Annotated in this window: 102 protein-coding genes and 1 tRNA gene (2 of these 103 cut by a window edge); 46 read left to right on the top strand and 57 right to left on the bottom strand. The window is 62.3% G+C overall.

Going from position 1 to position 113,698, the window contains the following annotated elements; all coding sequences use genetic code 11:
- Positions 1-1,028: the 5' portion of a M20 metallopeptidase family protein gene (locus ACX3VQ_RS06370; RefSeq protein ID WP_462580062.1), read on the bottom strand. Its footprint begins 175 nt before the window's first position; 1,028 of the gene's 1,203 nt are visible here — the first part of the coding sequence; the start codon lies at positions 1,026-1,028; its stop codon lies off the left edge, out of view.
- A gap of 152 nt (positions 1,029-1,180) precedes the next feature.
- Between ACX3VQ_RS06370 and ACX3VQ_RS06365 the strand changes: the two genes are divergently transcribed.
- A complete protein-coding gene (locus ACX3VQ_RS06365) occupies positions 1,181-2,218 on the top strand; it encodes a diacylglycerol/lipid kinase family protein (protein ID WP_462580061.1) in 1,038 nt (345 codons plus the stop codon).
- Positions 2,219-2,229: 11 nt separating this feature from the next.
- Positions 2,230-3,132 (top strand): hypothetical protein, encoded by a 903-nt coding sequence (locus ACX3VQ_RS06360; RefSeq protein ID WP_462580060.1) that lies wholly within the window; start codon positions 2,230-2,232, stop codon positions 3,130-3,132.
- Here ACX3VQ_RS06360 and ACX3VQ_RS06355 read toward each other — a convergent pair whose 3' ends face one another.
- Complete coding sequence (locus tag ACX3VQ_RS06355; RefSeq protein ID WP_462580059.1) at positions 3,133-3,636, bottom strand: DUF2141 domain-containing protein; 504 nt, start codon at positions 3,634-3,636, stop codon at positions 3,133-3,135.
- Positions 3,637-3,881: 245 nt separating this feature from the next.
- On the opposite strand from ACX3VQ_RS06355, the gene rpe reads away from it, so the two are divergent.
- From rpe to purH, 3 genes are read left to right on the top strand one after another with little or no spacing between them, the layout of a single operon-like run.
- Positions 3,882-4,544, top strand: a complete 663-nt coding sequence (rpe, locus tag ACX3VQ_RS06350; RefSeq protein ID WP_462580713.1) for a ribulose-phosphate 3-epimerase — start codon at positions 3,882-3,884, stop codon at positions 4,542-4,544.
- Positions 4,544-6,430 carry a heparinase II/III family protein gene (locus tag ACX3VQ_RS06345; protein WP_462580057.1) on the top strand — a complete coding sequence of 629 codons (1,887 nt, stop codon included), beginning with the start codon at positions 4,544-4,546 and terminating at the stop codon, positions 6,428-6,430. The genes rpe and ACX3VQ_RS06345 overlap by 1 nt, the downstream gene beginning before the upstream one ends.
- A gap of 10 nt (positions 6,431-6,440) precedes the next feature.
- Positions 6,441-8,030 carry a bifunctional phosphoribosylaminoimidazolecarboxamide formyltransferase/IMP cyclohydrolase gene (gene purH, locus ACX3VQ_RS06340; protein WP_462580056.1) on the top strand — a complete coding sequence of 530 codons (1,590 nt, stop codon included), beginning with the start codon at positions 6,441-6,443 and terminating at the stop codon, positions 8,028-8,030.
- Between the two features lie 90 nt (positions 8,031-8,120).
- Here purH and ACX3VQ_RS06335 read toward each other — a convergent pair whose 3' ends face one another.
- Complete coding sequence (locus ACX3VQ_RS06335) at positions 8,121-8,276, bottom strand: hypothetical protein (RefSeq protein WP_462580055.1); 156 nt, start codon at positions 8,274-8,276, stop codon at positions 8,121-8,123.
- A 135-nt stretch (positions 8,277-8,411) separates the two neighbouring features.
- Here ACX3VQ_RS06335 and ACX3VQ_RS06330 point away from each other — a divergent pair, with 135 nt between their 5' ends.
- From ACX3VQ_RS06330 to ACX3VQ_RS06315, 4 genes are all read left to right on the top strand, one after another.
- Positions 8,412-8,582, top strand: coding sequence for a hypothetical protein (locus tag ACX3VQ_RS06330; protein ID WP_462580054.1), 171 nt, complete (start codon positions 8,412-8,414; stop codon positions 8,580-8,582).
- Between the two features lie 100 nt (positions 8,583-8,682).
- Complete coding sequence (locus ACX3VQ_RS06325; RefSeq protein ID WP_462570938.1) at positions 8,683-9,150, top strand: Fur family transcriptional regulator; 468 nt, start codon at positions 8,683-8,685, stop codon at positions 9,148-9,150.
- A gap of 88 nt (positions 9,151-9,238) precedes the next feature.
- Positions 9,239-11,161: a 1-deoxy-D-xylulose-5-phosphate synthase gene (gene dxs, locus ACX3VQ_RS06320; protein ID WP_462580053.1), complete on the top strand. Its 1,923-nt coding sequence runs from the start codon at positions 9,239-9,241 to the stop codon at positions 11,159-11,161.
- 73 nt (positions 11,162-11,234) lie between these two features.
- Positions 11,235-12,032: a crotonase/enoyl-CoA hydratase family protein gene (locus ACX3VQ_RS06315; protein WP_462580052.1), complete on the top strand. Its 798-nt coding sequence runs from the start codon at positions 11,235-11,237 to the stop codon at positions 12,030-12,032.
- A gap of 9 nt (positions 12,033-12,041) precedes the next feature.
- On the opposite strand, the gene ACX3VQ_RS06310 is transcribed toward ACX3VQ_RS06315, so the two are convergent.
- The 5 genes from ACX3VQ_RS06310 to ACX3VQ_RS06290 form a co-directional block, all read right to left on the bottom strand.
- Positions 12,042-13,175: an MlaA family lipoprotein gene (locus ACX3VQ_RS06310; RefSeq protein WP_462580050.1), complete on the bottom strand. Its 1,134-nt coding sequence runs from the start codon at positions 13,173-13,175 to the stop codon at positions 12,042-12,044.
- A 160-nt stretch (positions 13,176-13,335) separates the two neighbouring features.
- Positions 13,336-14,010 (bottom strand): NnrU family protein, encoded by a 675-nt coding sequence (locus ACX3VQ_RS06305; protein ID WP_462580049.1) that lies wholly within the window; start codon positions 14,008-14,010, stop codon positions 13,336-13,338.
- A 92-nt stretch (positions 14,011-14,102) separates the two neighbouring features.
- On the bottom strand, positions 14,103-15,389 hold the full coding sequence (locus tag ACX3VQ_RS06300; RefSeq protein WP_462580047.1) for an amidohydrolase family protein: 1,287 nt from the start codon (positions 15,387-15,389) through the stop codon (positions 14,103-14,105).
- Positions 15,386-16,759 (bottom strand): amidohydrolase, encoded by a 1,374-nt coding sequence (locus ACX3VQ_RS06295; protein ID WP_462580712.1) that lies wholly within the window; start codon positions 16,757-16,759, stop codon positions 15,386-15,388. Before ACX3VQ_RS06295 ends, ACX3VQ_RS06300 begins: the two co-directional genes overlap by 4 nt.
- Positions 16,760-16,840: 81 nt before the next feature.
- Positions 16,841-18,439, bottom strand: coding sequence for a peptide MFS transporter (locus tag ACX3VQ_RS06290; protein WP_462580710.1), 1,599 nt, complete (start codon positions 18,437-18,439; stop codon positions 16,841-16,843).
- A 221-nt stretch (positions 18,440-18,660) separates the two neighbouring features.
- Between ACX3VQ_RS06290 and ACX3VQ_RS06285 the strand changes: the two genes are divergently transcribed.
- The 8 genes from ACX3VQ_RS06285 to ACX3VQ_RS06250 all read left to right on the top strand — a co-directional run bounded on the left by ACX3VQ_RS06285 (position 18,661) and on the right by ACX3VQ_RS06250 (position 24,998).
- Positions 18,661-18,999 (top strand): GntR family transcriptional regulator, encoded by a 339-nt coding sequence (locus tag ACX3VQ_RS06285; protein ID WP_462570944.1) that lies wholly within the window; start codon positions 18,661-18,663, stop codon positions 18,997-18,999.
- Positions 19,000-19,188: 189 nt separating this feature from the next.
- Positions 19,189-19,464 (top strand): integration host factor subunit beta, encoded by a 276-nt coding sequence (locus ACX3VQ_RS06280; protein ID WP_462570945.1) that lies wholly within the window; start codon positions 19,189-19,191, stop codon positions 19,462-19,464.
- 158 nt (positions 19,465-19,622) lie between these two features.
- A tRNA-Leu gene (locus ACX3VQ_RS06275) sits at positions 19,623-19,707 on the top strand.
- A gap of 174 nt (positions 19,708-19,881) precedes the next feature.
- Positions 19,882-20,511 (top strand): PilZ domain-containing protein, encoded by a 630-nt coding sequence (locus ACX3VQ_RS06270; protein ID WP_462580046.1) that lies wholly within the window; start codon positions 19,882-19,884, stop codon positions 20,509-20,511.
- Positions 20,512-20,609: 98 nt separating this feature from the next.
- A complete protein-coding gene (locus ACX3VQ_RS06265) occupies positions 20,610-22,193 on the top strand; it encodes an NAD(P)/FAD-dependent oxidoreductase (RefSeq protein ID WP_462580045.1) in 1,584 nt (527 codons plus the stop codon).
- Between the two features lie 12 nt (positions 22,194-22,205).
- Complete coding sequence (locus tag ACX3VQ_RS06260; RefSeq protein ID WP_462580708.1) at positions 22,206-22,619, top strand: GtrA family protein; 414 nt, start codon at positions 22,206-22,208, stop codon at positions 22,617-22,619.
- Between the two features lie 112 nt (positions 22,620-22,731).
- The gene (locus ACX3VQ_RS06255; protein ID WP_462580044.1) at positions 22,732-23,145 is read left to right on the top strand and encodes a GtrA family protein; all 414 of its coding nucleotides are present in this window, start codon (positions 22,732-22,734) and stop codon (positions 23,143-23,145) included.
- A 56-nt stretch (positions 23,146-23,201) separates the two neighbouring features.
- Positions 23,202-24,998: a hypothetical protein gene (locus ACX3VQ_RS06250; protein WP_462580043.1), complete on the top strand. Its 1,797-nt coding sequence runs from the start codon at positions 23,202-23,204 to the stop codon at positions 24,996-24,998.
- 33 nt (positions 24,999-25,031) lie between these two features.
- On the opposite strand, the gene ACX3VQ_RS06245 is transcribed toward ACX3VQ_RS06250, so the two are convergent.
- The 3 genes from ACX3VQ_RS06245 to ACX3VQ_RS06235 all read right to left on the bottom strand — a co-directional run bounded on the left by ACX3VQ_RS06245 (position 25,032) and on the right by ACX3VQ_RS06235 (position 28,744).
- Positions 25,032-26,372, bottom strand: a complete 1,341-nt coding sequence (locus ACX3VQ_RS06245) for a cytochrome P450 (protein ID WP_462580041.1) — start codon at positions 26,370-26,372, stop codon at positions 25,032-25,034.
- 114 nt (positions 26,373-26,486) lie between these two features.
- Complete coding sequence (locus ACX3VQ_RS06240) at positions 26,487-27,752, bottom strand: ABC transporter permease (protein ID WP_462580039.1); 1,266 nt, start codon at positions 27,750-27,752, stop codon at positions 26,487-26,489.
- Positions 27,749-28,744 (bottom strand): ABC transporter ATP-binding protein, encoded by a 996-nt coding sequence (locus tag ACX3VQ_RS06235; protein WP_462580706.1) that lies wholly within the window; start codon positions 28,742-28,744, stop codon positions 27,749-27,751. Before ACX3VQ_RS06235 ends, ACX3VQ_RS06240 begins: the two co-directional genes overlap by 4 nt.
- A 65-nt stretch (positions 28,745-28,809) precedes the next feature.
- Here ACX3VQ_RS06235 and queG point away from each other — a divergent pair, with 65 nt between their 5' ends.
- Positions 28,810-29,871, top strand: coding sequence for a tRNA epoxyqueuosine(34) reductase QueG (gene queG / locus ACX3VQ_RS06230; protein ID WP_462580037.1), 1,062 nt, complete (start codon positions 28,810-28,812; stop codon positions 29,869-29,871).
- Here the strand turns inward: queG and ACX3VQ_RS06225 are convergent.
- The 5 genes from ACX3VQ_RS06225 to ACX3VQ_RS06205 form a co-directional block, all read right to left on the bottom strand.
- Positions 29,855-31,087, bottom strand: coding sequence for an NAD(P)/FAD-dependent oxidoreductase (locus tag ACX3VQ_RS06225; RefSeq protein ID WP_462570955.1), 1,233 nt, complete (start codon positions 31,085-31,087; stop codon positions 29,855-29,857). The two genes, queG and ACX3VQ_RS06225, sit on opposite strands and share 17 nt — an antisense overlap.
- A 59-nt stretch (positions 31,088-31,146) precedes the next feature.
- The gene (locus tag ACX3VQ_RS06220; RefSeq protein ID WP_462580036.1) at positions 31,147-35,853 is read right to left on the bottom strand and encodes an NAD-glutamate dehydrogenase; all 4,707 of its coding nucleotides are present in this window, start codon (positions 35,851-35,853) and stop codon (positions 31,147-31,149) included.
- Between the two features lie 206 nt (positions 35,854-36,059).
- A complete protein-coding gene (locus tag ACX3VQ_RS06215; RefSeq protein WP_462580035.1) occupies positions 36,060-37,043 on the bottom strand; it encodes an LLM class flavin-dependent oxidoreductase in 984 nt (327 codons plus the stop codon).
- A complete protein-coding gene (locus tag ACX3VQ_RS06210; RefSeq protein WP_462580034.1) occupies positions 37,040-37,915 on the bottom strand; it encodes a tetratricopeptide repeat protein in 876 nt (291 codons plus the stop codon). Before ACX3VQ_RS06210 ends, ACX3VQ_RS06215 begins: the two co-directional genes overlap by 4 nt.
- A 12-nt stretch (positions 37,916-37,927) precedes the next feature.
- A complete protein-coding gene (locus ACX3VQ_RS06205) occupies positions 37,928-38,662 on the bottom strand; it encodes an alpha/beta fold hydrolase (protein ID WP_462580033.1) in 735 nt (244 codons plus the stop codon).
- Between the two features lie 129 nt (positions 38,663-38,791).
- On the opposite strand from ACX3VQ_RS06205, the gene ACX3VQ_RS06200 reads away from it, so the two are divergent.
- Entirely contained in the window at positions 38,792-40,456 is a 1,665-nt protein-coding gene (locus ACX3VQ_RS06200) for an alkaline phosphatase D family protein (RefSeq protein WP_462580032.1), read from the top strand.
- Here the strand turns inward: ACX3VQ_RS06200 and ACX3VQ_RS06195 are convergent.
- The 3 genes from ACX3VQ_RS06195 to ACX3VQ_RS06185 are packed head-to-tail and all read right to left on the bottom strand — an operon-like array spanning position 40,453 to position 41,215.
- A complete protein-coding gene (locus ACX3VQ_RS06195; protein ID WP_462580030.1) occupies positions 40,453-40,644 on the bottom strand; it encodes a helix-turn-helix transcriptional regulator in 192 nt (63 codons plus the stop codon). The two genes, ACX3VQ_RS06200 and ACX3VQ_RS06195, sit on opposite strands and share 4 nt — an antisense overlap.
- Entirely contained in the window at positions 40,641-41,039 is a 399-nt protein-coding gene (locus tag ACX3VQ_RS06190) for a hypothetical protein (protein ID WP_462580029.1), read from the bottom strand. The genes ACX3VQ_RS06195 and ACX3VQ_RS06190 overlap by 4 nt, the downstream gene beginning before the upstream one ends.
- A complete protein-coding gene (locus ACX3VQ_RS06185; protein ID WP_462570965.1) occupies positions 41,036-41,215 on the bottom strand; it encodes a hypothetical protein in 180 nt (59 codons plus the stop codon). Before ACX3VQ_RS06185 ends, ACX3VQ_RS06190 begins: the two co-directional genes overlap by 4 nt.
- Before the next feature lie 345 nt (positions 41,216-41,560).
- On the opposite strand from ACX3VQ_RS06185, the gene thrS reads away from it, so the two are divergent.
- Positions 41,561-43,579 (top strand): threonine--tRNA ligase, encoded by a 2,019-nt coding sequence (gene thrS / locus ACX3VQ_RS06180; protein WP_462580028.1) that lies wholly within the window; start codon positions 41,561-41,563, stop codon positions 43,577-43,579.
- Between the two features lie 8 nt (positions 43,580-43,587).
- Here the strand turns inward: thrS and ACX3VQ_RS06175 are convergent, their stop codons facing one another.
- From ACX3VQ_RS06175 to ACX3VQ_RS06165, 3 genes are read right to left on the bottom strand one after another with little or no spacing between them, the layout of a single operon-like run.
- Complete coding sequence (locus tag ACX3VQ_RS06175) at positions 43,588-43,728, bottom strand: hypothetical protein (protein ID WP_462570967.1); 141 nt, start codon at positions 43,726-43,728, stop codon at positions 43,588-43,590.
- Positions 43,729-43,763: 35 nt separating this feature from the next.
- The gene (locus ACX3VQ_RS06170) at positions 43,764-44,735 is read right to left on the bottom strand and encodes an agmatine deiminase family protein (protein WP_462580027.1); all 972 of its coding nucleotides are present in this window, start codon (positions 44,733-44,735) and stop codon (positions 43,764-43,766) included.
- A 35-nt stretch (positions 44,736-44,770) separates the two neighbouring features.
- The gene (locus ACX3VQ_RS06165) at positions 44,771-46,429 is read right to left on the bottom strand and encodes a M28 family metallopeptidase (RefSeq protein WP_462580026.1); all 1,659 of its coding nucleotides are present in this window, start codon (positions 46,427-46,429) and stop codon (positions 44,771-44,773) included.
- Positions 46,430-46,559: 130 nt separating this feature from the next.
- Here ACX3VQ_RS06165 and glnE point away from each other — a divergent pair, with 130 nt between their 5' ends.
- From glnE to ACX3VQ_RS06135, 6 genes are all read left to right on the top strand, one after another.
- The gene (gene glnE / locus ACX3VQ_RS06160; RefSeq protein WP_462580025.1) at positions 46,560-49,256 is read left to right on the top strand and encodes a bifunctional [glutamate--ammonia ligase]-adenylyl-L-tyrosine phosphorylase/[glutamate--ammonia-ligase] adenylyltransferase; all 2,697 of its coding nucleotides are present in this window, start codon (positions 46,560-46,562) and stop codon (positions 49,254-49,256) included.
- Positions 49,253-49,726, top strand: a complete 474-nt coding sequence (locus tag ACX3VQ_RS06155; RefSeq protein WP_462580024.1) for a peroxiredoxin — start codon at positions 49,253-49,255, stop codon at positions 49,724-49,726. The genes glnE and ACX3VQ_RS06155 overlap by 4 nt, the downstream gene beginning before the upstream one ends.
- A 10-nt stretch (positions 49,727-49,736) precedes the next feature.
- Positions 49,737-50,528: a ferritin-like domain-containing protein gene (locus ACX3VQ_RS06150; protein WP_462580023.1), complete on the top strand. Its 792-nt coding sequence runs from the start codon at positions 49,737-49,739 to the stop codon at positions 50,526-50,528.
- Positions 50,529-50,669: 141 nt separating this feature from the next.
- Positions 50,670-51,377 carry a M23 family metallopeptidase gene (locus ACX3VQ_RS06145; RefSeq protein ID WP_462580022.1) on the top strand — a complete coding sequence of 236 codons (708 nt, stop codon included), beginning with the start codon at positions 50,670-50,672 and terminating at the stop codon, positions 51,375-51,377.
- Between the two features lie 434 nt (positions 51,378-51,811).
- Positions 51,812-53,350, top strand: a complete 1,539-nt coding sequence (locus ACX3VQ_RS06140) for an acyl-CoA synthetase (protein WP_462580021.1) — start codon at positions 51,812-51,814, stop codon at positions 53,348-53,350.
- 2 nt (positions 53,351-53,352) lie between these two features.
- A complete protein-coding gene (locus tag ACX3VQ_RS06135) occupies positions 53,353-54,669 on the top strand; it encodes a cytochrome P450 (protein ID WP_462580020.1) in 1,317 nt (438 codons plus the stop codon).
- On the opposite strand, the gene galU is transcribed toward ACX3VQ_RS06135, so the two are convergent.
- A complete protein-coding gene (galU, locus tag ACX3VQ_RS06130; protein ID WP_462580019.1) occupies positions 54,666-55,550 on the bottom strand; it encodes a UTP--glucose-1-phosphate uridylyltransferase GalU in 885 nt (294 codons plus the stop codon). The two genes, ACX3VQ_RS06135 and galU, sit on opposite strands and share 4 nt — an antisense overlap.
- A 105-nt stretch (positions 55,551-55,655) precedes the next feature.
- Between galU and murA the strand changes: the two genes are divergently transcribed.
- From murA to ACX3VQ_RS06115, 3 genes are all read left to right on the top strand, one after another.
- On the top strand, positions 55,656-56,939 hold the full coding sequence (gene murA / locus ACX3VQ_RS06125) for a UDP-N-acetylglucosamine 1-carboxyvinyltransferase (protein WP_462580018.1): 1,284 nt from the start codon (positions 55,656-55,658) through the stop codon (positions 56,937-56,939).
- A 66-nt stretch (positions 56,940-57,005) separates the two neighbouring features.
- Complete coding sequence (locus tag ACX3VQ_RS06120; RefSeq protein WP_462580017.1) at positions 57,006-57,233, top strand: hypothetical protein; 228 nt, start codon at positions 57,006-57,008, stop codon at positions 57,231-57,233.
- 71 nt (positions 57,234-57,304) lie between these two features.
- Entirely contained in the window at positions 57,305-57,817 is a 513-nt protein-coding gene (locus tag ACX3VQ_RS06115) for a DUF305 domain-containing protein (RefSeq protein ID WP_462570983.1), read from the top strand.
- On the opposite strand, the gene ACX3VQ_RS06110 is transcribed toward ACX3VQ_RS06115, so the two are convergent.
- From ACX3VQ_RS06110 to ACX3VQ_RS06095, 4 genes are all read right to left on the bottom strand, one after another.
- On the bottom strand, positions 57,814-58,047 hold the full coding sequence (locus tag ACX3VQ_RS06110) for a ribbon-helix-helix domain-containing protein (protein ID WP_462580016.1): 234 nt from the start codon (positions 58,045-58,047) through the stop codon (positions 57,814-57,816). The genes ACX3VQ_RS06115 and ACX3VQ_RS06110 overlap by 4 nt on opposite strands.
- Positions 58,048-58,084: 37 nt before the next feature.
- The gene (locus tag ACX3VQ_RS06105; RefSeq protein WP_462580015.1) at positions 58,085-60,367 is read right to left on the bottom strand and encodes a copper-transporting P-type ATPase; all 2,283 of its coding nucleotides are present in this window, start codon (positions 60,365-60,367) and stop codon (positions 58,085-58,087) included.
- A gap of 61 nt (positions 60,368-60,428) precedes the next feature.
- A complete protein-coding gene (gene phbB, locus ACX3VQ_RS06100; protein WP_462580014.1) occupies positions 60,429-61,151 on the bottom strand; it encodes an acetoacetyl-CoA reductase in 723 nt (240 codons plus the stop codon).
- 125 nt (positions 61,152-61,276) lie between these two features.
- Positions 61,277-62,029: a hypothetical protein gene (locus ACX3VQ_RS06095; RefSeq protein ID WP_462580013.1), complete on the bottom strand. Its 753-nt coding sequence runs from the start codon at positions 62,027-62,029 to the stop codon at positions 61,277-61,279.
- A 443-nt stretch (positions 62,030-62,472) separates the two neighbouring features.
- Between ACX3VQ_RS06095 and ACX3VQ_RS06090 the strand changes: the two genes are divergently transcribed.
- The 4 genes from ACX3VQ_RS06090 to holA all read left to right on the top strand — a co-directional run bounded on the left by ACX3VQ_RS06090 (position 62,473) and on the right by holA (position 67,125).
- Positions 62,473-62,925 carry a DUF3576 domain-containing protein gene (locus ACX3VQ_RS06090; protein WP_462570988.1) on the top strand — a complete coding sequence of 151 codons (453 nt, stop codon included), beginning with the start codon at positions 62,473-62,475 and terminating at the stop codon, positions 62,923-62,925.
- 122 nt (positions 62,926-63,047) lie between these two features.
- Entirely contained in the window at positions 63,048-65,588 is a 2,541-nt protein-coding gene (leuS, locus tag ACX3VQ_RS06085; protein WP_462580012.1) for a leucine--tRNA ligase, read from the top strand.
- A complete protein-coding gene (gene lptE / locus ACX3VQ_RS06080) occupies positions 65,588-66,088 on the top strand; it encodes an LPS assembly lipoprotein LptE (protein WP_462580704.1) in 501 nt (166 codons plus the stop codon). The genes leuS and lptE overlap by 1 nt, the downstream gene beginning before the upstream one ends.
- The gene (holA, locus tag ACX3VQ_RS06075) at positions 66,085-67,125 is read left to right on the top strand and encodes a DNA polymerase III subunit delta (protein ID WP_462580011.1); all 1,041 of its coding nucleotides are present in this window, start codon (positions 66,085-66,087) and stop codon (positions 67,123-67,125) included. The genes lptE and holA overlap by 4 nt, the downstream gene beginning before the upstream one ends.
- A gap of 6 nt (positions 67,126-67,131) precedes the next feature.
- Here holA and ACX3VQ_RS06070 read toward each other — a convergent pair whose 3' ends face one another.
- The 3 genes from ACX3VQ_RS06070 to ACX3VQ_RS06060 are packed head-to-tail and all read right to left on the bottom strand — an operon-like array spanning position 67,132 to position 69,012.
- Positions 67,132-67,704 (bottom strand): LptA/OstA family protein, encoded by a 573-nt coding sequence (locus tag ACX3VQ_RS06070; RefSeq protein WP_462580010.1) that lies wholly within the window; start codon positions 67,702-67,704, stop codon positions 67,132-67,134.
- Positions 67,704-68,369 (bottom strand): LPS export ABC transporter periplasmic protein LptC, encoded by a 666-nt coding sequence (gene lptC, locus ACX3VQ_RS06065; RefSeq protein WP_462570994.1) that lies wholly within the window; start codon positions 68,367-68,369, stop codon positions 67,704-67,706. Before lptC ends, ACX3VQ_RS06070 begins: the two co-directional genes overlap by 1 nt.
- Before the next feature lie 25 nt (positions 68,370-68,394).
- Positions 68,395-69,012: a ribonuclease D gene (locus ACX3VQ_RS06060; RefSeq protein WP_462580009.1), complete on the bottom strand. Its 618-nt coding sequence runs from the start codon at positions 69,010-69,012 to the stop codon at positions 68,395-68,397.
- Positions 69,013-69,091: 79 nt separating this feature from the next.
- Between ACX3VQ_RS06060 and ung the strand changes: the two genes are divergently transcribed.
- Both ung and ACX3VQ_RS06050 read left to right on the top strand, forming a co-directional pair.
- Complete coding sequence (gene ung / locus ACX3VQ_RS06055) at positions 69,092-69,769, top strand: uracil-DNA glycosylase (protein WP_462572536.1); 678 nt, start codon at positions 69,092-69,094, stop codon at positions 69,767-69,769.
- Between the two features lie 91 nt (positions 69,770-69,860).
- A complete protein-coding gene (locus ACX3VQ_RS06050; RefSeq protein ID WP_462580008.1) occupies positions 69,861-71,369 on the top strand; it encodes a serine hydrolase domain-containing protein in 1,509 nt (502 codons plus the stop codon).
- Between the two features lie 63 nt (positions 71,370-71,432).
- Here ACX3VQ_RS06050 and ACX3VQ_RS06045 read toward each other — a convergent pair whose 3' ends face one another.
- The 4 genes from ACX3VQ_RS06045 to gltB form a co-directional block, all read right to left on the bottom strand.
- On the bottom strand, positions 71,433-71,954 hold the full coding sequence (locus ACX3VQ_RS06045; protein ID WP_462580007.1) for an AAA family ATPase: 522 nt from the start codon (positions 71,952-71,954) through the stop codon (positions 71,433-71,435).
- Between the two features lie 6 nt (positions 71,955-71,960).
- Positions 71,961-73,217, bottom strand: a complete 1,257-nt coding sequence (locus ACX3VQ_RS06040) for a carbohydrate porin (RefSeq protein ID WP_462580006.1) — start codon at positions 73,215-73,217, stop codon at positions 71,961-71,963.
- A gap of 338 nt (positions 73,218-73,555) precedes the next feature.
- Positions 73,556-74,992 carry a glutamate synthase subunit beta gene (locus tag ACX3VQ_RS06035; RefSeq protein WP_462580005.1) on the bottom strand — a complete coding sequence of 479 codons (1,437 nt, stop codon included), beginning with the start codon at positions 74,990-74,992 and terminating at the stop codon, positions 73,556-73,558.
- 20 nt (positions 74,993-75,012) lie between these two features.
- Positions 75,013-79,629, bottom strand: a complete 4,617-nt coding sequence (gltB, locus tag ACX3VQ_RS06030) for a glutamate synthase large subunit (protein ID WP_462580004.1) — start codon at positions 79,627-79,629, stop codon at positions 75,013-75,015.
- Here gltB and ACX3VQ_RS06025 point away from each other — a divergent pair.
- Positions 79,510-79,788 (top strand): hypothetical protein, encoded by a 279-nt coding sequence (locus ACX3VQ_RS06025; protein WP_462580739.1) that lies wholly within the window; start codon positions 79,510-79,512, stop codon positions 79,786-79,788. The two genes, gltB and ACX3VQ_RS06025, sit on opposite strands and share 120 nt — an antisense overlap.
- A gap of 100 nt (positions 79,789-79,888) precedes the next feature.
- Here the strand turns inward: ACX3VQ_RS06025 and ACX3VQ_RS06020 are convergent, their stop codons facing one another.
- Positions 79,889-80,440: a hypothetical protein gene (locus ACX3VQ_RS06020; protein WP_462580003.1), complete on the bottom strand. Its 552-nt coding sequence runs from the start codon at positions 80,438-80,440 to the stop codon at positions 79,889-79,891.
- Between the two features lie 352 nt (positions 80,441-80,792).
- Here ACX3VQ_RS06020 and ACX3VQ_RS06015 point away from each other — a divergent pair, with 352 nt between their 5' ends.
- The 3 genes from ACX3VQ_RS06015 to ACX3VQ_RS06005 all read left to right on the top strand — a co-directional run bounded on the left by ACX3VQ_RS06015 (position 80,793) and on the right by ACX3VQ_RS06005 (position 83,030).
- The gene (locus ACX3VQ_RS06015; protein WP_462571003.1) at positions 80,793-81,242 is read left to right on the top strand and encodes a MaoC family dehydratase; all 450 of its coding nucleotides are present in this window, start codon (positions 80,793-80,795) and stop codon (positions 81,240-81,242) included.
- Positions 81,243-81,336: 94 nt separating this feature from the next.
- Positions 81,337-82,521, top strand: a complete 1,185-nt coding sequence (locus ACX3VQ_RS06010) for an acetyl-CoA C-acyltransferase (RefSeq protein ID WP_462580002.1) — start codon at positions 81,337-81,339, stop codon at positions 82,519-82,521.
- Between the two features lie 197 nt (positions 82,522-82,718).
- On the top strand, positions 82,719-83,030 hold the full coding sequence (locus ACX3VQ_RS06005) for a GIY-YIG nuclease family protein (protein ID WP_462580702.1): 312 nt from the start codon (positions 82,719-82,721) through the stop codon (positions 83,028-83,030).
- Positions 83,031-83,118: 88 nt separating this feature from the next.
- On the opposite strand, the gene ACX3VQ_RS06000 is transcribed toward ACX3VQ_RS06005, so the two are convergent.
- The 3 genes from ACX3VQ_RS06000 to ACX3VQ_RS05990 form a co-directional block, all read right to left on the bottom strand.
- Positions 83,119-83,403 carry a hypothetical protein gene (locus ACX3VQ_RS06000; protein WP_462580001.1) on the bottom strand — a complete coding sequence of 95 codons (285 nt, stop codon included), beginning with the start codon at positions 83,401-83,403 and terminating at the stop codon, positions 83,119-83,121.
- A gap of 5 nt (positions 83,404-83,408) precedes the next feature.
- Positions 83,409-84,077, bottom strand: a complete 669-nt coding sequence (locus ACX3VQ_RS05995; protein ID WP_462580000.1) for a hypothetical protein — start codon at positions 84,075-84,077, stop codon at positions 83,409-83,411.
- A 194-nt stretch (positions 84,078-84,271) separates the two neighbouring features.
- On the bottom strand, positions 84,272-85,510 hold the full coding sequence (locus ACX3VQ_RS05990) for a polyhydroxyalkanoate depolymerase (protein WP_462579999.1): 1,239 nt from the start codon (positions 85,508-85,510) through the stop codon (positions 84,272-84,274).
- A 301-nt stretch (positions 85,511-85,811) separates the two neighbouring features.
- On the opposite strand from ACX3VQ_RS05990, the gene ACX3VQ_RS05985 reads away from it, so the two are divergent.
- The 4 genes from ACX3VQ_RS05985 (at position 85,812) to ACX3VQ_RS05970 (ending at position 91,040) form a co-directional block, all read left to right on the top strand.
- A complete protein-coding gene (locus ACX3VQ_RS05985; RefSeq protein WP_462580701.1) occupies positions 85,812-87,542 on the top strand; it encodes an ABC transporter transmembrane domain-containing protein in 1,731 nt (576 codons plus the stop codon).
- 142 nt (positions 87,543-87,684) lie between these two features.
- Positions 87,685-89,826 carry a M13 family metallopeptidase gene (locus ACX3VQ_RS05980; RefSeq protein ID WP_462579998.1) on the top strand — a complete coding sequence of 714 codons (2,142 nt, stop codon included), beginning with the start codon at positions 87,685-87,687 and terminating at the stop codon, positions 89,824-89,826.
- Between the two features lie 80 nt (positions 89,827-89,906).
- Positions 89,907-90,701, top strand: coding sequence for an undecaprenyl-diphosphate phosphatase (locus tag ACX3VQ_RS05975; protein WP_462571009.1), 795 nt, complete (start codon positions 89,907-89,909; stop codon positions 90,699-90,701).
- An 84-nt stretch (positions 90,702-90,785) separates the two neighbouring features.
- A complete protein-coding gene (locus ACX3VQ_RS05970) occupies positions 90,786-91,040 on the top strand; it encodes a GlsB/YeaQ/YmgE family stress response membrane protein (protein WP_462571010.1) in 255 nt (84 codons plus the stop codon).
- A gap of 4 nt (positions 91,041-91,044) precedes the next feature.
- On the opposite strand, the gene phhA is transcribed toward ACX3VQ_RS05970, so the two are convergent.
- A complete protein-coding gene (gene phhA, locus ACX3VQ_RS05965) occupies positions 91,045-91,986 on the bottom strand; it encodes a phenylalanine 4-monooxygenase (protein WP_462579997.1) in 942 nt (313 codons plus the stop codon).
- A 55-nt stretch (positions 91,987-92,041) separates the two neighbouring features.
- Here phhA and ppk2 point away from each other — a divergent pair, with 55 nt between their 5' ends.
- Positions 92,042-92,830, top strand: coding sequence for a polyphosphate kinase 2 (gene ppk2 / locus ACX3VQ_RS05960; RefSeq protein ID WP_462579996.1), 789 nt, complete (start codon positions 92,042-92,044; stop codon positions 92,828-92,830).
- Here the strand turns inward: ppk2 and ACX3VQ_RS05955 are convergent.
- The 7 genes from ACX3VQ_RS05955 to ACX3VQ_RS05925 all read right to left on the bottom strand — a co-directional run bounded on the left by ACX3VQ_RS05955 (position 92,827) and on the right by ACX3VQ_RS05925 (position 99,933).
- Entirely contained in the window at positions 92,827-93,678 is an 852-nt protein-coding gene (locus tag ACX3VQ_RS05955; RefSeq protein WP_462579995.1) for an HTD2 family dehydratase, read from the bottom strand. The two genes, ppk2 and ACX3VQ_RS05955, sit on opposite strands and share 4 nt — an antisense overlap.
- A complete protein-coding gene (locus ACX3VQ_RS05950; RefSeq protein WP_462580699.1) occupies positions 93,678-94,907 on the bottom strand; it encodes an acetyl-CoA C-acetyltransferase in 1,230 nt (409 codons plus the stop codon). Before ACX3VQ_RS05950 ends, ACX3VQ_RS05955 begins: the two co-directional genes overlap by 1 nt.
- Entirely contained in the window at positions 94,907-96,136 is a 1,230-nt protein-coding gene (locus ACX3VQ_RS05945) for a CoA transferase (RefSeq protein WP_462579994.1), read from the bottom strand. Before ACX3VQ_RS05945 ends, ACX3VQ_RS05950 begins: the two co-directional genes overlap by 1 nt.
- Before the next feature lie 146 nt (positions 96,137-96,282).
- The gene (locus ACX3VQ_RS05940; RefSeq protein WP_462580697.1) at positions 96,283-97,440 is read right to left on the bottom strand and encodes an acyl-CoA dehydrogenase family protein; all 1,158 of its coding nucleotides are present in this window, start codon (positions 97,438-97,440) and stop codon (positions 96,283-96,285) included.
- Between the two features lie 226 nt (positions 97,441-97,666).
- Complete coding sequence (locus ACX3VQ_RS05935) at positions 97,667-97,963, bottom strand: hypothetical protein (protein WP_462579993.1); 297 nt, start codon at positions 97,961-97,963, stop codon at positions 97,667-97,669.
- A gap of 108 nt (positions 97,964-98,071) precedes the next feature.
- Complete coding sequence (gene ribA, locus ACX3VQ_RS05930) at positions 98,072-99,190, bottom strand: GTP cyclohydrolase II (RefSeq protein WP_462580695.1); 1,119 nt, start codon at positions 99,188-99,190, stop codon at positions 98,072-98,074.
- Positions 99,139-99,933 (bottom strand): exodeoxyribonuclease III, encoded by a 795-nt coding sequence (locus ACX3VQ_RS05925; RefSeq protein ID WP_462579991.1) that lies wholly within the window; start codon positions 99,931-99,933, stop codon positions 99,139-99,141. Before ACX3VQ_RS05925 ends, ribA begins: the two co-directional genes overlap by 52 nt.
- A 106-nt stretch (positions 99,934-100,039) precedes the next feature.
- Here ACX3VQ_RS05925 and ACX3VQ_RS05920 point away from each other — a divergent pair, with 106 nt between their 5' ends.
- Entirely contained in the window at positions 100,040-101,485 is a 1,446-nt protein-coding gene (locus tag ACX3VQ_RS05920; protein WP_462579990.1) for an alkaline phosphatase, read from the top strand.
- 246 nt (positions 101,486-101,731) lie between these two features.
- On the opposite strand, the gene ACX3VQ_RS05915 is transcribed toward ACX3VQ_RS05920, so the two are convergent.
- The 5 genes from ACX3VQ_RS05915 to pabB form a co-directional block, all read right to left on the bottom strand.
- A complete protein-coding gene (locus tag ACX3VQ_RS05915) occupies positions 101,732-102,397 on the bottom strand; it encodes a LolA family protein (RefSeq protein ID WP_462579988.1) in 666 nt (221 codons plus the stop codon).
- A gap of 68 nt (positions 102,398-102,465) precedes the next feature.
- Positions 102,466-102,633: a 50S ribosomal protein L33 gene (rpmG, locus tag ACX3VQ_RS05910; protein ID WP_010233410.1), complete on the bottom strand. Its 168-nt coding sequence runs from the start codon at positions 102,631-102,633 to the stop codon at positions 102,466-102,468.
- Between the two features lie 121 nt (positions 102,634-102,754).
- Complete coding sequence (arfB, locus tag ACX3VQ_RS05905; protein ID WP_462571022.1) at positions 102,755-103,174, bottom strand: alternative ribosome rescue aminoacyl-tRNA hydrolase ArfB; 420 nt, start codon at positions 103,172-103,174, stop codon at positions 102,755-102,757.
- A complete protein-coding gene (locus ACX3VQ_RS05900) occupies positions 103,156-103,830 on the bottom strand; it encodes an RluA family pseudouridine synthase (protein ID WP_462579987.1) in 675 nt (224 codons plus the stop codon). Before ACX3VQ_RS05900 ends, arfB begins: the two co-directional genes overlap by 19 nt.
- Positions 103,827-105,638, bottom strand: a complete 1,812-nt coding sequence (gene pabB / locus ACX3VQ_RS05895; protein WP_462579986.1) for an aminodeoxychorismate synthase component I — start codon at positions 105,636-105,638, stop codon at positions 103,827-103,829. Before pabB ends, ACX3VQ_RS05900 begins: the two co-directional genes overlap by 4 nt.
- A 110-nt stretch (positions 105,639-105,748) precedes the next feature.
- On the opposite strand from pabB, the gene ACX3VQ_RS05890 reads away from it, so the two are divergent.
- Positions 105,749-107,323 (top strand): helicase HerA-like domain-containing protein, encoded by a 1,575-nt coding sequence (locus tag ACX3VQ_RS05890; RefSeq protein ID WP_462579985.1) that lies wholly within the window; start codon positions 105,749-105,751, stop codon positions 107,321-107,323.
- Here the strand turns inward: ACX3VQ_RS05890 and ACX3VQ_RS05885 are convergent.
- The 6 genes from ACX3VQ_RS05885 to ACX3VQ_RS05860 all read right to left on the bottom strand — a co-directional run.
- Positions 107,320-108,408 (bottom strand): glutathione S-transferase, encoded by a 1,089-nt coding sequence (locus ACX3VQ_RS05885; RefSeq protein WP_462579984.1) that lies wholly within the window; start codon positions 108,406-108,408, stop codon positions 107,320-107,322. The genes ACX3VQ_RS05890 and ACX3VQ_RS05885 overlap by 4 nt on opposite strands.
- A gap of 63 nt (positions 108,409-108,471) precedes the next feature.
- Entirely contained in the window at positions 108,472-109,908 is a 1,437-nt protein-coding gene (locus ACX3VQ_RS05880) for an ATP-binding protein (protein ID WP_462579983.1), read from the bottom strand.
- A complete protein-coding gene (locus tag ACX3VQ_RS05875; RefSeq protein WP_462579982.1) occupies positions 109,908-110,648 on the bottom strand; it encodes a response regulator in 741 nt (246 codons plus the stop codon). The genes ACX3VQ_RS05880 and ACX3VQ_RS05875 overlap by 1 nt, the downstream gene beginning before the upstream one ends.
- Before the next feature lie 52 nt (positions 110,649-110,700).
- On the bottom strand, positions 110,701-111,411 hold the full coding sequence (locus ACX3VQ_RS05870) for an EF-hand domain-containing protein (protein ID WP_462579981.1): 711 nt from the start codon (positions 111,409-111,411) through the stop codon (positions 110,701-110,703).
- Between the two features lie 207 nt (positions 111,412-111,618).
- Complete coding sequence (locus ACX3VQ_RS05865) at positions 111,619-112,011, bottom strand: VOC family protein (RefSeq protein WP_462571030.1); 393 nt, start codon at positions 112,009-112,011, stop codon at positions 111,619-111,621.
- 101 nt (positions 112,012-112,112) lie between these two features.
- Positions 112,113-113,698 carry the 3' portion of an aminopeptidase P family protein gene (locus tag ACX3VQ_RS05860; protein WP_462579980.1) on the bottom strand. It continues 232 nt past the right edge of the window, so 1,586 of the gene's 1,818 nt are visible here — the last part of the coding sequence; its start codon lies beyond the right edge, outside the window; its stop codon occupies positions 112,113-112,115.

The raw sequence follows: 113,698 nt of genomic DNA, 5'->3' as shown, positions 1-113,698 counted from the left end.
TTCTCGAGCAGATAGGCGAAGTCTTCCGCGCCCATGATGGGATCTGCCAGGTCGCGCCACCCGCCCACGCCGCCCAGCTTCGTTGCGACCGCCTTGCCCAGTTCCACCGCGCGCGGGTCGCAAACCGTGACCGGGAAGCCCTGTTCGAACTGACATTGTGCAGTCAGGCCGTGTGCCGCGGCAGTCAACTCGGCGGTTTGCGCGATCAGTTCCTGCGCCTTGACACGGTGCTCGGGGCTCAGCGTGCGGATGGTGCCGCACAGCGTGGCCGAATCGGGCGTGACGTTGAAAGCGGTGCCGGTGTGGATCTGCGTCACGGTGACGACCACGGCGCTCGCCGCGTTGAAGCGCCGCGTGACCATTGCCTGCAGCGCGCTGACGATCGCTGCCGTGCCCGGAATCGGGTCGATACAATCATGCGGCATCGAGGCATGGCCGCCCTGGCCCTTGACGGTAATGGTAAACTGGTCAGCCGCCGCCATCAGCGGACCGGGCCGGCCGGCCAGCACGCCGAAGGGTGCATTGGGCATGATGTGCAGCGCGAAGGCCGCATCGGGCAGCGGATCGATCAGCCCGTCTTCGAGCATGAAGCGCGCACCGTGATGGCCCTCTTCGCCCGGCTGGAACATGAAATCCACCGTTCCTGCAATGTCGTCGCGCATCGCGCATAGCAGCCTTGCAGCGCCCACCAGCATGGCAGTGTGCGTGTCATGTCCGCAGGCATGCATGCGCCCGGGTATCGTGGAAGCGAATTCGAGATTGGTCTTCTCGTCCATCGGCAGCGCGTCCATATCGCCGCGCAGCAGCACGCGGCGCCCCGGTTTCGCGCCTTCAAGTGTAGCCACCGCGCCCGTGCAGGATGTGCCCTCGCGCCAGCTCAACGGCAGATCGGCCAGCGCCTCGCGGACCTTGGCGAGCGTCTTGGGGGTTTCCAGCCCCAGCTCGGGCTCGGCGTGGATGGCGCGGCGCAGAGCAACGATCCCGTCGCTCAGGCTGTTGGCGGATGAAAGCAGGTGTTCTGTCAGCATTCCTGCAACCTAGCCGATTCGGCGCGCTACAAAAGCTGTTTTGTGGCGGCCCGCTGGTCAAACGCAACTCCACCACTGCAGCCGGCAAAATTGGCTGCGACAAAGAAAATCCTAGTGAACGCTTATGGTTTGCCGCTAAGGCACAACCAGCAATGGCCAGTCCGATCCACGAATTCGACCATTCGCTGCACAAGCGAACTGAGGCAAGGTCCACGGCGCAGCGGGAAGGCGCAGCTGCCGTGCCCGTGCGTGCGCCTACCGTCGGATTGGTTTACAATCCGCTCAGCCACCGCAACCGGGGCAAGGATCTTGAGAGCCGCATTGCGCCCGATGTGATCGTGGTGCAGCCAAGCAATCGTGCACAATTACCCGAAGCGTTGGCGCGGCTGGCCGGGCGGGATATCGATCTGCTGGTGATCAATGGCGGCGATGGCACCGTGCGTGATGTGCTTACCTGCGGCGATGTGATCTTTGGCGAGAATTGGCCTGCCATCGCGGTATTGCCCAAGGGCAAGACCAACGCGCTTGCAGTTGATCTTGAAGCGCCGGCTGACTGGACGCTGCAAGCCGCGATCGACGCGTTCGGAAACGGAACACGGATCGTTCGCCGCCCCTTGGCGATTACGCGGCTTGAGCAGCCCGGTTCGCGCGTTCTGGGCTTCATTCTGGGCGCTGGCGCTTTCACCATCGGCACCCGCGCCGGGCAGAGCGCCCACAAGCTGGGGGCGTTCAACAGTCTTGCAGTTGGCGTTACCACGCTGTGGGGCGTGCTTCAGATACTGTTCGGGAGCCGCGCCAACCCGTGGCGCCGGGGCACCAAGATGGATATCCGGCTGGCGCCTGGTGGGGCACCAATGGCGCATAGCGGAGCGGGCGATCCGGAGCGGCGACAGCTGCTGCTGGTGTCGACGCTCGAGCGCTTTCCTGCGGGACTAAAGCCCTTCGGCACCTTGCGCAAAGGGCTCAAACTGGCGGTGCTTGACCAGGTTGCCCGGCGTATTGCGGCTCTGTTGCCGGCAGTGATGATGGGGTGGTCGCCCGCCAAGCTGCGCGAACGCGGCATCCACCAGTTGGTAGCGACCGCTTTCGAAATCGAGCTCGATGACCAGTTCATACTTGATGGCGAAGCCTTTCCTGCAGGGCGATACCGGATCGAGCCCGGGCCAGAACTCGAATTCGTGGCACCCTGAGAGGGCTGCGAATGGCGGGACTGGTTGAGCGTATTGATGTGCAAGCGAGCGCATCGGTCGATCCTGCGATTAGCGAATTCGCCGCGCTTCTTGCCGAGGAAAGCGGAGCGCTGGCGGTGCTGTTTTATGGCTCCAACCTGCGTACGGGCGCGCTAGAAGGCGTGCTTGACTATTATGTATTGTTGCCCGGCAATCAGCGTGACCGGATCTGGCCGCGCGTAAGTTATCGCGAATGGGAACACCGGGGGGCGGTGTTGCGCGCCAAGATCGCGACCATGTCACTTTCGACCTTTGCCGAGGCTGCGCGCGGGGAACTCCTCGACACCACCATCTGGGCGCGGTTCGTGCAACCGAGTGCGCTGGTATGGCAGCGGGACGATGATGCGCGTCGGCAAACTCTCGCGGCGGTGGCCGGGGCAGCGCAGACTGCGGCGCGACTTGCGGTAGCGCTTGGGCCGGAGAGCGGCAGCGCCGATGACTATTGGCGCGCACTGTTCCGCGCGACCTATCAAGCGGAATTTCGCGTCGAGCGGCCCGGCCGTGAAGACAGCATTCTGGCGGTCAATGCCGCGCATTTCGACGGGCTGCTGCCGCTTGCGCTGGAGGCGCAGGGTATCGCATTCGAAAGCAGCGGCGCAACTATCGTGCCGCAGCTATCCGCCAGCGAACGTGGCAGGATACTGGGCTGGTGGCGACGCCGACAGAGGATGGGCAAGCCGCTCAACATCCTGCGCCTTGTCAAGGCGAGCACCACATTCGATGGCGCCGCGCGCTATGCCGCATGGAAAATCGAACGCCATACCGGCGTTCCGGTGGAAGTGACGCCATGGCGCGAAAGGCATCCCGTGCTCGCAGCACCGGCAGTTCTGTGGCAGGTGTGGCGCGCGCAGCGAAAGCGCGGCCCACACGCCTGATCACATATATTTCATGTTGATCGTGATCGAAGTCACGCCCGTGCCGAATTCGATCGCGGTCTTGCTGTAACTCGGCTTGCCGAGGTTGAAGATATTGATCGAGGGGTTGTTGGACATACCCCCTCCATCGCGCGCGAAATCGGTTTTGCCATTGCCGTCGGCATCATGCCGCACCGCGATGCCATAAGAGCCTGCCGCGGGCAGTGGCACACAGAATGTCATTGTGCCCTTGCGCGCGGGAACCTCGATCCGGTTGATCCATTTGCCCTGTTCGAGCCAATCGGACTTGGTGCCGCGATAGCTTTGTACCCGCACCGTGCCTTCGGCCGCTTTCACTCCGTTCACCGTCACGCGTGCGGCAGGCCCGGCACCCGGCGCGCATTTGCGCATGTCGTTCGCAATCTGTTGATGAAAGGGAAATGCACTTTCGGCCGCTTGTGCAAGGCTGGTGGTGCCAGCCGGGGCAAACACCACCGCAGCCAGCACCAGGCTTGTCTTCGGCAAGTTCGATCGCATTATCATATCCGTTCTGGCTTAGCTTGTTTGCGGCGTAATATAGGTGTCGCCTTGATATCGCCAAGCCAATGTCGCTGGCGGGCTGAATTGGCGCTGAATTGGACGCAAACCGGCGCTTAATGTGCCAAGTGGGGGCATTGTGTGCCGGCGTGTGTGGAAAAGGCGCCGCCTGCTGCTTGTTCGAAGCACCTGCAGCGCATTACTGGGGATACTTGCGCGATCCGGAACACACCATGGCGGCACCGCTGATTTCTCCCTCGATCCTTTCGGCCGATTTTGCCCGGCTAGGCGAGGAAGTGCGCGCCATCGACGCTGCAGGCGCGGACTGGATTCACGTCGATGTCATGGACGGGCACTTTGTCCCCAATATCACCATCGGGCCAATGGTGGTGAAGGCGCTGCGTCCGCATAGCAGCAAGGTTTTTGACGTCCACCTGATGATCTCGCCGGTCGATTCCTATCTTGAGGAATTTGCCGAAGCGGGGGCCGACATCATCACCATTCATCCCGAAGCCGGGCCGCATGCTCACCGCACAGTTCAGGCGATCAAGGCGCTGGGCAAGAAAGCGGGCGTTTCGCTCAACCCCTCGACCCCGGTTGAAGTGCTTGATTACCTTATCCAGGATATCGATCTGGTATTGGTGATGAGCGTCAATCCCGGTTTCGGCGGGCAAAGCTTCATCCATGCCCAGCTCGACAAGATCCGCCGGATCCGTGCGCTGATCGATGCCAGCGGACGCGACATCCATCTCGAGGTTGATGGCGGGGTCAATACGGAAACCGCGCGGCTCTGCGTCGAGGCTGGTGCCGATGTGCTGGTCGCGGGCTCGGCCACCTTCAAGGGCGGGCCGGATCGCTATGCAGCCAACATCGCTGCGCTCAAGGGCGAAGGCTGATGGACGCGCTGCTTTCCGGCCAGAGCGACCGGCCCTCCGATCAGGGGCTGGAAGAAGACCTGTTCGGAGAAGTTCCTCAGCATCGCTCTGCGCTGCCACTAAAGCGCGCTGACAAACAGCCACTGGCAAACGTTGCAGATGCGGCGCCCATCGCACCGGCTACTGAGCCGCGCGCGCTGGTGTTGAGCGATTTCGTACCGCCCAAATCCGATTTCAGTGCCCGATTGCTGCGTTTTGCCTATCGCCTGGGGGTGGGCGGCGCGACACTGTCGGCGCCGTTTCGCAAACCCGCGCGCCCGCGGCTGCTCGGCACAGTGGAAAGCTCGCTCATGGGCGATCGGGCAACGGGCATGGCGCTGCGTGCGGGGCATTTCCTCATCAGCGGGGCCAAGGCCCCGATCGCTGAGGTGGATTACGAATCCTCCTCGCGCCTTGCCCCGCCGTTCGAGCGGGTGATTCACGGCTTTGCCTGGCTGCGCGATCTCGCTGCTGCGGGCCAGCGCGAACAATGCGTCGAAACGGCCGAGCGGATTACGAAATTGTGGCTCGATGCCAATCCAAGGCCCGGAAAATGCGCCGCCTGGCAGGCCGAGCATGCTGCGCACCGCCTGATGGCGTGGCTCGTATATGCGCCGCTGGTGCTCTCGGGCCAGGACGGGAAACTACGTTCGCGCATGCTCGCCGCAATTGACGAGACCGCGTGCTGGCTCGACCGCGAAGTGCGCCGCACGCCCGATCCGCTTGGCGCAGTGCTGGGCTGGGGCGCGATCACGGCGGCTGGCTTGCTGATGCCGCAGGGCAAGCCGCGCCGGCTCTATGGCGAGGCGGGGCTGATCGCCGCGCTGGGCGATTTCGCAGGCGAGGATGGCGGCGCGCTGTCGCGCAGCCCGATGGCGCAGGCCGATGTGATCGCAATGCTGACCGACCTTGAAGCGTGCTACAAGGCGACAGAACGTGACCTGCCGGCACCACTTGGCCTGATGCGCGAACTGCTGGTGCCGCCGCTGCTGGCGATGCGGCATGGCGATGGCGGATTGGGTAGCTGGCAAGGCAATGGCGCTGCCCGTGCTGATCGGCTGGCCGCGTTGATCGATGCCAGCGGGGTCCGCACCCGCCCGCTCAAGGATGTGCGGCACTGGGGCTATCACCGGCTGGCTGGCGGCAAGACAGTGATACAGATCGATGCTGCACCTCCCCCGCGCTCGAAACATGCGCGCTGGGGCTGCGCCTCGACGCTGGCTTTCGAAATGTCGGACGGGGCACACCGGCTGATTGTCAATTGCGGCGGCGCTGCGCTTGCGGGCGGGCAGGTGCCTGCCCGAATCGAGCAGGGCCTGCGCGCCACGGCCGCGCATTCGACGCTGGTGCTGGACAATGCCAATTCCACCGCCGTTTTGCTCGGCGGCAAGCTGGGCAAGGGCGTCGAACAGGTCGAGGTCGAGCGCGGCGAGATTGCGCGCGCTGGCGGTGACGTGCAGCGGATCGAAGCAAGCCATGACGGCTATGCCGCACGTTATGGCCTGGTCCACCGCCGCATCCTGATGCTGCGCGGGGATGGCTGCGAGCTGCTGGGTGAGGATATCCTCACGCCTCCCTCGAAGAAGGGCCAGCGCGGGAAGGTTGGGTTTGCAATCCGCTTTCACCTCGGGCGCGGGGTTGAAGTGCGGCTGTCCGAAGACCGGCGCGGCGCCGGCCTGATGCTGCCCGACGGGGCGCTGTGGCAATTCCGCCTGGGCGGCAATGACAGCGGCGCGAGCGTCGAGATCGAAGAAAGCATGTGGGTCGATGGCGACGGGCGCCCGCATGCAATCGATCAATTGGTGGTGCAGGGAATGACATCGCGCGGCGGGGGGCAATTCTCCTGGCTGTTCAAGAAAATGGGGTGAAATCCGAATCGTGACGGATGTGGTAATCAGGCGGGCACTGCTTTCGGTGTCCGACAAGAGCGGATTGGTTGAACTGGGCAAGGCTCTGGCCGCGCGCGGGGTGGAACTGGTTTCGACCGGTGGCACGGCAAAGGCGCTGCGCGAAGCGGGCCTGGAGGTGCGCGACATTTCCGAACTTACAGGCTTTCCCGAAATGATGGACGGGCGGGTCAAGACGCTGCACCCCAAGGTCCACGGCGGGCTGCTGGCGGTGCGCGACAACCCCGAACATGCTGCGGCGATGGAAGAACATGGCATCGGTGCAATCGACCTGGTGGTGGTCAATCTCTACCCCTTCGAAGCGACTGTGATGCGCGGTGCCGCGCGTGACGAGATCATCGAGAACATCGATATCGGCGGGCCCAGTATGGTTCGCTCTTCGGCGAAAAATCACCAATTTGTCACCATCGTCACCGATTCCGGCGATTATGCCGAATTGCTAGACGAACTTGACGCGAATAATGGGGCCACCTCACTGGCCTTCCGCCGCAAATGCGCGGCCAAGGCCTTCGCCGCCACTGCCGCCTATGACAGCATGATCAGCCAGTGGTTTGGATTTGCCGACCAGCAACAGCTCTTTCCAGATTTCCTCGCGGTCAATGGCAAGGCCCCCACTGTGCTACGCTACGGCGAAAACCCGCACCAGCAGGCCGCGCTTTACACCCCGGTTGGCCCGCATGGGCGCGGGATCGCGCAGGCTGAGCAGCTCCAGGGCAAGGAGCTCTCCTACAACAATTACAACGATGCCGATGCCGCGCTCGAGCTGTGCGCCGAGTTTGCCGGTGGCGATCCAGCAGTGGTGATCGTCAAGCATGCCAACCCCTGCGGCGTGGCGCAGGCAGGCACGCTGGTCGAGGCGTGGGAAGCGGCGCTGCAATGCGACAGCGTTTCTGCCTTTGGCGGGATCGTGGCGGTCAACCAGGAACTTGACGGGGCAACCGCCGAACAGATCGCCAGGATCTTCACCGAAGTGGTGATTGCACCGAGCGTGTCGGATCAAGCGCGCGAGATATTCGCGAAGAAGAAGAACCTGCGCCTGCTCACCGTGGGCGATTTGCCCGATCCGCGACGCGGCGGCTTGCTGGTCAAACCGATCACCGGCGGGCTGCTGGTGCAGACGCGTGACAATGGCGCGATCACCGAGGCTGACCTCAAAGTGGTGACCAAGCGGGCGCCAACCGAACAGGAACTCAATGATTGCCTGTTCGCATGGACCGTGGCGCGGCATGTGAAATCGAACGCGATCGTCTATGCCAGGGATGGCGCGACGGCCGGGATCGGCGCGGGCCAGATGAACCGGCGCGATTCCTCGCGTATCGCCGCGACGAAGGCAGCCGAAGCTGCCGAAACCTATGGCTGGGATGCCCCGCGCACGGTTGGCAGCGCGGTCGCCTCCGATGCCTTCTTCCCGTTTGCCGACGGACTGCTTGCGGCAGCTGAAGCGGGCGCCACCGCCGTGATCCAGCCGGGCGGTTCGATCCGTGACGAGGAAGTGATCGCTGCGGCGGACGAGGCGGGGCTGGCGATGGTCTTCACCGGGATGCGCCATTTCCGGCACTGATGCGTTTCGAGCGCGCCCCCACGCGCTCATCCTCGGTGCGGTTCTCGCTGCGCTACGAATCACCTGCGCTCGCCCAGTCGGGCTCTGACCCTAGAATTTGAGCCAGCGCTGGCCGCGTAGAATCGCATGCGCGCAGTTGTGCCCCGGGGCGCCCGCTTCAGCTGCCGCCGGGATGCCCGCGCGCGCAAGGTAAAAGCCACAAGCAAGCCCATTGTGGCCACCGCTGATGATGATCGCTTCACTCATTTCGTCAGCCCGTAACCACATTCTGTCGCAGAGCGAATAGACATTTTATGAAAGCCGTGTTCACCGCGCCTCAATTAATTGAGGCTAACACAGCTTCGAGCATTAAACCTGATTCGAGGCGTGAGCGAATATCCCATGGGTCTCTTCAAGTCCGATCTTTACCGTAACTTCGGCACTGGCTTCCTGATCGGGGCGCTGCTGGTCGGCGCGAGCATGGCGGGCGACATCACGGCCGATATTGCCACCCCGGCCCAGGCTGCGCCTGCGGAAACATCCAGCGAAAGCGGGCCTGCCAGCGCCAACTGAGACATGACCGCGCGCTGTCGTTCCGGCGCGGTTTGCCACCCACCCGTAACGATTGCCGCGAGGAGTGGCGCCGTGCGCCGCGGTGCACTATATGGCTTGAATGGCCAGTCATCATCACGCTCACCAGGAACATTCCGGCACCCGCCTGATCGATGCCGCCCGCATTGCCTTGACCGATGCGGGCGAGCAGTGGACCGGCATGCGCGAAGCGGTGTTTGCCGAACTCGCGCGCCATGAACGCCCCGTTTCCGCCTATGATATTGCCGACAATCTTTCGCGCGATCGCGGCAAGCGGGTGGCGCCCAACAGCGTCTATCGCATCCTCGACCTGTTTGTGACCAACAATCTCGCGCTCAGGGTTGAAAGCGCCAATGCCTTTCTTGCCAATACCCATCCAGGCTGCGAGCATGATTGCATCTTTCTCGTCTGCGACGAATGCGGCGAGGCCACCCACATCGATGATGATGAAGCGTCCCTGCGGGTGCGCGCGCTGGCCAGGACACGCGAATTCCAGGCGCGGCGCCCGGTGATCGAAATTCGCGGCGTGTGCAGCAGCTGCAGGGGCTGATGACACGCCGATTCCCTGGTCCGCCGCGATGCCCGGTCTGGCAGCCATTCATCGACAGTTCCCGAATTCGTATGTAAGCGCTTGAATCATGAGTCACTCACCGCAAACCCCGCTGCTCGACAAGGTCAGCTTCCCGGCCGACCTTCGCCAGCTCGACAAATCGGAGCTGCGCCAGCTTTCTGACGAACTTCGCGCCGAGGTGATCGACGCAGTGGGCACCACCGGCGGGCATCTGGGCTCCGGGCTGGGCGTGGTCGAATTGACCGTGGCGCTCCACTATGTCTTCAACACGCCGGAAGACCGGCTGGTGTGGGACGTGGGCCACCAGTGCTATCCGCACAAGATCATCACCGGGCGGCGTGACCGGATTCGCACATTGCGCCAGGGCGGGGGCTTGTCAGGCTTCACCAAGCGCTCCGAAAGCGAATATGATCCGTTCGGGGCGGCGCACAGCTCCACTTCGATTTCGGCGGCGCTCGGCTTTGCTATCGCCAACAAGCTGCAGGGTCAGCCCGGACGCGGCATTGCCGTGATCGGCGACGGCGCGATGAGCGCGGGCATGGCCTATGAGGCGATGAACAATGCCGAACAGGCGGGCAACCGGCTGGTGGTGATCCTGAATGATAACGACATGTCGATCGCGCCGCCGGTGGGCGGGCTTTCGACTTATCTCGCGCGGCTGGTTTCAAGCGGCAAGTTCCTGGGGCTGCGTGAACTGGCGCGCAAGTTCGCCCGCAAACTGCCTGAACCACTGCACAAGGCGGCGCGCAAAACCGATGAGTTCGCGCGCGGCATGGCGATGGGCGGCACGCTGTTCGAAGAGCTGGGCTTCTATTACGTCGGCCCGATTGACGGGCACGATCTCGATGCGCTGGTTCCGGTGCTGGAGAATGTCCGCGATGCGGCGGAGGGGCCGATCCTGGTCCATGTCGTGACGCAAAAGGGCAAGGGCTATGCCCCTGCCGAAAACAGCGCCGACAAATATCACGGCGTGCCCAGGTTCGATGTGGTGACTGGTGAGAAAGCCAAATCGAAGGCCGGCCCGCCTGCCTACCAGAACGTGTTCGGCGATACGCTGGCCAAGCTTGCAGAGACCGACAAGCGGATCTGCGCGATCACTGCGGCCATGCCATCGGGCACAGGGGTTGACCGTTTCGCCAAGGCTCATCCCGACCGCGCCTTCGACGTCGGCATTGCCGAACAGCACGGCGTAACCTTTGCTGCGGGGCTTGCCGCCCAGGGCATGCGGCCGTTCGCGGCAATCTATTCCACCTTCCTTCAGCGCGCCTATGACCAGGTGGTGCATGATGTTGCGATACAGAACCTGCCAGTCCGCTTTGCAATCGACCGTGCCGGGCTGGTGGGCGCCGATGGCTGCACCCATGCCGGCAGCTTCGACATCACCTATCTCGCCACCCTGCCCAACATGGTGGTGATGGCTGCGGCGGACGAGGCGGAGCTGGTCCATATGACCTACACCGCTGCCGAATATGACGACGGCCCCATCGCCTTCCGCTATCCGCGCGGCAATGGTGTGGGGGTGGGACTGCCCGAGACCCCGCAGAAGCTCGAAATCGGCAAGGGCCGGGTGATGCGGCAGGGCACTAAAGTCGCAATCCTGTCACTGGGCGCGCGGCTGGCTGAAGCGCTCAAGGCCGCTGATCAGCTCGAGGCAAAGGGGTTGTCGACCACGGTTGCCGATCTGCGTTTTGCCAAGCCGCTCGACACTCAGCTGATCGAGAGATTGATGCGTACCCATGAAGTTGTGGTGACGGTTGAAGAAGGCGCGATCGGCGGGCTGGGCGCGCATGTGCTGACCTTCGCCAGCGACGAAGGGCTGACCGATGTCGGCCTCAAGATCCGCACCCTGCGCTTGCCCGACATCTTCCAGGACCACGACGATCCCGAGCACCAGTATGACAAGGCGGGGCTCAACGCGCCCGATATCGTCGCCACTGTTCTGCGCGCGCTGCGGCACAATAGCGCTGGCGTGGAAGAGGCGCGGGCTTGAAGATTCTCCGCCGCGTCCGGGGTGACGGCGGATAATAATGCTGGCAAGGCATCCGGCGAAAGGAATTCGCCGCATGTCACTCCTGAAGATCGAAACAGCCGGCCACGTCACCACACTTACGCTTGACCGTGCGGAGACGATGAACCCGCTCGGCGCCAAGGGCGATGGCGATGCCTTTGCCGCCGCTTGCGACGCAGTGAATCTCGACATGAATGTGCGCTGCGTGATCCTGACCGGTGCGGGGCGCGCCTTCAGTGCGGGGGGCGACATCAAGGCGATGAAGGATCGCAGTGGCACCTTCGGCGGCAATGCGCCCGAGATTTCGGACGGCTATCGCAACAACATCCACAAGGTGTTGCGCGCGCTTTACGGCCTGCGCGTGCCCCTGATCGCAGCGGTCAACGGCCCGGCGATCGGGCTTGGCTGCGATCTCGCCTGCCTGGGAGACATCCGAATTGCTTCCGACAAGGCAAAGTTTGGCGTGACCTTCCTCAAGCTGGGCATCATCCCCGGCGATGGTGGCACCTGGATCCTGCCGCGCATCATCGGCGAAGCGCGTGCGGCTGAACTGTTCTATACCGGTGATGTGATCGACGCGCCGACTGCGCTCGACTGGGGCCTTGTCAGCCGCGTGGTCGCGCATGACAGCTTGATGCAGGAGGCGCAGGCATTGGCAACGAAGATCGCTGCCATGCCGCCGCACGCGCTGCGCCATGCCAAGAACCTGATGCGCCAAGGGCGCTCGACCAGCTATGACACGGCGCTGGAAATGGCCGCCAACACGCAGGCGCTGATGCACCTGACTGGCGATCACATGGAAGGTATCGACGCGCTGCTTGAAAAACGCAGCCCCGAGTTCAAGGGGCAGTAGGCCGGCCGATCAAACTTCGGGAAGCGGCTGGACCACTTCCTTGCCGACATAGATGATCTTCGGCGGCGGTGCGGGTTCGCCAGGAACCAGGGTTTCGGCCGCTTCCGAAGGCACTGCGGGTGCCTCGATTGACTGCGGCACAGCAGCGGGCGCTGCCACCGGTTCGGGCCCGGCCATGATTGCCGCGATGCTGCAATCGCGCGGCGGCGGGCGGTTCTTGAGCGCGGCGATGTCTGCCTCACGCAGGCACAGATAACTTTCGCGCATCGCATAATAGGGATCATCGCTGGTGCTGATCTGTTCGAGCCGCTCGTCGAACTCGATCCGGTATTCGAGCGAGTTCACGGTAAAGGCAGGGATGGCATATTTCAGCGAATCGAACGGCTTGCCGACAACTGCGGGCAGGAACGATTGATCGAGCAGCCCCCCCAGCAGATCGCGCACCGTGGTTGCCCCAACCAGCGGCAAGACCAGGAAAGGCCCACTTCCAACCCCGTAATAACCCAGCGTATTGGCAAGGCCATTGCGGCGATAGGGCAGGTTGAAGGGCTTGTTCTTGGCCACGTCGAGCAGCCCGCCCACGCCTACAGTTGTGTTAAGGGTAAAGCGGCCGAGTGTTTCGAACGCCTTGCCCGGTTTGAGCTGCAACAGATAGTTGAGCGCGTTGACCGGCTCCATCAGATTGCGGAAGAAATTCCTCAATCCCTTGCGCAGCGGGCCGGGCAGTCCCTCTTCATAGGCGTCGGCGATTGGCGCGATCAGGATGGTGTCGACTTCCTGGATCACCTTGTAGGCGGCGACATTGACTTTCTCGAGCGGATCCTTGAGCGGGGCCTGGCCATCGGCGGTGACAATGATGACATTTTCTTCGTCCGCTGCCCCGGCGCCTGGCTCATCTTCCGTTGCTGTATCCAGAACGGCAGGCTCGGCCGCCTCCTGTCCTTCGTCTTGCGGCGGCGGCCCTGGTTGCACTCCATCCACAACCGCAGGCGCGGTTCCATCGATTGCTGCGGGGTCTTGTGCTTCTTGAAGTTCGGCATTCGCCGGTGCGGGCTGCACAAATGCAACCTGGGCCTGTGGAAGTAGCGCAATTGGTGTGCTCGCCGATGCGAGCAGCGCAGCCGATGTCAGCAAAATTGGCATTCATTTCCTTTCGTGCCCCCCGCGCGGACCACTGTTGCCTGTTGTTGAGGCTCAAGACAAACAAAAGGTTATTTATGCTCTTGCCGCGTGAATTGCGGTTGAACTTCGCCAGGGCGCCCGGGCACTGCTGTCTGAGGTGCGCCGGGTGGGAAAGGTCCGGTCAGAACCAGCGCCACACACCTGCCGGAATCCCGCCCAGCGGCAAGTGCGCCCAGCTGAGCGCCAGCCAAAGGCCCAGCCCCACGGCCCAGCACAGCGGGCCGACCGAAAACAATTTGCCGGGCTGCGGCCAAAAACTGGTGCGGCTTTCCCATGTCGCCCAGGCCTCGCCCATCAGCGCCTCTTTCTTGCGGTCCTGCAAATGCGCGCCGACCAGCGCCAACACGCCCATCGCCAGCGCGGTGATCACGCTGCGCGTGCTCCACCACAGCACGATGTGCGACAATGCCCACAGGCCGATCGCCCACATCATCGGGTGCCGGGTCACCTGGAACACGCCCTTGGGCTGGGCACGGGCCTGTTCGGCTGCGGCCGGTGTCGGCAGCGCCGGATTGCCCGACATCGATCCCGCCAACAAAACCAATGCCGGAAGCGTCAGCAGCGTCGCCACGATCCAGCCAAGGTCGCCCGAACCGCCCAGGTCGCCCGCTGGCGCAGCCTTGAACGCCGAATAGACCCAGAACAGAGCCGCCGCGCTCACGAGCGAATAAACCGCGCTGAAACCGCCTGCGCGCAGCAGCTTCACCATTGGCGCGCGCAGCGGATGCGACATCGCAAAATGCGACCCGACAAATGCCACATTCGCAGCGATCAGTTCTACCAAGGCATCATCCATGACCACTCCCCCTTACATGGGGGATTTGGCCACAGTGCCGGGCAAATGGCAAGACAGGCGACGAGGCATGCGGTGGACGGGCGCCGCTTGGCTTACCAGTCGAAGGCTTTCGGCAGCTCGCTCTCGTCAAGGTCGCGATAGCGATCGCGCAGCCTGGTCTGGTGATTGTCCAGCGGTTGCTCGATCCCGTCGATGAACACGCGCAGCGGTGCGCTTGAGACTTCGAGCGGATCGCCGTCCCAGATCACCACGTCACCCACAGCCCCCGGCTTGAGAACGCCCAGCCTGCCGCCCATGCCGATCGCTTCTGCAGGGCGCGAGCTGATGGCGGCAAAAGCCTCGCCCCAGCTCAAACCGGCTGCGCCCGGCATGCGGGCGAGCGCGACCAGATTGCCGGCATATTGGGTGTAGTGATGGCTGTTTTCGATCGTAGCGGCGTTGAGTGCCACCTTGACACCGGCGGCGCGCATACGGCCGATATTGCTCTGGGTCGAGGCCAGCTGCTCGAACCGCTCGGGCAGGTCTTGCAGGCTTTCCGCGATCACTGGCACCCCTGAAGCGGCAATTTCCGGCGCCACAAGCCAGCCTTCGGTTGCGCCGACCAGTACCAGATCGAGTGCGGGGAATTCCTGCTTGAGCGCCAGCACGGCGCGAATGTCGGACGCGCGGTGTGCCTCGATCAGCAGAAGCTGCGAGCCCTCTATCACCGGGCCCAGCGCTTCCGCATCGGCGCGGGTGAGAAGGTTGTCCTCCCCGCTCCAGCGCCCGGCGGCAAAGTCGCGCGCTTCGCGCAGGGCATTGCGAAGTTCGGCATGGCTCGCATTGCGGCTGCCCCCGGCAATGCGCGCGCCGCCTTCACCCAGCGCAATCATCTGGAATGCGCGCGGCTTCATCACCGGATCGGGATCCGCCCCGGTATCGATGATTGCGCCCTGCCCGGCAAAGATCGAATTCGACGAGCCACCCGAAACCACCGCGCGAGTGATCCCGTTGGCGCGGCTCACCTTGATATGCTGCGAGGCCGGATTGATCGCGGGGGCAACATCGAGCGCGGCGTTGAAGCGCGCCTTGCTGGCACGCGTGTCATTGCTGTTGCTTACGGCGCCAACATCGAGCAGGCCGAGGTCGGTAACCGCAGCGACGAGGCCGGGGGTTACCCAGAGCCCGGTGCCGTCTATTACCGGCAGGGAGGGATCGGGCTGCACGTCTGCTCCCACGGCGGCTACCTTGCCAGCGCGTATGATTACCGTTGCGCCTTTCATCGGCGCGCTGCCGTCACCAGTGGCGACGTGGGCATTGGCAATGGCAAAATCCTGTGCCTGGGCTGGGGTGGCCGCGAGCGCCACTGCGGCAGCGGCAAATGCAAGGAGGCGGTTCATTTCACGTCTCCTTCGCCCTGCTGGCCTAGCTCGAAATCGCTCACCGGGCGGTGTTTGGGATCGAGCGCGTCGAACATCAATGCGCCATCGACCCAAACCTTCTCAGGCCGTGAATAGACGCTCAGCGGATCACCGTTCCACAGCACCACATCACCCATCTTACCCGGCTCAAGGCTGCCGGTCATCGCATCGATTCCCATCGCCTTGGCGGCGTTGAGCGTGAACCAGCGCACCACTTCGCCATCGGGAATATCGATCCCCATGCGCTTGCCCGCTGCCTGCGCCTTGGCGGCTTCCTGGTTGAGCCGCTGGATGCCCTGATCGCTGTCCGAATGGATTACCACGCAGGCCCCGGCCTGCTGCAGCAATGCGGCATTTTCGGGAATGCCGTCATAACTCTCCATCTTGAAGCCATACCAGTCAGCCCAGATCGCGCTGCACACGTCGTTTTCGCGCAGCAGATCGCCGATCTTGTAGCTTTCAACCGCGTGGTGGAAGGCAGTGACGCGGTATCCCATCTCCTTGGCCATATCCATCACCAGCGCCATTTCGTCCGCGCGGTAGCAGTGATTGTGGACCAGGATCTCGCCCGCCATCACGCCGGCGAGGGTTTCCTTGCCGAGATTGCGCTTGCGATCCTCGTCTGCGGCATAGACCTTGGCGTCGAGCCAGGCCTGGCGGTTGACCGCGAAATTGCCCATGCGGGTAGAGGGGGCACGGCCCTTGCCGCCATAGACCCGCTTGGGGTTCTCGCCGCAGGCCATCTTGAAGCCATAGGGTGCGCCGGGGAATTTCATCCCCTGCGCGGTCCGTGAAGGCACATTCTTGAGCGTAACCGCACGCCCGCCCATGAGATTGGCCGATCCGGGGAGAATCTGCAGCGCGGTGACCCCGCCATTGGCGAGCGCGCGGCTGAAACCCGGGTCCTGCGGCCAGACCGAATGTTCGGCCCAGACTTCGGGTGTGGTGGGTGCGGTGGCTTCATTGCCGTCCGAATGCGCATCGACCGAGGGTGAGGGATAGTCACCCAGATGCGAATGGACATCGATCACCCCGGGGGTGATGAATTTGCCGCGCGCGTCAATCAAAGTGTAGCCCGAGGTGTCGAGCCCCGATCCCACTGCCTCGACCTTGCCTTCGCGCAGCAGCACGGTGGTGTTGTCGAACTGCCGCCCGGTGCCGTCAAACACGGTGGCGCCCACCAGTGCCGTGGGGGCGCCGGGGTAGGCGCGATAGGTTGAGGGATAGGGGTCCTTCTCGAAATCATTGGCGCTGGCTGAGGCTGGCTTTGTACCGGCATCGGCCCCGCCAGTGGTTGCGCAGGCGGCGAGCGCCACCGCGCTCCCCAGCCCCGCGATTGCGCGCATCATGCGTGACATATAAATTCTCTTGATAGTTGCGACCAAAGTTCCGGGGGCCCGGCGAACCGGGCCCTGCAGTTCAATTCTCCATCAGGACGGTGGGCGCGACGCCGGGTGGACGCCGCCTTCCTGTGCCTCCAGCCCTGCTGCCGCAGCGCCTTCAAGCTCGTCATCCTTGAGCGTGTCGAGGTGCATCAGCTTTTTCACCAGCGGGCTAATGACAATCACCGCCACGCCCACACCCACCGAAATCCAGCCGATCTGGCTATAGACGGCGAGCACGGTTTCCTTGGCCGCGCCCTCGCCCGATGCCGCTTCCGAACCGGTTGCGGCCGAAATCAGACCGGCAACGAAATTGCCGGTGGCCGAAGCGAAGAACCACGTGCCCATGATCAGCGAAGCCATATGCGCTGGGGCCAGCCGGTTCATCGCCGAAAGGCCCACGGGGGAAAGGCACAGCTCGCCGGTGGTGTGCAGCAGGTAGATCAGGAACACGAAGATCACCGGCGTCATGTTTTCCATGCCGACGGCCTGCGCACCGAATACCAACACCAGAAAGCCTGCCCCCAGCTGGATCAGCGCCAGGCCGAACTTGGCTGGGGTGGAAGGCTCCAGCCCCTTCCTGCCGAGCCACGTCCACAGCCCCGCGAACAGCGGGGCCAGCATGATGATGTAGATCGGGTTGATCGACTGGAAGATCGAGGCCGAAACGCCCTGCCGGTCGACATAGCGATCGGTGAACAGGTTGAGCGACGAGCCGGCCTGTTCGAACAGCGCCCAGAACAGGATTGAGCCGATGATGAGGAACATCGCGGCAAAGATCCGGTCACGGTCATGCCCGCCAATCTTGATCGCCTGCCAGATGACAAAGGCTACCAGCAAGCCACCGAAGACACCAAGAATGCTGCCCACTACTGCCTGGTTCTGCACCAGCCACCACGTCACGGCGACCGCTGCGAAACCGATGATGTAGAGCAGCCATTCGAACTTCATGCCCCACTTCTGCGAAGCGAGCTTTTCAGGCACACTGCTTTCGCCTTTGCCCAGCAGCAGCGGCTTGAAGATGATGAACACCACCAGGCCCAGCAGCATCCCGAAGCCCGCTGCGCCGAAGCCATAGGCCCAGCCATAGTTCTGGCCAAGATAGCCGGCGATGATCGTGCCCACTGCGGCGCCTACGTTAATGCCCATGTAGAAGATGGTATAGGCACCGTCGCGGCGAATATCCGTGCGCGGATAAAGCTGCCCCACGATGACCGAGATATTCGCCTTGAGGAAGCCCGAGCCAACAATGATGAAGGCCAGCGCCGCCCAGAACACGTCGATCATGGGATTGTTCTGGCCAAGCGTGCCTTCGCCTTCGAAGGCCATCAGGAAGTGGCCAATGGTCAGCAGGACCGCGCCGAACAGCACCGCCTTGCGCTGGCCCAGATATTTGTCGGCGAGGTAGCCGCCCAGTACCGGCGCAATGTACACCAGCGCCGTATAGGCACCGTAGATGACAGAGGCCTTTTCGTCATTGAAGAGCCAGTGCTGCGTCAGGTAGAAAATCAGCAGCGCGCGCATGCCGTAATAGGAGAAACGTTCCCACATCTCGGCAAAGAACAGCACAAACAAACCCTTGGGATGTCCGGCGAATTCGGCTTTCGACGAAGTCACGATCGTCGCGCCACCAATCAGCAGCAGCACCAGGAATGACGCCGCGACGGCGACGATAATTTCTTCAAGCGACACGAAGGTCCTCCCCAAATTCCTATGGCAGCGCGGCGCTGACGCACGCCGCTCTGACGCGGCACACTAACGCCTGAAATTCCCATGTGAAGCTTTAGTTTCAGCCGCAACCGGAATCCGGCAGAGCCTTGACGCGCATGGCTGTATTATGGCACTGATGCACCAATCGCGAGGAAATCATGAGCCAGAACCGCCCCGTATACCTCAAGCTGCGCGACCAGATCGCCGCAGCGATCATCGAAGGCCGCTATGCTGAAGGCGAAATGCTGCCATCTGTGCGCGCGCTTGCGGCAGAGGAAGGTGCCAATCCGCTCACTGTCGCCAAGGCATATCAGCAGTTCCAGAACGATGGTCTGGTCGAGGTCCAGCGCGGGGTCGGCATGTATGTCGTCGAAGGCGCGGCAGAGCGCTTGCGCAGCCGCGAGCGCGAGCAGTTCCTGGCGCGCGAATGGCCAGAGATCCGCGCACGCATCGACCGGCTGGGAATCGATTTGGCCGGATTGGTTGAACGGGCCTGATTCTGGGCGCGGCTGTGCCAAGCCGCGACACTTGCTTGAAAAATTACGCCACACGCTTGCGGACAATCCACGAGTCTGGCACGATGCCTCCAGATTTGGCCGTCTTTCGGGTCGCAGCTAAGGTCAGGTCTTTTTCGGGCGTGCTCTTCCCGTGCTGGGAAGCCTGGGCACGTTTGCTGGGAGGCGCAAATGATAAGATCCGAATTGCTCCAGGCGCTCCATCGGGACAATCCCGAACTGCGGGCAGAAGAAGTCGAACAGGTGGTCGACATTTTCTTTGACGAAATTGCCGAACGGCTGGCCGAAGGGGGCAGGGTGGAGCTGCGCGGCTTTGGTGCCTTTTCCACGCGTGAGCGCGAGGCACGGCAGGGCCGCAACCCGCGGACGGGCGAAACGGTGGATGTGCCGGCAAAGAGCGTGCCCTATTTCAAGCCCGGCAAGGACATGCGCAAGCGCATCAACTAAGGTTGAGCACGCTTTCGCCGGCCCATTGTGCTGCCTATTGTGCTGCCTATTGTGCTGCATGAAGGGCTTCGCACCCGTGTTGCCGTTTCTCGGTGTGCATTCCTGCGTTGCCGCCTTGTCAAGCGCCCGCTAACAGGCCGCTCTGGCATGCAATCTGTGCGGGTGTGGCGGAATGGTAGACGCCGGGGACTTAAAATCCCCTGACCTTTGGTCGTCCGGGTTCGAGTCCCGGCACCCGCACCAACTTCCATTGGCGATCTGTCCGTAGACTGGATCGGCGGCCAGGCCCTGTTTCAGGGAACAGGCATTGTTATCTCAGTATTAACTCCTAATGGGGCAAAGCTCTTTTTTAAAGCACTGCTGCCATAGCAAGCTTTGGTGGCCAATAAGGGTCGGCATAAACGGGGAATTGGAACAATGGACCATGCGGCGTTCGGGCCAATTCCGCAGATGGATCCGGAAGAGCAGCATGAGCAGCGCCGCGCGCGCCGCTATTCGCTGCTGATCCGTCCAGCCAAGCTTCTGTGTTCACAAGGCGAGTTCGTGTGCGTGCTTCGCGACGTGTCATCGGCTGGCGTCAGCGCCAAGCTGTTTCACCGCCTGCCCGCTGGCGATTGCTTCACGCTCGAACTGCAAAGCGGGCAAAGCTATGAAATAAAGCGTGTGTGGGAGCGCGATCTCGAGGCCGGGTTCGTTTTCGGCACCAATGTCGATGTCGACCAGGTGGTCAGCGAAATCGGGGCATTCCGCAAGCGCGGTTTGCGCCTTGCGCTCAATTTTCCCGTAACGCTGATGGCCGGGCCAGTGCGCAAACTGGCATTGGTCGAAAATATATCACAGCAAGGTGCACGCCTGGAATGCAGTGAATTGCTGGCGCTTGACCAGAGCCTGCGGCTTGAGGGGCCGGGCTTGCGCGAAACCCGCGCCAAGGTGCGCTGGCGAAGCGATGAGAATTATGGCCTGGTGTTCGACGACACTTTCTCGCTGCGCGACTTCGCGCTCCTCGCGGCGCGGCTTCAGGCTCCCGGGCTGCTTGTTGGCGCCTAGCTTGCTTCGCCTGGCGGCCCGGTGATTCTTGACCATCTTAACGCGCTGATAACCAATTTCCTTCACTCCCAAGGCTGCAATTGTTAACGGGGTAATTGATGGAACAGCGTGCGGCCCGCAGCCATGGCGCAATCGATGTTGACGTGGCGATCATAGGTGCAGGCCCGGCCGGGCTTACCGCCGGCTATCTGCTGACCAAGCAGGGCAAAACGGTCGCCATCATCGAAAAAGACGCCACTTATGTCGGCGGGATCAGCCGCACGGTCGAGCATGAAGGCTATCGCTTCGACATCGGCGGGCACCGGTTCTTTTCCAAGAGCCAGCAGGTGGTCGATCTGTGGAACGAGATACTCCCTGACGATTTTATCCAGCGGCCGCGGATGAGCCGCATCTATTACGAAGGCAAGTTCTACAGCTATCCGCTGCGCGCATTCGAAGCGCTGTGGAACCTCGGCATATGGCGCAGCACGCTGTGTATGCTCAGCTACCTGCGCTACAAGCTGTTCCCGATCGCACAGGTGAAAAGCTTCGAGGACTGGACCACCAACCAGTTCGGCCACAAGCTCTATTCGATCTTTTTCAAGACCTATACCGAGAAGGTGTGGGGCATGCCTTGCGACGAGATGAGCGCCGATTGGGCGGCGCAGCGGATCAAGGGGCTTTCGCTGTGGAATGCGGTGGTTGACGGGCTCAAGCGCTCGCTCGGCCTCAAAAAGCGGCCCAATGACGGGCAAGCGGTCAAGACGCTGCTCGAAACCTTCCGTTATCCCCGGCTTGGGCCAGGCATGATGTGGGAGGCCGCGCGCGACAAGATCATGGCCACCGGCAAGGGCCAGCTGCTGATGGGGCACAGCCTCAAGCAACTGGCAAGCGACGGACAGGGTGGCTGGTCGATGACGGCAGACGGCCCCGAAGGGGACGTGCAGGTGCGCGCGAAACATGCGATCAGCTCGGCACCGATGCGCGAGCTTGCGGCGCGGCTCCATCCGCTGCCCGAAAGCACGCTGCAGGCGAAACAGCTTAAATATCGCGACTTCCTCACCGTGGCGCTGATGATCCGCAGTGAAGACCTGTTCCCGGACAACTGGATCTATATCCATGACAGCAAGGTGAAGGTCGGCCGTGTGCAGAACTTCCGCAGCTGGTCGCCGGAAATGGTGCCCGATGCCGATGTCGCCTGCGTTGGCCTCGAATATTTCTGTTTCGAAGGCGATGGGCTGTGGTCGAGCGCGGACGCCGACCTGATCGAACTCGCGAAGCGCGAAATGCAGATCCTCGGCCTTGTCGATCCGGACAAGGTGATCGGCGGGGCGGTGGTGCGCCAGGAAAAGGCCTATCCCGTCTATGACGGCGATTATGCCGCAAATGTCGATGCCATGCGGGTGGAGCTGGAAGCAAAGCATCCCACGCTGCACCTGGTTGGGCGCAACGGCATGCACCGCTACAATAATCAGGATCACGCGATGATGACCGCGATGCTGACGGTGGAGAATATCCTCGCGGGCGAACGCCTTTATGATACCTGGTGCGTCAACGAAGACGCCGAATATCATGAAGCGGGCGATGAAGGCGCGGAGAAAGCGATCCCCGCGCGCGAGGTCGGCACGGGTTTGAGCGAAGACCAGGCGGCTGCGCTCACATCGGTGCGCAGCGTTCCCGCGCGGATCAAGAAATCGGCCTGACGGGAGGCGGCGCTGAAACATTACGTTGCTCGCCTCTTTTCCTGGCGCTTCACGCGCTACGCACTGGCCAGCACCACTGGTGCACTGGCCGACCTTGCCAGCTTCCTCGCGCTTTATGCGGCAGGAATGGTGGCGGCCGTGGCCGCAGTGATCGGCTATGCGGTTGGCACGCTGGTCCACTGGCTGATTTCGAGCCGGGTGGTGTTTCCCGACAGGCTGGCCGAAGCGGGCCTCAAGCGCGGGGGGCAGCAGGTCCTGTTCGTCGGTTCCGCGTTACTGGGAATGGGCCTCACCGCCTTGGTGGTGGGGTGGGGAGATGCTGCGGGCTTCGATCCCAGGCTGGCCAAGCTGGCGGCGATGGGGCTGAGCTTTCTGACTGTATGGCTGGTGCGGCTTACCGTGGTGTTTCGCGCCAACCCCGAATAGCCATGGGATTAGCCGGATTTTCGCCGCCACGGCATTTACCCTAGCGTTTTCTTAACCTTGTTTTGCGACATGGTCATGCGGGCCTGAAAGGCCTGACAACCGGGGGGCATGCGTGTTTTCAATCCTTGCCAGGCTACGCGATATTCGCCTGCTCCGCTACGGGCTGGCCAGTGTCGGTGCGCTGGCGGTTGATGTCGGGGTGTTTCTCGCCCTGCTCTCGGCGGGTGTGGCCGCAGCGCCAGCCTCGGCCTTTGGCTATACTGTCGGGATTGCTGCGCATTGGCTGCTTTCCAGCCGCAAGGTGTTCAATGATGGCCTTGCCGCTCGCGGGCGCGAGCGCATGAAACAGAAGGCATTATTCGTGATATCGGCGCTGATCGGCCTGGCGCTTACCACTGCGATTGTCGGTCTTGGCGATCAAGCCGGAGCAGACCCGCGGTTAGCCAAGCTGGCCGCCATTGTGGCCAGTTTCATTCTGACCTATCTGATCCGTAGCAGGGTGGTATTTCAGCGCGGGCTGGACTGATGCATATGGATGACCGGCGTATGCGCCTGGGCGAGAGCCCGAATCGCGCCATATTTTTGGCGTGGCTGGGCCTATGCGCGGTGCTGCTGCTGGTTGCCGGCCAAAACATCCTTGCGGGCCGCTTTCCCGGTCCGGACGATTCGCTCCGCCTGGCACAGGTGAGGGACCTGCTAGCAGGGCAGGGTTGGTACGATTTGCACCAATACCGGATGACCCCGCCCGAAGGCACGCAGATGCATTGGTCGCGGCTGGTCGATGTGCCGATTGCGGCGTTGATCCTGCTATTCTCGCAATTCATGGAGATGCCGCAGGCCGAACGGGCGACGATGATCGTATTGCCGCTGCTGATCCTGCTCCCGACTACATTCGCAGTGGGCCGGCTCACCTGGCGGCTGTTCGACCGGCAAACGGCGATCTACGCCTGCCTCGCGTTGCTGCTGCTGCCGCTGGTGCCGATGCAGTTCCAGCCGCTCAGGATAGATCACCATGGCTGGCAGATCTTCACGGTAGCCTTCGGAGCTTGGGCAATGTCGTGGCGCAGCGCACCGCGCGGCGGCGCGGCAGCGGGCCTGGCGATGGCATTCGGGTTGATGATTTCGCTCGAAGTGATCTTCCTGGCCGCAGCATTCGGCCTGATCTTCGCCCTGCGCTGGATGCGCGATCATCGTGCCCGCTGGTGGCTGGTTGCTTACCTGCAAACGCTGGCGTTGGGCCTTGCCGTCGCCTTTGCCTTGACCCGCGGTTTGCCTGACCTTGCCGCGCATTGCGATGTGATTTCCTCGCCGCATCTGGGTTTTTTTCTGATCGTGGCGCTCGGTTCCGGGATGCTTGCGGTGGCGCCGCGCATGCCGCGCCTGCCGCTGGTGCTGGCACTGGGCAGTTTTGCGCTGCTGGGGCTGGGCTTTCTTGGCTGGTCCGCCCCGCAATGCCTGGCCCCGCCCTTTGCCGGGCTCGATCCACTGGTGCGCGATTACTGGTATCTCAACGTGACTGAGGGAAGGCCGCTGTGGAACAGAGGCCCCAGCGAGGCAATTCCAGCGCTGGTCCAGCCGCTGTTCGCATTGGGCGTGACGCTGTACCTGGCGGGGCGGAGCCATGACTGGCTGCGAGGCTGGTTGTTCGAATATGCGCTGCTGCTCGCAATCGCGTTTTGCGGCGGTGTGATGACCTATCGGTCGATAGCATTTGCGGGCGTGCTGGCGGCATTGCCGATGGGTTGGTTCATCGGGCAGATGTTCAAGCGCTGGCGTGCTTATCCCAGCCTGCTGCCCAAGCTGGGCCTGGCGCTGCTTCTGTTCGCGGTATTTCTCCCCGGCGGCTTGGTGACGATGGCAATGAAACTTGCACCTGACAGACCAAGCCAGGGTGCGGTGCGGCTTGGGGATTCGCGCTGCGAGCTACATAGCCAGGCGCAACTGCTGAAAAAGCTTCCGCCTGCGGTCCTGTTCACGCCGCTTGATATTGGCCCCGCGGTATTGGCTCAAACACGTCACAGCGTGGTCGCATCGGCCCACCATCGCGCAGAGCAGGCGATGCATGATGTGATCTTAAGTTTCACCAGCCCGCCTGCTCTCGCACGCGAATATGTCGATGCCTATAAGGCCGACTATGTAGTGCTCTGCGCCGATGTGGTAGAGACGCGCAACTTCAGCATAGGCGGCGGCGAAGGCGCCTTGATGAGCCGCCTGTTGGCAGATGACCCGCCCGATTGGCTTGCGCCGGTCGACATCGGCGGACCGGATGAACTCAAGGTATGGCGGGTGATCCGCAGCCAGGGCCCTGACCCTGGGGCGCTTTCCACCCATGCCGGATCACCATGCCTGGGCACACAGGCCCACTGCGCCAAGGGATAGCGCAGCGCAGCGCAGGGCAAGGCCATCAGAGCATCAGAATTCGGTGATCTCGACCTCTAGCTTGCGGAAGCCGTGCACGAAATTGGCCCGCACCCGCTCGACATTGCCTGCCACATGCACCCGCATGCGCCGTTTGTGCATTTCCTCGAGCAGGACCTTGAGCTGGAGCTCTGCCAGGCGCGCGCCGACGCAGCGGTGAATACCATAGCCGAAGCTGAGGTGGCGCCGCGCGTTCTCTCGGGTGATGTCGAGCTTGTCGGGATTCTCGAACACTTCCTCGTCGCGATTGGCCGAAAGATACCACAGCACCAGCTTGTCGCCCTTTTTCACCTGCTGTCCAAACACCTCGGTATCTTCGGTGCAGGTGCGGCGCATATGCGCCAGCGGGGTCTGGTAGCGGATGCATTCCTGCACCGCGTTGGGGATGAGGCCTGGGTTCTCCTCGAACAGCTTGCGCTGGTCGGGGAACTTGTCAAAGGCATGGATGATCCCGCTCATGGTGTTGCGGGTGGTATCGTTCCCGCCCACAATCAGCAGCACCAGATTGCCCATGAATTCCTGCGGGCTCATCTGGTTCATCGCGTCCGAATGGATCATCATCGAGATGAGATCGTCACCCGGCTCCTTGTCATGCGTCCGCTCGATCCAGAGCGACTGGAAATAAGCGCCCATTTCCTGCAGGATGCCCCAGCGCAGCTCGTCAAGTTCGCGCACAGTGGCAAGCTCCGTATCGCCTGACCAGTCTGACCAGTAGGTCAGCAAGCGGCGATCTTCCCACGGGAAGCCGAACAGGATCGCCAGCATTCCGGTGGTCAGCTCGATCGAGACGGTGTCGACCCAGTCGAACACTTCCCCACGTGGCAGCGAGTCAAGCAATTCGCCGGTGCGCTGGCGGATTTCGCCTTCCATTTCCGCCATTCCGCTGGGGGTGAACTTGGGCGCAACGGTGCGGCGCTGGCCGGTGTGCTGCGGCCGGTCCATGGCGATGAACATCGGCAGCTCGCGCCGCTCTTCCAATCCGCGCTCCGCCATCTCTTCGTCGCTGAGGCGTTCAAGGATAGTAATCCCGCCATATTCCCAGCTCGACGAGAACAGTTCCGGCAGCGCTTCGATATGCTGGATCGCCTTGTGTTGCACCACCGCCCAATAGGGGCCGTACGGGCTTTCGGGAATGTAGTGCAGCGGCCCGGCCTCGCGCATCTCCTTGAAGATCGGCTGCCAGGTATCGTTGTAATAGATGTCGGAACGGCTCACGTCCCATTTGTGCGGATGCTGCAACCTTTCGTCAGGATGCGTCTTCAGATGTTCGCGCAGCGCCTCATAGGCAGTAGGGGACCGGCGGACTTCGGGGCGCTGGGGAGCAATCGTGGCCATTTCTCTCTCCGTTTCGGACGACTCTTTCAATCGCCCACTCTCTCGCCGCTATCCTGCGGCTATTTACAGCCATGTCAATAGTCAGTTTCGATCAGGGACCTATTCTGCGTCGATTCATGCCCTTGCCGCGCCGAACAGGCGCCGCCTGGGCTTGTCGCGCCCGGCGCCGCCTGATTTCATCACCCGCTTGCGGAACAAAGTCGAGCCGCCCTTGACGATCAGCAGCACCATCAGCGCCTGCCAGGCGAGCGCGGCCGCATGGACCCACAGCGTTTCCTGCATGGCCGCGCGCGCCAGCATGGCGAAGGGCGAGCTCAAGGGGAAAACGATCGCAACCATTTCCAGTGTCGAACCCGGCTGGGTGATCACATATGCAGCCAGGAAGAACACCATCAGCTGCATCATGGTGACCGGCATCGACAATGTCTGCACTTCGCGCACTGTCGCTGCCATTGCGCCGATGGTGAGGAACAGCGCACCGAGCAGGAGATAGGCCATGGCAAAATAGAGCACACTGAGCAGCGCGAATATCGGCCAGCCTACGGCCGGCGCGGGCAAGTTGGACGGGTTGAAACCGGTGGCATCGGCGATCGCTCCCCCGCTCAGGCTCCACAGGCCGTATCCGGCCAGGCCCCATACTGCGATTCCCACGATCGAGACCGCCAGCATGGCAAACAGCTTGCCCAGGAACACGGCATCCATCGGGATCGCGGCGGCGAGGATTTCGATGATCTTGTTGGCCTTTTCCTCGACCAGGTTGGAAAGCACCATACCCGCCAACAGCATGGTGAGCAGGAACAGCATCATCTGGGCCGCCTGCGCGGTGCGGATACGGTCGGTGCGCACGCTTGCGGCGCTGGTGCTGACCAACTGCGCCCGGATCTGCGGCAGTGCTTCCGGCTGCGCATCGGCGGCATTGCCAACCAGCAGCGCCACGGGGCCCTGCCAACGCACCACCTGGCCGCGCGTGCCGACCAGCTCTGGCGCATCGAGCGTGCCACCCAGGATTGCGGCATAATTGCCGCGTTTCTGTTCAAGGAATGTGCGCGAATCGAAATCGGGTTCGCTCTGCGCGGCTTCGACCGGCACCAGTATAGGCAAATTGCGGCCCAGCTGCGGTCGCAAGCGGTCCTGAGCGGCGAGCAAGGCCTGATTGTCCGCGCCGCTCATCGCCAGGCCAATTTCGTGGCTCACGGATTCGCGTTGCACCTGCCCGCCGATACCGCCTGCCAGTCCGCCCACGATGACAGGGAACAGCGGCCCCAGCAGGAAGAAGAAGAATGCCCGACTGAACAGGACCGCGACAAAATCGCGCCGCGCCACCACCCAGGCCGCCTGCAGGCGCGACAGCCGCGATCTGGCATGCGTTTGCTGGATCATCGGCGTTCTCCCGCCAGATCGGCCGCTGAATCCTCGGCCAGCGCGCGTGCCGCGGCTTCACCGGCTATATGAACAAACGCATCGTGCAGGCCTGCGCGCTCGATCGACAGTGACAGAATTCCGGCATTTCCTTCGATCAGCTGGCGCAGCAGCGGTTCGATTCCGCTTTCAGGCAGCGGAAAGTGGAAGAAATCGCCTTCACGGCGAGCTTGCGAAGGCAGCGCGTCCAGCCATGCGCCCTCGCGCGCACGCGTCTCCAGCCGCACTTGCGCCGGGATGCGGTCGCGCGCCGTTTCCACCGATCCGGCATAGGGCACCTTGCCGCCGGCGATGATCGCCACGCCTTCGCACAAACGTTCGGCATGGTGAATCACATGGGTTGAAAAGATCACCGTAACCCCGTCATCGGCGAGCTCACGGATCATCCGTTCCAGTTTGCCCTGGTTGATCGCGTCAAGCCCGCTGAAGGGCTCGTCAAGCACCACCAGTCGCGGTTGGTGAACCAATGTGCCGAGCAATTGCACGGTCTGCGCCATCCCCTTGGAAAGCTGCCGGATCTGGCGTTCGGCAGCGTGGCCAAGATCGTGCCGTTCCAGCAATTCGCGGCCGCGTCGGCGCCCTTCAGGCAATGGCAGCCCGCGCAGCGCGCCCATGAATGCAATCGCTTCGATTGCCTTCATGGCAGGATAAAGCCCTCGTTCTTCAGGTAGATAGCCGATTATCCTGGCAATTTCCCGGGGCCGGTCATGCCCGAACACACGGCGCACCCCTTCGTCAGGGTCAATGATCCCCAGCAACATGCGCAAGGTGGTGGTCTTGCCCGCGCCATTGGGCCCGAGAATACCGTAGATCGCACCTTCGGGCACAGAAATGTCGATCCCGTCGACCGCCAGCGTTCCGTCAAAACGTTTGACCAGCCTGCGCGCCTCGATCGCAAGCGGGCGCGCCGCATGCTCATGATTGCCGGGCAGGATTGGATCGCCTACCGCCATATGCCCAGTCACTGTATCCATCATGCCCAGTTAACGCTTAGGGCTAAACGGGAGCAACCCCAAGCTTGGTTAATGCCGCAACAATTGGCGAATTGACCGCCCGCCTCAAGGCAGAGGCTGCACAGCACGGCTTTGTCGCTTGCGGGGTAGCCGCGGCGCGCGATGATCCGCTGGTCGGGCGGCGGCTTGACGAATGGCTGGGCGACGGGTGCCACGGCACGATGGAATGGATGGAGGCGCGCTCCGATGTGCGGCGCGGCCCCAACGCCATGTGGCCGGCAGCAAAAAGCGTGATCGCGCTGGGAATGAGCTACGCGCCAACACACGATCCGCTGGCGCTTGAAGCGCACCCCGACAAAGCGCGCATCTCGGTTTACGCGCAGGGGCGCGATTATCACGACACGCTCAAGAAGCGCCTGAAGGCGCTGGCGCGGTGGCTGGTGGCTGAAAGGCCGGAGGCAGAGTTGAAGGTGTTCGTCGATACCGCCCCGGTGATGGAAAAGCCGCTGGGGCAGGCGGCCGGGATCGGGTGGCAGGGCAAGCACACCAATCTGGTCAGCCGCGATCATGGCAGTTGGCTGTTTCTGGGCGCGATCTACACCACGCTGGAGCTGGCGCCCGACGCGCCGCATGATGACCGCTGCGGTTCATGCAATGCCTGTCAGGCGGCCTGCCCCACCGATGCCTTTCCCGCTCCCTACCGGCTCGATGCGCGGCGCTGCATTTCCTATCTAACGATCGAACACAAGGGCCCGATAGCGGAGGAATTCCGCAAGGCGTTAGGCAACCGGATCTATGGCTGTGATGATTGCCTGGCGGTTTGCCCGTGGAACAAGTTTGCCGAAGCTGCGCAGGCGCACCGTGATTTCCTGCCGCGCGAGGAACTGCTCGCCCCGCCCCTTGCCCGGCTGCTGGAGCTTGATGACGCGGGCTTCCGCGCGCTTTTCTCCGGTTCGCCGATAAAGCGGATCGGGCGTAACCGGTTTGTGAGGAACTGCCTTTATGCCGCGGGCAATAGCGGCGATGCATCGCTGCTGGCGCAAGTCGAGCTGCTGCTGGGAGATCCCGATCCGGTGGTGGCAGAGGCCGCCGATTGGGCAGCCGATAGGCTCAAAGCAAATCCTTGAGTGGCACCTCTGGATCAGCCAGCAAGTCCAGGTCTACTTCGCCCACTTCATTCTCCAGCAGCTTGCGCCCCTGGACATAGTCCCTGGTATTGCTGACGCAGTCGAAGGCGATCGGGCGCCGCTCCTTGAGATAGACGATGCTGAACTTGCGCGTGGCCGGATCGCCGCGCACCACCGCCTGGTCGTAGCCAAGCGACAGCCCGGCGGTCTGTAGTTTGAGATCATACTGGTTCGACCAGAACCATGGCAGCGCGTGATAGGGCTGCTTGTCGCCCATAATCGCGCGCGCGGCAGTATTCGCCATATCATTCGCGTTCTGCACCGATTCGAGCCGGATCACCGCCTGGTCGGCAAAGGGATTGGCATGCGCGGCGCAATCGCCGATGGCATAGATATCGTCGAGCGTGGTGCGGCAATAGACATCCACATCGACGCCGTTCGATCCGGCCGCTCCGGCTGCAATCAGCGGGGCGACTGTCGGCACGATGCCGATCCCCACGATCACGGCATCACAAGCGATCACCTCGCCTTCTGCCAGCCGCACGCCGGTGACCTTGCCATCGTCGTCACCCTCGATCGCGTCGACTGCGGTTTCGAGGCGCAGGTCGACGCCATGCTCGCGGTGTTCCTGCTCGATAAAGCGCGAGAGTTCCTCGCCCGCAACCCGCGCCAGCACGCGCGGCAATGCTTCCAGCAAGGTCACTTCGCAACCGAGCTTGCGCAGCACCGCGGCTGCCTCCAGCCCGATATATCCGCCGCCGATGACAACGAAGCGCTTCGCGCCTTGTTCGAGCTGGGCCATGATTGCATCGACGTCGCGCTTGTCGCGCACCGCGTGCACGCCCTTGAGATTGGCGCCCGGGCACGAAAGGCGGCGGGGATCGCCGCCGCCAGCCCAGATCAGCTTGCGATAGCCAATGCGCGCGCCATCGCCCAGCACCACCTCATGCGCCGCCGGGTCAACATCGCGCACCATCGCGCCGAGCCGCAGTTCAATCTTCCTGTCAGCCCAGAACTGCACCGGCCGGATCATGATCCGTTCGAACGGCTTGTCACCGGCCAGATACTCCTTGGACAAGGGAGGGCGCTCATAGGGAGGCTCGCTGTCGCGCCCCAGCATCAGGATCGAACCCTCGTGGCCCTGCTGGCGTAAGGCGATTGCCGCCTGCGCGCCGCCGTGGCCCGTGCCCACGATCACTACGTCTGCATTGTCCATGGACGCAGTCGCTCGCCGCAAATATGCGCGCCGTCAAGCCCCGCGTTAGCCAGGCCCGCTTACCTCTCGAGCAAATTCCGCGCCTGGATCGCGACCTGTGCCAGCACTGCCGGGCCGACCGGCGATTGCAGTTGCGCGCGTTCGACCATGCTCCGGAACTGTGTCACGGCTGCCTTGTGCCGCTCTAGCCATTGTTCGACCTCGGCCTGCACCCTGCCCCTGTCCTGGCAAGTGCGCCGCAGGAAATCGAGCCGCATGTGCTGGAAGTCGCGCGCCAGCCCGTTGACCAGCAACCGTTCCCACGGGTCGGATGGGATCATGTCCTCGGCACTCTGCTGGGCCCAATCGAGCCCCAGTTTCGAGCCTAGCCAGATAAATGCCTTGGCGAGTACTTCGGGCTCGATACCGCTATCGCGCGCGAGCCCGGCCAGCCCGATCGACCCGTCCATATCGAATAGGTGCACAACCTTGGCGGCCAATGCCCGCGGCGTGCCCTGGTCGACGAAATACTCGCTTTGTTTCCGCGAACGCTGGCGCACGGCATCCGAGAGCAACCGCTCGGCAGCCTGCTCGAGCAGACCAATTCCCTTGCTCAGCTTATCGATCGCCGTGCTTGGTGCAATGCTGGCACCGCTGTGGCGTATGAGATCGGCCATATGCGAACTCATTGCAGCCGCCGCCCGCTCCAGCAGGGCCAGTCGCGCCGTCTCGGGCATGTCGCCATTCTCGATCGCTTGCCAGATCTCGCGCATGCCGAGAAGTTCCTCGACTGCGATGAAAGCAGAGGCGACCTGCGCCAGACCGACACCTTCTTCCTCGGCCAGTTCGAACGGATGGATCAGGCCCAGCCGGTTGATCATGCGGTTGGCAAGCTTGGTCGCAATCAGTTCGTCGCGCAGCCGGTGTTCGAAAATCTGCTTGCGATAGTTCTGCCGCAGCTCTTGCGGGAACGCCCCGATCAGCAGCGGCTCAAGCGCGCTGTCCCGCACCAGTTCACTGCCTTCAATGGCATCCTGCAGCACCAGCTTGGCCGATGACAGCAACACCGCCAGCTCGGGCCGGGTCAATCCCTTGCCCTCTGTGGCGCGGCGCAAATAGGCTTCCTGATCTGCCAGCCCTTCGGTCTTGCGGTCGAGCGCGCCCATCTCTTCGAGCTTTTCGATCAGGCGCACGTGCGAAGCGGTCGCCTTTGCCCCGCCCATTTGCGCGATCGACAGCGCCAGAGCCTGGAGCCGGTTGTCTTCGAGCACTATCTCGGCGACTTCGTCGGTCATACTCTCGAGCAGCGCATTGCGCTTTTTCCCGGCGAGCTTGCCCGACTGCTGTGCGGCGGCCAGCGCAATCTTGATATTGACCTCGTTGTCCGAACAATCGACGCCCGCCGAATTGTCGATGAAATCGGTATTGATGCGCCCGCCGCCAAGCGCAAAGCCGATGCGCCCGGCTTGAGTCACGCCCAGATTGGCGCCTTCGCCGATTACCTTGGCGCGCACGTCGGCGGCATTGATCCGCAGCGCATCATTGGCGGGATCGCCCACCTGGATGTTATTCTCGCTCTCAGCCTTGATATAGGTGCCGATGCCCCCGAACCAGATCAGGTCGACCGGGCTCTGGAGGATTGCAGCGATCAGCGAATCAGGGTCGATCTCGCTGGCAACGATGCCCAATGCATCGCGCGCCTGTTTGGACAGCTTGATGCTTTTGGCGCTGCGCGGGAACACGCCGCCGCCCTTCGAGATGAGTGCCTTGTCATAATCGTCCCAGCTCGATTGCGGCAGGTCGTAAAGCCGTTTGCGCTCTTTCCAGCTTTTTGCCGGATCTGGCTCTGGATCGATAAAGATGTGGCGGTGATCGAACGCCGCGATCAGCTTGATCGCCTTGGACAGCAGCATGCCATTGCCGAACACGTCGCCTGACATGTCGCCGCAGCCCACCACTCGCACCGGCTCCGCTTGAACATCAATGCCCATCTCCAGGAAATGGCGCTGGACTGAAATCCATGCTCCCTTGGCGGTGATGCCCATGGCCTTGTGGTCATAGCCGTTCGAACCGCCGCTGGCGAAGGCATCGCCCAGCCAGAAATTGCGCTGCTCGGCGATACCGTTGGCCACGTCGGAAAAGCGCGCCGTGCCCTTGTCGGCCGCGACCACGAAATAGGGATCTTCCCCGTCGAGCACGCGCACTTTTTCAGGGTGCACGACCTTGCCGTTAACCAGATTGTCCGTGACAGACAGAAGGGTGCGAATGAATATCTCGTAGCTGGCCTGCCCTTCGGCGGCCCAGCCGGCGCGATCCTTTTGCGGCGATGGCAATTGCTTGGGATAGAAGCCGCCTTTCGCGCCCGAAGGCACGATCACCGCGTTCTTCACCTTCTGCGCCTTCATCAGGCCCAGGATCTCGGTGCGGAAATCGTCCCGCCGGTCCGACCAGCGCAGGCCGCCGCGCGCAATCGGCCCGGCGCGCAGATGGATGCCTTCAACCCGCCGCGAATAAACGAAGATTTCACGCCATGGCACGGGCTTGGGCAAGTTGGGGATCAGCGCGGAATCGATCTTGAATGCGAGTGCCTCCTCGCTTGCCGGGGCGAAGACATTGGTGCGCAGGATCGCCTCGATCAAAGCATGGTACAGCCGCAGCAAGCGGTCGTCATTGATCGCCGAAACCTTGATCAGGCCCTTGCGCACAGCATCGCCGGCGGATTTGGCAGCATCTTCGCGTGCGCCATTGAACTGGGGATCATGCCGCGCACGAAACAGCGCGATCATTTCGCGCGTAACATGCGGCGCATTGGCCAGCGCATCGACCACGGTATAGATGGTGAAGCTCACACCTGCCTGGCGCAGGTAGCGATAAAAAGCGCGCAGCCAGTCGGCTTCGTGCGCCAAAAGGCCCGTGCCGATCACCAGCCGGTTGAAGGGATCGTTCTCGTTCTCGCCGTTCAATACGGCGGCAATCGCATCCTCGATGATCTCCGCCCGGTCGAGCAGCGCCTGCGCCTTCTCGCCATCGGGCAGGGCCAGCGTGAAATCGTGAATCGTGCCAAGCTCGCCATTGTCGAGCGCTGTCGGCATTTCGGTGAGCACCCGGAAACCGAAATTTTCCAGCGCGGGCACCGCGTCGGACAGCGGCAGTGCGCCATGCTGTTGGTAGATCTTGAGCTGCAGGCGTTCGGGGGCCTCGTTCTTCTTGTGGCACAACCGCACATCGCGTTCGCGGGCATCATTGGCCACCAGTCGGCGCAGCCGGCAAATGTCGATTGCTGCCTCATGGTGGCCGTAATCGGTGCGGTAGGAAACCGGAAAAGCCGGGGCATAGCGCGCCGCGATCGCGGCGGCGCGCGATGGATCATCCAGCTCGGCAAGATGGCGCTCTACCGCTTCGGTCCAGCCGCGCAGCATGTCCTGCAACCGGGCTTCAAGCGCGGCTTCGTCATGCGGCTCACCAGTCTGGCGGATGTCGAGCACAAAGCGCAACATCGCCAGAGCGCCTCCTTCGACTTCAAGGCTCCAGTCGAGCAGTTCGGTGCCCTTATTCTGCGTGAGCAGCGCCTGGATCCGCTCGCGCACCTGGGTCGAGAGCATATCGCGCGGGAACCAGACAAAGGCGAACAGGTGGCGTGCGAGCGGCGCCTCGATAAGCACCATTCGCGGGCGCGGACGATCGACCAGGCTCATCATGGCCGTCGCGAGCCGCTGAGCATCCTCATTATCCATGCCGATCAGCAGATCGTGCGGCAGGGCGGTGAAGGCATGGATCAGGGCCTTGTCGGCATGGCCGCCGCGGTGGAAACCCAGCTTCTCGGACACCTGGCTGAGCGCATGGCGCAGGCGCGGCACCTTGTGCGGGGGGCTCGCCAGAGCCGCGCTGGTCCAGACGCCGGCATGAATTGAAAGTGCGGTCAGCTTGCCGTCTTCGCGCAGCGGCACGATGAACAGGTCGAGCGGCACGCGGCGGTGGACGTTGGACACGTGATTGGCCTTGACGATCAATATGTCACAAGGCCTGCCGCTGCGGTGTTCACCGTCGAACCAGGCAAAGGCGCGTTCATATGAGCTGTCCGCCAGCAATTGGCGCGCGCTCTTGCGGCAAATCCCCAATATCCGGCCATGGCTTCCGTCGCGCTTGCGGGTGATGTGGCCAAGCTGGGTCAGCATGCCCGAATTGAACCATTCGAGCAGTTCGACATGCTCTGCATCGTCCAGCCGCTCTGCGTCTTCAGCCATGGCGGCCTGCATCTTGGGCCAATCGCGCACCGCTGCGCGCACATCGCCCAGCGTGGTTCGCAGGCGGCGCTCAAGCTCGCGCCGCTGGCGCGCATCGCAGCGCTCGGTCTCGATATAGATCATCGATTCGCGTGTGGCGCCTTCGGCGTCCTTGCCTTTGGGAAATGCGCGGAGCTTGCCCGCCTCGGTGCGTTTTACCGGGATGATCGGGTGTACCAACCGGTCGATCGACAGCCCCTGCGCTGAAATTGTCGCGGCGATCGAATCGACCAGGAACGGCATGTCGTCATTGATGACGGCAATGCGCAGGAAGCGGCGGTCACCGGCGATCGAGACCATCCCCAGCGCCGAGCGATCGGGCTCGCGCTGACTTGCCGTATCGAGCACGAACTGCGCGGCGCGCTTCAAGGAGGCTGGGGAAAAAGGGGTATCACCGGGGAGCAGTGAGCGGCGCATGTGCTGCGCCAGCTCTTTGGCCATCACCGCGTCATTTTCCCCGGTGGCGTTGCTTTTTCCGGTAGTCTTACTGGCTTCTGAAACCATGGCTCTGCCTGCCCTGCGCATGTAATTTTATTCTTAAATCACGTAGCAATCATGCGCCGATAGGCTCATGGCTACAGGCCCGCAAGCGGCAATGTCTCGTTGGCAGCCGCTCACGGGGGCTCATTTGATAACTATACATCAATTCCCAACACTGCATGGGCTTTCCGCTACGGCAAGGCGCATAATTAAAGATGAACGCGCGCAATTCAGCTGGCCATCGCGTCAATTGTCAATTCGAGCGAACGGATCCGCGCCGCCGGGTCAAAGGTGGCCCCGCAGGAGATGATTTCGTCTGCTTTTGTCCGTTCGATAAAAGCCGCGATCTTCTCGCGCACTGTTGCCGGGCTGCCCACCGCTGCGGCTTGCCCCAGATGGTCGAGCATGGCCTGCGCAGGCGCGGGCAAGGTATCGCGATAGCCGGCAATTGGCGGAGGCAGCTTGCCGGGCTGGCCGCTGCGCAGCCGGACAAAGCTTTGTTGCTGGCTGCTGGCGAGCAGTTCTGCCTCGGCATCGGTTTCCGCGGCGAATATGTTCATCGCCACCATCACATGCGGCTTTTCGAGCGCATCGGAAGGCATGAAGTCACGCCGATACAGCTCCAGCGCGGCATCGAGGTGATCAGGTGCGAAATGCGCTGCAAAGGCATAGGGCATGCCCAGCCTGGCGGCGAGCTGGGCACCGAACAGGCTCGATCCCAGCATCCAGAATTCGATCCTGGCACCGCGCCCCGGCGTTGCCGCGATCGGCAGATCGACATCGCCGGTGATCAGTGCGCGCAGCTCGAGCACATCTTGCGGGAACATATCGGCGGCCTGGTTGAGATTCTTGCGCAAGGCGCGCTGAAGCTCGGGTCCAGCACCCGGCGCGCGGCCCAGCCCAAGGTCCACCCGGCCAGGAAACAGCGCATCGAGCGTACCGAACTGCTCGGCGATCTGGAATGGCGTGTGGTTGGGCAGCATGATCCCGCCTGAACCGATGCGGATGGTGCTCGTTGCATTGCCGATATGCGCCAGTACCACCGATGTCGCGCCGCCTGCGATCCCGTCCATCGCGTGATGCTCCGCCACCCAGAAGCGGGCATAGCCGCATCGCTCCGCCGCCTGAGCCAGTTCGGTGGCCGTGGCCAGTGCATCGCTCACGCTGCTGCCTTCGCGAACCGGCACCAGATCGAGCACGGAAAGCCTGGTCATGGCTGCGGGGCCTCAGCCGCAGTGGGCGCAGGCGGTGCCGGTGCCGGGCCGATTTGATCTAGATAGGATTGGGCGGTGGCGGCTTCGGGGCTGCCGGGCGCCATTGCGGTAACTGATAGCCAGCTCGAACGTGCCGCCTCTTCGCGGCCACTCAGCATTGCGATCACGCCCGCTTCCAAGCCGATCGATGGTTCGAGCGGGGCCAGCCGTGCGGCCTCTTCGATCTGTTCCTGAGCTTCTTCCAACCGATCGAGGCGCCGCAGCAAGGTTGCCGAAAGCAGCCTGGTTTCTGCATCCTCGGGTTGCAAGGTCCTGGCTACGGCAAGCGCAACCTCCGCTGCTTCGAGATCGCCGCCTTCCACCAGCGCGTGCGCGCGATCGAGCGCGATCAGCGCCTGCAGGGTTCCTGCCATAGCGGCGATGGCGTCAGCCCGGGCGGCATCGAGCAGATCGAGCGCTCCCGCGGTGTCGCCGGTAACCAGCGCGGCATTGCCCGCCATGGCGCCAAAGCGTGCACGCAGCCGCGCGTCGCTTTCCGGGGTTTCCTGGCGCGCTGCCGTGAAAGCCGCGCGTGCCTCCTCCCAGCGCCCCAGCTCTGTCGCGGCCAGGCCAAGGCAGTGATTGGCCAGCACACGGTCATCGCCGCTGGTCGTGTCGCGGCGAATCTGTGCCTGGACATGCGCGCGCGACGGCTCTTCCTCGATCTGCTTGAGGCATTCGCCCAGCCAGCCGGAGTCCTCGGGCGCATCGATGATCGAAGAGCTGCGCGGCGGGCGATCCTGCACCTCGGCGGAATAGTCGGGCACTGTCATGTTGCTGGGATCGGGGATGGCTTGCAGCAGCATGGGCAAAAGTATGGCGGTGAGCGTCATTTTATGCGTTTCCTAGTCGAGCAGGCCCCAGACCTGCTGTAGCAGCAGGGCAATATCCTGCTCGCGCGACAGGCGGTGATCGCCGTCCTTGAGCAAGGTCACCTGTATATCATCCGAACGAAGAGCTTCGGCAAGCTGCAGGCTGATCTGCCACGGTACGTCTTGGTCGCGCTGGCCGTGCAGCAGCCGCACGGGGCAATTCACCGCAATTTGCCCGCCGAGCCGCAGCTGCGCCTGGCCATCAGCGAAGAAGCCGGGATGCAGCGGTGTGGGGTCGGGGCCATAAGGATTTTCGTCCCACACTGTTTCCCCGGCGGCGAGTTTGCGCTTGTCTGAATCCGTTCTGCCCCATTCGGTAAAGTCGGGCGCCGATGCAATTCCCACCAGCCCTGCCAACCGACCGCCCAGCGCTTCGCCCACCAGCAGCATCAGCCACCCGCCCATGGACGAACCGATCACCACCACCGGGCCATCGATTGTCGCTTCGATCAGCGCGAGCACTTCCTCGCGCCACCGGCTGAGCGTGCCATCGGCGAACGCGCCGCTGCTGGCCCCGCAGCCCGAATAATCCAGCAGCAGGCAGGCATGACCTTCGCTGCGCGCCGCCTCGAAGATCGCGGTGGCCTTGCCGCCTTCCATGTCGGACATATAGCCGGGCAGGAAAACCAGAGCTGGCCCGCTGCCCGGCGTGAAGCGATGCGCGATCTGGCGGCCATCGGGCATGGTGTGGAACAGGATGTCGCTCATGCTTGTCTCATGCCCGCCCTAGCATGGGTGACGCAAGGGGCGATGCAGGGAGCTATGCAGTGAGCGATGCAGGGGCGCGTTGGAATCGCTTGTCATTTGCATGCCACAGGCGCAGCTTAGATCGCACCTATGATCAAGACAGACCCCCCCGCTTCGCCTGCGCTCCCGGCGCATTCGCTTACCCGCCGCAATCTGTTCCGGCTGGGCGGGCTAGCCGCAGTAACAGCTGCCGCGCCGCTGGCGGCGCGCGGTTTCGGTAGCGGCTTCACGCATGGCGTGGCGAGCGGGGAGCCGGGGCAAGACCGGGTGTTGTTGTGGACGCGCTATGTTGCCGGGCAAGACGCCAGGCTTGCCTGGGAAGTGAGCGATGCGATGGATTTCGTGCGCGTTGTTGCCGCAGGTGAGGTGATCGCCAGCCCGGCCAACGATAGCTGCGCCAAGGCGTGGGCCGAAGGGCTCGACCCCGGTCAATGGTATTATTACCGTTTCATCGCGCCGAACGGTACGCAATCCGAAGTCGGGCGCACGCGCACGCTGCCCGATGGCGCGGTCGACCGTTTCCGCATGGCGGTGTTCAGCTGTTCGAATTACGGCTTCGGCTGGTTCAACGCCTATGCCCATGCCGCAGAAGCGAACGATCTCGATCTGGCGCTGCATCTGGGCGACTATATTTACGAATACGGGCGCGGCACATATCCATCGGCGAGGGAGGCGAACCCCAACCGCGTGCTGTGGCCGGAAAACGAGATCGTGGCGCTGGCCGATTACCGTCTGCGCTATGCCACCTATCGCAGCGATCCAGACCTGCGGCGGATTCATCAGCTATTGCCGATGATCAGCGTGTGGGACGATCACGAAACCGCAAATGACAGCTGGAAAGACGGGGCGCAGAACCACCAGCCCGATACCGAAGGGCCATGGGAAGTGCGCAAGTCGGCGGCGATGCGCGCCTATCGTGAGTGGCTGCCGGTGTCGGATGAGCCCTATGCCGAATATCAGGTGGGCGAGCTTGCCACCTTGCTGCGGCTGGATACGAGATTGGCCGGGCGTGACAAGCAGTTCGACCTGGCAGAGGTGATCGGGGGCAGGCGAACACCCGAGGAAATCGGTACCGCATTGGCAGCTTTTCGCGATGGCAGCTTCCGGACGGCCGATCGCGAGATGCTGGGCGCCGCGCAGCAGTCATGGCTGGGCGATCGCCTCAAGGCTTCACGCCAGCATGGCGCAATCTGGCAGGTGCTCGTCCAGCAAGTGCTGATGGGCGAGCTTTATGCCGAACCTGGCCTGGCCGAAGCGTTGCCTGCGGATACACCAGAGTATGTGCGTCGCCAGGTGCAGGCAAGTGCCGTTGCCGGGCGTGCCGGCTTGCCTGCCAATTTGGATGCCTGGGATGGGTATCCTGCCGCGCGCGCACGCCTGTTCGAAGCTGCCCTGGCTGCCGATGCCAATCTCATCTCGCTGGCGGGCGATACGCACAATGCCTGGGCCTTCAATCTTGCCCACCAGGGCAACCGCGTCGGGATTGAGTTCGGGGTGCATTCGGTCAGCTCGCCGGGGCTTGAGAGCTATCTTGGCGCAATTGCGCCGGAAAGACTCGCCCGATCCATAGTGGGCCACAATCCGGGCCTGACATTCGCTGACACATCGCAGCGCGGCTATGTGGTGGTCGAACTGACTCCCGAAGCGGCGAGCAGCGAATATCGCTTCGTCAAAACGGTTCGAGCGCGCTCGGCCGCATTGGCTGGCGTCAAACGGATCACCAGCGCGGCCGGATCGAATGCTTTACAGGTTTAGTCGCGCTCGAAGATTTCCTCGATTTTCAGGGCGAACACCTCGGCGATCTTGAACGCCAGCGGCAGCGAGGGATCATAACGGCCAGTTTCGATCGCGTTGACACTCTGGCGACTCACGCCAAGGCGTTCGGCCAGATCCTGCTGGCTCCAGTCGCGCTCTGCGCGCAGCACCTTGAGCCGGTTCCTCATTTCTGAAACCCACGCAGACGATACCAGTAATAGGCCAATATCCAGGCCAGGATGGCGATACCGGTGATGTTCTGGCCGGTCAGTTGGGGGATGGCGTAGAACTTCATCGCCAGCATCCAGATCACATTGACCAGAGCCATGCAGCCCATGGCAACCAGCGCCGCGTTGGCCATCAATTGGAAGATATAATCCTCGCTACATCTGCGATCGAATGCGGTCGCCCTGATGACGAGAAAGACCAATACCAGCGTGCCGGCACCAAGAATGGCGGCCTGTTCCCAGGCAGTGAAGTTCAGGGTGACGGCTCGTTCTTTGGCTGCTTCGCCGATCATCAGCAGCGAAGCGCCAAGCGGCAGGACAAGAAAGGCATCCAGTCGCCGAGGTGACAATTTCATGCTCTTGCCCTCCAGTTGCAACTGCTGCGCCCCTTGAGCGAGGCAAGCGCCAGTATGGGAAGCGTGGTGACCAGCATCGCGCTCGTGTCATGATTAAGCAGTACCTCACTGCGCCCGGCAAGCGCGACCGCGATGATCAATATCGCCCACGCAGCTGCCTTCCAGATATTCGACATATGACAAGCTCCTTTGCTCTTGTGTAAAGCACCATTTACACGATTCACGCGGTGTGTCAAGTTACCTTTCCTTTATGGCGCGGGTGCTTTCCAAATCGGCCGGGGTAATGACATCGCGACCTTGCCGCGTTATACGCAGCCAATGGCCAAGCTGCTGACCAGGATCGCTACGACTACCACCTCGGATTTCCGGGGGCGGCTGATCGCGGCTTGAACGTGATGCCTGCCACCCGGTTTCGGGTGGCGCGGTGTCTTCCCGAAATCGGCAAGTATTCTTCACATCGCACTTCAAGCGCGCGTTTGGCTGTGCCATGGGCGTGACAGTTGAGAATGTAAGAGAAACCGATGACGGAATTGCTCAAGATCAGCCTGCCCGATGGCTCCTCCCGCGAAATGCCTGCCGGTTCGACCCCGGCTGACGTCGCGGCGGCCATCGGTCCCGGCCTTGCCAAGGCTGCGCTGGCCGCGCGCGTGAATGGCGAGGTGCGCGACCTCAATCGCCCCTTCGATGGCGATGCGGAGCTGGCGCTCATCACCAGCCGCGATGAGGCCGAGGCGCTGGAGCTCGCGCGGCATGATTATGCCCATGTCCTGGCCGAAGCGGTGCAGACGCTGTGGCCCGGCACGCAGATCACTTTCGGGCCGGCAACCGATGACGGGTTCTATTACGATGTGATGGCGCCTGAAGGCCGCGAGCCGTTCAGCATGGACGACCTTCCTGCGATCGAGGAAGAAATGCGGCGGATCATTCGCGCCGACAAGCCTCTGGTGCGCGAGGCCTGGTCGCGCGAGCAGCTGATCGAGAAATGGGAAAGTGAAGGCGAGACCTTCAAGGCCGAATGGGCGCAGGAACTGCCCGAGGATGAGGAGCTGACGGTCTACTGGTCCGGGGCCCCGAATGAACAGGGTTCCTGGCTCGACATGTGCCGCGGCCCGCACCTGCCCAGCACCGGCAAGCTCGATCCGGCTGCGTTCAAGCTGATGCGGGTTGCCGGGGCATATTGGCGCGGCGACCAGAAGAATGCGCAGCTCACGCGCATCTACGGCACCGGCTGGCTGAACAAGAAGCAGCTCGACGCGCATCTCCACCGCCTGGAAGAGGCTGCCAAACGCGACCACCGCAAGCTGGGCCGCGAGATGGACCTGTTCCACCTGCAGGAAGAGGCGCATGGCAGCGTCTTCTGGCACCCCAATGGCTATATGATCTGGCGCGAGCTGGAGGCCTATATGCGCCGCGCGATCGACGGGGCGGGCTACCAGGAGGTCAAGACGCCGCAGGTGATGGATGCGCGCCAGTGGGAGAAGTCCGGACACTGGGGCAAATATCGCGAGAACATGTTCGTTGTGCCCGATGTGGTGCCCAATACCGCGGATGAAGGCGAGCTTATCTCGCGCGATGCAGACTGGATGGCGATCAAGCCGATGAACTGCCCGGCGCATGTGCTGGTCTTCAAGCAGGGCATCACCAGCTATCGCGACCTGCCGCTGCGCCTCTATGAGAACGGTTGCTGCCACCGCAACGAGCCGCACGGCGCGCTGCACGGATTGATGCGCGTGCGCCAGTTCACGCAGGATGACGCGCATATCTTCTGCACCGAAGACCAGATCGTTGCCGAAGTGCAGGCTTTCTGTCAGCTGGCCGACCGGGTCTATCGCGACTTCGGTTTCACCTACCAGATCAAGCTCGCGCTGCGGCCGGATCAGCGTTACGGCTCCGATGAAGACTGGGACAAGGCCGAGGCCGAACTGCGCCAGGCGGTGGCCGAAGCCGGCATGGCGAGCGAGGAATATGGCTGGGAAGAACTGCCCGGCGAAGGCGCCTTCTATGCGCCCAAGCTCGAATGGCATCTGACCGATGCGATCGGGCGCACCTGGCAGGTTGGCACGATCCAGTCCGACCGGGTGCTGCCCGAGCGGCTTGATGCGAGCTATATCGGCGAGGATGGCGAAAAGCATCGACCGGTGATGCTGCACCGCGCGATCTTCGGTTCATACGAGCGCTTTATCGGCATTCTGATCGAACATTTCGCGGGCCGCCTGCCGGTCTGGCTCGCGCCGACCCAGGCGGTGGTGGCGACAATCGTTTCCGATGCTGATGGCTATGCGCAGGATCTGGTCGAGAAGCTGAAGGCAGCGGGCATCCGCGTCGAGGCGGATCTTCGCAACGAGAAGATCAACTACAAGGTGCGCGAACACTCGTTGGCAAAGGTCCCGCATCTGCTGGTGGTGGGCAAGCGCGAAGCCGAGGAAGGCACGGTCGCGGTGCGCACACTGGGCGTCGAGCACCAGAAGGTGATGAGCCTTGATGAGGCGATTGCGATGCTGGTGGAAGGCGCGACCCCGCCGGATTTGCGCGGCAGCTGAGCGTCAGGTCAGAAAGGAAGCGCGCGGCCGGCGGCGATGAGTGCCACGGCGCAAGTGCACACGATCGAGGATCGCAGCACTTCCGCCCGGGCCTCGGCGACCTTGTTTGCCAGTTCGGCCGCGCGCATGAGGGTAATGACCTTGGACATGGCGGTGATTGTCGCGCCATCGCCCTAACGAAGGGTTAAAGGGCAGGCATTTGCTGGCTGGCACAATGGAAACCGCCGCCACCTGCCAGCACGGCGTCACCGGGCAATCCGATCGTTTCGCGATCGGGGAACAGCGCGGCGATGGCCGCGACACCTTCCGCGTCATGCGGTGAGCCGAAGGTTGGCACGACGACCAGATGCGTGGTGATGGCGAAATTGACGTAACTTGCCGGCTCTATCTGCCCGTCGCGGGTGACCAGCCCGGGTGAGGGAATTTCGTGCAGCTTCAGGTCGGCATCCAGGATGCGCGCCTTCGCATCTTGATAGATTCCCGCATTGGGATCGTCTGTACCGGTTGCGCGAGGGAGCGTCACTTCGCCCGGTGCAACGAAGCGCGCAAGATTATCGACATGGCCATCTGTGTGATCATTTATCAACCCGTCGCCGAGCCACACGACGTCGGTAAAGCCGAGGTCGCGGCCAAGCCGCGCCTCGATCTCGCCGCGCGAAAGTTCCGGATTGCGATTGGGGTTGAGCAGGCATTGTTCGGTAGTGAGGGCAGCGCCGGTGCCGTCACCATCGATTGCGCCGCCTTCCAGAATCCAGTCCGATTCGATTACGGGTAGCCCTGCATCGTGTGCCAGCTCTGCTCCGATCGTCTGGTCGCCCGGCATCAGATATTTGCCGCCCCAGCCGTTGAAAGCACAGCGAAGGGCTGAGCCGTCGCTGCGGACCAGCGGCCCTGTATCGCGCAGCCAGATATCGCCAAAGGTGCGGCGCTCGAGCGTGACACGGGCGGAAACCAGCTGGCGCGCGCGCGCTTCGTTCGCCTCGTCACGCACCAGCAGGCGCACTTCCTGCCCGCTCTCGGCCACGGCACTGGCAAATGCGGCGATCTGCTCCTGTGCACGCTCAAGCCAGCCCGGCCACTCGTCCGCCAGATGCGGAAAGCCGATCCACAGCCAGCGCTGCGGCGCCCATTCGGGCGGCATCAGGAGGTTGGCCATGGGCCGGTTTTCCCTGTCAGTATCCGGCGATGGACTCAGCAGCCGGCGTCAGACGCGGCGCAACTCTTATCGCGGGTGGCGCGAAACTCGTCGCCCTCGTTCCAGTTCGGCCAGCTGGAACTTTCCGCCATCATCCGGCCCAGGCGATAGAACAGCTGCAGGTCAGCCATCACGCCCGACCAGTCCCAATTCTCGTCAAATTCGTCCTTCGGCCCGTGATAGCGATTGTCACGATACTCGGCCTGTATCGCAGCTCCCGCCTCACGGCCCCCGTCGATCAGATCTTCGCCCCCGTCGAGATAGAGCATCGGCACGCCCTGTTTGGCAAAGGCGAAATGATCCGAACGATAGTAATAACCCGCTTCGGGATTGGGGTTGGGCGTCCACACACGCCCATCGGCCTTCAGCGCAGCCTCCAGGAACTGGTCGAGCTGCGACTTGCCCGGACCCACTACCGTGACGTCCCGCGAAGGGCCGGTAACCAGGAACGCATCCATGTTGATCCCGCCCACTGTCTGCGCCAGCGGGAAAACCGGATTGGCAGCATAGTAATAGGCACCAAGCAGGCCCTGCTCCTCTGCTGTCACCGCCAGAAACACCAGGCTGCGCTTGGGAGGCCCGGCTTTGGCGTGTGCTTCAGCAAGTGCGACCAGTGCGGCGGTGCCGGTGGCATTGTCGACTGCGCCGTTGCAGATGTCATCGCCATCGGGTGCGGGCGTGCAGCGGCCCAGATGGTCCCAATGGGCGGTGTGGATGACATACTCATCGGGAGCTTCGCTTCCGCGCAGGATACCGATCACGTTTTTCGAGGCATAGCTGCGAATGTCGTTCTTGAAGCTTGTCGATGCGTTCAGCCCCAACGGAACGGCGGTAAAACCTTTTTTTCGCGCTGCTGCAGAAAGCTTGTCCAGGTCTTGCCCGGCGGCGGCCAGGATTTCGCGCGCGGCATCCTTCTGCACCCAACCGTTCATCACGGTCAGCGGCGGTGCATCCTTCCCGCGCTGCGAATAGGCTTGCGGGCCGGACCATGACGATTCAACCACGTTCCAGCCATAGCTGGCGGGTTCGGTATCGTGCACGATGATCGCACCCGCCGCACCCTGGCGTGCGGCTTCCTCATATTTATAGGTCCAGCGCCCGTAATAGGTCATGGCCTTGCCGTTGAACGGCCCTTCCAGCCCTTCGCTCCCGAAATCGGGGTCATTGACCAGGACCACCACCGTCTTGCCGGTGACGTCCACGCCCGCATAGTCATTCCAGCCGCGTTCGGGAGCATTGATCCCGTAACCGACGAAAACGAGCTCGCTATTGGCCAGCTGGGTCTGGGCATCTTCGCGATAGGTTACGCCAACCCATTCGCTGCCATAGTCATAGACGAGATCGGTTGCGCCATTGGTGATCGTCAGCGGAGCGAAATCCCTGCCGGTAATTTCCACCAGCGGCACGTCCTGCACCCATGATCCGTTGTTCCCGGGCTCCAGCCCGGCAGCCTTGAACCGTTCGGTCAGCAACGCGACAGTCATCTCTTCGCCAATCGTGCCGGGCATGCGGCCTTCGAACTCGTCGGACGATAGTTCGCGGGTCAGGTCGCTCATCGTCGCTTCGGAAATATCACCTGCATCCACATCGGGGATGTCGAGCTCGGCATCCCCCTTGATCGATCCGCATGCGGCAAGCAAAAGCGCGCCTGCCATTAGAATTGGGGTCCTCATCATCATTTTGGGGGTCCTCTCCAAAAGCTTTGCCGTCCCTTCGCATATGCAGCGGGGTGGGGGCAAGCGGCAGGAGCTTGCGCGGCTTCGCTTGAGCGGGCAGGGAACGCGAATGGCAGGCGAATGGCAGGACGCATTGGCGCGGGCGCGGGAGGAAGCCCCGTTTCTGGCACGCGCGCTCGAGCGGCAGCCTGAACTCGCGGTGCTGCTGGAAGTGGGTGACGCGGACGCCGCGCTGGAATGGGCGCGCCAGGCTGGGCAAGGCGCACCCAATGTGGGCGCCGCCCTGCGGCGCGAGCGGCTGGCATATGCCACGGCGCTGGCAGTGGGCGATCTGGCCGGTGCGTATTCACTCGACACAGTCATGATCGAATTGTCGAACCTTGCCGATCGCGCGCTTGACCTGGCGATCAATGATGCCATCCAAAAACGCGTGGAGGGCGCGGAGCCGCGCGGCATGATCGCACTGGCCCTGGGCAAGCATGGCGCGCATGAGCTCAACTACAGCTCCGATATAGATCCGATCCTGCTCTTCGATCCTGACACGCTGCCGCGCCGCGCCCGCGATGAGCCTGGTGAGGCGGCACAGCGCTATGCCCGCGAAGTCGTCCGCACACTCAGTGAGAGCACCGAGGAAGGGTATGTTTTCCGGGTCGACCTGCGCCTGCGGCCTGCGAGCGAAGTCAGCCCGTTGGCGATTTCCTGTAATGCGGCGCTTACCCATTATGAAAGCCTGGCGCTGGCATGGGAACGCGCCGCCTATATTCGCGCCCGCGCGGCAGCTGGCGACATTGCGGCGGGCGAGCGTTTCCTCGAGGCGCTGCGCCCCTTCGTGTGGCGATCGAGCCTGGATTTCGGTGCCATCGACGAGATCCGGCGGCTGACTGCGCGCATCCGGTCCAACTATAAGGGCCCCAATGTGGTCGGCCCCGGCTTCAACCTCAAACACGGACGCGGGGGCATTCGCGAAGTCGAGTTCTTCGCCCAGACCCACCAGCTGATCCATGGCGGGCGGGATCCTTCTTTGCGGCTGCGCGGTACGCGTGCAGCACTTGATGCTTTGGCTGTGGCAGGCCGGATCGAGGCTGGTGAGGCAACGATGCTGGGCGAGGCCTATGACCGGCTGCGGGTGGTTGAACACCGTTTGCAGATGGTCAATGACCAGCAGACGCATACGCTGCCCGCTGCCAATGCATTGGATGCTGTCGCCCGGCTTGACGGCCTGAAGGATGGTTCGGCCCTGGTTGAAGAACTGCGGCAGTTAACCGAGCGGGTAGCGCGCAGCTATGATCGGTTGCTTGATGTCGGAAATTCGGCCGTCCCGATAGAGGCGGAGCCTGCCCCGTTAGCCGAGCGGCTCGAAAGCCTTGGCTTTGCCGAATCGGGGCGGTTGGCGGAGCGCATCGCAGGCTGGCGCGATGGCCGCTATCGAGCCCTGCGATCCACTGCCGCGCGTGAAGCCTTCGATGCCATGCTTCCCGCACTGATGGAGGCTCTGGCAGCAGCAGATGACCCGGATCGCGCGCTGCTGCGCTGGGAAGGCGTGCTTGCCAATGCCTCTTCGGCGGTCAACCTGTTCCGGCTGCTCGAAGCGCGGCCCGGACTGTTTGATCAGTTGATGGCCGTGCTAACACTGGCCCCGACCTTGGCCGAAGAACTGGGCCGCCGTCCTGAATTGCTCGATACGCTGATCGATGCCAGCGCGGTTGACCTGCCGGGCGATGTCGATGCAATTGCCGCGCGCATGCAGGCGGGCGACGCATCGCGCAATTACGAGCGGCAGCTTGACCGGATTCGCATCGTTACCGGCGAACTGCGCTTTGCCTTGGGGCTGCAGCTGATCGAAGCGGTGCACGATCCGCTTGAAATAGCCGCCGCCCTGGCGCGAACGGCGGAGGCCGGCCTCAAGGTTGCCCATGCGGCCGCCTGCGAAGAGTTCGCGCGCAAGCACGGGACGATTCCAGACAGCGAGTTGCTGGTTCTGGGACTGGGCCGGTTTGGCGGCGGCGCGCTGACCCATGCGAGCGACCTCGATATTATCTATCTCTTCAGCGGAGAGACCGGGGCGGAGTCCGATGGCGACCGCCCGCTTGGCGGCACGCATTATTACAATCGCCTGGCGCAGCGCGTCAGTGCGGCCTTGTCAGTCCCGACGGCGCACGGCGCGCTGTACGAAATCGATACGCGGCTTCGCCCGCAAGGCGCGCAGGGCCCGCTCAGTGTCACGCTTGAAGCCTTTGCCAAATATCAGCGCGAAGCCGCCTGGACCTGGGAGCATATGGCGCTCACCCGGGCACGAGTGCTGATTGGAACGGATGGCGGCCGCACCAGGTTGGAGGCCATTATCGCCGACGTGCTGGGGCAGGAACGCGAGCCCGCCGAACTGCGCCAGGATGTTCTGAAGATGCGCGCTGAAATGGCGCAACACAAGATGCCGCGCGGCCCACTTGACGCGAAGCTGCTGCGCGGCGGGCTGGTCGATCTCGAATTCGTGATACATTATCTGCAGCTGCGTGACCGAATCGGGCTTGACCCTGATCTCGCGACAGCGGTCGCGGTGCTGGTCGATGCTGACCTGTTGCCCGTTGAAATCAAGCCGGCGCACGATCTGATGAGCCGCTTGCTGGTTGCGGGCAGGCTGCTCGCCCCGGATCTGGCTGAACCTTCGCCTGCGGCCGCCCAGGCATTGGCACGGGCTTGCAAGTGCGAGACCTATGCCGAACTTGTGCGTACTCTGGGCGTTGCGCGGCAGATGGTCGCGCGCGTCTGGCGGGAAACATTCGATGAAGAATTGGAGATAGGGTTATGAACGGAATTCCCGGTGTGGGCGGCACGCTGCCCGATATTGCGATGGAAACCCCCGACGGCGGCCAGGTGAAACCGTCAGACTTCAAGGGGCGCAAGCTGGTGATATTCTTCTATCCCAAGGACAATACGCCGGGCTGCACCGCCGAAGCGAAGGATTTCACGGCCCTGAAGGATGAATTCGACAAGGCGAACGTGGCCCTGTTGGGAGTGAGCAAGGATTCGCCCAGGAAGCACCTCAATTTCATCGAAAAGCATGACCTGAAGATACCGCTTGCCAGTGACGCGGAGGCAAGCGGGTTGTCCGATGCCCTGGGTATCTGGACTGAAAAACAGATGTACGGGAAAACCTATATGGGCATGGTCCGCACAACCTATCTGGTGGATGAGGGCGGAAAGATCGCCCGGGTGTGGAACAAGGTGAAGGTCAAGGGGCATGCCGCCGAAGTGCTGGCCGAAGCCAAGGCCCTATGACCGCTTGGGCATGATCTCGCTTGCTTCGGCAATCCGCGCGGCGTTGCTCACCGCCGATCCGCGCGCCAAGGTCTTCGCTGCGCGCGATGTGGCGCGAAGCTGGCGGCTGGGGCGGCTCGAATGGACTTTCGATGGGGAGATGCCGGACGAACCTGCGCGTCCCGACTGCCCCGAGCTGCTGCCGCCGGGCCGTATGCCCAGACGCGGCAAGGGCGGATCGCAGCGCGCCCGCATAGCCCTGTGGCATTCGCTGGCGCATATCGAATTCGTTGCGATTGACCTTGCGCTCGATATGGCCGGGCGCTTCGGCGCAGAAATGGGGCCGGTTTTCGTTTCCGATTTCCTTTCGGTCGCAGCCGATGAGGCGATGCATTTCGCACTGCTTGAACGCAAGCTTCGCAGTATCGGGAGCCATTACGGCGCGCTGCCGGCACATGGCGGGTTGTGGCAGGCCGCGCACGAGACGCGGCATGATGTCAGCGCCCGGCTTGCGATCGTGTCGATGGTGCTTGAGGCACGCGGCCTTGACGTCACGCCTTCCACGCTCGAGCGGGTGCAAGCGCAGGGCGATGAGCACGGCGCACGGATTCTGAAACGAATCCTTGATGACGAGATTCGCCATGTAGCGATTGGCACCAAGCACTTTATCGCTCGCGCCCGTGCGATGGGCGAATCCCCTCAGGAAAGCTGGCGACACCTGGTTTCGCGCCACTTTCGCGGGGCGGTTAAGCCACCGTTCAACGACTCGGCGCGTCTTGCAGCCGGTCTGTCGCGAGACTTCTATGCCGCTATTGCTTCGTAAATTTTTAGCCCGTTAATCCATCCTCACACGAAAGCGGCAGATCATTTGAGCCGCTTAACGCACGCCGGGGCAAAGAGCCCTTCGGGTTGAACGACAAGAAAAAGCGGGCTCTTCAGTGAGTGCTGCGTTGAGGAACGGGTTTTGATCGGATCGCATATCGGGCAATTCTGCAAGCAGGCGGGCTTTGCGCTTGTTGCTGGTTGTTTTTCGGTGGCCGCAAGCCCGGCATTTGCCAACAGTAATTCTGCCGCAGTCGACATCACCGACACTGTCCGCCAGGCGCAGGATGATTCGCTCATCACCGGCGATCAGGGCTTTCGCCAGCTCTTCGCCAGCTGGGAAGCGCTGGACGCACGCGGTCCGGCTGCGAATACCGTCAAACCGTCCATTTCCGTGCCATCGCGCATGCCGCTTGATGGCGCGCGGCTGACCAGCGATTTCGGGATGCGCACACACCCCGTGCTCGGCGGTCGGCGCAAGCACAAGGGGATTGATCTGGCAGCCCCGACCGGCACGCCGATCTATGCAACTGCTGACGGCATCGTCGATCGTGCCGAATGGTTTTCCACCTACGGCCTGTTTATCGAGATCGATCACGGCGCTAGCCTTGAAACGCGCTATGCCCACATGTCGCGCCTTTTGGTGGCTGAGGGTGAGCGGGTCAAAAAGGGCGACATCATAGGCTACGTGGGATCGACCGGTCGGTCGACCGGCCCGCATCTCCACTATGAAGTGGTCATGTCGGGTATTGCAGTCAATCCAATTCCCTATATGGTCGAATCGCCGGTCCAGCAGCGCTTGGCGAAACTGGCACAGATTTCTGGCGAAGGTGGCCAGGGCGGCGACTAGGCCGCAGCAAGAGTTTCCCGCCTGGAAGCGGGTTCGGACAGAGGAGAGGATGTCCGATAATGGCGGCGGGTTATCCCGCCGCCTTTTTTCTTGTCGTCTTTGGCTAGTTAGCCAGGGTCAGGACCCATTAAGCACGCAGGCGTGGCATCGAAATGACAAAGGCATCGAGCGGAAATGTCCGCCGGAAAGGCTGGTTGCCTTCCCAAGGAGAGTTCTGCTTGAGGTCGAAGTCATTTTGGTGTCCATTCAGGATTTGACCAATTGGCCCCGCTGCAGCGTCGCGGAAGCTTGAAAATGTGATGCATTTCCTGCGCTCCCACTCCTTGCAACAGGGCCAATTGATTCAAACCACGCTCTGCGCGATTAATGGGTCCTGACCCTAAGTTTCCATATGCAACCATACGGCATAAAGTCCGCATGGGGAGAGGACACCGATGCATCCGATCGAACACGCAAGAACGCGCCCAAACCAGCCTGCCGTGATTATGGCCGGAAGCGGCGAAACCATGACCTTCGGCGAAATGGATCGCGAATCGAATCGCTTCGCGCAGATGCTCCGGGCACTTGGGTTGCGGCCAGACGATGCTTTCGCCGTGTTGCTTGAAAACCGGATCGAATTCTACACGCTGATCTGGGGTTCCCAGCGAGCGGGCACGATGCTGGTGCCGATCTCGACGCGGCTGACTGCACCCGAGATCGCCTATATTCTTGAAGACAGCGAGGCCAAGCTGCTGATCACGTCGCGCTACTTTGATGCGGTGTTGCCCGCCGTGCGCGCTGCCTGCCCCGATCTGCCGGTGCTGGTTATGGGGGGTGATGGCGACGACAATTTCGCAGCGGCCCTGGCGGCGCAACCAGCTGAGCCCATAGCTGACCAAACAGCGGGCATGGTGATGCTCTATTCCTCTGGCACAACCGGCCGGCCAAAAGGCATCCGGCCCAAACCACCCGTAGATCCCGATCCGCAGGCAATTGTGCCATTTCTCGGCCTCGCGACAATCGGGGCGGGCATGCCAGCCGACGGCACTATGATCTATCTTTCGCCGGCACCGCTCTATCATGCAGCACCGATCGGATGGTCTTCGGCTGTGCACCGCCTTGGCGGAACAGTGGTCATGATGGAGAAATTCGATCCCGAAGCTGCGCTTGCCGCGATCGAGACATACAAGGTGACCGACAGCCAATGGGTGCCGACACATTTCGTGCGCATGCTCAAATTGCCGGAAGAGATCCGTAGCAAGTATGACCTCTCCAGCCATAAGCGTGCGCTTCACGCAGCTGCGCCATGCCCGATCCCGATCAAACAGCAGATGATCGAATGGTGGGGGCCGATCGTGAATGAGTATTATGCCGGGTCTGAAGGCATCGGCATGACGATGATCCATTCACCTGACTGGCTCACTCACCCGGGCAGTGTCGGGCGCGCAATCCACGGTAAGCTGCATGTTTGCGGCCCCGATGGCGAAGAACTTCCCGCCGGGCAGGACGGGGTGATCTATTTCGAAAACGAGATTCTGCCGACGTATCACAAGGATCCTGCCAAGACGGCTGAAGCCATGCATTCCGAAGGCTGGATGACGCTGGGCGATATCGGCCATCTCGATGAGGACGGCTTCCTCTACCTGACCGATCGCAAGAGCCACATGATCATCTCTGGCGGGGTCAATATCTACCCGCAGGAAATCGAGAACCTGCTGGTGAGCCATGACAAGGTGATGGATGCGGCGGTGATCGGCGCGCCCGATCCGGATCTTGGCGAGAAGGTTGTCGCGGTTGTGCAGCCGGTCGACATGGGTGAAGCCGGCGATGCGCTGGAACAGGAATTGCGCGATTACCTCAGCCCGCAACTGGCCCGGATCAAGATGCCCAAGCTGTTCGATTTCCGGCCCGATCTGCCGCGTGAAGCCAATGGCAAGCTCTACAAGCGCGAACTGCGTGATGAATATGCTGCCAAAGCCCAAGCGGAGGCGTGAGCGTGGCCGATCAAGCAAAGGTTCTGCCGCCCGAGATTGCCCGCGAGGTCATCGATCCGCATTCCTATGCCCAGTGGGATAGCCTGCTCGATACGTTCGACCGGTTGCGCGAAGAGGCGCCTGTGGCGCTGGTCAAGCCCGAGGACGGCAAGCTGTTCGATCCCTTCTGGCTGGTCACCCGCTATGAAGACGTGATGCGCATTTCGAAGGACAATGCCACCTTCCTCAACAATCCGCGCCCGGTGGTGTTCAGTTTCCGCGACGCAATCGAATTCAGTCGCAAGGCAACCGGCTCCAACATGCTGGTCGATTCGCTGGTGGTGTTCGATGCGCCGATCCACCCCAAATATCGCCGGTTGACGCAGGACTGGTTCATGCCGCGCAACCTCCAGAAAATGGAGGGCGAGATCCGCGCCATCGCCAATGCAACGGTGGACCGGCTGGTGGCCGCTGGCGAGGGCGGGGTCGGAGAAAGAGAGGGCGTGGACTTCTGCAAACTCGTCTCGGCGCCTTATCCGCTGCATGTGGTGATGCAGATCCTGGGAGTGCCCGAAGAGGACGAGCAGCGCATGTTGATGCTCACCCAGCAGATGTTCGGCGGGCAGGATGCGGATCTTTCCGGCACCGGCATGCAGAACATGACGCCGGAGCAAGTGGTGCTTCTGGTTGCGGGCGCGGTGAAGAATTTCGAGGAGTATTTTGCCGGGATCGCGCGCGATCGCCGCGCCAACCCTACAGGCGATGTTGCCAGCGTGATTGCCAATGCGACGGTCGATGGCGAGCCCCTGCCTGAGCGCGATATGGCGGGATATTACATCATCGTTGCCACCGCCGGGCATGACACGACCTCGGCTTCCACTGCCGGGGCGATGCAGGCCTTGGCGAAGGACCCGGAGCAATGGGCCAGGGTCAAGGCAGATCGTTCGCTGTTGCCGGGCATCGTCGAGGAAGCGATTCGCTGGACCACGCCGGTGCAGCATTTCATGCGCACAGCAGCGGAAGATGTCGAGCTGGGCGGGCAACAGATCAGGAAGGGCGATTGGCTGATGATCAACTATGTCGCCGCCAATCACGATCCGGCGCAGTTCGCAAATCCGCGCAAGTTCGATGCCAGCCGCTCGCCCAATCGGCACCTGGCGTTCGGTGCGGGCGCACACCAGTGCCTTGGCCTGCACCTTGCCCGGATGGAGATGAAGATCCTGTTCGAAACGCTGCTTGACCGGATCGAGAGCATCGAGCTGGCAGGTGAGCCCAAGCGCGCGACTTCGACCTTTGTCGGCGGGCTGAAAACGCTGCCGTTGAGGTTTGTGGCGAGCTAGTTTGCTAGAAGACGTTCGGCCATCGCGCGCACTTCCGCGCCCATGTCCTCGCGCTCGAGTGCCAGCGCCAGGGTCGCCTCGACGAAGCCGAGTTTGCTGCCGCAATCATAGCGCTTGCCGTCAAACGTAACTGCGTGGAACGGCTGGCTGCCGATCATCTTGGCCATGGCGTCGGTCAGCTGGATTTCGCCGCCCGCGCCTTTCTCTTGCGCTTCGAGCACGCGCATCACTTCGGGTTGCAGGATGTAGCGGCCCGAAATGATCTTGTTCGATGGTGCGTCGGCAACAGGCGGCTTTTCGACCAGGCCCCTTACCTCGGTCAGCGCGCCCATTTCAGCGCCGGGGTCGATCACGCCATAGCTTGAAACATCCTCGCGCGGGACTTCGAGCACGCTGATCAAATTTCCGCCGACTTCATTATAGGCATCGACCATCTGCCTCATGCAGCCTGTGCCGCCAACCTTTCCGATCATCAGCTCATCGGGCAGGAAAATCGCAAAGGGTTCATCCCCCACGATGGCGCGCGCGCACCAGATTGCGTGGCCCAGCCCCAGCGGCACCTGCTGGCGCACGGTGATGATATCGCCCGGCGTTGCCCGCGTCGGTTCGAGCACGCTCAGGTCCTTGCCTCGCTCGCTCAGCGTCTTCTCAAGCTCGTAAGCAATATCGAAATGCTCGACGATTGCCGTCTTGCCGCGCCCGGTGACAAAGATCATCTGTTCGATCCCGGCCTCGCGCGCTTCATCTACGGCATACTGGATCAACGGGCGGTCTACGATTGCCAGCATTTCCTTTGGGATCGCCTTGGTCGCGGGCAGGAACCGCGTGCCTAGCCCGGCGACGGGGAAAACGGCCTTTTTGATCGGTTTGGGTGTGTTCATGACGATGCGGGATAGGGGGCAAATGTTTCACCTGCAAGCATGACTACCTCCAGTTTCATGCGCTTGTTCGTTTGCTCGGCAGCCGAGATTGGCTAAGGGCAGGAAATGGACAAACTCGTCATCCGCGGCGGCAACCGACTCGAAGGCACGATTCCGATTTCCGGGGCCAAGAATGCTGCGCTTACACTCATCCCCTGCGCGCTCCTGACCGAGGAGCCACTGACGCTCAGGAACCTGCCGCGCCTGGCCGATATCGACGGGTTCCAGCACCTGATGAACCAGTTTGGCGTCACCACGGTGATTCAAGGCACGCGGCCAGAGGATTTCGGCCGCGTAATGAGCCTGGAGGCGCCGCGGATCACCTCTTCGGTCGCGCCCTATGATCTGGTGCGCAAGATGCGCGCCTCGATCCTGGTATTGGGCCCGATGCTGGCGCGCATGGGCGAGGCGACGGTGTCGATGCCGGGAGGCTGCGCGATCGGTAATCGCCCGATCGACCTGCATCTCAAGGCGCTCGAGGCTTTCGGTGCCACTATCGAACTTGCACAAGGGTATGTTCGCGCGATTGCGCCCGATGGCGGGCTGCCCGGCGGCGAGTTCGATTTTCCGGTTGTCTCTGTCGGGGCGACCGAGAATGCAGTGATGGCGGCGGTGCTGGCGAACGGCAGCTGCCGCCTGTTCAACGCCGCACGCGAGCCCGAGATTGTCGATTTGTGCAATCTGCTGGTCGCCATGGGGGCGGAGATCGAGGGTATCGGCAGCTCCGATCTTATCATCCACGGGGTCAAGCGGCTGCACGGCGCAACCTATCGCGTGATGCCCGACCGGATCGAGGCTGGCTCTTACGCCTGCGCCGCAGCGATCACCGGCGGCGACGTCCGGCTCGAAGGCGCCAAAGCGGGCGAGATGGCGGCCACCATCCACGCGCTGCGGAATATCGGGGTCGAGGTGGAGGAAGACGCCAAGGGGATCAGGGTTTGTCCCAATGGCAAGCTCAAGGCCACCAATCTCACCACCGCACCCTATCCAGGGCTTGCCACCGACATGCAGGCGCAGCTGATGGCGCTGCTGTGCAAGGCTGAAGGCACCAGCGTGCTCAAGGAAACCATTTTCGAGAACCGCTTCATGCATGTGCCCGAACTGCGGCGCATGGGGGCGGATATCGAAACCGAGGGCCGTACTGCCATCGTCAAAGGGGTCGATCGGCTCACGGGCGCTGAAGTGATGGCGACCGATCTGCGTGCTTCCTTCAGCCTGGTGCTGGCGGGGCTGGCGGCCGAAGGTGAGACCACCGTGCGGCGGCTATACCACCTCGATCGCGGTTACGAGCGGCTGGAGGAGAAGCTGCAGCTGGTGGGCGCAGACATAGAACGGGTGGGCGACGATTGAGCCGATAGAGCGGACCTTTCGCCCCCGCCAGGCGTTGATGGGAGGGGTAACGAAGGAGATCGTATCATGGGACTATTGAAAATCGCTGCCTTGTCGGCACTCGGATATGCCGGATACAAAGCTATCGAAAAGAAGCGGGGCGCCAGTCCGGCTGCTTTCGCCACCGGCCAGACCGGCAATGTGCGCGACGCAGGGCCGGGTGCCATGCGGGACAGTTCTTCGGATACGTGGAACAAGACGGACGAGGAGAGCGACGCAAGCTTTCCGGCCAGCGATCCGCCAGCGAATTACTGACCGCGAAGCTTTGAACGTGGTGCGCAGATAGAACAATCGGAACGTCCCGGCGTTTCGCCCGTAATTCGCATATGGACCAATCAAAACGCACCCATAATTCCGGGATGGGATATCCGCGCTTCTTTGCGATGATCGCAACATCGACTGTTGTCATGTATGCGATCATGTATCTCAACACTTACGAAATTTCCCATGTCTGGTTCAGCCAGACACGGGCGTGGATGGCGCTGCTGATGGGGGCAGTGATGGCGGTAATAATGCTTCTGTTCATGTGGCGGATGTACCACCAGCTTCAGTGGAACCTACTGATCCTGGGCAGCGCGGTAGCGGTGTTCGGCGGATCGCTCTGGTTGGTGCGTAGTCAGGAAACAGTCGGTGATGTCAGCTGGATGAAAGCGATGATCCCGCATCACTCGATCGCCATATTGACCAGCCGCCGGGCAGAAATTTCCGACCCCCGCGTGCGTGCACTCGCTAATGAAATCATTGATGCGCAGGTCAGGGAAATTGACGAAATGGAAAAGCTGATTGCCGACATTCAGGCAAACGGAGACGCACCGGGCCCGCCCGCCCCAGCCAGCTAGGAATTGAAAACCAACCACACCCGGATCGCCCCGGCGAGGCCGGGCGGCGTTTTCGACTTGATCCGCTCTTCATCGATTCGCGCGACGAGTGCGTTGATTGGCAGGCCTTCCGCTTCAGCCGCCGCGCGCAGCATGTCCCAGAACAGCGGCTCAAGGCTGATCGAGGTCTTGTGTCCGGCAATCTCGACCGAGCGCTTGACTGGGGGGTGGTAGGGCGGCGGCTGTGTCACCTGCGCGGTGATAAGGCGCATACCGCCGACTCGCCAGTCAGATTCTCGCGCTTCTCAGACGCAGCGAATTGGTCACGACCGAGATTGACGATGCGCTCATGGCGAAGGCGGCGAACATCGGACTGATCAGTATTCCGAAGTAGGGATAGAGCAATCCGGCCGCCACCGGCACGCCTGCGGCATTGTAGATCAGCGCGAAGAACAGATTCTGGCGGATGTTGCGCATGGTCGCCTTCGAAAGGCGGCGTGCGCGCACGATCCCGTCGAGATTGCCCTTGACCAGCGTTATGCCAGCGCTTTCGATGGCGACATCAGCGCCGGTGCCCATGGCGATCCCGACATCGGCCTGCGCGAGCGCGGGGGCATCATTCACCCCGTCACCGGCCATGGCAACCTTGCGACCTTCCCTCTGAAGCTCCTGGATGATGCGCGCCTTGTCTTCGGGCAGCACGTCGGCGCGGATTTCGTCTATCCCGAGGCGGGCGGCCACCGCTCTGGCGGTGCGTTCGTTGTCACCCGTCGCCATGATGATGCGAAAACCCAGACCATGAAGCGCCTTCAGGGCGTCAGGCGTCGTTTTCTTCACCGGGTCGGCTACGCTGACGAGGCCTGCTACGGCACCCTCCAGCATGACGAACATCACCGTCTCGCCCTGGTCGCGATGGGAATTGGCTTTCTCCGTCAATTCGGCGGCTTCAAGGCCAAGGTCGGTTACCAGCTTCAGATTTCCGAGCGCGACACTCTTGCCATCGACGACGCCCTTCACGCCTTTGCCCGTAACAGCCTCGAAATCGCTGGCCTCGCCGAGCGTCACGCCGCGTTCCTCCGCGCCCGTGACGATTGCCTCGGCAAGCGGATGTTCGGAACCTTTTTCCAGCGTCGCAGCCAGACGCAGCACTTCCGCTTCATCATGACCCGGTTCGGGAAGCACGGCCACCAGCCGGGGCTTGCCCTCGGTCAGCGTCCCGGTCTTGTCGACCATCAGCGTGTCGACTTTTTCAAAACGTTCGAGTGCCTCCGCATTTTTGATCAGCACACCGGCCTGCGCTCCTCGCCCGGTGGCGGTCATGATCGACATCGGCGTCGCGAGGCCAAGCGCGCAGGGGCAGGCAATGATGAGTACAGCAACGGCAGCGATCAGGGCGTATGACATCGCGGGCGCCGGACCCCATATCGACCAGCCGATGAATGCCAGCACGGCGACGGCGATCACGACCGGCACGAACCAGCCCGAAACCTTGTCGGCATATTTCTGGATCGGCGCGCGCGATCGCTGCGCATTGGCAACCATTTCGACGATCTGGGAGAGCATTGTGTCGGCGCCGACACGGGTCGCTTTGATGATGAGACTGCCGGTCCCATTGATTGTCGCCCCGGTAACAGGATCGCCGGCGACTTTCTCGACCGGCAAGGGTTCCCCGCTGATCATGCTTTCATCGACCGAGGAACGCCCGTCGATAACGACACCATCGACCGGTATCTTGTCCCCCGGTCGCACGCGCAGGTGATCGCCTACGCCGACTTGTTCAAGCGGAATTTCTTCCTCGCTGCCGTCGTCGCGGACGATGCGTGCCGTCTTGGGTGCCAGGTCGAGCAAGGCGCGGATCGCCTTGCCGGTTCCCTCACGTGCGCGCAGCTCCATCACCTGACCCAGCAGCACCAGCGTGACTATGACCGCCGCCGCCTCGAAATAGACGCTGACATTGCCCTCTGCATCGCGGAAACCGTCGGGAAATATGCCCGGCGCAAGGACCGCGACGATGCTGAACAGCCAGGCGGCCAACACTCCCATGCCGATCAGCGAGAACATGTTGAGGTTCAGCGTGCGAAATGAATTCCATCCCCGCACGAGGAACGGCCAGCCACACCACAGAACGACCGGCGTGCCGAGCACCAGTTCGATCCAGAGCGTGTTGCGTTCTCCAAAAATATCCCTGACGCCGCCAAGCCCGAGCATGGGCCCCATGGTGAGGACCAGCAGCGGAACAGTAAGGACAGCGCCGATCCAGAAGCGCCGTGTAAAGTCGGCAAGTTCGGGATTACGCCCATGCTCGGCCATGGCTGCGGATTCGAGCTCCAGCCCCATGCCGCAGATCGGGCATGACCCGGGAGTTGGCTGGCGCACCTGCGGATGCATCGGGCAGGTGTAGACCGGGCCCTGATGACCCGGCGGAACCTGATCGTATTTTCCCCCTCTTACCTCGGCGCCTTCAGCGGATGCATGTTGATCGCTGTGGCCGTCACGGGCATCGCCATGTGCCCGCCCATGGCAAGCATGGCTGGCCTCGCTTACGCCTGAAGGTTGGTCGCTATCTGGCATGTTTGGCAAGATAGCGCGGATTGTGGCCCGGCGCCAATTTCTTCAGTCAGGCGCCAGCGCATCAATACATGTGCTGGCCGCCATTGATGCTCAAGGTCGAGCCGGTTACGAAGCCGGCATCCTCGCTGCACAGGAAGGCGACCCCGCGCGCGATTTCATGGGCATGGCCCAACCGGCCCACCGGGATCTTGGCGACGATCTTTTCCAGCACCGGCGGCGGGACGGCGGCGACCATGTCGGTATCGATATAGCCGGGCGCGATGGCGTTGACGGTTACGCCGAACTTCGCGCCTTCCTGTGCCAAGGCCTTGGTAAAGCCGTGGATGCCGCTTTTCGCCGCCGCATAATTGACCTGGCCATACTGGCCAGCCTGTCCGTTGATCGAGCCGATATTGACGATCCGGCCCCAGCCGCGCTCGCGCATGCCGGGGAAGCAGGCCTTGGCCATATTGAAACAGCCGCCCAGATTGATGCGCATCACCTCGTGCCAATCATCGTATGACATCTTGTGCAGCACGCCGTCGCGCGTAATCCCGGCATTGTTTACCACGACATCGATCTGGCCAACTTCTTCTTCAACGCGCTTGCAACCGGCCAGCGCTGCTTCGTGGTCCCCCACGTCCCATTTGTATGAGCGGATCCCGGTATCGGCCTTGAGCTGTTCAGCTGCGGCATCATTGCCGGCATAGTTCGCGACGACCGTGAAGCCATCCGCGTGAAGCCTCTCGCAAATCGCGCGACCGATTCCGCGAGTTCCGCCAGTAACAATTGCAACGCGCGCCATATCCGATTCTCCGTTCCGCAGTATCTGGTTAGAACTAGCGATGCCGTTACGTCAGGGAAATGAAAAACCCCGCCTAAGCGGGGTTTGATCATACGAATTCACGATGTGAAAGCGTCGCCGCGCGATCAGAAGCGGAATTGCGTGCCCACATACACTGCCTGGCTGTCTTGCTCCGAATCGGTCACCGGCCTCAGCCGGTCGCGCTCCTGCGACAGCCGCACGCCCGCAGTCACATCAAGATTGCGGGTGATACGATAGGCGCCGCCAAGATCGAAGGTCTGCGCGCCGAGCGAGTCATAGGTATTCGGCGAACGACCCGCGACCTCTTCGTCTTGCAGTATGATGCGCGGCTGGAAGCGGTTTGGCTTTTCCGGCGCGCTTGAGCGCGACGGTTCGAAACTTGCCAGATCGGGCATTGCTATATCACGCATGCTGCCCGACAGGCCAAGCTGTGGTTCGGGGCGTTTGAAGCTTTGATAGCCGCGTGCCGTACCAAGGTTGAAACGCGTTGCTGCCAGAGCCGTGAGGCCTTCGCCGCCGCCCGGTGCAACATTGAGAACGTTGCGCACGGAAATCGCCCGCGCAGTATCCTGATCAACCCGCACTGCCACCGTTACTGTGCGGTCCCGCTTGATCGCGCTGCCGCTTGGTGTGAAGCGCAGCGCCGAATTGTCAGCCCGCCGCGCCATACGCTGTGCCAGCTGCGGATCAACCGACGCCGGGGTGAATACCGCAAACGGCGAAGATGCGCCGTCGCCAGCCCCATCGGAAAGGGCGGCAACCGCCAGGCCCGCCGAAGGAACGCCAAAAGCCAGGCCAGCAGCTGCCAGCAGCAAGGGCAGCTTGCGCGCCGATCTTGCTGGGTGAACTGTTGCCATGACTGTGACCTTAAACCCTTCTTCCCGTTCGCCAAGACCTTGGCGGGTTAAACCTGATCGAACCTCTAAAGGCTCTGGTTTACTTAAACTCAACCATGCTGAACCGCAGATGACTGCGCATTTCGCAAAAGCCGCGACTCACTATCACAGTTGTGGACAATAGGACCCTTTGGACTTGCCAGGCAATGCCCGCGATCCGTTGCGTGACGTTAGGGCAGCCTTGTGTTGCAATTGGCACACAAGATGGCTCCACGCGCATAAGGCGGCCGTTGGGAATCGCGCCAAGGCAACCGCCTCGTTGCCTGCGTTCAGGAAGGATAAAGCCGCCTTCAGTGCACAAAAGCGGGCATGGCCAGCTGCCTGCGATTGTTTCCCGCCTTGTCGCACGCGCACGGACAGCTATAGAGCCGAAAACGACAATTCCGCTTGAGGACCTTTCACCAATGAGCCTGATCCAGCCCGCCATCCGCCGCACTGCCCAATTCGCGCTCGCCAGCGCGGTGCTGGCGACACTTGCTGCCTGCGGTGGGCGTGAGCGGCCTGAGGCTGACCTTGCTGCGGCGCAGGTCAACACCATTGGGGTGAATTCCTATCTCTGGCGCGCTGCGCTGGAGACTGTCAGCTTTGCTCCGTTACTGCAGGCAGACAGCGCAGGCGGAGTGATTGTGACTGATTGGTATGCGAATCCCACCAACCCGAACGAGCGGGTCAAGGTGACGGTGACGATCCTCGACACCGATCTTCGCGCCGATGCGCTGCGCGTGGCTGCCAGCCGCCAGGTGGCGCAGGGTGGTGGCTGGGTCGATGCCCCGGTGCAGGCGGCCACTGTGCAGAAGCTGGAGGACATCATCCTTACCAAGGCCCGCGAACTGCGCCGGCAGACGCTCGCTTCCTGATTTGCCCGTCAGCGCCTGCGAACTTTGCGGGCCAGCCTGTCATCCGCCAAACCGGCGATGAAAGGCCAGTTCTTGATGCGAACGCGCTTCCAATCGCGCCCGAAATCCCTAACAGGTTGGCCATGACCGATACCCGTTTCGATCCATCGCAAGCCGATGCCCGCTGGCAGCGAGCCTGGGAGGAGGCAGGCACGTTCCACGCCGACAGCAATTCGCCCAGGCCGAAAAGCTATGTGCTCGAGATGTTTCCCTATCCTTCGGGCCGGATCCACATGGGCCATGTGCGCAACTACACCATGGGTGACGTGCTGGCGCGCTACAAGAAGATGCGCGGGTACGAGGTCCTTCATCCGATGGGCTGGGATGCCTTCGGCATGCCAGCGGAAAATGCCGCGATGGAAAAGGGCGTGCATCCGGGCGGCTGGACGCGCGAGAATATCGCCAACATGAAAGCGCAGCTGAAGCGGATCGGCTTCGCGCTCGACTGGAGCCGTGAATTCGCCACCTGCGATCCCGAATATTACGGCCACGAACAGGCGTTGTTCCTCGATCTGTACGAGGCGGGGCTGGTTTATCGCAAGGAATCGACCGTCAACTGGGACCCGGTTGACATGACCGTGCTTGCCAACGAGCAGGTGATTGACGGCAAGGGCTGGCGCTCGGGAGCCGAGGTCGAGAAGCGCAAGCTCAATCAGTGGTTCCTCAAGATCACCGATTTCGCCGAGGACCTGCTCGACGGGCTCGGTGCGCTCGAAAACTGGCCTGACAAGGTCAAGCTGATGCAGGAAAACTGGATCGGTAAATCGAGCGGCCTCGAATTCAGCTTCGAGCTTTCGAATGGCGAAAGCCTGCCGGTCTATTCGACCAGGCCGGACACGATCTTCGGCGCAAGCTTCGTTGCGGTCGCCGCCGACCATCCTCTGGCGCAGTCGGCCGCGATGAACAACTGCGACGCGGCGAAGTTCATCGAACAATGCAAGCGCGGCGGCACCACTGCTGCTGAGCTGGAAACCGCCGAGAAGCTCGGTTTCGATACCGGCATCGGCGCTAAACACCCCTTTACCGGGAAGCATTTGCCGGTGTTCATCGCCAATTTCGTGCTGATGGATTACGGCACCGGCGCGGTGATGGGCGTGCCGGGACATGACCAGCGCGACTTCGAGTTTGCAGCCAAATACAACCTACCGATCGTGCGCGTAATCGCCGCCTCGCCCGAGGCTGCAGGCGAACCGCTGAACGAGGCTGACACTGGCGACGGAGTGTGCGTCAATTCGGACTTTCTCGACGGGATGAGCGTCGAGAAAGCCAAGGATGCGGTGAACGCACGCGCTGAAAGCGAAGGCTGGGGCCGGGGGACAACGGTGTGGCGTCTGCGCGATTGGGGCGTTTCGCGCCAGCGCTATTGGGGAACGCCGATCCCGTTCATCCATTGCCAGGCATGCGGCGTGGTGCCTGCACCCAAGGACAGCCTGCCGATCACACTGCCCGATGATGTCGATTTCAAGACGCCGGGCAATCCGCTGCTGCGCCACCCGACGTGGAAGCACACGACCTGCCCGAAATGCGGCGGCGCTGCCGAGCGCGAGACCGATACGCTCGATACTTTCGTCGATTCGAGCTGGTATTTCCTGCGCTTCGCCAGCCAGCCGGCGGACAAGCCCTTCGACCGCGAGGAGGTCGCCAAATGGCTGCCGGTCGAGCAATATATCGGCGGGATCGAGCACGCGATCCTGCACCTGCTCTATGCCCGCTTCTGGACCCGCGCCCTGCAGCATATCGGCCAGCTCGATTTTGCCGAACCGTTCGGCAGCCTGTTCACACAAGGCATGGTCACGCACGAGACCTATTCGCGGCGGACCGATGGCCGCACCACCTATTTCCTGCCGGCTGAGGTCGAGCGCAGCGGCAATGGCGCGGTGCTGAGGGACGATGGCCAGCCGGTCGAGATCGGCCGCGTCATCAAGATGTCGAAGTCGAAGAAGAACACCGTCGACCCCGACAATATCATCGACACCTATGGCGCCGACGCGGCGCGCTGGTTCATGCTTTCCGACAGCCCGCCCGAACGCGATCTGCCATGGTCGGAAGCCGGGATCGAAGGCTGCGGGCGATTCGTGCAGCGGCTGTGGCGGCTGTTCGGGCAATATGACCCCGCTGCGCAAGGCGAGGACGCCCAGTACGACAAGCCATTGTCGCGCAAGCTGCACCAGACCATTGCCGCCGTGGCCGAAGACATCGAAGCGCTCAATTTCAACAAGGCTGTCGCGCGGATATACGAGCTGACGACGGCTGCGGAGAAAGCCCAGCCTTCCGCCGCGCGCAGCGAAGCGATTGCCGGGTTGATGCTGCTTTCCTCACCGATGATGCCGCACCTTGCGGAAGAGGCATGGGAACGCGCCGGGTTTGCCAAGAATTCCGGCGGCCTGATCGCCGAGGCAAGCTGGCCCGAGTATGATCCGGCGCTGCTGGTGGAGGATGAAGTCACCATCGCGGTGCAAGTGAACGGGAAGCTGCGCGACACGGAAGTTGTCGCAAAGGGCACCGATCGAGCTGAACTTGAGGCGATCGCTGTTGCCAATACCAAGGTTCAGGCCATTTTGTCCGGGGCCTCACCAAAGAAGATCATTGTGGTCCCTGACCGGCTGGTCAATATTGTGACATGATGCGTGCCCTGTTTGCCAGCCTTGCCCTGATGGCGCTTTCCGCTTGCGGGCTTCAGCCGATGTATGCGGGCAGCGGCGGCGCAGCGGTGGCTGGGGGGCTGGCAGCGGTTGAGGTTGCCCCGATTCCGGGCCGCGATGGCTGGCTGGTGCGCAATGCCCTCAATGATCGGCTGCACGTAACCGGGCCAGGCACTGCGCCGCGCTATCGCCTCGATGTCCGGCTCGACGATTCGCTCGAAGCGCTGGGCGTGCTCAACGATGACACGATCAGCCGCGAACGCCGCATCCTGCGCGCCCGCTATCAGCTGGTTGACATCACCAGCGGCGCAATCCTGCTGGATGCCAGCGCTGGATCGGATGCCGGGATTGACGTTGTGTCCAGCGAATACGCCACCATCGCGGCCGAACAGACTGCGCTGGAAAATCTCGCCCGCGATGTGGCTGAACGGATGGTGCGGCAAGTGGCATTGACCTTGCGCCAGGCCGGCCAGGCGCAATGAAGGCCACCCAGCGCGACTTTGCCTCCACCGCGCGCCGCGCTGCTGAACAATGCGGCATCTTCTTCTTCTGCGGACCTGACGAAGCGGGCGCCTCTGCGGCGGCGCAAAGCATCCTGCAGCTGCTGCCGCAGCCCAGCGAACGAGTGGAGATTTCAGGCGCCGATTTGCGCAAGGACCCGGCGCTGCTGGGTGATGAGGCGCGCTCGGGCTCGCTGTTTGGTGACAAGCGCCATATTTTTGTGCGGGCCAATGGCGATGAAGCGCACGATGCGCTGCAGGTGTTGATCGAGACCAGCGAAGGTGGCGCCGGTGAAGCGGCGCCAGTGCTGGTGGTGGCGACATCGGCAACCGACAAATCGCGCACCGCCAAGTTGCTGGAGAAACGCAAGGACGCGCTGGTGGCGATGTTCTGGCCGCCCGATCTGCAATCGGTTTCTGCCTCGGTGCGGCAGATGGCGGATGCGGCGGGGCTAAGGTTGGGCGGAGATCTGGCAGAGCGGATCGCGCGGGCCGCCGGTCTGGATGTGCGGCTGGCACAGTCTGAAATCACCAAGCTGGCGACTTATTGCGATGCTTCGCCGCAATCACCGCGTCAGCTGACCATTGAAGATCTCGACGCGGTGGGAGCTGCGACTGAGGAAGACGGCTTCATGCCGCTTGTCAATGCCGTGCTCAAGGGCGACACTGGGCGGCTTGACCGCGAACTCAGGCGAATGCGCGAACACGGACTGAACCCGGTCGGTGTGTTGCTGGCGGTTGAACGCCGGGCTGCACAACTGGCTCAGATCGCCGCACAGCTCGGCCCGCGCGGTTCGCTCGACGGGCTCGATCGAGGAGCCAAGGCCCGGCTTGGTATCTTCTTTCGTGACGAGCGCGATATTCGCGACCAGCTGCAATGCTGGCACAGGCGCAAACTCGAACGGCTCGGCCCGCGGCTGATGCAAATGCATCGACAGTTGCTGGGCAACAGCCAGGCGGCGGAATTGCTGCTGGCCCAGGGTCTGACCGATATCGCCCGTTTCGCCGCGCGGCGATAGGCTGCTCTATTGATCCTGATCGCTGTCCGCAGCGCCGCCGCCAGCTTTCTGCGAGACAGTGAAAGTGCCGGTTACGCGCCCGCTCGAATTCTCGCCCGACGAGGCACCTTTGCCGTCAACGCTGGCGCGGCCGGAGGTGAGGTCGATCGTCAGCCGGCCACCTGAAAGCGTATCGCCATTGCGGCGCAACTCGACATTGCCAGCCATGGTGATCAGCCGCCGCTCAAGGTCATAGACGGCCACATCGCCGCGTGCGGTTTCATTGCCGCGCGTCACATTGACCCCGCCAGTAGCGGTGATGCGCGAAATCGAAAGATCGCCCTGGTCGCTGTAATCAACCAGCATGCGCTGCGAACGCACGCGCAGCCCGGCCTGGGTCACGTTAACACCGCCGATAAGCACGACGCGGTTCTGGCGGTCCTCGACACTGATGTCGCCGGCATCGAATTGCACCGGCGCATTTGAATCATGGCGCGAGAAAGCCTGTGCGTTGAGCTGCATCCCGCCAAACGCCACCAGCGTAAGGGCAAAGCCGGCGATGGCTGAACGTGCAGCAGTGGGGATAAGTGAACGGTTCATCACGGCTTCCTCAATTCGCCCGGCCGCATTCTTAGCCGGGCATTGCCCTTCAGGGAAAATACGCGCTTGTCGATATCGACGGTCATTCGATCAGCTGAAAATGTGCCGGCGGGGACTTCGCCTTCGACGCCCCCCTCGCCGGTTATCTGGCGCGAGGCCAGGTCAACCGATACACCCCGCGTGACCATCGAATAGCCGTCTGCGGCCGACAGGCGTAAAGCGCCATCGATTGTCATGACTTCGCGGTCAATGTCATAGGCGCCGGCCTCAGCGCTGATCCGCGCTGGCCCGTCGCGCAGCAGGATCTGCGCCTCAAGGTCGCGCATGCGCACGATACCTTCGGAGTTTGAGCGTTGCACGGCATCCCCCGCAGTCAGCGAAAAGGGGCGCCCGGAATCGTCTTCGCCGCGGTACATCGCATTACTGACGGAAAGCCGCTCGTCGATCATGGCCACCTTGTTGCGATCAAGCAGGAAACTCACTTCGCTTCCCGGGCCAAGCGGGGTGATAACCATCAGAGCCGCGATCACGCCCACTGCCATCGGCAGGAAACGAGCCAGAAAGCGCACCAGCCGATCATGCGAGCCGCCCGGCGCGGCAAAGTGCTGGCGCTGGCTGCGCAGCTCCTTCGCTTCGCTGGTTTCGATTCGCGGGTGGATCGACATGTCTGGGACTATACGCCTCCGCGCATCACTCGTGGCTGAATATATCGCTGTCTGGCCAGCCGGCCAGATCGAGCCGCGCACGGGTGGGCAGGAAGTCGAAACAGGCCTGGGCAATTTCCATCCGCCCCTCACGCTCGAGCCGCTTGACCAGCTCGTCACGCAGGCGGTGCAGGAAGCGCACGTCAGAGGCGGCATAATCGCGCTGTGCGTCGCTCAGATCAGGGCCGCCCCAGTCGCTCGACTGTTGCACTTTCGAGAGGTTTTCGCCGAGCAGTTCCTCGACCAGCATCTTGAGCCCGTGCCGATCGGTATAGGTGCGCACCAGCTTGCTGGCGATCTTGGTGCAGAATACCGGCGCGGCCATCACGCCCAGGTAATGTTCGATCGCGGCAAGATCGAAGCGGCCAAAATGGAACAGCTTCAGCCGGTTCGGATCGCCCAGCACCGCCTTGAGATTCGGCGCGTCATAGGCGCTGCCAGGCCCGAAGCGCACCAGATGCTCGTCGCCGCTGCCATCGCTCAGTTGCACCACACACAGCCGGTCACGGTGCGTTATCAGCCCCATGGTTTCGGTATCGACCGCGATCGGACCTTCGCCCAGCACACCTGCAGGCAGGTCTTCTTCATGAAAATATACAGCCATATCCAGCGGCTTTAGGCGCATTGGGGATTTGAGGGAAGGGTGTCTGGCCACCGCCATGACGGCAAGGTATCGCTGACGTATGAACGAGGCGATCTCTGCGAGCTGGCGGACCGCGCTGGAGCCGGCACTGGCAACGCCCGAGGCGCGGCGGCTGGGCGGGTGGCTTCGGTCTGAGGAAGATCGCGGCAAGATAGTTTACCCACCGCGCGGCGAGCGGCTTGCCGCGCTCGCAATGACCCCGCTTGAACAGGTGCGCGTAGTGATATTGGGGCAGGATCCCTATCACGGGCCAGGCCAGGCGCACGGGCTCGCCTTTTCGGTGCGTGACGGCGTGCGGCTGCCGCCTTCGCTGGTCAACATCTACAAGGAAATCGAGAGCGATCTGGGCATACGCCCACAGCCGGGCGGCAATCTTGAGCGCTGGGCGAAACAGGGCGTGCTGCTCCTGAACAACACGCTCACGGTCGAAGCCGGGCAAGCGGGCAGCCATGCCGGGCGCGGCTGGGATGCGATCACCGATGCCTGCATTGCGGCAGTGGTCGAACAGGGCCTGCCTACAGTGTTTATCCTGTGGGGAAGCCACGCGCAGAAGAAGGCGAGCCGGGTCAAGGGATTGGGTGAGGGCGATAATCACCTGCTGATTGCCAGCCCGCATCCAAGCCCGCTTTCCGCGCATCGCGGCTTTTTCGGTTCGCGCCCTTTCAGCCAGGCCAATGCTTTTCTCGAGCGGCACGGGCGCGGCATCATCGAGTGGTAGGAATGCGGCTGGTTTCTTCCGTCTGGCCACGAGACACTTGGCGCGCGCGCGATCTGCTGCCACATTCGCATATGAAAACAGGAGGATGTCGATGAAACCTCTCGCCGCGGTCGCCATCATGCTGGCAGCCACAAGTGCGATTATTCCCGCCCCGCTTGGTGCTTCGAGCGACCGCCAGGCAATGCAATCGGAACTTGAAGGCAAGCCAGGCGATCAGGAACAGCGCGCCACCGCGCTGCGCGAAGCAGTGGTGGCGGTGGATTACTGGCTCGATCAGGCCCGCCAGTATTCGCGCATCCCGGCGCTGTCGGTAGCGCTGGTCAATGGCCAACAGACGGTTTGGTCGAAAGGCTACGGCTATACCGATCGCGCGATGAGGCAGCCTGCCACTGCCGACACGATCTATTCGATCTGTTCGATTTCGAAGCTGTTCACTGCGGTTGCCTTCATGCAGCAATGGGAGAAAGGAACGGTCCGGCTGGATGAGCCGGTTCGCACCTATCTGCCCTGGGCGCAATTCGCACCCGATCAGCGTGATAGTATGCCAGTGACCATGCGCGGGCTGCTCACCCATTCTGCAGGCCTTCCGCGCGAGGCGGTCAAACCCTATTGGACCGGGCCGGATTTCCTGTTCCCTAGCCAGGATGAAATTCATGCCGGGGTGGCAGGACAGCATCTGCTCTATCCTGCGTCCACGACGTTCCAGTATTCGAACCTTGGGCTTACGCTGGTGGGCGAAACGGTGGAAAAGGTCACAGGCACGCCATATGGCGAATATGTCAGCACCAATATCCTTGCGCCGCTGGAAATGAACAACACCCGACCGTTCGTTCCGACAGGGCTTTATGGCAAGCAGCTGGCGGTTGGCTGGGGCTCGCTCGAACCCGATGGCACTCGCCCGCGCGTGAAGCTGTTTGATGCCAAGGGAATCAATCCGGCAGCGGGGTATAGCTCGACCGTAGAGGATCTCGCCAAGTTCGCTCGATGGCAGTTCCGCCTGCTCCAAAGCGGCCAGCCCGAGTTGCTGCGTGCCTCCACCCTGCTCGAGATGCACCGGGTGCATTACATCACTCCGGATCGCCGGACCAGCTGGGGGCTCGGCTTTGCCAACTATCAGATGGATGGGCGCGAAATGGTTGGCCATAGCGGTTCGTGCCCCGGCTATCGCAGCTCGCTGCTGATTGATCCGTCAGCGCAAATGGCAGTTGCCGTGGCCATCAATGCGATGGACGATTCGACCGTCCTTGCACGTGCAGTTGGCGCCTTGGTAGTGGTGAGGTTGGCCACGTCGGCGTTTGAACCACCGGCAAGCGGAGCGGTTGATCTGCGCGACTATGTAGGCATCTATAACGGCCAGCCGTGGGGTGCGGATTTCGCCATGCTGCCGTGGGCAGGCGGGCTGGTGGGCATTGAGGCCGGCTCGCGTGGCCCATTCGACACGATGGATCGCTTCAAGCCGCTGGGAGATGACCGGTTCCGTGTCGTTACCAGCAGCGGCGAAGAACGCGATATCGTGACTTTCCATCGCGATGCATCAGGCAAAGTCACCCGGATGGAACGTTTCGGGCAGTTCACCCCGCGCAGGAGCTCCGCCAGATGATTCAGCCATGACAGAGGAAGAAGCGCGCCTGGCCCTGGGCCTGCGCTCTATCATATCGCGCCGTCACAAGTTTTGTATGCGGGCAAGCAGATATTCGCAGCGCAGGTCTAGCCGGAATTTGGGCAACAGGATCGGCTCGCAACCATGCGCTCGCAAGGTCGCCAACAAATGTTTGCTTTCAAGCTCCGCGCTCTTGAAATCGTGGCGGCGAAATTCGTTTTGTTCGAATATCTCGCGCCACGGAGGGGCAAAGAATACCGCGCGATAGCGGCGGATCGCTTTGGGCAGTTCTCGCTCTGCGGGCAGGTCGCCCAATTTGACCAGGCCAGAAAGGGCATCGATCAGCCCGCGGTCGAAGAACACCGCCCCGCGCAGGCTGGCTGCCTGTTCCAAATCCTGTCGCGCCAGCGCTGCGGTGCGTTGGAGGAAGCCGAGCATATCCTCCCATGGCTTGGGGCCACCCGACCGGATCAGGCGCAGGCCGGGCTCGGCGACGATGTCGTAACCTCTCGCCGCGAGTGCGGACAACAGGCTCGACTTGCCGCCCCCGGAACAGCCGGAGATAGTGAAAAAGCCACTTTTCATGGTATATCAGAAACTTGCAGTGACACGCAGGCCAGCAAGGACGCCGGGGTCGCGCGCGCTTACGGCACTGTCAATGACCTGCACATTGGCGGTAACCTGCAAGCCATCCGACAGGCCGAGCGTGTAGAAATATTCGACACCCTCTTCATCCTGCAGCGCCAGGCGCTGGTCGAGCGCCCGGATCAGCCGGTTGGTCAGCGAATAGCGAAACCAGGACACGCCAAAGCGGTCTTGCGGGCGGAAGCGCGGATTGCCCGAGATTCCGATGAAGCCGCTCTTGTCAAGAAAGGTCGGGTCGCCGTTAGAGATATAGACCTGCCCGAAGATGCCCCAGCCCTTGCCCGGTGCTTCGGGATAGACAGACAGATACTGGTAGCCTGCCAGTACCGCCGCAAACTCGCCGCGCCGCTGGCCGAAATCCGATCCCGGTGGAGGGATCAGGACAGCTGGCAGCGAATCGGCGTTTATGTCATTGCGGGTCGAGCCGGAAAGCTTGAGCGCATAGAAGCCCGGCTTGCCCCCGATCTTGACCGGGAATGTCACCGAGCCGAGGAATCCTACGCCGCTTCTGAAGGCGGTTTCGAACCCGCTGCGCTGATATTGCGAATCCGGATCGAACACCCATAGCCGGTAGAGCACCTTCTCGGTCGGCACCTCCAGCAACGCGCCGGTGATCGTGTTGGGAATAATCGCTGATGGCGGCAGGGCGATGCTCAGGTTCTGGAAACCGTAATGCCCGTCGCTGCCTACCACCGGCAGCTTTCCGCCCAGATCAAGCACATTGACCTTCCCGACGGTCAGTTGCGTGCCCGAAGCCCAGTGTTTCGAGACGCTCACTGAAACATCGAAATCGCCCGTGTCTTCGCCGCGAAACAATGCGGTGTTACTGGGGATCAGCCCGATCAAGCCGTTGGAGTCCTTGCCCCAGGTATACTCCGGGCGTACCGTCAGCGTGATGCTGTCATCAATCCCGAAAGCACTTCCTTTGATGTCGATATAGGCATCAGCGCGGCCGCTATAGCGTAGCGTTTCGGCGGCATCGCCAGAGACCGGCATGTCGGCGAACTGCGAGATCACCAGCCGCGTTTCCACCGGTTTGACGGGCGCAGCATTGGATGAGGGCGGGGCGGCGGTTGCAGGCACTTTGGCGGGCAAAGCGTCCGCCGCTGCAGTTTCAGCAGCATCGCCTTGTGCTGCTGCATCGGTTTCGACCATCAGAGCCGAAGGATCGGAAGTATCGGAATTGACCAGTGTCGCCGCCACTGCAATCGGTGCACCGCCTGCCAGCGCGCTGCAGGCTGCGCCGGCACATATGAAATGCGGCCAACTGCGCCGTAATTTTATGAGCCGTGATGTTATGGAATGTGCGACCTGCATCCACCTCCCCAAGTCAGCCAGTCATAGCGAATTACTTCTAACTAATACCTGCTGATCAGCTGCTTAGATGGAGCACCTTTCCTACGCATGGTCAATACTTATGCCACTAAAATCCAGCGTTTCCTTTGATTCCGTGTGACAAAGCGACAGTAGATCGCGCATAAATTGTATAGCAGCGACATTTTAATGATACTGCGCGTGTGACGGTGCATATGCCCAGTAAATCAGCGCGGCAGTTCGGTTGCGCCCATCAATGCTTCGTCAACCGCACGCGCCGCCTGCCGCCCTTCGCGGATCGCCCATACCACCAGGCTCTGCCCGCGCCGCATATCACCGCAGGCAAACACATTCTCGATGCTGGTCGCGTAATTATCGGTATCGGCGGCGACATTGCCGCGCGCATCGAGCTTGACACCAGCCTGGTCGAGCAATCCTGCCTTCTTCGGCCCGACAAAACCCATCGCAAGCAGGATCAGGTCAGCCTGGATCACGAAAGCACTGCCTTCGATCTCCTGCATTTGGCCGTCTTTCCATTCGACGCGTATGCATTCCAGCCCGGTCACGGTTTCACCGTCGCCTATCACCCGCTTGGCCAGCACGGCCCAGTCGCGCTCGACCCCTTCCTCATGGCTCGAGGAGGTCCGTAGCTTCATGGGCCAATCGGGCCAGGTCAGCGCCTTGTCCTCATGCTCCGGCGGCTTCGGCATGATCTCGAGCTGGACCACGCTCTTGGCGCCTTGCCGGTTCGACGTGCCCACGCAGTCGCTGCCCGTATCGCCGCCGCCGATCACCACCACGCGTTTGCCGGTGGCGAGCAGCGAACCGCGCGGTGCCGCGCGCACTTCGTCATCGCCCGCGTTGCGCTTGTTCTGCTGGGTCAGGAATTCCATTGCCAGCCGCACGCCAGGCATTTCCGCGCCAGGGATTGTCAATGTGCGTGCGTCTTCTGCGCCGCCTGACAGAACCACCGCATCGAAGTTCTCCTGCAAGCTCTTGAACGAGATATCTACGCCCACTTCCTTGCTGGTTTTGAACTCGACCCCTTCGGCCTCCATCTGCACCGCACGGCGGTTGATCAGATGCTTTTCCATCTTGAAGTCCGGAATGCCATAGCGCAGCAGTCCGCCGATCCGGTCATTCTTTTCGAACAGGGTAACGGTGTGGCCGGCGCGCGCCAATTGTTGGGCGCAGGCGAGGCCGGCAGGGCCTGAACCGACCACCGCCACCGATTTGCCGGTCTTGTGCTTGGGCACTTGCGGCGTAATCCAGCCCTCTTCCCAACCGCGATCGACGATCGCGCATTCGATCGACTTGATCGTGACCGGCTGGTCGGTGATATTGAGCGTGCAGCTCGCCTCGCAAGGGGCAGGGCAGATACGGCCGGTGAACTCGGGAAAATTGTTGGTCGAATGGAGCACGTCGAGCGCGTTCTTCCAGTCGCCTTCATAGACCAGATGGTTCCAGTCCGGGATGATGTTGTTCACCGGGCAGCCGTTGTGGCAATAGGGGATGCCGCAATTCATGCAGCGGCTCGCCTGCGCCCGCAGCGTCGCATCGTCCGGCTGGACCACGAATTCGCGGTAGTTGCCCAGCCGCTCTTTCGGATCGAGATAATCCCGCTCACGCCGGTCGAGTTCGAGAAAGCCTGTTTCCTTGCCCATGTTCTGGCGTCCCGTCTCTTCTATTCCGCCGCGACCGAAGCGGCTTCTTCGCGCTCGGCCTCGAGTTGTTCCAGCGCGCGCTTGTAGTCGCGCGGCATGACCTTGATGAACTTGCCCACTTCGCTGTCCCAATTGTCGAGCAGTTGTGCTGCCTTGGCGCTGCCGGTGTGGAGCTTGTGGCGTTCGATCAGGATCTTCAGCCGCTCGCTGTCATGGCGCAGCATGTCGCCCATGCCGAAGTCATTGACCGAGCGCGGCCGCTGCGTTGGCCGCCCGGCCCCGTCATTTTCGTCGCGCACGCCGGTTATCGGCACAAGATCGACCTGGGCCGGATTGACCAGCTGAGCGAATGTGCCATCGGGATCGTAAACATAGGCCAGGCCGCCGCTCATGCCGGCGGCAAAGTTGCGCCCGGTCTGGCCCAGCACCACCACCACACCGCCGGTCATGTATTCGCAGCAATGGTCGCCCGCGCCTTCGACCACCGCAATGGCGCCCGAATTGCGGACCGCGAAACGCTCGCCCGCAACACCTTCGAAATAGGCCTCGCCCGCGATCGCGCCGTAGAGCACGGTATTGCCGACGATGATGTTTTCGCCCGGATCGCGCGACACGCTTTCGGGTTGCTTGACGATGATGCGCCCGCCTGAAAGGCCCTTGCCGACATAGTCGTTGGCATCGCCGGTGAGGTCCAGCGTCAGGCCATGCGCCAACCATGCGCCGAAGCTCTGCCCGGCCACGCCGGTGAAGTTGATGCGGATCGTGTCGGCAGGTAGGCCTTCATGGCCATAGGCCCTGGCGATTTCGCCTGACAGCATGGTGCCAACGGTGCGGTTCACATTGCGGATTTCACGGCTCAGTTGGACCGGTTTGGCCTCCACAATCGCATCCTTGCAGGCAGCAATCAGCTCGTTGTCCAATGCTGCGGCGAGCCCGTGATCCTGGCTTTCGGTGTGATGCAGCGGCGCGCCTTCGGCGATGTCGACCTGCGTCAGCAAGCGCGACAGATCGACCCCGGCGGCCTTCCAGTGGCGGTGGGCCCGGCGCATGTCGACCCGGTCGACCCGCCCGATCATCTCTTCCACGGTGCGGAAGCCCATCTCGGCCATGATCTGGCGCAGTTCTTCCGCGACGAAGAAGAAATAGTTGATGACGTGCTCGGGCTGGCCGGTGAAGCGCGCGCGCAGCACCGGGTCCTGCGTGGCAACGCCGACCGGGCAGGTGTTGAGATGGCACTTGCGCATCATGATGCAACCGGCGGCAATCAGCGGAGCCGTGGCAAAGCCGAATTCGTCCGCGCCAAGCAGCGCGCCGATGGCGACATCGCGCCCGGTGCGAAGACCGCCGTCGACCTGCACCGCGATGCGGCTGCGCAGATCGTTGAGGAGCAGAGTCTGCTGGGTTTCGGCGAGGCCGATTTCCCACGGGCTTCCAGCATGGGTCAGGCTGGTCAGCGGCGATGCGCCAGTCCCGCCTTCATAGCCGGAAATCGTGACATGGTCGGCGCGCGCCTTGGACACGCCCGCAGCCACCGTGCCCACACCCACTTCTGACACCAGCTTGACCGAGATTCGCGCCGGCGGATTCACGTTCTTGAGGTCATGGATTAGCTGAGCCAGATCCTCGATCGAATAGATGTCATGGTGCGGTGGCGGCGAAATCAGGCCCACGCCGGGGGTCGAATGGCGCACTGCGCCGATCCGCTTGTCAACCTTGTGGCCGGGCAGCTGGCCGCCTTCACCAGGCTTCGCGCCTTGCGCCATCTTGATCTGGATATCGTCCGAATTGACGAGATATTCGGTGGTCACGCCAAACCGGCCACTCGCAACCTGCTTGATCCGGCTGCGCATCGAATCGCCATTTTCCATCGGGATAAAGCGTTCAGGCTCTTCGCCGCCTTCGCCGGTATTCGACCGGCCCCCGATGCGGTTCATCGCGATCGCCAGCGTCGAATGCGCTTCGTGGCTGATCGAGCCGAAGCTCATCGCGCCGGTGCTGAACCGCTTGACGATTTCGGATGCCGGTTCAACTTCGTCCAGCGGGATCGGCTGTTCGGCCTTCCTGAACTCCATCAGCCCGCGGATCGTCAGCAGCCGTTCTGACTGCTCGTTGATCGACCTGGCGAATTCCTCGTAATCCTTGGGCTTGTTGCCGCGCACGGCGTGCTGGAGGAAAGCCACATTCTGGGGCGTCCAGGCGTGGTCCTCGCCGCGCAGGCGGTATTGGTAGATCCCGCCCGCGTCGAGCATGTTCCTGTACAAAGGATTGTCGCCATAGGCCTGCGCGTGGCGGCGCACGGTTTCCTCGGCCACTTCGATCAAGCCGACGCCTTCGATCATTGTCGCGGTGCCGGTGAAATAACTCTCTATGAACTCGCTGGACAGGCCAACGGCATCGAAGATCTGCGCCCCGCAATAGGACTGATAGGTGGATATGCCCATCTTGGACATGACCTTGAGTATGCCCTTGCCAACCGCCTTGATGTAGTTCTTCTGCACTTCGGCAGCAGTCATTTCAGGATGCTTGCGGGCGCGCACGTCTTCGAGTGTCTCGAATGCGACATAGGGATTGATCGCCTCGGCGCCGTAGCCGGCCAGCACGCAATAATGGTGCACTTCGCGCGCTTCGCCGGTTTCGACGACCAGGCCGGTCTGCATGCGCAGGCCCTGGCGCACAAGATGATGATGCACTGCAGCAGTGGCGAGCAGCGCGGGCATGGGAATCCGGTCCGCCCCCTGCGCCCGGTCTGACAGCACCAGGATGTTCTTGTCCTGCAGCACTGCTTCGGTGGCGGCCCAGCACATTTCCTTGAGCGCCATCCTGAGGCCCTTGGCACCCTTGCTGGCGCGCCAGGTCATGTCGATCGTCTCGGTGCGGAACGCGCCATCCAGCGCCACTTCGACCGAGCGGATCTTTGCCAGGTCTTCATTGGTAAGGATCGGCTGGCTGATCTCGAGCCGCTTGTGCGTGCCGGCCTCCATGCCCAGCAAATTGGGGCGCGGACCGATCATCGACAGCAGGCTCATGACCAGTTCCTCGCGGATCGGGTCGATCGGCGGGTTGGTGACCTGGGCAAAGTTCTGCTTGAAATAATCATAGAGCAGGCGGCTGCGGTTGGAGAGCACCGCGATCGGCGTATCGGTGCCCATGGAGCCGATCGGATCGTCACCGCTCACGGCCATCGGTTCGAGGAAGCGGCTGATGTCTTCCTGCGTATAGCCAAAAGCCTGCTGGCGCTGGAGCAGCGTGGTCTCATGCTGAGCCACCTGGCTCAGTTCGGGCTCGATATGGTCGATATCGCCAAGCGTGTACTGCGCCTTTTCCAGCCATTTGGCATAGGGCTGGGCAGCCGCGAGCTCCGCCTTCAGCTCGCCATCCTCGATGATGCGCCCTTGGTTGAAGTCGATCAGCAGCATCTTGCCCGGCTGGAGGCGCCATTTGCGCACGATGTCCTCTTCGGCGAACGGCAGCACGCCGCTTTCCGATGCCAGACACACGATATCGTCCCTGGTGACGCAGAAGCGTGCGGGGCGCAGGCCGTTGCGGTCGAGCGTCGCGCCGATCTGGCGGCCATCGGTAAAGGCCACCGCGGCCGGGCCATCCCACGGCTCCATCAAGGCGGCGTGATATTCGTAGAATGCCCGGCGCGCAGGATCCATCAGATCGTTCCTGGCCCATGCTTCGGGCATCAGCATCATCATCGCATGCGCGAGGCTGTATCCGCCCGCGAGCAGCAGCTCGAGCGCATTGTCGAGACATGCCGTGTCAGACTGCCCATGCGGGATCAGCGGCCACATCTTGTCGAGATCGGCGCCCAGCAGCGGCGATTCCATCGTCCGGCGGCGTGCGTTCATCCAGTTGACGTTTCCGCGCACGGTGTTGATCTCGCCATTGTGCGCCATGAAGCGATAGGGGTGGGCGAGCCGCCAGCTGGGGAAGGTGTTGGTGCTGAAGCGCTGGTGCACCAGGCCCAGCGCGCTCACGCAATCGGGATCGCGCAGATCGTCGTAAAAGCTGCCGACCTGGTTCGCCAGCAGCAGCCCCTTGTAAACGATCGTGCGGCTTGAAAAGCTTGCGATATAGGCCTGCGTCAGTCCGGGCAGGCCGTGCTTTTCGGCCTGCGCGGCAAGCGGGTTGAGCGTCTGCTTGCGAATCACGATCAGCTTGCGCTCGAAGGCATCCTGATCGGCGCAATTCTCGCCCCGCGCGATGATGGCCTGCTGGATCACCGGCATCGAATCGACCACCGCCTTGCCCAGCCCGTCGAGCGAGGTTGGCACATCGCGCCAGCCGATCAGGCGCTGGCCCTCCTTGGCGGTGAATTTCTCGAACTGTTCGGTCACGAAGGCGCGCGCCGATTCGTCCTGCGGCATGAAGCACATGGCAATGCCATAATCGCCGGGCGCGGGCAGTTCCTTGCCTTCGCTCTTCGCCCATTTGCGAATCAGCGGATCGGGAATTTGCAGCAGGATGCCTGCTCCATCGCCCAGCAAGGGGTCAGCGCCCACTGCGCCGCGATGGTCGATGTTTTTGAGGATTTCGAGCGCCTGGGTAACGATGTCGTGCGACTGTTTGCCCTTGATATGCGCGACAAAACCGACGCCGCAGGCGTCATGTTCGTTGCGCGGATCATACAAGCCCTGGGGCGCCGGGTATCCCATTTTGCAAAGTCCATTCTGTCAGATGCCGGAAGTTGCGACCGTCCCGAAGGTGTCGACCGGCAATTAAGCGCAATTCTTGCTGCCGCAGCGCGCAGCATTTCCATTGCTGAGGGCCCTCATGGCGACATGAAATGATTTTTGCAACCGCGAAGAGAATAGCAATGTTTGAGCCGCCCAAGGCCCTGCTATCGCAGTTTGCGTGCTTTGGTCCCGGCCTGGCCGGGGCCGGAGACTGTCAGGCCGGATTGAGCTTGCGCAAGCGAGTGGCCAGATCGGCTGACGGGCGCAGGCCGGTATACGTATGCGCGGCCCCTTCACCACGGCGGCGATGGTCATCAAGCGCGACTGCAAACCGCTCGATCAATTGCGGCATGGCGAGATCGGCGGTGTCCTGGGAACGTAGCAGGCGGACGGCCTTGCCGTGGCGCGTGGGTGGCTCTGGAAAGGGCGAGACTTGGGGTTCAGGCGGTGCTGCCTCAGCATCGGGTGGCCGGGGCGGTTCAGTGTCAGCTTCAACGAGCGATCTGGCGCGCACCGTTGGCGCTTCGCTAAGCGTTGCCGTCTCTGCCGGTTTGAACGACTGGAGCGATGCGGCAATGCGTGCCGCCGCAAAACCCACCAAGCCGCCGATCAACATAGCTGCCACAGCGATCATGACCTCGCTGTTAAATACAGAGGGCGGCAATATGAGCCCGAAACCTTGCGTAAGTCCGGTTGCCCGTCCGGCCGGCATGACTGCCACCGATCCGCCCAGCAGCGCGGCAAACCACAGGGTTACCAAGGGCACGAATGCTGGATGTCGGCTCAGCGGTGCGGCTTTGCTACGGTAGAAACTGTTTTGGACCATGGCTGGTGCGCGCTCCCTGCTTCGGCGGCATGATAGCAAGGCAGGGTAAAGCACTCGATAACGACCAGGCTTGGGGGGCAGGGTCACGAATCGATGCAGGGCCGGGCGCTGACGCTGCGCGCGTGCACAAGCTCGCCTTGTTTCTGCCCCGCCATGCCGTAGCGGCAGGTTGACGTTTACGGAAACCGCGTTGCCATCCGGCTCGGGATGCGCCATGAAGCCCGGGTGTCGGGTGGCCGGAGTCGCCCGGATTTGCGCAATTTCGAGATCCGCTTTTTGAGGAGAGAGCCGCATGAGCCCGCAGGATTTGGCCGCCAGGACCGGCGAAGTAATCGGAACCAGTCAATGGGTGGAAATGAGCCAGGACCGCATCAACATGTTTGCCGATGCGACCGGGGACCACCAGTTTATCCATGTTGATCCGGAAAAGGCCAAGCTGACACCGTTCGGCGGCACGATCGCGCATGGCTTCCTGACATTGTCGATGATCCCCTATCTTTCCGCCAACAGCGACATTCCCAAGGTCGACGGCGTCAAGATGGGCGTGAACTATGGCGGCAACAAAACCCGCTTCATCTCGCCGGTACGTGCAGGCAAGCGCATTCGTGGGCACTGGAAGCTGGCCGAAATGGTCGAGAAGCGCCCCGGCCAGTGGCAGCAGACCGCCGAAATCACGATCGAGATCGAAGGCGAGGAAAAACCTGCGCTGATCTGCGAGTGGATCACGCAGTTCTTTATCTGACCGTCATCCCAGCGAAAGCTGGGATCGCTCTCTACCGAGCGCCAAACCGAAAATGATCCCAGCTTTCGCTGGGATGACGAGCTAGGAATTCCCAATGTCACGCGACGCAGTTATCGTTTCAACCGCCCGTACCCCGCTAACCAAGGCCGGGCGCGGCGCATTCAACAATACCACCGGCGCCACGCTGGGCGCATGGTCGATCAAGGCTGCGGTTGAGCGGGCGGGCCTCGAAGGCGGCGAAGTGGATGACGTGCTGATGGGCTGCGCGGTGCAGCAGGGCTCGACCGGTACCAATGTTGCGCGCCTTGCCGCTCTGCGTGCCGGCCTGCCGGTAACGGTTCCGGCGATGACGATCGATCGCCAGTGCTCCTCGGGCCTGATGACCATCGCTACTGCCGCCAAGCAGGTGCTGGTCGACAATATGGATATCTGCGTTGCCGGCGGGGTCGAAAGCATTTCCAAGGTTTCGGGCAGCGGCAAGCTGTTCGTGGAACCCGATCGGGAACTGCTGGAAATGCATCCGCATATCTACATGCCGATGATCGGCACGGCGGAAGTCGTGGCCAAGCGCTACAACATCAGCCGTGAATACCAGGACGAATACTCGCTCCGGTCGCAGCAGCGCACCGCCGCCGCGCAGGCCGCAGGCAAGTTCGATGACGAGATCGTCCCCTGCGCTGCCACCATGGCCGTCGTCGACAAGGAAACCAAGGAAGTCTCCTATCAGGAAGTCACGGCAGATCGTGACGACTGCAACCGGCCCGACACCACGCTGGAAGGGCTCGCCAGCCTCAAGCCCGTGATGGGCGAAGGTCATTGCATCACCGCAGGCAATGCCAGCCAGCTTTCGGACGGTTCCTCGGCCTGTGTGGTGATGGAAGCCAAGACGGCTGAAAAGCGCGGGCTCCAGCCGCTGGGCCGCTATGTCGGGATGGCGGTTGCGGGCACCGAGCCCGATGAAATGGGCATCGGCCCGGTCTTTGCCATCCCCAAGCTGCTCGAACGAAACGGGCTCAAGCTGGACGATATCGGGCTGTGGGAACTGAACGAAGCCTTTGCCGTGCAGGTGCTTTACTGCCGCGACAAGCTCGGCATTCCTGACGAGCTGCTCAACGTCAACGGCGGCTCGATCTCGATCGGGCACCCCTTCGGCATGACCGGTGCGCGCTGCACCGGCCACGCACTGATCGAAGGCAAGCGGCGCGGGGCGAAGTATGTGGTTGTCACCATGTGCATCGGCGGCGGCCAGGGCGCAGCGGGCCTGTTCGAAGTGCTTTGAATGAGCGCCTAAGGGCGATGCAGTTCAAGACGGCGCGGGAGCAATCTCGCGCCGTTCTTTGTTGGGCGGATGGCAGCGACCTAGACTTCCGCTTTCGGGAAGCGATCCAGAAGCTCATTAGGCAGGAAGTGGGTGGGGCGCGGACATCCGAATATTCGTCATTCCCGCGAAAGCGGGTATCCACTAGCAAGCCACTGATGCACCGGGACTTCCAGCCGACCGTCTATTTGCTTGCCTCTGACTACAATGGCACGCTGTATCTCGGCGTCACATCGGACCTGCTCCAGCGCATCGCGCAACATCGTGATGGAACCTTCCAGGGATTCTCGAACCGATATGGAGTGCACAGGCTCGTTTGGTTTGAACAGCATTCGACTATGGAACAGGCGATCCTGCGCGAAAAGCGGATTAAGAAGTGGCGTCGCGCGTGGAAGACCGAATTGATCGATGCGGGCAATCCGAAATGGCGCGATCTAGCCGAGGATTTCGGGTTCGAGCCGCTGCATTGAAATGGATTCCCGCGTTCGCGGGAATGACGAGTTGTGGGTTGGAAGCGGACAGTCGCTGAGGCAGACTGACCATAGAGCCCAGAAAATGTTAGTCGTCGGTCGTTATGATCTTCTTCCTCCTTGTGAAGAGGACAAACATGCCGAGGATTAAATCACCGACGGCCCAAACAAACAAAAGCATGCCGAAGCCTATGGTCGCACCGATGGCCGTTCCGGCCTCTTCTGCCGAGTTCCGCGGCGCATCCATTTCTCCAACCGCTCCAATGGCAGATACGAGCCAAATAATCATCAAAACGTTGAACATAATGAAAAGCCACTTGCAGATTTTGCCGAAAATGGTGCGGTCACTGACTTCTCTTTGAACTTGTGCCATTGCGCTCAATACTCCCATTCCAATCCAGCCGTATCAAACGTCATCTGCTGAAGTCCGTTTTGATAAAACTCCGCTTCCACAATCAACTTCTTTGAGTTCTTTAGATTAGCAAGAAACCCTCGTGCATCTCTAACGAACACCATCTCGCTTGAACCATCACTTGCATCGGTGCAACGATACTTCCTGATTGGTCCGTCATCAAATTTCACATTTAGATATGAGTCGCGATAGCTACTGCACATTATTTGCCCGCTTTCTACGCCCACCAGAATATCAAATCCGAACTTAGGGGACTGACGTATTAAAATTCTCCCTTGCTGTTCGCCATAAGGAAAATCGAGATCGATGGTGTTCGTCCCACTCAACTGAGCATAATAACTTGTATCGCCCCTCATTTGGTCAACATCTTCTTGGTAGACCCAGCGACTTTGTGGCGATCGGGGCGCTTCAATTTGCTCTGAGCTTTCGTCGGGCTGTAAGTCGCTCTTATTGCCCAACTCCGCATTTGCAACTTTGGCTGGGTCCTCGTCGGAGGTTGCTGGAGCGGTGACACCAATCGCAATGAAAGAGATGAAGGCGGCGAGGCCGAAATGCCATCTTTTGCTGCCTTTGACATAGGGCTTTAAGGTGCCGACAATTGCAGCAAGAAATATCAACGTGAAGAGTACTGCCATAGATCGCCCCCCAACGGTTCTGACTAATTCATTCTACCGGCTGAACGCTAATCATCAACCCTTTATGAATCCTCACTAAAACCACGGAGTTGGCCGTTTTTGAAGTGCTACTCGGGGTCCGCAATTGGGTCGCTAGCTGGAAGGCGGGTTTGGGTACAAGGCTTGCCAAACCTGCCAGTCCAGCTTCGTCGGATCTAGCCCGCATGCGCCGCGATAAATTCCTCGACCACCGGTGCAACTTTCGTCCGCCACCTGCTGCCGTTGAAGATGCCGTAATGTCCGGCACCTTCGGCCATGTAGTAGCGTTTCTTCTTCGTTGAGAGGCCAGTCGCGAGGTCCAGCGCGGCCCTGGTCTGGCCGAGCCCCGAAATATCGTCACGCTCGCCTTCGATCGCCAGCAAGGCGGTGTCGGCGATCTTGCCCAGATCCACGATCTCGCCCTTGTGGCGGAACTCGCCATTGGGGATCGAATGTTTCTGGAACACCTCCTCAACCGTCTGGAGATAGAATTCTGCGGTCATGTCGCACACGCTGCGATACTCGTCGTAGAAATCCTTGGTCGCCTGGGCACTGTCATCGTCCCCTGCCGTGAGGTGTTTGAACATCTCGTAATGGCTCATCAGATGGCTGCCCAGATTCATGCTCATAAACCCGGCAAGCTGCAGGAAGCCGGGATAGACCCGGCGGCCGCCGCCACTATGGTTCATTGGAACTGTCGCGATCACCGTCTGCCGGAACCATTCTATCGGTCGCTCCATAGCCAGATTGTTGACCGTTGTGGGCGAGCAGCGCGTGTCGATCGGCCCGCCCATCATGGTCAGCGTGGCGGGTGTGGCCGGATCCCGGTGCAGGTTCATCAAGGCGGCAGTGGCAAAGGCCGGCACGGATGGCTGGCACACCGCCATCATATGCGGCCGTTTGCCCTGAGAATCGACGCCGATATACTGCAGGAACTCAATCAGATAATCGATGTAGTCGTCGAGATCGAAGCTGCCTTCGTGCAGCGGCACCGTTTTCGCATCGGCCCAATCGGTGATGTAAACCTCGCAATTTTCGATCATACGCTCGACCGTGCCGCGCAGCAGCGTGGCGTAATGGCCGCTCATCGGAGCTACGATCAAAAGGCGCGGCGCATCTTCGGGCAGGCCATCGCGGCGGAAGCGCATGAGATCGCCGAACGGCTTGTTGACGACAATTGCTTCTTCGACCTGGTGTATCTTGCTACCGACCGCGACGCTCTTGATGCCAAAGGCCGGCTTGTCATAGCTTGCGGTGGCGTGGGCAAATACGTCCAGCGCGCTCGCCGCCATCGGGCCCAGGCCGGTATAACCCACCGGATTGACCGGATTAGTAAGCAGTTCTGCCCCGATCGAGGCCATGGCGCTGGCGCTGGAAAGCCAGGCGCGCTGCAACTCATAGGCGTGGTAAAGCAAGGCGTTCCCCTGTTGTTATTTTTCAAGCGGCGCCTTTGCCCAGGCGCCTGAATGCCACATCTTGGACCTGTGATCGCCCTTGTGCAATGCACAATTATCGGCATGCATTGCTAATGACCGACGCCGCGCGGATTTAGCGCGTGAAATTTGCGCGTTGTAAGTCTACCTGTGGCCACCAATGGACGGGCATGAAGATACAGAACAGGTGCAAAGGCGCCGTTGGGGCTTGTTTCGCAGCCGCGAGGCCGAAGATCTGGACAAGGATGCGTTGCCCAGGGTGAAGAGCCTGGGGCCGCTCAAGATGGTGTTTGCGGCCGCAGCCCAATATCCGGCGCAAATCGCGCTGGCCTTTCTTGCGCTGCTGACAACCGCCGGGGCGACGCTGGCAATTCCATGGCGCTTCAAGGTGATCATTGACGAGGCTTTCGGAGGCACCACCGGACCTGACCAGATCGCCCATGCCTTCCAGTATCTGCTGATGATCGTGCTGGTGCTGGGGATCGGCACTGCGTTGCGGTTCTATTTCGTCAGCTGGATCGGTGAGCGCGTGGTGGCCGATATTCGCACCAGCGTGCAGCGCAACCTGCTGCGGCTGGCGCCGGCATTCTATGAGGAAAACAGCCCGAAAGAGATTTCGAGCCGCATGACCAGCGACACGGCGGTTATCGAGCAGGTGGTTGGCACCACAGTTTCGATCGCGCTGCGCAACACCTTGACCGCGATTGGCGGCACGCTGCTGCTGCTCTATCTCGCGCCCACGCTCACAATCGGCCTGCTGATAGGGATACCGCTGGTGATCGCGCCAATCGTGTTTTTCGGCCGCCGCATCCGCACGGTGTCGCGTTCGAGCCAGGACCGGGTGGCGGATGTTGGCGCGATGGTGACTGAAGTGCTCTCGGCGATGAAGATCGTCCAGGCCTTCGGGCAGGAAGGTCGAGAGGGTCAGCGTTTCAGCGATGCGGTGGAGCGCACCTTTGCCACTGCGAAACAGCGCATCCTGCTGCGCGCGGCGATGACAGCGATTGTGATCGTGCTGATTTTCGGCGGGATTACCATGGTGATGTGGCGCGGCGCGATCGCCGTTTCCGAAGGCGCGATCTCGGGCGGGACGATCGCGGCCTTCGTGATCACTGGCGGGCTGGTGGCAGGCTCGTTCGGCTCTCTCACCGAGGTTTATGGCGATCTGCTGCGCGGCGCTGGGGCGGCCAGCCGCTTGAGCGAACTCCTCAACGCCCGGCCTTCGATTGCGCCGCCATTGCGGGCCGAAAAACTGCCTGAGCCGCCGCGCGGCAGCCTGTCATTCCGCAATGTCACCTTCCGTTATCCCACGCGCCCCGAAGCCGCCGCGCTCAAGGATTTCACGCTCGAGGTGGAGCCTGGCGAGACAGTGGCGATCGTGGGGCCTTCGGGCGCGGGCAAATCGACCATTTTCCAGCTGGTCGAGCGCTTCTATGACCCGCAGGCGGGCACGATCAGGCTCGACGGCATGCCGCTGACAAAGGTTGATCCTGCCGATATCCGTGCGCGGATTGCCTTTGTGCCGCAAGACGGCGTGCTGTTCAGCGCCAATGCACGCGACAATCTGCGCTATGGCCGCTGGGATGCGAGCGAGGAAGAAATCTGGCAAGCGGCGCGCGCTGCCAATGCGGAAAGCTTCCTGCGCGACCTTCCCGATGGGCTCGATACCTATCTGGGAGAAGGCGGCACCCGGCTATCGGGCGGGCAGCAGCAGCGTGTTGCCATCGCCCGCGCGCTGCTGCGCGACGCGCCGATCCTGCTGCTGGACGAAGCGACCAGCGCGCTTGATGCGGAAAGCGAACAATTGGTCCAGCAGGCGCTTGACGGGCTGATGAAGGATCGCACCACGCTGGTGATCGCGCACCGGCTGGCAACGGTCAGGGCGGCTAATCGGATTGTGGTGCTCGATAACGGCCGGATTGTGGAGCAGGGCACGCATGATCAGCTTGCCGGGGCGGGCGGGCTATATGCGCGGCTGGCCAAGCTGCAGTTTACAGCGGGCGAGGCCGCCTGATCCGCTGGTTTGCGCTGTAACTATTCGACGAACTGCAACTTCAGCCGACTAATGCCGCCTGCCGGGTGGCCAGATAGTTTATTCCCACCCGCATGGAGCGCGCGCAAGCGCTGGTCGCAAACTGCAATAGGGACGCATTAACATGATCAAGACACTGCTTGCCGCAGGTGGCAGCGCGATCGCGCTGGCGCTCGCTACACCTGCATTCGCCGATGACCAAGGCGATAAGGGTGCACAACAACCCGCCGCCGCACCGGCGATGGACTTCGGCTCCTGGGGGGTCGATCCGGAAATGCTCGATGACAGCATCGATCCGGGCGATGACTTCTTCGCCTATGTCAACAAGCAGTGGCTCGATGCCAATCCGCTGCCGCCCGAATTCAGCCGCTTTGGCGCGTTCAACCTGTTGCGCGAGAAATCGACCAGTGATGTCAAGGCGCTGATCGACGATCTGGTGGCCAAGGATGTGGCAATGCTCAGCAGTGACGAGAAGCGCATTGTCGATGCGTACAACGCCTATCTCGATGTCGCGGCGATCGATGCAGCGGGCATGTCTGCGGCGCAGCCCTATCTCGACAAGATCGTGACCGCGAACTCGCTGGCCGACCTTGCAATGCTGTGGGCGACACCGGGGTATCCGGGCCCGATCGGCGGCTTCGTAAGCGTCGATGCCAAGCAGCCGGACCGCTATGTCACCTATCTGGGCAGCGGCGGGCTTGGCCTTCCTGACCGTGATTACTATCTCGATGAAACCGACAAAGGCCGGGAAATCCAGGCCAAATACCGCGAATATCTCACCTTCCTGTTCGGCGAAGCGGGTTATGCCGATCCCGCCGCCGCCGCGTTGGCGGTATATGCCTTTGAGGACCGGATTGCGCGCGAAGTGTCATGGGCGCGTGACGTTCAGCGCAACCGCGATCTGACCTACAATGCGCTCACCGCCGATGAGCTGAGCAAGATGGCAGGCGACCTGCCCTTCGCCGCGATGATCGAGGAACTTGGCTGGACGAAGTCGCCGATCTTCGTGGTTAGCGCGATTCCGCCCAGCGATGAACGGGCCAAGGAACTGGGGCTTACCCCCGAAGTTCTGGCCAAGATCGGCAAGGGCCTGCCCGGTATGCTGGAGCTGATCAATGAAACGCCGCTAGCGACGTTGCAGGCATGGACGATCAAGTCATTCCTGTCGAGCCATGCGGATGTCTTGCCGAGCCGTTTCGACGATGCGCGGTTCGACTTCTTCAGCCGCACCTTGCAGGGCGTGCCAGAGCAACGCCCGCGCTGGAAGCGCGCAGTTGATGCCACCGAAGGCGCGCTGGGCGAGCTGATCGGCAAAAGCTATGTCGCGCGCTATTTCCCGCCTGAAAACAAGGCCGCGATGACGCAGCTGGTCGCCAACCTTCGCCGCGCCATGGCGCAATCCATCGACGAGATCGAGTGGATGGGCGAGGAAACCAAGCAGCAGGCCCGCGCCAAACTGGCAAGCTTCGATCCCAAGATCGGCTACCGCGACAATCTTGAAACCTATGAAGGGCTGGCGATCACCCCCCATGATCCGCTTGCCAATGAAGTGGCGGCGCAAGCCTGGCAATCAGCCGATAATTCCGCCAAGCTGGGCCAGCCGATTGACCGCACCGAGTGGTTCATGCTGCCGCAGACGGTCAACGCCTACTACAATCCGACCAAGAACGAGATCGTATTCCCGGCGGCGATCCTGCAGCAGCCCTTCTTCGGCATCGGCGCCGATATCGCTGTCAACTACGGCGCGATCGGCGGGGTGATCGGCCACGAAATGGGGCACGGTTTTGACGATCAGGGCTCCAAAAGCGATGCCGCAGGCCAGCTCAGGAACTGGTGGACAGACGAAGATCGCAAGGCCTTCGATGCGCGCGGCGATGCGCTGGTCGCCCAGTATAACGCTTTCTGCCCGCTCGATGAGGGCAAAACCTGTGTCAACGGCCGGCTAACGCTGGGCGAGAACATTGGCGATGTCGGCGGACTTAGCATGGCCTACCGTGCCTACAAGCTTGCAACCGAGGGGCAGGACGTGCCGGTGATCGACGGGTTTACAGGCGATCAGCGCTTCTTCCTTGCCTGGGCGCAGGTATGGCGTTCGGCTCAGCGCGAGGACGCCTATCGCCAGCGGTTGCGGACCGATTCGCACAGCCCTGAAGAGTATCGTGCCAATGGCGCGGTGCGCAATTTCGATCCGTGGTATGAAGCATTCAACGTCACAGAGGACGATGCGCTTTACCTGCCGCCGGAGGAACGCGTGCGGATCTGGTAAACAGCAACAGGTCAGTATTATTTGTTGGGGCAGGGCAGGTCGCTTGACTTGTCCTGCCCTTCGCTCAAGAGGCGAATTCCATGACCTTGTTCCAGCAGCTAATCATCGCCATCGTCCAAGGGATCACCGAATTCCTGCCGATCTCCTCGTCAGGCCACCTGATCCTGATCCCCTATTTCACCGAGTTGCCCGATCAGGGCCCGATGATCGATGTCGCGGTGCATGTCGGGTCACTGCTGGCGATCATCATATATTTCTGGCGCGATGTGCTGGGGCTGGCGCGGGGCGGCTTTTCGGCAGTCGGAATTGGCAGCGATCCGCTTCAGAAGCGGCTGTTCTGGTGGGTGGTAATCGGCACGATCCCCGCAGTCGCGCTGGGGCTGTTCTTCAAGCTCAACGGCTATCTCGAAAGCTTTCGCAGCACCGATCTCGTGGCGATCAACCTGATCGTCTATGGCGTGCTGCTGGGTCTGGCAGACCGGTTCGGCAGGCAGGAAAAGCGTTATGAGGATTTAACACTGCGCGATGCGGTGCTGGTTGGCATGGCGCAGGCGCTGGCGCTGATCCCCGGCACCAGCCGTTCGGGATCGACCATGACCATGGCGCGCTTCCTGGGATATGGGCGGGTTGAAGCTGCACGCTTCTCGTTCCTCCTCGCTATCCCCGCAGTGGCGGGTGCAGGCCTGCTGGCCGTGCTCGACCTGGCTGAAGCAAGCGCGCAGATGCAGTGGGACGCCTTGCTGACCGGCGCCTTCACATTCATTGCCGCTTTCGCGACCATGGCCTTCCTGATGAACTTTCTCAAGAAGGCCTCAATGATGGTTTTTGTGGTCTACCGGGTGCTGCTGGGGGCGGGGCTGTTATACTTCTTTTGAACCGCCGGTTTGGAACCATTCGTCTTGTGTGCTGTTCAAGGGCATAGAGCGCAGGAAAGTGAACTGGCCCGAGTATATGTACGAATGTCGATAATCATCCTGATCCTGATCGGTGTGCTGATCGGCTGGTTGGCCTCGATCCTGACCCGGGTCGAGGATGTTCCGGGCATTCGCCGCGACATCGCGCTGGGCGTGGGCGGCGCCTTGATCGGCGGTTTGGTTGCCAACAAGGGCGTGCTGCTGGGTGGGCTGAACTGGACGGCGCTGATCGCTGGCATTGCCGCCGCAATGCTGGTGCCTGCGATTTACAAGTTTGTGCAGCGAAGAGGCACTTCCTGAGCCGCTAGACCGGCTTGGCGCCGCTGCCGCGCCCGCCGCGCAGGAGATATTCCTGCGTTCCCTGATGGATCACATTGTCGACATCGATCACCGCCGTATTGGCATAGGTGAAGCTGGCGCCAAGGCTGCGATAAAGCCGGTCGAAATCGCGCTCCACCGTCTGGCGATAGAGGTCCTCGAAGCTCTCGATCACGAAATAGGTCGGCTGCAGATCGCTGATCACGTAATCGGTGCGCATCACCCGGTCGACATTGAGCATGATCCGGTTGGGGCTCTGCGCCTCGACTGAAAACACCGCTTCGGTGGGGCCTGACAATATGCCCGCGCCATAGGCCCGGATATCTCCCGGCGCCTCCTCGATCAGGCCGAATTCCACCGTGTACCAGTAGAGCGCACCCAGTGCCTTCAAGTGGTTGTAGCGCATCGCCTTCCACCCGGCGCGGCCATATTCCTGCATGTAATCGGCGAACACCGGATCGGTCAGCATCGGGGCATGGCCGAACACATCGTGGAACACATCGGGTTCCTGGATATAGTCGAATGTCTCGCGCGTGCGGATGAAATTGCCGGCGGGGAAGCGGCGATTGGCGAGGTGCCAGAAGAACACGTGATCGGGAATCAGCATTGGCACCGGCACCACGCTCCACCCGGTCAGCGCCCCGAGTTCTTCCGATAGCTGGCCAAATTCGGGCACTCCGCCGCGCCCCAGATCGAGCTTTTCAAGCCCGGCCATGAAGGCGCTTGCGGCGCGGCCGGGCAGCACTTGCATCTGGCGGGCGAACAGATCGTCCCAGATCGCGTGGTCTTCGGCAGTGTAATTGGTCTGTTCGGGCTCGAGCCAGTCGTCGCCGACATGCGCGGGCTTTTTCAGCGGAGCGGTAAAGACATCCGCCGGCAAATCGGGCAGGATCGAAAAGTCCTGCTGTGGTTTTGCGATCGTAGCCATAGTTTCAAATGCAACTATATCACGTCACCGCGCGTGGTGCAAACGGGAGGTGCGCTTGGAAACGCTCAAACGCAAGCAGTATGAGGAGCTGCTCGAACCGCTCGAGGAAGAGCTGGTGGCGATGGCGCGTTGGACCAAGGCTGTGGGCGCGCGCATTTGCGTGCTGTTCGAAGGGCGCGATACCGCGGGCAAGGGCGGAGCGATCCGGGCAGTGAGCGAGCGGCTCAATCCGCGCCAGTGCCGCACCGTGGCGCTGTCTAAGCCGAGCGATGACGAGCAGACCCAGTGGTATTTCCAGCGCTACATCAAGCACTTGCCCAGCGCGGGCGAAATCGTACTGTTCGACCGCAGCTGGTACAACCGCGCCGGGGTCGAGAAAGTGATGGGCTATGCCAGCGAAGAACAGGTTGAGGCATTTCTGAAACAAGCGCCGGTGTTCGAAAAACAGCTCGCCGATGACGGTATCCTGCTGTTCAAATACTGGCTCACGACCGACCAGGCCCGGCAGGAAGAGCGGCTGGCAGAGCGGCTGGCAGACCCGCTCAAGCGTTGGAAGCTCTCGCCGATCGACCTCGCCGCGCGCAGCCATTACGATGCCTATACCGAGGCGCGCGAGGCCATGCTCAAGGCGACCCATAGCGCATGGGCACCGTGGACACTGGTTGACTTCAACGACCAGAAACGCGGACGGCTGACGCTGATACGTGACCTGCTTGACCGGCTGCCCGATACCAGGATCGATCCCCCGCCGATTGATTATCCCGAGCTGGGCCGCCAGCCGCAACCCGAGAGCTATTCAGTGCTGCAGCCGATTGCCGATTATCCGGTTGCGCAAGAGGGCTAGGCGCTGGCGGTCGCCTTCACGCACTGGCGGCCGTCACTGGCGAAAGTACCCAGCTCATACCCCTCATCGCCCTGTCGCAAGGCAAGATGCAGCGGCTCATCGGCGATGGCCGGGCTCACGGCGCGGAAGGAAAATCGCTTCAGTCTGTTCTCGCCCAATTCACGCGCCGCCATCTGCAGCAGCAGGCTCGCCATCAGCGGTCCGTGGACGACGAGGCCGCGATAGCGCTCGACATCGCGCGCATAAGGCAGGTCATAATGGATGCGGTGCGTGTTGAAGGTCAGCGCAGAAAAGCGGAACAGCAGCCGCGGATCGGGCGTGATGACATTATGCACGTCCCAGCCCGAAGGATCGAAGGCGCCATCGCCCGGTTCCGGCGGGCTTAGCGGCGCATCGGTCGGCACCGCGTCACGATAGACCAGCGTTTGCACCTCGCGGATCGCCTCCGTGCCATCGGCATGCGTGACATGCTCCACCTCGACGAAGCCGAGCTTACCGGTCGATCCTTCCTTCTCGGCAATCGAGGCAATCCGGCTGATCCGTTCGATCCGTTGACCGATGACGAGCGGCTTCAGGAAGGCGATATCGCTCGCCGCCCACATGCGGCGCGGCAGCGGGATCGGCGGGAAGAAACTGTCTGCGCTGTTGCCGCGTGCCGGATGCCCGTCTTCGCCCAGCGCAGCTTGCGCGGCCTCGGGCGTGCACAGGCACAAATGGATGCCCTGCGGCATCACGCCATCGGCTGGCGGCTCGAGATCGAAGGTGCCGCACCAGCGCCGTGCCAGCGACGCACCCAGCGTGTCTTCCTGCCGGGCCTCGCGCCCGATCCAGCTATCCCATTGCGACATCAGGCAGCCCGCTCGAAGATCGCGGCAATGCCCTGCCCGCCGCCGATGCACATCGTCTCAAGGCCGTAGCGCACCTTGCGGCGATGCATCTCGGCGGCCATGTCGGCCAGGATGCGCCCGCCGGTCGCGCCGATCGGGTGGCCGAGCGATATGCCCGAGCCATTGACGTTGAGGATTTCGCGGCGGCTGTCATCGTCAGACCAGCCCCAGCCCTTGAGCACGGCGAGCACTTGCGGCGCGAAAGCTTCGTTGAGTTCGACCAGGCCGATGTCGTCCCAGCCGATCCCGGTGCGCGCGAACAGGCGCTGGGTCGCCGGGACCGGGCCGATGCCCATGCGGCTGGGATCGCAGCCCGCCGCCGCCCAGCCATGGAACCACAGCGACGGTACGAGGCCCAGTTCTTCAAGCTTGTCCTCGGCCACCACCAGGCAGGCCGCTGCCGCATCGTTCTGCTGGCTGGCATTGCCCGCAGTGACAATGGCATCGGGATCGCGTTTGAGGTCGATCGCACGCAAGGATCCGAGCGATTCCATGCTGGCGTCGGCGCGATAGCCTTCGTCGTGGTCGAAGGTTAGCGGATCACCGCGCCTCTGAGGGATTTCGACAGGGACGAGGTGGCCGTCGAACTTGCGTTCGGCCCAGGCCGTGGCCGCATTCCGGTGCGAACGAACGGCAAAGGCATCGGCTTCCTCACGGCTGATATCGTAATCCTTGGCAAGGTTCTCCGCAGTCTCGATCATACCGGTGATGACGCCGAAACGCTCGATCGGCTGGCTCATCAGCCGCCCGCGCGTAAGCCGGTCATGCAGCACCATGTCGCCCATGCGCACACCGCCGCGCAGATCGGTGGTGTAGTGCTCGACGTTCGACATGCTTTCGCACCCGCCCGCGACCACCACATCGGCCATGCCGGTTTCCACCATCATCGCGGCGGTGGCGACCGCCTGCACGCCCGAGCCGCAGCGCCGGTCAAGCTGGAAACCGGGTACTTCCAGTGGCAGCCCGGCGGCAAGCCAGCTCCAGTGGCCGATCGCAGGGGCCTCGCCATTGCCATAACCCTGGCTGAATACCACGTCGTCAACCCGCTCGGGGTCGATTCCGCTGCGCTCGACCAGCGCCTTCAGGATGACCGCACCCAGCTGGCCGGCATTGAGCGGGGCAAGCGAACCCCCGAACTTGCCCACCGGGGTGCGCAGGGGTGAAACGATTGCGGCGCGTCTTTTGCTCATCATCTGTCCTTGTCTGAAAGAGCGACTGTCCCGGTGTCGACCAGCCTGCCGATTGCGCCGGAGGAAAGGCCCAGCTTTTCCGCCAGCACCTCTTCGCTGTGCTCGCCGAGATAGGGTGCGGGCGCCGGATCGCCCGCCTGCTTTTCCGGCATGCTGGCAAAGCTGCGCGTGGCCGGATATGCGAACCCGCTGGGGTTGGCGGGTGATGGCCCGAACAGAGGATTGTCCGCCACCAGCACCGGATCGTTCGCGGCTTCGTGCATGGTGCGATAGCGCTCGAAAGTGCAACCCTGCTCGCCCATGCGCGCCGCCAGCGTGTCATAATCATGCGCCCCGGCGGCCTGCTGGAACAGCGCGAACAGGCGCTTGCGATGGGTGAAGCGCGGGGTATCGCCGTCGGCGAAGCGCACGCCCAATTCGGCCTCGAGCGCGGCGATGTCTCCGGCGATCCCGAAGGCAGCCACCAGCCCATCCCACTGTTTCGGCGTGAGCGCCGCGACCATGAAGCGTTTGCCGTCCCTGCTCATGAAGTCGCGCCCGAAGGCGCCCCAGATGGCATTGCCAAGCCGCTCGCGATCCCCCCCGCGATAGAGCATTTCCGCCATTGAGCCGGAATTGGCCATGGTGCCAATCGCGACATTGCCCAGCGGGATGCGCACTTCGCTGCCTTCGCCGGTGGCATCGCGGTGGCGCAGCGCGGCGAGCAGGGCGAACGAGCCATAGGCACCGGTGATGAAATCCCACGCGGGCAGTACCTGGTTTACCGGCGGGGCAGTGGACTGATCCCATTCTTCCGGCCCGCACATCAGCGGATAGCCGCTGGCGGCATTGACGGTGAAATCCATTGCCTGGCGCCCGTCATGCCAGCCCATGATCCGCACGCTCACCATGTCGGGCCGCCCGTCTGCCATGGCGCCGTGGCTGAGGAAGCTCTGTTCGGGCAGGTTGGTGACGCATTGGCCAACAGTGCGCGCCAGCTCGACGCACAGCTCGCGCCCTTCGCCCGAGCGCAGGTCGAGCGCGAGCGATTTCTTGCCGCGGTTGAGATTCTCCCAGCTCAGCGAGCGGCCTTCCCGCGTCAGCAGATAGCGGTCGTAATCAAGCCCGCCCGCCTTGTGATCGACGCGGATCACCTCCGCGCCCATCTGCGCGCAGTAGAGCCCGATGGTTGGCGATGCGACGAAGCTGGAAACTTCGATGATCGAGAGGCCCTTGAGGAGTTGATACATCTGATCGGCAGCCTATCGTGATTGTCGCAGCGAACGGCTCGCTAGCGAGCCGGAAGGGCGCCAAAGTCTTCTGGCGCCCGCCCGCAGCGATGCGATCTTCAGATCGCGTGAGCGAGGATTTCGCGCGCCGGATGGCGTGCGGAGAATCAAGAAGCATTCCATTCGCGCAGCATGTGCTTGGCAATCTGGAGCTGCAGGATCTGCGTGGTGCCTTCGTAGATGCGATAGATGCGCGCATCGCGGAAGAAACGTTCGGCGTCATATTCCGCCAGATAGCCCGCGCCGCCATAGATCTGCACCACGCGGTCGACCACCCGGCCGCACATCTCGGACGCGAAAACCTTGAACGCGGCTGCCTTTACCAGGATATTCTCGCCCGCGTCGGCACGCGCGGTGACATCGGCCATCATCGCTTCGGCGGCGTAGATCTCGGTCTCGCTTTCAGCCAGCATCTGCTGGATCAACTGGAAATTGGCGATCGGTTCGCCAAAGGCCTTGCGCTCATTGGCATAGCGCAGCGCGGAATCGAGCGCGCGGCGGGCATAGCCGGTGCTGGCCGCGCCCACCGAAATGCGGCCATTGTCGAGGCTTTTCATGGCAAAGATGAAGCCCTTGCCCGTCTCGCCGCCCAGCAGCGCGTCACCCGGCACATGCACATCGTCGAGCATGATGTCGGAGATATGCGCGCCAGCCTGCCCCATCTTCTTGTCCGGGCTGCCGGTCGAAACGCCCGGCGTATCCATTGGCACGATGAAGGCGCTGACATGCGCGTTCTTGGGCAATGCCTCCTTTTCGGTGCGCGCCATGATCAGCGCGACATTGGCGTGGGGGGCGTTGGTGATGTAGCGCTTGGTGCCGTTGAGGATCCAGCCGTTGCCGCTCGGGTCGGGCTTGGCGAAAGTCTGCATTGCAGCGCTGTCCGAGCCAGAGCCCGGTTCGGTCAGGCCGAAGCAGGCGATCTCGCCGCCCGCGATGCGCGGCCACCATTCGGCCTTCTGCGCATCGGTGGCGCCATTCTTGATCGCCGAGTTGAACATTCCGACATTGATCGAGAAGATCGAGCGGAAGGCCGGCGCGGCGTAGCTCATGCACTTCACAGTGCGGGCATATTGCGAGGTGTTGAGCCCCGCGCCGCCATATTCTTCGGGCACGGTCAGGCCGAACAGACCCATTTCCTTCATTTCGGCGAGGATATCGTCAGGCAGGCGATCGTTCTCGATCACATCCCTTTCCGCCGGGATCAGCCGCTCGCGCACATAGCGGTCAAGCTGCTCGATGAACTGTTCGAAGGTTTCAGGGTCCATTCCGGTGTGTTGTGTCACTCTGTGTTCCTCTCGCCGCAAGCCAAGTGTGCATTTCGACTGCGCTCGCCCATCGGGCGTGCGAAACCGGCTGTCACCTGCCGAATCCGGCAGTGTTCGTACACCCTGCCGCGCAGGCTTGCTGCCAGTAAATGAAAAAGCGGACGAATCGCCCGATGGCAACCCGTCCGCTCGACTATTTTGCACTCTGCCACATCGGGCAGGGCGGTTATTGCTCGTCGTCTGCCGCCTCATCGGCTGCCGTATCTGCAGCCGCTTCTGCCGCAGCAGCTACATCTGCTGCAGCGTCGGCTGCATCCGTAGCCATCTCTTCACTCACTGTTGCACCCGCTGCGTTGGCATCGGGATCTTCGACCGGAACATCCGTAATGTCGTCAAGCGCTGCGTCAGCCGGCATTTCAACCGTGTCGGCCTCGGCTTCTACCGAAGCGTCATCGGACGAGCCGCACGCGGCCAGGGCCATGGCGCCGGCACCAGCCAGCAGCGTAAAGGCGATTCTTCTCATCGTGGGTTCTCCCAAGGTCCAGAAACTTGTGCGCTTTTGCGCGGCTTGCTGGCATAGCCTTAGCAATTGCACCGAGCCAAGTATTAATCGGTGAACCGTTTGCTGCGACTACTCGAGCAGGTGACCAGACCTGTCGCGCTTGGTCGCCAGGTAGCGGGCATTGTGCGGGTTGTCGGCCAGCTGATGCGGCACGCGCTCGCTGACGGTTATGCCTGCGGCTTCGAGCGCAGCGACCTTCTTCGGATTGTTGGTCATCAAGCGCACTTCGTGTGCGCCAAGCAGTTCCAGCATGCGTGCAGCGGTGGGGAAATCGCGCGCTTCATCGGGCAAGCCGAGCCGCTCATTGGCTTCGACGGTGTCAAAGCCCTGGTCCTGCAAGCGATAGGCACGCAGCTTGTTGACAAGGCCGATCCCGCGCCCTTCCTGTCGCAAATAGAGCAACGCCCCCCAGCCACCTTTGGCAGCTTCTTCGGCCATTGCCGCGAGCGCCGCATCCAGTTGCGGCCCGCAATCGCATTTGAGGCTGCCGAGGATGTCGCCGGTCAGGCATTCGGAGTGCAGCCGCACCAGCGGCACTACATCTCCGCGCTGCTCGCCAATCACCAGCGCGATATGCTCGCGCGTGTCATCCGCGCTGCGGAAAGCCACGATCTCGGCACTTTCGCACGCTGCAACCGGCAGGTGGGCGCGCGTGGCGATGCCCAGCTGCGCGCGGTCAGCCCATGCGGCAAGATCGCTGACTGCAACCGGCACAGCTTCTCCCGCTCCAGCCGGATCGACGAGATATGCTGGCAGGATACCCGCGATCCGCGCCAATTCCAGCGCAGCTTCCGCTACCTCGCGCCAATCCAGCGCTTCGGCCTTGTAGGGGCCCTTCAAAGGGTGGACCAGGTCGAGCGCCGGGTCTGCTACGGCGCGCGCTTCGGCAAGGGTGAATGGCTCGCCCGCGCGGATCAACACCGGGGCATGCGGAACTGCCGCCTCGCGCTGGTTGGCAAGCTTGAGCGTGGCGGCGCGGGCTGCGGAGATCAGCATGTGCTGCGATGCCGCGTCAGCAGTTATTGCGGTTTCAGCGGGCAACAAGCATGGCCCACCGGCAAACTGCAATGGCCAGCCGTGACGCAAGGCATCCACCGCCTGCGCGACCCGGCGCGAAGGGGAAGGCGCGGCTAAAGTCAGAGCGTAAACTCCGTCACCAGCGGGATATGGTCGCTGGGCTTGCCCCAGTCGCGCGCATCTTCGCGCAGGCGGTGGCTGGTAGCTTGTTTCGCAAGTTCGGGGCTGGCCCACATGTGATCGAGCCGCCGCCCACGGTCATTCGCTTTCCAGTCCTTCGCGCGGTAGCTCCACCAGCTGTAGTAACGCTGGGGGTCACGAATAAACTCTCGCCCCAGGTCAACCCAGCCGTGAGCCTGCTGGAAGCGTTCGAGCGTTTCGACCTCGACCGGTGTGTGGCTCACGACCTTGAGCAGCTGCTTGTGGTTCCACACATCGCTTTCGAGCGGGGCGATATTGAAATCACCCACAATCATTGTCGGGCGATCAACCTTTCCGGCCCACGCGGTCATCCGGGCCAGGAAATCGAGCTTTTGCCCGAATTTGGGGTTTATGTCTCGGTCGGGCTCGTCGCCGCCTGCGGGAACATAGACGTTCTCCAGAATCATCCCCTGGCCCGGGCCGAGCAGTTCCACGCCCACATGGCGCGCCTCGCCATTATCCTGCCAATCGTGGCGGCTGAATTCCCTCAGCGGAATGCGGCTTACAGTCGCGACCCCGTGATAACCCTTTTGCCCGTGGATCGCCTGATGTTCATAGCCAAGCTCGGCCAGCGCCTTGGCCGGAAACTGGTGTTCCTGGCATTTGATTTCCTGCAGGCATAGGACATCGGGTGCCTCCTCCTTGAGGAAGCGCTCGACGATCGGCAGCCGCAGCCGCACCGAATTGATGTTCCAGGTAGCGATAGAAACCATGCGCACAGCACTTAGGGTGCGCAATCTTATCGGTCCAGTCGCAGCTTTCTCTTTCGCGTCACATTGGTCGCCGATAGCGAAGCGTCCAAGACAAGGAGATAACCCCGTGACCCGCCTGCACCATTCAATCATTCTCGCGGCAGCATTGGCATTGCCGCTCGGCGCTTGTGTTCCGGCATCCTATACACAAGGCGCGGTTGCAAGCGCCTCTACCGCGCTAAGCGAAGCACCCGCGCCCAAGGCAAAGAATGTCATCCTGTTTATCGGTGACGGAATGGGAATTTCGACCGTCACCGCCGCGCGCATCTATGCCGGGCAGAAGCTTGGCCTGAGCGGTGAGGAACATGTTCTGCCGTTCGAGAGGTTCGGCAATGTGGCATTGGTGAAGACCTACAACACCAATGCCCAGGTGGCTGACAGCGCGGGCACGACCAGCGCGATGCATACCGGGAAAAAGACCAATATCGGCATGCTGGGCATAGGCCCGGAGGCGCGGCGCGGCGATTGCGCGGCCTCGCTGCAGCACCGGCTGCCGTTGCTTGGCGAACAGGTGAAGCAACGCGGGCTGGCGCTGGGAATTGTCACGACCACGCGGATCACCCATGCGACCCCGGCGGCGGTCTATGCCTATGCGCCCGATCGCGACTGGGAATCCGATGCCGCGATTCCCAAGGCACAGCGCGGCAAGGGCTGCACCGATATCGCCAGCCAGCTTGTATCCAAGCAGTTTGATGTCGCCTTGGGCGGGGGGCGTGCAGTTTTCTTCGGCGGCGAGCAGGGCGGGCGACGGCTTGACCCCGGTGCCGATTTGCCCGCTGTATGGACCGCGGCAAGCGGGGGCAGCTATGTTGAAACTGCGGCGGAGCTCGAAGCGGCCCCGCAAGGCAAGCCAGTGCTGGGCCTGTTTTCACCCAGCCATATGACCTACATGGTTGACCGGGCCGGGGACTCGGCCGAGCCAACGCTGACCGAAATGACCGCCGCTGCCATCGGGCGGCTCGATCAGGATCCTGACGGCTATTACCTGATGGTTGAAGGAGGACGGATCGATCACGGCCACCACGCCGGGCAGGCGGGCTATGCGCTGGAGGAAGCGGTCGAGTTTGCCCGCGCGATCCAGTATGCGATCGACAACACAGATCCAGACGAGACGCTGATCCTGGTCACGGCGGATCACAGCCATGTATTCACCATGGCCGGATATCCCAGGCGCGGTAATCCGATCCTGGGCCTGGTCGTGCCCCCGGGCGAGAGGGATGCGGAGCATGCCGGTACCGCAGGCGGGCCGAGGCTGGTCGCAGACGGCAAGCCTTACACTACCCTGGGCTATGGCAACGGCCCGGGCGCGATTGCGAACATGGCTGAGCGACCGATGCCCGAAACCGGAGTTCATGCGCACCAGCAGGCGACCGTTCCCATGGGCAGCGAAACGCATGGCGGCGAGGATGTGGCGCTATACGGCCAGGGCCCTGGTGCAGAGCGCGTGCGAGGCGTGATCGAGCAAAACCTGATCTACGACATTATCGTCAAGGCACTTGGCTGGAATGATTAGCGCAACTCGCAGCCAAACAATACCGAATCCAAAGAAGAAACCCTCGTGCCGGGGGCATTGGCACGAGGGTCCTTTTTGAGCGTTCGTCACGCTGTTGCAAGGCAGCCTTGTTGAAGGTTGGGGCAACAGGGGGGAAACCCGCCTTCGCTTGCCTTGCTCAAGCAAACTAGGCGATTTCAGCTTTCGCGTAAATGAATGGGATGCAGCGTCTTGTCGTATTCTTACAACCGCGCGCGGTCGAACCGTTCAGCGCGGTCGACGAGACGATTGGCGCGGATCGCGGAAGCGAAAAGCACTGTCATCCACCGCGACTCCATAGCGATGGTTGCGCAGCCGCACGGTGGTGCGATTGTTCTGTGCATCAAGCGCCACCCATGTATTGAGCTCGAGCCCGCCCGGCGCCTTGGCGTCGCGCACGAAGATCATCGTTATCATGCCGAACTCGGGGCGCTTGGGGTCGCGAACTTCGATGCTGACCACGTCGGGATTGCCCGTCGGCACCAGCTTGCCATAACGCGAGATGTCGCGATCAGGATCAAGCAGTGCGCCGAGCGGCGAATTGCGGATCGGCCAGCGCTGAACCTGATTGACCTCGTAATCGATGAGGTAGAGCGATTTCCCGTTCGAAACGATCAGCAGGGGAACGTCATTCCCGTACTGGAAACGGATCTTGCCGCCACGCGCAAGCGTCATCACCCCCGTCGCAACCTGACCCTGGCGGTCTGTCTGTGAAAAGTCTGCGCGCAAGGTTGACACTGCACGCAGCGCGCTGACCGCACGGTCAAGATCGCCGGCGGCAGATTGAGCCGTAGCAGCCGGTGCGATGACTGCTCCTGCGGGCAGCGTACATAACAAAGCGCCCGCCAGCGCGGTGCGCAACGGGCGTTTGGTAAAGGGTTTGAACTTGTCCATGCAGCGCGCCTTACCGGCGTTGCGTTGAACTGTCACTGAACCTGTTGGCGTTCAGCCGTTCAGCAAGATCACTTGATCTTGGCTTCCTTGAACTCGACATGCTTGCGCACGACCGGGTCATACTTGCGGAAGGTCATCTTCTCGGTGATGTTGCGCGGGTTCTTCTTCGTCACATAATAGAAGCCCGTGTCCGCGGTCGAGACGAGCTTGATCTTGACGGTTGCTGGCTTCGCCATGACGATATCCTAAAACTTGCAAAAAGGCTGGTCATCAGCCGAAAAAATACGGGCGGCGCGTGCCGCACCGCCTTCCAGAGGCGCGCCATTGGGTGATTCTGCCGCGAAAGTCAAGCAAGACTCACCAATCTGAACGGTTGACCTTGCCCCGTTTGGATTTCACGTCGCCGCGCGCTTTCTTCTGTTTCAGTCGCTGGGCTTTACCCACGCGGTTCAGCCGTGATCGGGCGCGCTTCTTCGCAGGGACAAGCGCCTCCTCCAGCAGCGCCGCGAGCCTTTCGCGCGCCGCCTCGCGGTTCTGTTCTCGGGTGCGGTATTCGCGCGCGGTCAGCACGATCTCGCCATCCTTGGTCAGCTTGCTTCCGGCAATATCCTTCAATCTGCCGAACGCATCCGGCGGCAATCCAAGCTGGAACACATCGACCCGCAATTGCACTGTGGTGGCCACTTTATTGGCGTTCTGCCCGCCCGGCCCGCTTCCGGCGAGGAAGCTTTCCTCGGCCAGCGCGAATGCGCGGTCTATCAAGCCGGGCTTGTCCATTGTTCCATCGGGGCGATACCGAATGCGGAAAAATCCGCCGGAACCGGGCTGGTAGCGATGATCGGGGTTTTGGCCCCTCGCCGTACCACCAGCGAAGAGGCGTGCAGCATGGTACGGCGGCAACGCGGATCAACCTGGCCGTAAACCGGATCGCCTACCAGTGGGAAGCCCAGTCCGGCAGCGGCATGTACGCGGATCTGGTGCGTGCGGCCCGTAACCGGGCGGAACTGGACCAGCGAGAATCCCTCACCTACCCATAGAAGGTGCCAATCCGTGATCGACGGCTTGCCCTTTCGGGCCGGGATCATGCGCCAGCCAGCCTCTTTGGAGCTGATCTTGGACAGTGCCAGCTCGATCCGGCCCTCCTTCTCGCTCAGCTCGCCCGCCACCAGGCCAAGATAGCTTTTCGAAACCGCCCGATCCTCGAACGCGCGGGACAGGCGCGCCAGTGCCTTGGGGTTGCGCGCCAGCAGCAGGCAGCCACTGGTATCGGTGTCAAGCCGGTGGACCGGCATCGGCGCGCGCTGGAAGCCGAGCTTCAGCTGGTCGAGGTGGTCTTCAAGCGAAGGTCCGCCCCGGCGCGGTCGCTCGATCGGTAGCCCGCCGGGTTTGTTGATGACCAGTGCCTCGCCATCTTCATAAAGTATTTCGATCATATCAGTAGCCGCGCCTTTACCAGCCCGCGCACGGCATTGCCGAGCCAGAAACCATCCGCAAGGTCATCCAGCGTCAATTCCGCTTCGCGCGCCTTGCCCGCCTCAATCAGCGATCGGCGCAGCACGCCGGGCAGCAGGCCGAGTGCGGCGGGCGGGGTAACCAGCGCCCCGTCCCGCTCGACGAAGATGTTGGTGAAGCTGCCTTCGCTCACCAGGCCTGATGGATGCACCAGCAGCGCTTCGTCTGCGCCCTCGCTGTGTGCTGCGGCCAACGCCTCTTCATAGAACCCGCGGTCGCTGGTCTTGTGCCGCAGCCGCCAGTCGCCCGGATCGACCGGCAGCGGCAGCGCGATGCAGGCCAGGGGCTCGCCTGCCGGTTCGGGAGCAGGCCCAGCTTCCAGCGCCAGCGCGCCCCGGCGCGAAGCCAGCAGGCGCAGTTTGGCGCGCGTCTCCAGGTTAAAGCACAGCGCCTGAATCTGGTTGCGCGCGGCATGGCGATCGAAAGAAAAACCCAGCTCATGCGCCGAGGCCTTGATCCGCTCCAGATGCAGTTCGAGCAGGTCGATGCCGCTTTCGGGATCGAACAGCATGGTCTCGATCAGATCGCAATCCGCCGCGCGGTGATTTGGCGCGCTGCGGCGCAGGAAGCCTGCCTTGACGTCGCATTCGCGCCGTTCGGCCATGGCTTCGCTATCTGCCACGATGGCTGAGCCCACCCCCATAACCGCGCGCCCGCGATCGTTTTCCTCGAGCGTCAGCCGCAGCGTGCGGATCGCCACATTGAAGGCAGCATCGCCATTTGGATCGATCCGCCCGATCGCCCCGCAATAGAGGCCACGCGCATCGCGTTCGATCTCGTCGATCAGTTCCATCGCGCGGATCTTGGGTGCACCGGTAATCGAGCCGCAGGGAAAGATTGCGCGGATCAGGTCAGCCGCGCCGATGCCGGTTTGCAGCCGCGCACGCACGGTGGAAACCATCTGGTGCACGGTGGGATAGGATTCGACGGTGAAGGGCGCGTCCACCCGCACGCTGCCCGCTTCGGCCACGCGGCCAAGATCGTTGCGCATCAGGTCGACAATCATCAGGTTTTCAGCCCTGTCCTTGGCCGAATTGGCCAGGTCATCGGCCAGCGCACGATCCGCCGCCTCGGTTGCACCGCGCGGGCGAGTGCCCTTCATCGGCTTGACCTTGGCTTCGCCACCCCGGAGCGAGACGAACAGCTCGGGGCTGAGGCTCAGCAGCCAATGCGACCCGTCGAAGATCACCCCGCCGTAGCCCGCTTCGGCGGCGGGGCGCAGCGCAGCATAGAGCGCGAGCGGATCGCCGCGATATGAGCCGGCGAGCCGGTAAGTCAGGTTGACCTGATAGATGTCGCCTGCGCGGATCGCTTCCTGCAACCGCGCGAATGCCGCCTGGTAACCGCCGGCGGAAAGCTGCGGCTCCAACGGGCCAAGCGAAGCCTCGCCGCTGGCGCGCGAGGCAAGCCATAGCGGCACTTCATCGGCGGCAAGTTCGCGCGTCTCATCGAACAGGCCGAGCCACACGAGCGGGCCTGCCGCGCCGGTTCGCGCATCGGCCAGCGGCGCCAGTTTTGGCTCAAGCGCTAGCCCTGCCTCGTAAGCGAGATAGCCCGCCAGCGTTCCACCACTTGCGAGCCGTGCGGCATCTGCCGCGGCCAGCACATCGGCCACTTCATTTGCCCGCTGCGCGACGAACAGCTTGCGCGGATTCTCGAACAGGTGCGCCGCAGCGGGATCGACGCCGCGCGCATCGTCAAGCAGGATAAAGGGAGCGGCCTGGCTCATGATTCACGCCTTAGCTTATCGCGCCAGCAAGTCGAGCACTTGACCGCGCTGCCTGCGGTGCGCCACACAGAATGTCGCAATTCTCGGGCAAAGGGACACCGGCAACCATCATGAATAGCATTTTCATGGGCCTCGCCGCCAATGGCGAGAAGCAATATCTCGATTTGTCGCGGGCCAACCGTCATGGTTTGATCGCGGGCGCCACCGGAACCGGCAAGACGGTGACTTTGCAGGGACTGGCTGAGAGTTTCTCTGCCGAGGGCGTGCCGGTCTTTGTCGCAGATGTGAAAGGCGATTTGTCGGGCGTTGCCCTGCCCGGATCGCCTACTTTCAAGCATGCCGACAAGCTGGAGTCGCGCGCGAAGGAACTGGGCATGGAGGATTATGCCTATTCCGACAATCCGGTGGTGTTCTGGGACCTTTATGGTGAACAGGGCCACCCGATCCGCACCACGATTTCCGAAATGGGGCCGCTGCTGCTGGCGCGCCTACTCGATCTCAACGACACGCAGGAAGGCGTGCTGCAGATCGTGTTCCGCCACGCTGACGAGAACGGGCTGTTGTTGCTGGACTTTGCCGATCTGCAAGCGGTGCTGGCCTGGGCAGCGGAGAATGCCGCTGAACTGTCCGGCAAGTATGGCAACGTGGCCAAGCCCACAGTTGGCACAATCCAGCGCCAATTACTGAGTTTCGAGGCGCAGGGCGCGGACCGGTTCTTTGGCGAGCCGGCGCTCGAGATTGACGATTTCCTGAAGCTGGACGAACAGGGCCGCGGCATAATTAATGTGCTGGCTGCCGATCAGTTGATGCGCAGCCCCAAGCTTTATGCCACCTTCCTGCTGTGGCTGCTGGCGGAACTGTTCGAAAGCCTGCCCGAAGTGGGCGACCCGGAAAAGCCCAAGCTGGTGTTCTTTTTCGACGAGGCGCACCTGTTGTTCGACGATGCGCCCAAGGCGCTTGAGGACAAGATCGAACAGGTCGTGCGCCTGATCCGGTCGAAGGGCGTTGGGGTCTATTTCGTCACGCAGAACCCGATCGACATCCCGGAAGAGATCGCTGGCCAGCTCGGCAACCGTGTGCAGCACGCGCTGCGTGCCTTCACCCCGCGTGATCAGCGCGCAATCAAGGCTGCGGCTGAAACCTTCCGCATCAATCCCGATCTCGATGTCGAGCAGGCGATCACCCAGCTGAAAGTGGGCGAAGCGCTGGTTTCCACGCTCGATGAAGACGGCGCACCCACGGTGGTGCAACGCACGCTGATCAAGCCGCCGCGCTCGCGGCTCGGCCCGGTCACGCCCAAGGAGCGCGCGATCATCCAGTCGGTCAGTCCGGTGGATGGTAAATATGATACGCGGGTCGATCGTGAAAGCGCGATGGAGGTGCTTGCCACCAAGGCACTCGACGCGGCCCAAACTGCACAGGAGGTGGAAGAGAAGGGCGAGGAAGAAGTGCGCAAGCGCAGCCGCAAGACCACTTCGGTGTGGGACAAGGCAATCAAGCGCGCGACCGCTGCCGCGGCCGGCTCTACCGCCTCGATCGCCGCTGCCGCTGTGCTGGGCAAGAAATCGCGCGCCAATCCGATGAGATCCGCGGCCACTTCGGCGGCCGGCGCAATCGCAACCGAGTATGGCGGCGGCATTGCCGGGCGCTTTGTGCGCAATTTGATCGGCGGGCTGATGCGCTAGCGCGCAATGCCGAGACGATGGTTTTCAAACGTCAGCCGCAGCGGCAGGTCGAAATTCAGCAGCGCTTCGCCGCCCACCTGGCGTAGCAGAGCCTCACATGCGGCGCGATCCGCACCTGAAAGCGATGCCAGATAGTCAAGGCCGCGTTGCAGCATCCACAAGCTGAACGGGAAGGCCATCCGCTGCGAGACTATTCCCTCGATAGTGAAATCGGCCATGCCCAGCCCGCGCGGCGGCTCATTCCCCTCATTGTGGCGGGCCCATTCCCCCAGCATGCGCGCCACGCCCTGCAGATGCGGGACTTGCTCCTCCATCATCCGCCGCAAAACGGGATGAAGCGTTTCCGGCACTTCGTCATCGGGCAGGAAATCGCCTGACTGCGGCGCTTCGACATTGACCATGCGCCGCACCCATTTCGCGACGCGCGGGGCCAACCGCTCCATGATCTCGCCCGAGGCTGGATCACGATAAAGATGGGCATAGAGCGGACCGATAAGGCCATAATCGCCGATCGAAGGGCGCGAGCCGAACAAGAACGGGTGCTCGGCAAAATGGGCGTCCAGATCGGTCAGCAGCGCTTCATAGCTGGCCTCGATCGCCGGGACAGTCTCATCGTTGACGCCAAGAATGGGCAGCGAGCCGCGAAACGGCCCTGCGCGTTCCTTGCCCAGCCGATATTGTTCTCCCGCCGATGCGCCGGGCGCGGCAGTCTTGCCGAACTCGCCATAGGCAAAGTCTTCATTGTAGTGCCAGCGATAGTGCATCGCCGGGATCACCAGCCATTCATCGCCGAAACATTCGAGCAGCAGCGCGGCGAGCCGCTGGCGCGGTGTTTCAGGATAGACCGAGGGGCCGGGTTCGGCCCGTTCGAAATGGTCGATTATGCAGGTGGTATCCTGCAGGATCTCGCCGCCGGATGTTTGGACAACCGGGATGACCGGCCGCCCGACATTGGGCAGAATCACGTCACGATAGACATCCGGCGTAGGCAGCCGTTCCTCATATTCCACGCCTTTCCAGTCAAAATAGGCGCGTGCCTTGCCTGAAAAGAGCGACAGCGGGGCGCCATAAAGAATGTTCGGCAAATTGTTTCTCCCATGTCGGCTCGTGAATGTGGAAATCTGCGGCGGTCGATGGTTGAGCGCCTGTCAGCCTGTTGGCAAGCGGATATCCGCGCGAAGGCCGCCTTCCGGGCGATTGGCGAGCTCCAGCTCGCCGCGATGCTGAAGGGCGATCGCGCGGGCGAGCGTCAGGCCCAGGCCCGCACCGCCAGTGCCGCGGTTGCGGCTTGCCTCGCCGCGCTGGAAAGGTTCGAGCATGACAGCAATCTGCTCCGCCGGGATGCCCGGGCCTTCGTCTACGATGCGGATCACTGCCCAGCCTTGCTGTTGCACCACTGAAACCCGGGCACGCTTGCCGTAGCGCAGCGCGTTGTCGACAAGGTTGCGGATTGCGCGGCGTAGCAATGTCGAGCGAAGCGGCAGTGCAATTCGAGGTAAGTCGCCCGCTTCGACCGGTTTTTCGAGATCTTCGTATTCCTCCACCACCGAAGCGACCAGCGCGCCGAGATCGGTTACCTCTACCGCTTCACCAGGCCGGCCGATCCGCGCCAGTTCAAGGATATCGTCCAGCGTGCGGGTGATATCCTCGATGCTTTCGGCCATGCGGGCACGCTGCGTTCCATCCGGAACGCTTTCGATCCGCACCCGCAGCGCGGCGAGCGGTGTCTTGAGATCGTGCCCGATCGCGCCCAGCATAACGTCCTTCTCGTCGAGCATGGCGGCGATGCGCGCTTCCATTGCGTTGTGCGCAGCGATCAGGCGGCGCATGTCCTGGGGGCCGCGTTCTTCCAGGCGGACCGCATTTTCCGGCCGAAGCGAGAAATCGCCAACTCGCGCGGTCAATTGGGCCAGAGGGCGGGTCATGCGCCGCAGAACCAGGAACAGGGGCACGAACAGCACCGCAAAGATGACCAGCGTCTGGAACAGGATTGTCCTTGCCGCGCCCTTCGGGCGGTCAGGCAGCGGATGGCGGACGATCGTCCATCCGTTCCCGTCGGCGCGCTCGATCCCCGCAACCAGCACCTTCTTGTTGCGCCAGTCGAGATCGCCCAACCGCCGCTTCAGGCGGGGGCTCGCGGCGATCAACGGGTCATCATTGCCCCGCCGCGCCACGATCTGGATGCTGCGCGGCGACATCCCCTGCTCGGCCAGTATCTCGCCAAGCGCGGATTCGAAGCGCGGCATCCGCACTTCGCCGGGTAGCATTGGCGGGGTGTCGCTTTGTTCGATGCCCGATCGTTCCAACCGCATCATCCGGCGCATCGGCCCGATGTGATCCTCCTCGTGCGGCATTACAGGCCGCTCGCGCGCTTCACGAACGGCTTCGCGCATGGCGCGGCGCTGGGCGGCGCGTTCCTCGGCGGTGAGGAGGTGCAAGGCGATCTGGTTGACTGCATTTGCGTCACGGCGCTGTTCGGCGGCGCGATAGAGCAATATGCCCGAGATCGCCTGGCCCACCAGCAGTCCGACCGCAAGCACCAGCATGACCTGGCCCTGCAGGCTCCGGGGAAGGAGGCGCGCCATTACCTTGCGTCCGGAGCCGGGCGTGTGACATCCGCCGCCAGGCGGTAACCTCCGCCGCGAACGGTGAGGATCAGCTGCGGATCGCGGCTGTCGGATTCGATCTTGCGGCGCAGGCGGCTGATCTGGTTGTCGACCGCGCGATCGAACAGATGCGCTTCACGGCCCTGAACCATATCGAGCAGGCGGTCGCGATCGAGCACTTCGCGCGGATGGTCGAGGAAAGCGCGTAGCATACGGAATTCGGCGGTCGATATCGGCACCAAAGTGCCCTCGGGATCAGTCAGGCGGCGCTTCAGGGGATCAAGCCGCCAACCTTCGAAACTGTAGTGCCGATCGCCGTTTGCCGGATCGCTGGTAGGTGGCTGCGCCGCGCGGCGAAGCACGGAGCGGATCCGTGCTACGAGTTCGCGCGGTTCGAATGGTTTCACGATGTAGTCGTCCGCGCCCATTTCCAGCCCCAGTATCCGATCCATTGCTTCACCGCGTGCGGTCAGCAGGATCACGGGAACGCGTTGAGTTTCGACCAGATGGCGGGTCAGCGAAAGTCCATCCTCGCCCGGCATCATGATATCGAGCAAAACAAGGTCAGGCCGCTGAACGCGCAATTCACTGCGTGCCAGCGCGGCGCTTTCCGCCTGACGCACGCTGAACCCCTGACCGGTTAGGTACTCGGCCAGGGGTTCGCGCAGGGTCGGTTCGTCATCGACCAGCAGTAACTGCGTGGGTGCGTCAAGCGTCATGCCAGATCACCTTGCCGCAGCTTTGCCTGTCGCTCAACCGGGGGCATACACCCTATTTGCCATCACGGCGCTGCTGCATGCGCTCCTTCATTGCGGTGTGAGCGGCAGCGCGCTCTTCGGCGGTAATCGTGCCAGAGCCATCGCTATCTGCCTGTTTGAAGCGCGCTTCGACGGCTGCATCGAATTCGGCGCGAGTCACGGATTTGTCACCATCGGTGTCAGCCTGGCGAAGCATCGCCATGCCGCCGCCGCGGCCATGGCCGAGCATCATCTTGCCGTCGTGATCGCCCTTGCCCCCGCGTTCGCCCCCGTGTTCGCCCATCCGGCCATGCCGCATGGACTGCCGCGCCTCGTGGGCCGCGCGCATTTCTGCTTCGGACAGAGTGCCATTGCCATCGGCATCTGCGCGGGCGAACATCGCGGCGTGCCGATCGGCGCCGCGTTCCTGCATCCTCTCTTTGCGCGCTTCGCGTGCTGTCTGCATTTCTTCCTGCGAGACTTCACCGTCAGAATTGGCATCGGGTTCGGCGAAGCGCTCGGCATGATGTGCCGCGCGGTCTTCGGCATTGATCACGCCGTCGCCGTTGGCATCCATTCTGGCGAACATGGCGGCGGAGTGCGCCTTGGTTTCAGCCAGCGTCACAATGCCGTCGCCATTGGCATCTGCTCCATCATGCTTGCCGCCGTGATGCGCGGCATAGGCGATGGACGCAGCGCCGAGTGCCAGGGCGGCTGCGGATAGGGTGAGTGTCAGTTTGTGCATGATTCAATTCTCCTGCAATCTTTTCGGGGGAGCCGCGAAGGTTGGCCCGGCCATCAGGGGGACAGGCCGAAATTCGTTCGCCAGATCCTTCGCAGCTCGTCCTGTTGTTCTAACCCCGCCACGTCGCAGGATTATGCCGGTTTTGCAGGAAATTGTCGCGCAATGTATCGCGCTATGCGCGGCATTCATCCGCGCGCAACGTAGAAGTCACGCATCCGCCATGCAGAATGCGTTGAGCTTGTTACCGTCAGGATCGCGGAAATAGCCGGCGTAGAACACCTTGCCGTTCTGGTCGGGCTCGCCGCGCGGCCCGGGTGCGCCCTCGTCACTGCCGCCATGCGCCATCGCGATATCGTAGAGCCGGTGGACTTGCGCCTTGTCGGCCGCCCCGATCGCCACCATCGTACCATTGCCCACTGTGGCCTCTTTGCCGTCAAACGGCTTGGTCGCGGCGATTCCAGCGCCGCCATCCCACGTTCCCCATGCAATGAAGGTGTCAAAATCCATCATTCGCCCGACGCCCATCTCCTCGGCTATCGCGTCATAGAATTTTGCCGCGCGCGCCAGGTCATTCGTGCCAAGTGTCACATATCCGATCATGCTTGCTCTCCTGATGGAGTCGCCCCAATTGCGACTCGTGCAAGTGGAACATTAAGTGAACAAAGCTGATCCCGCAAGCGCAATTGCATGGTAATGTCGGCTCACAGCGGGGCGCAGTGGCGCTCAAGCCATGCCAGATCGTCACCCTCCATCTGAGGGGCGAGAATGCCATGAACCTTGGCGTGATACTCGTTCCACCAGGCGATTTCGTCAGGCGTTAGCAGAGCCTTTTGCACCAGAGTGCGGTCGATCGGTACGAAGGTAAGCGTTTCAAAGCCGAGGTAATCCCCCTCCGCCCCGTCGAGCTTGCGCTGCACGGTCAGCACAAGGTTCTCGATCCTGATGCCGAAATGGCCCTGCTTGTAATAGCCGGGCTCGTTCGAAAGGATCATCCCGGCAAACAGTTCCTGGTCAGCGCCTGCCTGTCCGCCGCCCAGCTTGGCAATACGCTGCGGACCCTCATGGACCGAGAGGAAGCTGCCCACACCGTGCCCGGTGCCATGTGCATAGTCGACGCCTGCCTGCCACAGATACTGGCGGGCAAAGGCATCCAGCTGACCGCCCACGGTACCTTGCGGGAATACCGCCCGGTCAAGCGCGATATGGCCCTTGAGCACGCGGGTGAAGCGATCCTTCATCTCTGCGGTCGGTTCGCCCAATCCATCTGGCGTCCCGATCCATACGGTGCGGGTGATGTCGGTTGTGCCGGCGGGATATTGCCCGCCCGAATCGACCAGATAGATCGAGCCCGGCGGGATCGGGATATTGCTGTTTTCGTCCACTTTGTAATGCGGCAGCGCGGCATGACCGGCAGCCGCCGAAATGGTGTCAAACGAGAGATCCTTGAGGTTGCCAAGCTCTTCGCGCAGCTGCTTGAGCTTGGCTGCGGCGCCCAGTTCATCGATCTCGCCCGAGGGGGCGTTTTCCTCAAGCCAGCGCAGGAAACGCGCAACCGCCACGCCGTCGCGGGCCTGCGCATCGCGGTGCCCCTGCTGCTCGACCGGGTTCTTGATCGCGCGTGGCAGGATCGTGGGGTCGCGCTCAAAGCTGACCTTTGCTTCGCCAGCCTCCAGCAGTTGGGCAATCGCCGCCACGCCATACTCGGGATCTACCGCCACGCGCTTGCCCGCCATTGATCCAAGCGCATCGGCAAATGCGCCGCGATCACGCAGAGTCACGGCATTGCCGAGATGCTGGACGAGCGCGGGCGTGAGTTTTTCAGGCGCAATGAACAGTTCCGCCGTGCCGTCGGCATGTGCGATGACATAGCTCAGCGCCACCGGTGTGTGCGAAATGTCAGCGCCGCGGATATTGAGCAGCCAGGCAACCGAATCGAGCGCCGATATGACCACCGCATCGTGCCCTTCGGCCTTGAGCCAATCGGCAATTTCGGCCCGTTTTTCGGATGATGAGCGTCCGGCGTGCCGGTCATCCTGGATCAGTGCGGCGGCGCCTGACGGTTCGGGCTGGTCTTGCCATACCGCGTCGATCGGATTGCTTTCAAGCGCGACCAGTTCGACGTTGTTCCTGGCCGCGGCCAGGCGCACCGCGTCCACCCATTTGCGGCTGTGGAGCCAGGGATCATAGCCGATCCGCGCGCCATTCGCGGCGTGCTGGGCGATCCATCCGCCGATCGTGTCCTTGGGTACGGAGCGGTATTCGAACAGTTTTTCATCTACCTGATCGC

It is taken from the genome of Altererythrobacter chaiwopuensis (assembly GCF_054957735.1).
The sequence above is the reverse complement of the archived record's forward strand: the minus strand, read 5'-3'. Positions and strand labels throughout refer to the sequence as shown.

What these genes read in the sequence shown, in the direction of transcription:
- ACX3VQ_RS06365 (WP_462580061.1), top strand. Translation starts at nt 1,181, where the DNA reads ATGGCCAGTCCGATCCACGAATTCGACCATTCGCTGCACAAGCGAACT.
- ACX3VQ_RS06360 (WP_462580060.1), top strand. Translation starts at nt 2,230, where the DNA reads ATGGCGGGACTGGTTGAGCGTATTGATGTGCAAGCGAGCGCATCGGTC.
- rpe (WP_462580713.1), top strand. Translation starts at nt 3,882, where the DNA reads ATGGCGGCACCGCTGATTTCTCCCTCGATCCTTTCGGCCGATTTTGCC.
- ACX3VQ_RS06345 (WP_462580057.1), top strand. Translation starts at nt 4,544, where the DNA reads ATGGACGCGCTGCTTTCCGGCCAGAGCGACCGGCCCTCCGATCAGGGG.
- ACX3VQ_RS06335 (WP_462580055.1), bottom strand. Translation starts at nt 8,276, where the DNA reads ATGAGTGAAGCGATCATCATCAGCGGTGGCCACAATGGGCTTGCTTGT.
- ACX3VQ_RS06330 (WP_462580054.1), top strand. Translation starts at nt 8,412, where the DNA reads ATGGGTCTCTTCAAGTCCGATCTTTACCGTAACTTCGGCACTGGCTTC.
- ACX3VQ_RS06325 (WP_462570938.1), top strand. Translation starts at nt 8,683, where the DNA reads ATGGCCAGTCATCATCACGCTCACCAGGAACATTCCGGCACCCGCCTG.
- dxs (WP_462580053.1), top strand. Translation starts at nt 9,239, where the DNA reads ATGAGTCACTCACCGCAAACCCCGCTGCTCGACAAGGTCAGCTTCCCG.
- ACX3VQ_RS06315 (WP_462580052.1), top strand. Translation starts at nt 11,235, where the DNA reads ATGTCACTCCTGAAGATCGAAACAGCCGGCCACGTCACCACACTTACG.
- ACX3VQ_RS06310 (WP_462580050.1), bottom strand. Translation starts at nt 13,175, where the DNA reads ATGCCAATTTTGCTGACATCGGCTGCGCTGCTCGCATCGGCGAGCACA.
- ACX3VQ_RS06305 (WP_462580049.1), bottom strand. Translation starts at nt 14,010, where the DNA reads ATGGATGATGCCTTGGTAGAACTGATCGCTGCGAATGTGGCATTTGTC.
- ACX3VQ_RS06300 (WP_462580047.1), bottom strand. Translation starts at nt 15,389, where the DNA reads ATGAACCGCCTCCTTGCATTTGCCGCTGCCGCAGTGGCGCTCGCGGCC.
- ACX3VQ_RS06295 (WP_462580712.1), bottom strand. Translation starts at nt 16,759, where the DNA reads ATGATGCGCGCAATCGCGGGGCTGGGGAGCGCGGTGGCGCTCGCCGCC.
- ACX3VQ_RS06285 (WP_462570944.1), top strand. Translation starts at nt 18,661, where the DNA reads ATGAGCCAGAACCGCCCCGTATACCTCAAGCTGCGCGACCAGATCGCC.
- ACX3VQ_RS06280 (WP_462570945.1), top strand. Translation starts at nt 19,189, where the DNA reads ATGATAAGATCCGAATTGCTCCAGGCGCTCCATCGGGACAATCCCGAA.
- ACX3VQ_RS06270 (WP_462580046.1), top strand. Translation starts at nt 19,882, where the DNA reads ATGGACCATGCGGCGTTCGGGCCAATTCCGCAGATGGATCCGGAAGAG.
- ACX3VQ_RS06265 (WP_462580045.1), top strand. Translation starts at nt 20,610, where the DNA reads ATGGAACAGCGTGCGGCCCGCAGCCATGGCGCAATCGATGTTGACGTG.
- ACX3VQ_RS06245 (WP_462580041.1), bottom strand. Translation starts at nt 26,372, where the DNA reads ATGGCCACGATTGCTCCCCAGCGCCCCGAAGTCCGCCGGTCCCCTACT.
- ACX3VQ_RS06240 (WP_462580039.1), bottom strand. Translation starts at nt 27,752, where the DNA reads ATGATCCAGCAAACGCATGCCAGATCGCGGCTGTCGCGCCTGCAGGCG.
- ACX3VQ_RS06235 (WP_462580706.1), bottom strand. Translation starts at nt 28,744, where the DNA reads ATGGCGGTAGGCGATCCAATCCTGCCCGGCAATCATGAGCATGCGGCG.
- ACX3VQ_RS06225 (WP_462570955.1), bottom strand. Translation starts at nt 31,087, where the DNA reads ATGGACAATGCAGACGTAGTGATCGTGGGCACGGGCCACGGCGGCGCG.
- ACX3VQ_RS06220 (WP_462580036.1), bottom strand. Translation starts at nt 35,853, where the DNA reads ATGGTTTCAGAAGCCAGTAAGACTACCGGAAAAAGCAACGCCACCGGG.
- ACX3VQ_RS06215 (WP_462580035.1), bottom strand. Translation starts at nt 37,043, where the DNA reads ATGACCAGGCTTTCCGTGCTCGATCTGGTGCCGGTTCGCGAAGGCAGC.
- ACX3VQ_RS06210 (WP_462580034.1), bottom strand. Translation starts at nt 37,915, where the DNA reads ATGACGCTCACCGCCATACTTTTGCCCATGCTGCTGCAAGCCATCCCC.
- ACX3VQ_RS06205 (WP_462580033.1), bottom strand. Translation starts at nt 38,662, where the DNA reads ATGAGCGACATCCTGTTCCACACCATGCCCGATGGCCGCCAGATCGCG.
- ACX3VQ_RS06200 (WP_462580032.1), top strand. Translation starts at nt 38,792, where the DNA reads ATGATCAAGACAGACCCCCCCGCTTCGCCTGCGCTCCCGGCGCATTCG.
- ACX3VQ_RS06195 (WP_462580030.1), bottom strand. Translation starts at nt 40,644, where the DNA reads ATGAGGAACCGGCTCAAGGTGCTGCGCGCAGAGCGCGACTGGAGCCAG.
- ACX3VQ_RS06190 (WP_462580029.1), bottom strand. Translation starts at nt 41,039, where the DNA reads ATGAAATTGTCACCTCGGCGACTGGATGCCTTTCTTGTCCTGCCGCTT.
- ACX3VQ_RS06185 (WP_462570965.1), bottom strand. Translation starts at nt 41,215, where the DNA reads ATGTCGAATATCTGGAAGGCAGCTGCGTGGGCGATATTGATCATCGCG.
- thrS (WP_462580028.1), top strand. Translation starts at nt 41,561, where the DNA reads ATGACGGAATTGCTCAAGATCAGCCTGCCCGATGGCTCCTCCCGCGAA.
- ACX3VQ_RS06175 (WP_462570967.1), bottom strand. Translation starts at nt 43,728, where the DNA reads ATGTCCAAGGTCATTACCCTCATGCGCGCGGCCGAACTGGCAAACAAG.
- ACX3VQ_RS06170 (WP_462580027.1), bottom strand. Translation starts at nt 44,735, where the DNA reads ATGGCCAACCTCCTGATGCCGCCCGAATGGGCGCCGCAGCGCTGGCTG.
- ACX3VQ_RS06165 (WP_462580026.1), bottom strand. Translation starts at nt 46,429, where the DNA reads ATGGCAGGCGCGCTTTTGCTTGCCGCATGCGGATCGATCAAGGGGGAT.
- glnE (WP_462580025.1), top strand. Translation starts at nt 46,560, where the DNA reads ATGGCAGGCGAATGGCAGGACGCATTGGCGCGGGCGCGGGAGGAAGCC.
- ACX3VQ_RS06155 (WP_462580024.1), top strand. Translation starts at nt 49,253, where the DNA reads ATGAACGGAATTCCCGGTGTGGGCGGCACGCTGCCCGATATTGCGATG.
- ACX3VQ_RS06150 (WP_462580023.1), top strand. Translation starts at nt 49,737, where the DNA reads ATGATCTCGCTTGCTTCGGCAATCCGCGCGGCGTTGCTCACCGCCGAT.
- ACX3VQ_RS06140 (WP_462580021.1), top strand. Translation starts at nt 51,812, where the DNA reads ATGCATCCGATCGAACACGCAAGAACGCGCCCAAACCAGCCTGCCGTG.
- galU (WP_462580019.1), bottom strand. Translation starts at nt 55,550, where the DNA reads ATGAACACACCCAAACCGATCAAAAAGGCCGTTTTCCCCGTCGCCGGG.
- murA (WP_462580018.1), top strand. Translation starts at nt 55,656, where the DNA reads ATGGACAAACTCGTCATCCGCGGCGGCAACCGACTCGAAGGCACGATT.
- ACX3VQ_RS06120 (WP_462580017.1), top strand. Translation starts at nt 57,006, where the DNA reads ATGGGACTATTGAAAATCGCTGCCTTGTCGGCACTCGGATATGCCGGA.
- ACX3VQ_RS06115 (WP_462570983.1), top strand. Translation starts at nt 57,305, where the DNA reads ATGGACCAATCAAAACGCACCCATAATTCCGGGATGGGATATCCGCGC.
- ACX3VQ_RS06105 (WP_462580015.1), bottom strand. Translation starts at nt 60,367, where the DNA reads ATGCCAGATAGCGACCAACCTTCAGGCGTAAGCGAGGCCAGCCATGCT.
- phbB (WP_462580014.1), bottom strand. Translation starts at nt 61,151, where the DNA reads ATGGCGCGCGTTGCAATTGTTACTGGCGGAACTCGCGGAATCGGTCGC.
- ACX3VQ_RS06095 (WP_462580013.1), bottom strand. Translation starts at nt 62,029, where the DNA reads ATGGCAACAGTTCACCCAGCAAGATCGGCGCGCAAGCTGCCCTTGCTG.
- ACX3VQ_RS06090 (WP_462570988.1), top strand. Translation starts at nt 62,473, where the DNA reads ATGAGCCTGATCCAGCCCGCCATCCGCCGCACTGCCCAATTCGCGCTC.
- leuS (WP_462580012.1), top strand. Translation starts at nt 63,048, where the DNA reads ATGACCGATACCCGTTTCGATCCATCGCAAGCCGATGCCCGCTGGCAG.
- lptE (WP_462580704.1), top strand. Translation starts at nt 65,588, where the DNA reads ATGCGTGCCCTGTTTGCCAGCCTTGCCCTGATGGCGCTTTCCGCTTGC.
- holA (WP_462580011.1), top strand. Translation starts at nt 66,085, where the DNA reads ATGAAGGCCACCCAGCGCGACTTTGCCTCCACCGCGCGCCGCGCTGCT.
- ACX3VQ_RS06070 (WP_462580010.1), bottom strand. Translation starts at nt 67,704, where the DNA reads ATGAACCGTTCACTTATCCCCACTGCTGCACGTTCAGCCATCGCCGGC.
- lptC (WP_462570994.1), bottom strand. Translation starts at nt 68,369, where the DNA reads ATGTCGATCCACCCGCGAATCGAAACCAGCGAAGCGAAGGAGCTGCGC.
- ACX3VQ_RS06060 (WP_462580009.1), bottom strand. Translation starts at nt 69,012, where the DNA reads ATGGCTGTATATTTTCATGAAGAAGACCTGCCTGCAGGTGTGCTGGGC.
- ung (WP_462572536.1), top strand. Translation starts at nt 69,092, where the DNA reads ATGAACGAGGCGATCTCTGCGAGCTGGCGGACCGCGCTGGAGCCGGCA.
- ACX3VQ_RS06050 (WP_462580008.1), top strand. Translation starts at nt 69,861, where the DNA reads ATGAAACCTCTCGCCGCGGTCGCCATCATGCTGGCAGCCACAAGTGCG.
- ACX3VQ_RS06045 (WP_462580007.1), bottom strand. Translation starts at nt 71,954, where the DNA reads ATGAAAAGTGGCTTTTTCACTATCTCCGGCTGTTCCGGGGGCGGCAAG.
- ACX3VQ_RS06035 (WP_462580005.1), bottom strand. Translation starts at nt 74,992, where the DNA reads ATGGGCAAGGAAACAGGCTTTCTCGAACTCGACCGGCGTGAGCGGGAT.
- ACX3VQ_RS06025 (WP_462580739.1), top strand. Translation starts at nt 79,510, where the DNA reads ATGGTCGATGTTTTTGAGGATTTCGAGCGCCTGGGTAACGATGTCGTG.
- ACX3VQ_RS06015 (WP_462571003.1), top strand. Translation starts at nt 80,793, where the DNA reads ATGAGCCCGCAGGATTTGGCCGCCAGGACCGGCGAAGTAATCGGAACC.
- ACX3VQ_RS06010 (WP_462580002.1), top strand. Translation starts at nt 81,337, where the DNA reads ATGTCACGCGACGCAGTTATCGTTTCAACCGCCCGTACCCCGCTAACC.
- ACX3VQ_RS06005 (WP_462580702.1), top strand. Translation starts at nt 82,719, where the DNA reads ATGCACCGGGACTTCCAGCCGACCGTCTATTTGCTTGCCTCTGACTAC.
- ACX3VQ_RS06000 (WP_462580001.1), bottom strand. Translation starts at nt 83,403, where the DNA reads ATGGCACAAGTTCAAAGAGAAGTCAGTGACCGCACCATTTTCGGCAAA.
- ACX3VQ_RS05995 (WP_462580000.1), bottom strand. Translation starts at nt 84,077, where the DNA reads ATGGCAGTACTCTTCACGTTGATATTTCTTGCTGCAATTGTCGGCACC.
- ACX3VQ_RS05985 (WP_462580701.1), top strand. Translation starts at nt 85,812, where the DNA reads ATGGTGTTTGCGGCCGCAGCCCAATATCCGGCGCAAATCGCGCTGGCC.
- ACX3VQ_RS05980 (WP_462579998.1), top strand. Translation starts at nt 87,685, where the DNA reads ATGATCAAGACACTGCTTGCCGCAGGTGGCAGCGCGATCGCGCTGGCG.
- ACX3VQ_RS05975 (WP_462571009.1), top strand. Translation starts at nt 89,907, where the DNA reads ATGACCTTGTTCCAGCAGCTAATCATCGCCATCGTCCAAGGGATCACC.
- ACX3VQ_RS05970 (WP_462571010.1), top strand. Translation starts at nt 90,786, where the DNA reads ATGTCGATAATCATCCTGATCCTGATCGGTGTGCTGATCGGCTGGTTG.
- phhA (WP_462579997.1), bottom strand. Translation starts at nt 91,986, where the DNA reads ATGGCTACGATCGCAAAACCACAGCAGGACTTTTCGATCCTGCCCGAT.
- ACX3VQ_RS05955 (WP_462579995.1), bottom strand. Translation starts at nt 93,678, where the DNA reads ATGTCGCAATGGGATAGCTGGATCGGGCGCGAGGCCCGGCAGGAAGAC.
- ACX3VQ_RS05950 (WP_462580699.1), bottom strand. Translation starts at nt 94,907, where the DNA reads ATGAGCAAAAGACGCGCCGCAATCGTTTCACCCCTGCGCACCCCGGTG.
- ACX3VQ_RS05945 (WP_462579994.1), bottom strand. Translation starts at nt 96,136, where the DNA reads ATGTATCAACTCCTCAAGGGCCTCTCGATCATCGAAGTTTCCAGCTTC.
- ACX3VQ_RS05940 (WP_462580697.1), bottom strand. Translation starts at nt 97,440, where the DNA reads ATGGACCCTGAAACCTTCGAACAGTTCATCGAGCAGCTTGACCGCTAT.
- ACX3VQ_RS05935 (WP_462579993.1), bottom strand. Translation starts at nt 97,963, where the DNA reads ATGAGAAGAATCGCCTTTACGCTGCTGGCTGGTGCCGGCGCCATGGCC.
- ACX3VQ_RS05925 (WP_462579991.1), bottom strand. Translation starts at nt 99,933, where the DNA reads ATGGTTTCTATCGCTACCTGGAACATCAATTCGGTGCGGCTGCGGCTG.
- ACX3VQ_RS05915 (WP_462579988.1), bottom strand. Translation starts at nt 102,397, where the DNA reads ATGGACAAGTTCAAACCCTTTACCAAACGCCCGTTGCGCACCGCGCTG.
- rpmG (WP_010233410.1), bottom strand. Translation starts at nt 102,633, where the DNA reads ATGGCGAAGCCAGCAACCGTCAAGATCAAGCTCGTCTCGACCGCGGAC.
- arfB (WP_462571022.1), bottom strand. Translation starts at nt 103,174, where the DNA reads ATGGACAAGCCCGGCTTGATAGACCGCGCATTCGCGCTGGCCGAGGAA.
- ACX3VQ_RS05900 (WP_462579987.1), bottom strand. Translation starts at nt 103,830, where the DNA reads ATGATCGAAATACTTTATGAAGATGGCGAGGCACTGGTCATCAACAAA.
- pabB (WP_462579986.1), bottom strand. Translation starts at nt 105,638, where the DNA reads ATGAGCCAGGCCGCTCCCTTTATCCTGCTTGACGATGCGCGCGGCGTC.
- ACX3VQ_RS05890 (WP_462579985.1), top strand. Translation starts at nt 105,749, where the DNA reads ATGAATAGCATTTTCATGGGCCTCGCCGCCAATGGCGAGAAGCAATAT.
- ACX3VQ_RS05880 (WP_462579983.1), bottom strand. Translation starts at nt 109,908, where the DNA reads ATGGCGCGCCTCCTTCCCCGGAGCCTGCAGGGCCAGGTCATGCTGGTG.
- ACX3VQ_RS05875 (WP_462579982.1), bottom strand. Translation starts at nt 110,648, where the DNA reads ATGACGCTTGACGCACCCACGCAGTTACTGCTGGTCGATGACGAACCG.
- ACX3VQ_RS05870 (WP_462579981.1), bottom strand. Translation starts at nt 111,411, where the DNA reads ATGCACAAACTGACACTCACCCTATCCGCAGCCGCCCTGGCACTCGGC.
- ACX3VQ_RS05865 (WP_462571030.1), bottom strand. Translation starts at nt 112,011, where the DNA reads ATGATCGGATATGTGACACTTGGCACGAATGACCTGGCGCGCGCGGCA.